General features: G+C 54.8%; 113 protein-coding genes and 5 pseudogenes (1 of these 118 only partly in view). 85 read left to right on the top strand and 33 right to left on the bottom strand.

Annotated elements, in window-relative coordinates:
* The 3 genes from E2L06_RS20210 to E2L06_RS20200 all read left to right on the top strand — a co-directional run.
* Window positions 1–109, top strand: partial view of a DUF6339 family protein gene (locus tag E2L06_RS20210; protein WP_138783330.1) — the 3' portion only. The gene continues 587 nt to the left of window position 1, outside the view; only the last 109 of its 696 coding nucleotides appear in the window; its start codon lies off the left edge, out of view; its stop codon occupies window positions 107–109.
* 157 nt (window positions 110–266) lie between these two features.
* Window positions 267–1,232, top strand: a complete 966-nt coding sequence (locus E2L06_RS20205) for a hypothetical protein (RefSeq protein ID WP_283241377.1) — start codon at window positions 267–269, stop codon at window positions 1,230–1,232.
* A gap of 165 nt (window positions 1,233–1,397) precedes the next feature.
* Complete coding sequence (locus E2L06_RS20200; protein ID WP_138783328.1) at window positions 1,398–2,054, top strand: ribonuclease H-like domain-containing protein; 657 nt, start codon at window positions 1,398–1,400, stop codon at window positions 2,052–2,054.
* Window positions 2,055–2,367: 313 nt separating this feature from the next.
* Here E2L06_RS20200 and E2L06_RS20195 read toward each other — a convergent pair whose 3' ends face one another.
* Window positions 2,368–3,183: an IS5 family transposase gene (locus tag E2L06_RS20195; protein ID WP_138783316.1), complete on the bottom strand. Its 816-nt coding sequence runs from the start codon at window positions 3,181–3,183 to the stop codon at window positions 2,368–2,370.
* A 211-nt stretch (window positions 3,184–3,394) separates the two neighbouring features.
* Here E2L06_RS20195 and E2L06_RS20190 point away from each other — a divergent pair, with 211 nt between their 5' ends.
* The 7 genes from E2L06_RS20190 to E2L06_RS20155 all read left to right on the top strand — a co-directional run bounded on the left by E2L06_RS20190 (window position 3,395) and on the right by E2L06_RS20155 (window position 11,813).
* Window positions 3,395–4,090: a PD-(D/E)XK nuclease family protein gene (locus tag E2L06_RS20190; RefSeq protein WP_138783327.1), complete on the top strand. Its 696-nt coding sequence runs from the start codon at window positions 3,395–3,397 to the stop codon at window positions 4,088–4,090.
* 882 nt (window positions 4,091–4,972) lie between these two features.
* Window positions 4,973–6,250 carry a hypothetical protein gene (locus E2L06_RS20185; RefSeq protein WP_138783326.1) on the top strand — a complete coding sequence of 426 codons (1,278 nt, stop codon included), beginning with the start codon at window positions 4,973–4,975 and terminating at the stop codon, window positions 6,248–6,250.
* A gap of 2 nt (window positions 6,251–6,252) precedes the next feature.
* Window positions 6,253–7,323 carry a hypothetical protein gene (locus E2L06_RS20180; protein WP_138783325.1) on the top strand — a complete coding sequence of 357 codons (1,071 nt, stop codon included), beginning with the start codon at window positions 6,253–6,255 and terminating at the stop codon, window positions 7,321–7,323.
* Entirely contained in the window at window positions 7,320–8,126 is an 807-nt protein-coding gene (locus E2L06_RS20175) for a DUF6339 family protein (protein WP_138783324.1), read from the top strand. Before E2L06_RS20180 ends, E2L06_RS20175 begins: the two co-directional genes overlap by 4 nt.
* Window positions 8,127–8,260: 134 nt before the next feature.
* Window positions 8,261–9,433, top strand: a complete 1,173-nt coding sequence (locus E2L06_RS20170) for an ISH3 family transposase (protein ID WP_138783323.1) — start codon at window positions 8,261–8,263, stop codon at window positions 9,431–9,433.
* 875 nt (window positions 9,434–10,308) lie between these two features.
* Complete coding sequence (locus E2L06_RS20160) at window positions 10,309–10,869, top strand: hypothetical protein (RefSeq protein WP_138783322.1); 561 nt, start codon at window positions 10,309–10,311, stop codon at window positions 10,867–10,869.
* A 608-nt stretch (window positions 10,870–11,477) separates the two neighbouring features.
* A complete protein-coding gene (locus tag E2L06_RS20155; protein ID WP_138783321.1) occupies window positions 11,478–11,813 on the top strand; it encodes a hypothetical protein in 336 nt (111 codons plus the stop codon).
* Between the two features lie 212 nt (window positions 11,814–12,025).
* Here E2L06_RS20155 and E2L06_RS20150 read toward each other — a convergent pair whose 3' ends face one another.
* Window positions 12,026–12,841, bottom strand: a complete 816-nt coding sequence (locus E2L06_RS20150; RefSeq protein ID WP_015298633.1) for an IS5-like element ISNpe14 family transposase — start codon at window positions 12,839–12,841, stop codon at window positions 12,026–12,028.
* A gap of 66 nt (window positions 12,842–12,907) precedes the next feature.
* On the opposite strand from E2L06_RS20150, the gene E2L06_RS20145 reads away from it, so the two are divergent.
* The 9 genes and pseudogenes from E2L06_RS20145 (at window position 12,908) to E2L06_RS20110 (ending at window position 20,497) form a co-directional block, all read left to right on the top strand.
* The gene (locus tag E2L06_RS20145; protein WP_171052448.1) at window positions 12,908–13,387 is read left to right on the top strand and encodes an Imm49 family immunity protein; all 480 of its coding nucleotides are present in this window, start codon (window positions 12,908–12,910) and stop codon (window positions 13,385–13,387) included.
* Window positions 13,388–13,454: 67 nt separating this feature from the next.
* The gene (locus E2L06_RS20140) at window positions 13,455–14,204 is read left to right on the top strand and encodes an immunity 49 family protein (RefSeq protein WP_171052447.1); all 750 of its coding nucleotides are present in this window, start codon (window positions 13,455–13,457) and stop codon (window positions 14,202–14,204) included.
* A 67-nt stretch (window positions 14,205–14,271) separates the two neighbouring features.
* The gene (locus E2L06_RS20135) at window positions 14,272–15,015 is read left to right on the top strand and encodes an Imm49 family immunity protein (RefSeq protein ID WP_171052446.1); all 744 of its coding nucleotides are present in this window, start codon (window positions 14,272–14,274) and stop codon (window positions 15,013–15,015) included.
* A 277-nt stretch (window positions 15,016–15,292) separates the two neighbouring features.
* Entirely contained in the window at window positions 15,293–16,108 is an 816-nt protein-coding gene (locus tag E2L06_RS20130) for an IS5 family transposase (RefSeq protein ID WP_138783317.1), read from the top strand.
* Window positions 16,109–16,364: 256 nt separating this feature from the next.
* Window positions 16,365–17,180 (top strand): IS5 family transposase, encoded by an 816-nt coding sequence (locus E2L06_RS20125; RefSeq protein WP_138783316.1) that lies wholly within the window; start codon window positions 16,365–16,367, stop codon window positions 17,178–17,180.
* A 287-nt stretch (window positions 17,181–17,467) separates the two neighbouring features.
* Window positions 17,468–17,767: pseudogene (locus E2L06_RS22630) on the top strand (hypothetical protein); the annotation flags it as partial.
* 158 nt (window positions 17,768–17,925) lie between these two features.
* Entirely contained in the window at window positions 17,926–18,090 is a 165-nt protein-coding gene (locus E2L06_RS22145) for a hypothetical protein (protein ID WP_171052445.1), read from the top strand.
* Window positions 18,090–18,290 carry a hypothetical protein gene (locus E2L06_RS20115; RefSeq protein WP_138783315.1) on the top strand — a complete coding sequence of 67 codons (201 nt, stop codon included), beginning with the start codon at window positions 18,090–18,092 and terminating at the stop codon, window positions 18,288–18,290. Before E2L06_RS22145 ends, E2L06_RS20115 begins: the two co-directional genes overlap by 1 nt.
* Window positions 18,291–19,207: 917 nt before the next feature.
* Window positions 19,208–20,497, top strand: coding sequence for an orc1/cdc6 family replication initiation protein (locus E2L06_RS20110; protein ID WP_171052449.1), 1,290 nt, complete (start codon window positions 19,208–19,210; stop codon window positions 20,495–20,497).
* A 1,140-nt stretch (window positions 20,498–21,637) separates the two neighbouring features.
* On the opposite strand, the gene E2L06_RS20105 is transcribed toward E2L06_RS20110, so the two are convergent.
* Both E2L06_RS20105 and E2L06_RS20100 read right to left on the bottom strand, forming a co-directional pair.
* The gene (locus E2L06_RS20105) at window positions 21,638–22,030 is read right to left on the bottom strand and encodes a hypothetical protein (protein ID WP_138783313.1); all 393 of its coding nucleotides are present in this window, start codon (window positions 22,028–22,030) and stop codon (window positions 21,638–21,640) included.
* Window positions 22,027–22,887, bottom strand: a complete 861-nt coding sequence (locus E2L06_RS20100) for a ParA family protein (protein ID WP_138783312.1) — start codon at window positions 22,885–22,887, stop codon at window positions 22,027–22,029. Before E2L06_RS20100 ends, E2L06_RS20105 begins: the two co-directional genes overlap by 4 nt.
* A 637-nt stretch (window positions 22,888–23,524) precedes the next feature.
* Here E2L06_RS20100 and E2L06_RS20095 point away from each other — a divergent pair.
* From E2L06_RS20095 to E2L06_RS22625, 3 genes are read left to right on the top strand one after another with little or no spacing between them, the layout of a single operon-like run.
* A complete protein-coding gene (locus E2L06_RS20095) occupies window positions 23,525–23,893 on the top strand; it encodes a UPF0175 family protein (RefSeq protein ID WP_138783311.1) in 369 nt (122 codons plus the stop codon).
* The gene (locus E2L06_RS20090) at window positions 23,890–24,396 is read left to right on the top strand and encodes a twitching motility protein PilT (protein WP_138783310.1); all 507 of its coding nucleotides are present in this window, start codon (window positions 23,890–23,892) and stop codon (window positions 24,394–24,396) included. Before E2L06_RS20095 ends, E2L06_RS20090 begins: the two co-directional genes overlap by 4 nt.
* A 59-nt stretch (window positions 24,397–24,455) precedes the next feature.
* Complete coding sequence (locus E2L06_RS22625) at window positions 24,456–25,364, top strand: hypothetical protein (protein WP_138783309.1); 909 nt, start codon at window positions 24,456–24,458, stop codon at window positions 25,362–25,364.
* 13 nt (window positions 25,365–25,377) lie between these two features.
* On the opposite strand, the gene E2L06_RS20080 is transcribed toward E2L06_RS22625, so the two are convergent.
* Window positions 25,378–25,737: a hypothetical protein gene (locus tag E2L06_RS20080; protein ID WP_138783308.1), complete on the bottom strand. Its 360-nt coding sequence runs from the start codon at window positions 25,735–25,737 to the stop codon at window positions 25,378–25,380.
* 222 nt (window positions 25,738–25,959) lie between these two features.
* On the opposite strand from E2L06_RS20080, the gene E2L06_RS20075 reads away from it, so the two are divergent.
* The 7 genes from E2L06_RS20075 to E2L06_RS20040 all read left to right on the top strand — a co-directional run bounded on the left by E2L06_RS20075 (window position 25,960) and on the right by E2L06_RS20040 (window position 34,122).
* Entirely contained in the window at window positions 25,960–26,844 is an 885-nt protein-coding gene (locus E2L06_RS20075) for a plasmid pRiA4b ORF-3 family protein (protein ID WP_138783307.1), read from the top strand.
* Window positions 26,845–27,114: 270 nt separating this feature from the next.
* A complete protein-coding gene (locus E2L06_RS20070; protein ID WP_138783306.1) occupies window positions 27,115–28,257 on the top strand; it encodes a tyrosine-type recombinase/integrase in 1,143 nt (380 codons plus the stop codon).
* 360 nt (window positions 28,258–28,617) lie between these two features.
* Window positions 28,618–30,237, top strand: a complete 1,620-nt coding sequence (locus E2L06_RS20060) for a transposase (protein ID WP_138783305.1) — start codon at window positions 28,618–28,620, stop codon at window positions 30,235–30,237.
* Window positions 30,238–30,875: 638 nt separating this feature from the next.
* Entirely contained in the window at window positions 30,876–31,340 is a 465-nt protein-coding gene (locus E2L06_RS20055; protein WP_138783304.1) for a hypothetical protein, read from the top strand.
* Window position 31,341: 1 nt separating this feature from the next.
* Window positions 31,342–31,986 (top strand): hypothetical protein, encoded by a 645-nt coding sequence (locus tag E2L06_RS20050; RefSeq protein ID WP_138783303.1) that lies wholly within the window; start codon window positions 31,342–31,344, stop codon window positions 31,984–31,986.
* A 48-nt stretch (window positions 31,987–32,034) separates the two neighbouring features.
* Window positions 32,035–32,457: an RDD family protein gene (locus tag E2L06_RS20045; protein ID WP_171052444.1), complete on the top strand. Its 423-nt coding sequence runs from the start codon at window positions 32,035–32,037 to the stop codon at window positions 32,455–32,457.
* A gap of 693 nt (window positions 32,458–33,150) precedes the next feature.
* The gene (locus tag E2L06_RS20040; RefSeq protein ID WP_138783301.1) at window positions 33,151–34,122 is read left to right on the top strand and encodes a transcription initiation factor IIB family protein; all 972 of its coding nucleotides are present in this window, start codon (window positions 33,151–33,153) and stop codon (window positions 34,120–34,122) included.
* Between the two features lie 60 nt (window positions 34,123–34,182).
* On the opposite strand, the gene E2L06_RS20035 is transcribed toward E2L06_RS20040, so the two are convergent.
* Complete coding sequence (locus E2L06_RS20035) at window positions 34,183–34,737, bottom strand: hypothetical protein (protein WP_138783300.1); 555 nt, start codon at window positions 34,735–34,737, stop codon at window positions 34,183–34,185.
* A 510-nt stretch (window positions 34,738–35,247) separates the two neighbouring features.
* On the opposite strand from E2L06_RS20035, the gene E2L06_RS20030 reads away from it, so the two are divergent.
* Window positions 35,248–36,147, top strand: a complete 900-nt coding sequence (locus E2L06_RS20030) for a methyl-accepting chemotaxis protein (RefSeq protein ID WP_138783299.1) — start codon at window positions 35,248–35,250, stop codon at window positions 36,145–36,147.
* Window positions 36,148–37,022: 875 nt separating this feature from the next.
* Here the strand turns inward: E2L06_RS20030 and E2L06_RS20025 are convergent.
* The gene (locus E2L06_RS20025; protein ID WP_138783298.1) at window positions 37,023–37,844 is read right to left on the bottom strand and encodes an IS5 family transposase; all 822 of its coding nucleotides are present in this window, start codon (window positions 37,842–37,844) and stop codon (window positions 37,023–37,025) included.
* Between the two features lie 1,331 nt (window positions 37,845–39,175).
* On the opposite strand from E2L06_RS20025, the gene E2L06_RS20015 reads away from it, so the two are divergent.
* From E2L06_RS20015 to E2L06_RS19985, 7 genes are read left to right on the top strand one after another with little or no spacing between them, the layout of a single operon-like run.
* Window positions 39,176–39,631, top strand: coding sequence for a pilin (locus E2L06_RS20015; RefSeq protein ID WP_249361537.1), 456 nt, complete (start codon window positions 39,176–39,178; stop codon window positions 39,629–39,631).
* Between the two features lie 30 nt (window positions 39,632–39,661).
* Window positions 39,662–41,419: a hypothetical protein gene (locus tag E2L06_RS20010; RefSeq protein WP_138783296.1), complete on the top strand. Its 1,758-nt coding sequence runs from the start codon at window positions 39,662–39,664 to the stop codon at window positions 41,417–41,419.
* The gene (locus E2L06_RS20005; protein WP_249361536.1) at window positions 41,419–42,294 is read left to right on the top strand and encodes a hypothetical protein; all 876 of its coding nucleotides are present in this window, start codon (window positions 41,419–41,421) and stop codon (window positions 42,292–42,294) included. Before E2L06_RS20010 ends, E2L06_RS20005 begins: the two co-directional genes overlap by 1 nt.
* Window positions 42,294–43,499: a hypothetical protein gene (locus tag E2L06_RS20000; protein WP_138783295.1), complete on the top strand. Its 1,206-nt coding sequence runs from the start codon at window positions 42,294–42,296 to the stop codon at window positions 43,497–43,499. Before E2L06_RS20005 ends, E2L06_RS20000 begins: the two co-directional genes overlap by 1 nt.
* A gap of 5 nt (window positions 43,500–43,504) precedes the next feature.
* Window positions 43,505–46,834 carry a VirB4 family type IV secretion system protein gene (locus E2L06_RS19995; protein ID WP_138783294.1) on the top strand — a complete coding sequence of 1,110 codons (3,330 nt, stop codon included), beginning with the start codon at window positions 43,505–43,507 and terminating at the stop codon, window positions 46,832–46,834.
* Window positions 46,827–47,975 carry a hypothetical protein gene (locus E2L06_RS19990; protein ID WP_138783293.1) on the top strand — a complete coding sequence of 383 codons (1,149 nt, stop codon included), beginning with the start codon at window positions 46,827–46,829 and terminating at the stop codon, window positions 47,973–47,975. The genes E2L06_RS19995 and E2L06_RS19990 overlap by 8 nt, the downstream gene beginning before the upstream one ends.
* Window positions 47,965–49,866: a TraM recognition domain-containing protein gene (locus tag E2L06_RS19985; protein WP_394348757.1), complete on the top strand. Its 1,902-nt coding sequence runs from the start codon at window positions 47,965–47,967 to the stop codon at window positions 49,864–49,866. The genes E2L06_RS19990 and E2L06_RS19985 overlap by 11 nt, the downstream gene beginning before the upstream one ends.
* Here the strand turns inward: E2L06_RS19985 and E2L06_RS19980 are convergent.
* A protein-coding gene (locus tag E2L06_RS19980; RefSeq protein WP_138778477.1) for an IS630 family transposase occupies window positions 49,852–50,981 on the bottom strand; the annotation gives its coding sequence in 2 pieces (ribosomal slippage) (window positions 49,852–50,555 and window positions 50,555–50,981; 1,131 coding nt in all). The two genes, E2L06_RS19985 and E2L06_RS19980, sit on opposite strands and share 15 nt — an antisense overlap.
* A gap of 57 nt (window positions 50,982–51,038) precedes the next feature.
* On the opposite strand from E2L06_RS19980, the pseudogene E2L06_RS19975 reads away from it, so the two are divergent.
* The 6 genes and pseudogenes from E2L06_RS19975 to E2L06_RS22615 all read left to right on the top strand — a co-directional run.
* Window positions 51,039–52,214 (top strand): annotated as a pseudogene (locus E2L06_RS19975) (hypothetical protein); the annotation flags it as partial.
* A 367-nt stretch (window positions 52,215–52,581) separates the two neighbouring features.
* On the top strand, window positions 52,582–53,850 hold the full coding sequence (locus E2L06_RS19970; protein WP_138783292.1) for a hypothetical protein: 1,269 nt from the start codon (window positions 52,582–52,584) through the stop codon (window positions 53,848–53,850).
* Window positions 53,851–54,656: 806 nt separating this feature from the next.
* Window positions 54,657–55,442, top strand: a complete 786-nt coding sequence (locus tag E2L06_RS19960) for a M48 family metallopeptidase (RefSeq protein ID WP_171052443.1) — start codon at window positions 54,657–54,659, stop codon at window positions 55,440–55,442.
* Window positions 55,443–56,010: 568 nt separating this feature from the next.
* Window positions 56,011–56,475 carry a hypothetical protein gene (locus E2L06_RS19955; RefSeq protein ID WP_138783289.1) on the top strand — a complete coding sequence of 155 codons (465 nt, stop codon included), beginning with the start codon at window positions 56,011–56,013 and terminating at the stop codon, window positions 56,473–56,475.
* 159 nt (window positions 56,476–56,634) lie between these two features.
* A complete protein-coding gene (locus tag E2L06_RS19950) occupies window positions 56,635–57,189 on the top strand; it encodes a hypothetical protein (RefSeq protein ID WP_138783288.1) in 555 nt (184 codons plus the stop codon).
* A gap of 6 nt (window positions 57,190–57,195) precedes the next feature.
* On the top strand, window positions 57,196–57,639 hold the full coding sequence (locus tag E2L06_RS22615; protein ID WP_249361535.1) for a hypothetical protein: 444 nt from the start codon (window positions 57,196–57,198) through the stop codon (window positions 57,637–57,639).
* A gap of 223 nt (window positions 57,640–57,862) precedes the next feature.
* Here E2L06_RS22615 and E2L06_RS19940 read toward each other — a convergent pair whose 3' ends face one another.
* On the bottom strand, window positions 57,863–58,993 hold the full coding sequence (locus tag E2L06_RS19940) for an ISH3 family transposase (RefSeq protein ID WP_138783226.1): 1,131 nt from the start codon (window positions 58,991–58,993) through the stop codon (window positions 57,863–57,865).
* Window positions 58,994–59,237: 244 nt separating this feature from the next.
* Between E2L06_RS19940 and E2L06_RS19935 the strand changes: the two genes are divergently transcribed.
* From E2L06_RS19935 to E2L06_RS19885, 11 genes are all read left to right on the top strand, one after another.
* Window positions 59,238–59,528 (top strand): hypothetical protein, encoded by a 291-nt coding sequence (locus E2L06_RS19935; RefSeq protein ID WP_138783287.1) that lies wholly within the window; start codon window positions 59,238–59,240, stop codon window positions 59,526–59,528.
* The gene (locus E2L06_RS19930) at window positions 59,528–59,857 is read left to right on the top strand and encodes a hypothetical protein (RefSeq protein ID WP_138783286.1); all 330 of its coding nucleotides are present in this window, start codon (window positions 59,528–59,530) and stop codon (window positions 59,855–59,857) included. The genes E2L06_RS19935 and E2L06_RS19930 overlap by 1 nt, the downstream gene beginning before the upstream one ends.
* A gap of 167 nt (window positions 59,858–60,024) precedes the next feature.
* Window positions 60,025–60,591, top strand: a complete 567-nt coding sequence (locus tag E2L06_RS22610; protein ID WP_138783285.1) for a hypothetical protein — start codon at window positions 60,025–60,027, stop codon at window positions 60,589–60,591.
* Window positions 60,584–61,030 (top strand): hypothetical protein, encoded by a 447-nt coding sequence (locus tag E2L06_RS19920; RefSeq protein WP_076782728.1) that lies wholly within the window; start codon window positions 60,584–60,586, stop codon window positions 61,028–61,030. Before E2L06_RS22610 ends, E2L06_RS19920 begins: the two co-directional genes overlap by 8 nt.
* 135 nt (window positions 61,031–61,165) lie before the next feature.
* Window positions 61,166–61,522, top strand: coding sequence for a hypothetical protein (locus tag E2L06_RS19915; protein ID WP_138783284.1), 357 nt, complete (start codon window positions 61,166–61,168; stop codon window positions 61,520–61,522).
* Window positions 61,523–61,524: 2 nt separating this feature from the next.
* The gene (locus E2L06_RS19910) at window positions 61,525–61,854 is read left to right on the top strand and encodes a hypothetical protein (RefSeq protein WP_138783283.1); all 330 of its coding nucleotides are present in this window, start codon (window positions 61,525–61,527) and stop codon (window positions 61,852–61,854) included.
* Between the two features lie 169 nt (window positions 61,855–62,023).
* Window positions 62,024–62,422 (top strand): type II toxin-antitoxin system death-on-curing family toxin, encoded by a 399-nt coding sequence (locus tag E2L06_RS19905; RefSeq protein WP_138783079.1) that lies wholly within the window; start codon window positions 62,024–62,026, stop codon window positions 62,420–62,422.
* 33 nt (window positions 62,423–62,455) lie between these two features.
* On the top strand, window positions 62,456–62,626 hold the full coding sequence (locus tag E2L06_RS22140) for a hypothetical protein (RefSeq protein ID WP_008015348.1): 171 nt from the start codon (window positions 62,456–62,458) through the stop codon (window positions 62,624–62,626).
* 185 nt (window positions 62,627–62,811) lie between these two features.
* The gene (locus E2L06_RS19900) at window positions 62,812–63,777 is read left to right on the top strand and encodes a transcription initiation factor IIB family protein (protein ID WP_138783282.1); all 966 of its coding nucleotides are present in this window, start codon (window positions 62,812–62,814) and stop codon (window positions 63,775–63,777) included.
* A gap of 355 nt (window positions 63,778–64,132) precedes the next feature.
* Window positions 64,133–64,426: a PadR family transcriptional regulator gene (locus E2L06_RS19890; RefSeq protein WP_138783280.1), complete on the top strand. Its 294-nt coding sequence runs from the start codon at window positions 64,133–64,135 to the stop codon at window positions 64,424–64,426.
* 189 nt (window positions 64,427–64,615) lie between these two features.
* On the top strand, window positions 64,616–64,888 hold the full coding sequence (locus tag E2L06_RS19885; RefSeq protein WP_138783279.1) for a PadR family transcriptional regulator: 273 nt from the start codon (window positions 64,616–64,618) through the stop codon (window positions 64,886–64,888).
* A 433-nt stretch (window positions 64,889–65,321) separates the two neighbouring features.
* On the opposite strand, the gene E2L06_RS22605 is transcribed toward E2L06_RS19885, so the two are convergent.
* Window positions 65,322–65,729, bottom strand: coding sequence for a hypothetical protein (locus E2L06_RS22605; protein ID WP_249361534.1), 408 nt, complete (start codon window positions 65,727–65,729; stop codon window positions 65,322–65,324).
* A 57-nt stretch (window positions 65,730–65,786) separates the two neighbouring features.
* Complete coding sequence (locus E2L06_RS19875) at window positions 65,787–66,452, bottom strand: helix-turn-helix domain-containing protein (RefSeq protein ID WP_138783278.1); 666 nt, start codon at window positions 66,450–66,452, stop codon at window positions 65,787–65,789.
* Between the two features lie 191 nt (window positions 66,453–66,643).
* Here E2L06_RS19875 and E2L06_RS19870 point away from each other — a divergent pair, with 191 nt between their 5' ends.
* The 7 genes from E2L06_RS19870 (at window position 66,644) to E2L06_RS19820 (ending at window position 73,249) form a co-directional block, all read left to right on the top strand.
* A complete protein-coding gene (locus tag E2L06_RS19870) occupies window positions 66,644–67,288 on the top strand; it encodes a helix-turn-helix domain-containing protein (protein ID WP_138783277.1) in 645 nt (214 codons plus the stop codon).
* Between the two features lie 84 nt (window positions 67,289–67,372).
* The gene (locus E2L06_RS19865) at window positions 67,373–67,723 is read left to right on the top strand and encodes a HalOD1 output domain-containing protein (RefSeq protein ID WP_138783276.1); all 351 of its coding nucleotides are present in this window, start codon (window positions 67,373–67,375) and stop codon (window positions 67,721–67,723) included.
* On the top strand, window positions 67,720–67,905 hold the full coding sequence (locus E2L06_RS19860) for a hypothetical protein (protein WP_138783275.1): 186 nt from the start codon (window positions 67,720–67,722) through the stop codon (window positions 67,903–67,905). The genes E2L06_RS19865 and E2L06_RS19860 overlap by 4 nt, the downstream gene beginning before the upstream one ends.
* Window positions 67,906–68,137: 232 nt before the next feature.
* On the top strand, window positions 68,138–68,968 hold the full coding sequence (locus tag E2L06_RS19855) for an IS5 family transposase (protein ID WP_138783274.1): 831 nt from the start codon (window positions 68,138–68,140) through the stop codon (window positions 68,966–68,968).
* A 1,121-nt stretch (window positions 68,969–70,089) separates the two neighbouring features.
* A complete protein-coding gene (locus E2L06_RS19835) occupies window positions 70,090–70,986 on the top strand; it encodes a DNA-binding protein (protein WP_138783271.1) in 897 nt (298 codons plus the stop codon).
* Between the two features lie 472 nt (window positions 70,987–71,458).
* Window positions 71,459–71,653 carry a cold-shock protein gene (locus E2L06_RS19830; RefSeq protein ID WP_008012129.1) on the top strand — a complete coding sequence of 65 codons (195 nt, stop codon included), beginning with the start codon at window positions 71,459–71,461 and terminating at the stop codon, window positions 71,651–71,653.
* A gap of 711 nt (window positions 71,654–72,364) precedes the next feature.
* Window positions 72,365–73,249: a hypothetical protein gene (locus E2L06_RS19820; RefSeq protein ID WP_138783269.1), complete on the top strand. Its 885-nt coding sequence runs from the start codon at window positions 72,365–72,367 to the stop codon at window positions 73,247–73,249.
* A 110-nt stretch (window positions 73,250–73,359) separates the two neighbouring features.
* On the opposite strand, the pseudogene E2L06_RS19815 reads toward E2L06_RS19820, so the two are convergent.
* The 4 genes and pseudogenes from E2L06_RS19815 to E2L06_RS19795 form a co-directional block, all read right to left on the bottom strand.
* Window positions 73,360–73,917: pseudogene (locus tag E2L06_RS19815) on the bottom strand (transposase); the annotation flags it as partial.
* Window positions 73,918–74,135: 218 nt separating this feature from the next.
* The gene (locus tag E2L06_RS19810) at window positions 74,136–74,951 is read right to left on the bottom strand and encodes an IS5-like element ISNpe14 family transposase (protein ID WP_015298633.1); all 816 of its coding nucleotides are present in this window, start codon (window positions 74,949–74,951) and stop codon (window positions 74,136–74,138) included.
* 93 nt (window positions 74,952–75,044) lie between these two features.
* Window positions 75,045–75,491, bottom strand: a pseudogene (locus E2L06_RS19800) (IS5/IS1182 family transposase); the annotation flags it as partial.
* Between the two features lie 281 nt (window positions 75,492–75,772).
* The gene (locus tag E2L06_RS19795; protein ID WP_138783268.1) at window positions 75,773–75,967 is read right to left on the bottom strand and encodes a hypothetical protein; all 195 of its coding nucleotides are present in this window, start codon (window positions 75,965–75,967) and stop codon (window positions 75,773–75,775) included.
* A 1,361-nt stretch (window positions 75,968–77,328) separates the two neighbouring features.
* Here E2L06_RS19795 and E2L06_RS19785 point away from each other — a divergent pair.
* The 3 genes from E2L06_RS19785 (at window position 77,329) to E2L06_RS19775 (ending at window position 79,925) form a co-directional block, all read left to right on the top strand.
* The gene (locus E2L06_RS19785) at window positions 77,329–77,598 is read left to right on the top strand and encodes an ArsR family transcriptional regulator (RefSeq protein WP_138783267.1); all 270 of its coding nucleotides are present in this window, start codon (window positions 77,329–77,331) and stop codon (window positions 77,596–77,598) included.
* Window positions 77,599–78,054: 456 nt separating this feature from the next.
* Window positions 78,055–79,398: an ISH6 family transposase gene (locus E2L06_RS19780; protein ID WP_138781297.1), complete on the top strand. Its 1,344-nt coding sequence runs from the start codon at window positions 78,055–78,057 to the stop codon at window positions 79,396–79,398.
* A gap of 32 nt (window positions 79,399–79,430) precedes the next feature.
* On the top strand, window positions 79,431–79,925 hold the full coding sequence (locus tag E2L06_RS19775) for a hypothetical protein (RefSeq protein WP_394348756.1): 495 nt from the start codon (window positions 79,431–79,433) through the stop codon (window positions 79,923–79,925).
* A gap of 99 nt (window positions 79,926–80,024) precedes the next feature.
* On the opposite strand, the gene E2L06_RS19770 is transcribed toward E2L06_RS19775, so the two are convergent.
* Window positions 80,025–80,840, bottom strand: a complete 816-nt coding sequence (locus E2L06_RS19770) for an IS5 family transposase (RefSeq protein ID WP_138781228.1) — start codon at window positions 80,838–80,840, stop codon at window positions 80,025–80,027.
* Between the two features lie 196 nt (window positions 80,841–81,036).
* Here E2L06_RS19770 and E2L06_RS19765 point away from each other — a divergent pair, with 196 nt between their 5' ends.
* The 3 genes from E2L06_RS19765 (at window position 81,037) to E2L06_RS19755 (ending at window position 82,387) form a co-directional block, all read left to right on the top strand.
* Window positions 81,037–81,402, top strand: a complete 366-nt coding sequence (locus E2L06_RS19765; protein WP_138783266.1) for a hypothetical protein — start codon at window positions 81,037–81,039, stop codon at window positions 81,400–81,402.
* 80 nt (window positions 81,403–81,482) lie between these two features.
* Window positions 81,483–82,034, top strand: coding sequence for an HD domain-containing protein (locus E2L06_RS19760; RefSeq protein WP_138783265.1), 552 nt, complete (start codon window positions 81,483–81,485; stop codon window positions 82,032–82,034).
* A 125-nt stretch (window positions 82,035–82,159) separates the two neighbouring features.
* Window positions 82,160–82,387, top strand: a complete 228-nt coding sequence (locus tag E2L06_RS19755; protein ID WP_138783264.1) for a hypothetical protein — start codon at window positions 82,160–82,162, stop codon at window positions 82,385–82,387.
* 91 nt (window positions 82,388–82,478) lie between these two features.
* On the opposite strand, the gene E2L06_RS19750 is transcribed toward E2L06_RS19755, so the two are convergent.
* A complete protein-coding gene (locus E2L06_RS19750; RefSeq protein WP_138783263.1) occupies window positions 82,479–83,456 on the bottom strand; it encodes a hypothetical protein in 978 nt (325 codons plus the stop codon).
* A 194-nt stretch (window positions 83,457–83,650) separates the two neighbouring features.
* Here E2L06_RS19750 and E2L06_RS19745 point away from each other — a divergent pair, with 194 nt between their 5' ends.
* From E2L06_RS19745 to E2L06_RS19735, 3 genes and pseudogenes are all read left to right on the top strand, one after another.
* On the top strand, window positions 83,651–85,960 hold the full coding sequence (locus tag E2L06_RS19745; RefSeq protein ID WP_138783262.1) for a PAS domain S-box protein: 2,310 nt from the start codon (window positions 83,651–83,653) through the stop codon (window positions 85,958–85,960).
* A 90-nt stretch (window positions 85,961–86,050) separates the two neighbouring features.
* Window positions 86,051–86,353: a hypothetical protein gene (locus tag E2L06_RS22600; protein WP_249361533.1), complete on the top strand. Its 303-nt coding sequence runs from the start codon at window positions 86,051–86,053 to the stop codon at window positions 86,351–86,353.
* 280 nt (window positions 86,354–86,633) lie between these two features.
* Window positions 86,634–87,569 (top strand): annotated as a pseudogene (locus E2L06_RS19735) (ArdC-like ssDNA-binding domain-containing protein).
* Between the two features lie 201 nt (window positions 87,570–87,770).
* On the opposite strand, the gene E2L06_RS19730 reads toward E2L06_RS19735, so the two are convergent.
* Both E2L06_RS19730 and E2L06_RS19725 read right to left on the bottom strand, forming a co-directional pair.
* A complete protein-coding gene (locus tag E2L06_RS19730; RefSeq protein WP_138783261.1) occupies window positions 87,771–88,316 on the bottom strand; it encodes a hypothetical protein in 546 nt (181 codons plus the stop codon).
* 5 nt (window positions 88,317–88,321) lie between these two features.
* Window positions 88,322–88,837 (bottom strand): helix-turn-helix domain-containing protein, encoded by a 516-nt coding sequence (locus tag E2L06_RS19725; RefSeq protein ID WP_138783260.1) that lies wholly within the window; start codon window positions 88,835–88,837, stop codon window positions 88,322–88,324.
* 218 nt (window positions 88,838–89,055) lie between these two features.
* Here E2L06_RS19725 and E2L06_RS19720 point away from each other — a divergent pair, with 218 nt between their 5' ends.
* Window positions 89,056–90,789: an ATP-binding protein gene (locus E2L06_RS19720; protein WP_138783259.1), complete on the top strand. Its 1,734-nt coding sequence runs from the start codon at window positions 89,056–89,058 to the stop codon at window positions 90,787–90,789.
* Window positions 90,790–90,870: 81 nt separating this feature from the next.
* Here the strand turns inward: E2L06_RS19720 and E2L06_RS19715 are convergent, their stop codons facing one another.
* Both E2L06_RS19715 and E2L06_RS19710 read right to left on the bottom strand, forming a co-directional pair.
* A complete protein-coding gene (locus E2L06_RS19715; protein WP_138783258.1) occupies window positions 90,871–91,143 on the bottom strand; it encodes a hypothetical protein in 273 nt (90 codons plus the stop codon).
* A 325-nt stretch (window positions 91,144–91,468) separates the two neighbouring features.
* A complete protein-coding gene (locus E2L06_RS19710) occupies window positions 91,469–91,765 on the bottom strand; it encodes a hypothetical protein (protein ID WP_138783257.1) in 297 nt (98 codons plus the stop codon).
* Between the two features lie 330 nt (window positions 91,766–92,095).
* Here E2L06_RS19710 and E2L06_RS19705 point away from each other — a divergent pair, with 330 nt between their 5' ends.
* Together E2L06_RS19705 and E2L06_RS19700 are read left to right on the top strand one after the other, a co-directional pair.
* Window positions 92,096–93,193, top strand: a complete 1,098-nt coding sequence (locus E2L06_RS19705; RefSeq protein ID WP_138783256.1) for a hypothetical protein — start codon at window positions 92,096–92,098, stop codon at window positions 93,191–93,193.
* 3 nt (window positions 93,194–93,196) lie between these two features.
* Window positions 93,197–94,324 carry a hypothetical protein gene (locus E2L06_RS19700; RefSeq protein WP_138783255.1) on the top strand — a complete coding sequence of 376 codons (1,128 nt, stop codon included), beginning with the start codon at window positions 93,197–93,199 and terminating at the stop codon, window positions 94,322–94,324.
* A 228-nt stretch (window positions 94,325–94,552) separates the two neighbouring features.
* Here the strand turns inward: E2L06_RS19700 and E2L06_RS19695 are convergent, their stop codons facing one another.
* The 4 genes from E2L06_RS19695 to E2L06_RS19680 form a co-directional block, all read right to left on the bottom strand.
* Window positions 94,553–95,029, bottom strand: a complete 477-nt coding sequence (locus tag E2L06_RS19695; protein ID WP_138783254.1) for a hypothetical protein — start codon at window positions 95,027–95,029, stop codon at window positions 94,553–94,555.
* A gap of 613 nt (window positions 95,030–95,642) precedes the next feature.
* Window positions 95,643–96,509 carry a hypothetical protein gene (locus E2L06_RS19690; RefSeq protein ID WP_138783253.1) on the bottom strand — a complete coding sequence of 289 codons (867 nt, stop codon included), beginning with the start codon at window positions 96,507–96,509 and terminating at the stop codon, window positions 95,643–95,645.
* Window positions 96,510–96,767: 258 nt separating this feature from the next.
* Entirely contained in the window at window positions 96,768–97,397 is a 630-nt protein-coding gene (locus E2L06_RS19685; protein ID WP_138783252.1) for a hypothetical protein, read from the bottom strand.
* Window positions 97,394–97,699, bottom strand: coding sequence for a hypothetical protein (locus E2L06_RS19680; protein WP_138783251.1), 306 nt, complete (start codon window positions 97,697–97,699; stop codon window positions 97,394–97,396). Before E2L06_RS19680 ends, E2L06_RS19685 begins: the two co-directional genes overlap by 4 nt.
* A gap of 174 nt (window positions 97,700–97,873) precedes the next feature.
* Here E2L06_RS19680 and E2L06_RS19675 point away from each other — a divergent pair, with 174 nt between their 5' ends.
* The 3 genes from E2L06_RS19675 to E2L06_RS19665 all read left to right on the top strand — a co-directional run bounded on the left by E2L06_RS19675 (window position 97,874) and on the right by E2L06_RS19665 (window position 99,556).
* Window positions 97,874–98,119, top strand: coding sequence for a winged helix-turn-helix transcriptional regulator (locus E2L06_RS19675; protein ID WP_249361532.1), 246 nt, complete (start codon window positions 97,874–97,876; stop codon window positions 98,117–98,119).
* Between the two features lie 131 nt (window positions 98,120–98,250).
* Window positions 98,251–98,481, top strand: a complete 231-nt coding sequence (locus tag E2L06_RS22595) for a hypothetical protein (RefSeq protein ID WP_249361531.1) — start codon at window positions 98,251–98,253, stop codon at window positions 98,479–98,481.
* Window positions 98,482–99,178: 697 nt separating this feature from the next.
* Complete coding sequence (locus E2L06_RS19665; RefSeq protein WP_138783250.1) at window positions 99,179–99,556, top strand: hypothetical protein; 378 nt, start codon at window positions 99,179–99,181, stop codon at window positions 99,554–99,556.
* A gap of 22 nt (window positions 99,557–99,578) precedes the next feature.
* Here the strand turns inward: E2L06_RS19665 and E2L06_RS19660 are convergent, their stop codons facing one another.
* From E2L06_RS19660 to E2L06_RS19625, 8 genes are all read right to left on the bottom strand, one after another.
* Window positions 99,579–100,223 (bottom strand): hypothetical protein, encoded by a 645-nt coding sequence (locus E2L06_RS19660; RefSeq protein WP_171052442.1) that lies wholly within the window; start codon window positions 100,221–100,223, stop codon window positions 99,579–99,581.
* A gap of 332 nt (window positions 100,224–100,555) precedes the next feature.
* A complete protein-coding gene (locus tag E2L06_RS19655; protein WP_138783248.1) occupies window positions 100,556–101,344 on the bottom strand; it encodes a DUF6339 family protein in 789 nt (262 codons plus the stop codon).
* Window positions 101,334–102,416: a hypothetical protein gene (locus E2L06_RS19650; RefSeq protein WP_138783247.1), complete on the bottom strand. Its 1,083-nt coding sequence runs from the start codon at window positions 102,414–102,416 to the stop codon at window positions 101,334–101,336. The genes E2L06_RS19655 and E2L06_RS19650 overlap by 11 nt, the downstream gene beginning before the upstream one ends.
* Window positions 102,416–102,694, bottom strand: a complete 279-nt coding sequence (locus tag E2L06_RS19645; RefSeq protein ID WP_138783246.1) for a hypothetical protein — start codon at window positions 102,692–102,694, stop codon at window positions 102,416–102,418. The genes E2L06_RS19650 and E2L06_RS19645 overlap by 1 nt, the downstream gene beginning before the upstream one ends.
* Complete coding sequence (locus E2L06_RS19640; RefSeq protein ID WP_138783245.1) at window positions 102,691–104,304, bottom strand: hypothetical protein; 1,614 nt, start codon at window positions 104,302–104,304, stop codon at window positions 102,691–102,693. Before E2L06_RS19640 ends, E2L06_RS19645 begins: the two co-directional genes overlap by 4 nt.
* A 454-nt stretch (window positions 104,305–104,758) precedes the next feature.
* Entirely contained in the window at window positions 104,759–105,913 is a 1,155-nt protein-coding gene (locus tag E2L06_RS19635) for a hypothetical protein (RefSeq protein WP_138783244.1), read from the bottom strand.
* 300 nt (window positions 105,914–106,213) lie between these two features.
* Window positions 106,214–106,873, bottom strand: a complete 660-nt coding sequence (locus E2L06_RS19630) for a hypothetical protein (RefSeq protein ID WP_212750821.1) — start codon at window positions 106,871–106,873, stop codon at window positions 106,214–106,216.
* 211 nt (window positions 106,874–107,084) lie between these two features.
* Window positions 107,085–108,212 carry a DNA cytosine methyltransferase gene (locus E2L06_RS19625; protein ID WP_249361530.1) on the bottom strand — a complete coding sequence of 376 codons (1,128 nt, stop codon included), beginning with the start codon at window positions 108,210–108,212 and terminating at the stop codon, window positions 107,085–107,087.
* A gap of 202 nt (window positions 108,213–108,414) precedes the next feature.
* On the opposite strand from E2L06_RS19625, the gene E2L06_RS22255 reads away from it, so the two are divergent.
* From E2L06_RS22255 to E2L06_RS19590, 9 genes are all read left to right on the top strand, one after another.
* The gene (locus E2L06_RS22255; RefSeq protein ID WP_212750820.1) at window positions 108,415–109,596 is read left to right on the top strand and encodes a hypothetical protein; all 1,182 of its coding nucleotides are present in this window, start codon (window positions 108,415–108,417) and stop codon (window positions 109,594–109,596) included.
* Window positions 109,587–110,138 (top strand): hypothetical protein, encoded by a 552-nt coding sequence (locus tag E2L06_RS22250; RefSeq protein WP_212750819.1) that lies wholly within the window; start codon window positions 109,587–109,589, stop codon window positions 110,136–110,138. Before E2L06_RS22255 ends, E2L06_RS22250 begins: the two co-directional genes overlap by 10 nt.
* Window positions 110,135–110,308, top strand: coding sequence for a hypothetical protein (locus E2L06_RS22245; RefSeq protein WP_212750818.1), 174 nt, complete (start codon window positions 110,135–110,137; stop codon window positions 110,306–110,308). Before E2L06_RS22250 ends, E2L06_RS22245 begins: the two co-directional genes overlap by 4 nt.
* A gap of 2 nt (window positions 110,309–110,310) precedes the next feature.
* Window positions 110,311–110,724: a hypothetical protein gene (locus E2L06_RS22240; protein WP_212750817.1), complete on the top strand. Its 414-nt coding sequence runs from the start codon at window positions 110,311–110,313 to the stop codon at window positions 110,722–110,724.
* 895 nt (window positions 110,725–111,619) lie between these two features.
* Window positions 111,620–111,973: a DUF6339 family protein gene (locus E2L06_RS23075; protein WP_394348755.1), complete on the top strand. Its 354-nt coding sequence runs from the start codon at window positions 111,620–111,622 to the stop codon at window positions 111,971–111,973.
* Window positions 111,974–112,189: 216 nt separating this feature from the next.
* Window positions 112,190–112,861: a hypothetical protein gene (locus E2L06_RS23070; protein ID WP_394348754.1), complete on the top strand. Its 672-nt coding sequence runs from the start codon at window positions 112,190–112,192 to the stop codon at window positions 112,859–112,861.
* Window positions 112,791–112,952, top strand: coding sequence for a hypothetical protein (locus tag E2L06_RS22860; RefSeq protein ID WP_283241378.1), 162 nt, complete (start codon window positions 112,791–112,793; stop codon window positions 112,950–112,952). Before E2L06_RS23070 ends, E2L06_RS22860 begins: the two co-directional genes overlap by 71 nt.
* Window positions 112,953–112,975: 23 nt before the next feature.
* Window positions 112,976–113,155, top strand: a complete 180-nt coding sequence (locus E2L06_RS19595) for a hypothetical protein (RefSeq protein WP_138783242.1) — start codon at window positions 112,976–112,978, stop codon at window positions 113,153–113,155.
* A 167-nt stretch (window positions 113,156–113,322) separates the two neighbouring features.
* A complete protein-coding gene (locus tag E2L06_RS19590; protein WP_138783241.1) occupies window positions 113,323–113,871 on the top strand; it encodes a ribonuclease H-like domain-containing protein in 549 nt (182 codons plus the stop codon).
* The last annotated feature ends 57 nt before the right edge of the window (window positions 113,872–113,928 follow it).

Genomic DNA, 113,928 nt, shown 5'->3' with positions numbered 1-113,928 from the left:
GGTGACACGCCGATTCAACCATGCGTTGACCAATGTCCAGCTTGAAGGTCTCTCAGAACGGGAGGCTCGAGAGTTGATTCAGCGACTGATAACCGAAGCACACGAGTAAGAACCAGACAACAACCGAGATCTTCTTCCGCTCAATCTACTGACGGTGTTGTTCGAACAAGGACTCAGTTTTTCTGCGCCAAAGTGGGCCGAGGCGCACACTCGTGTGCCTCAAGACCACGAATGAGTACAGAATGTGAAAGGCAAGTAGAATACGGTTGTGTCGTTGTCCCGGTGAATTACAGTACGACGGAGAACGATTACAACAGGTCGATATGATTCTGAAACGAGGCCTGAACTGGGAATATCTCGTAGAAGAATCGTCGGAGACGCACCTCCGAGGGCAGCTTGATCTCCAGCAACAACTCCAACGGCAAGGCGTAACCCCGAAGAGATTCGAGTGTAGGTACGACGAACTCTCCACCGAAACGCGTCTTAACAAAATTCTGCTAGACGGGCTCCACAGACTGCGTCCACTCGTCACCAGCAGTTCGGTCCGGAGTGACGTGAATCGGTACTACGGACGACTACAACAGTACGTCTCGTACGAGCGGATGTCACTCCGCGATATCGAGAGTGTCTCACTGACCCGCCTGAACGAGTACTACGATAACGCTCTTCGGCTCGCGAAATTGATCTTCGAGCAGGCGTTCGTGGCTGATCTCGGTGGACGCAATCGACGCATCCAGTCATTGCTGATCGACATGGAGAGCACGTTCGAGAGAGTCGTGTATCGGGCGGTGAAGGCAGTCGTCGATACGGAGTACTACGACGTTCGGAACGATTCGATCGGCCATCTCTCTCAGTCAGAATCGGGAATCGGACACCTCTCCATGTATCCGGACTTCTGGATACAAAATCGAGAGGAGGACGTCGTCTTGGTTGGTGACACGAAGTGGAAGACGGGCACGGAGCCGAGTCGGGACAACTTCTACCAGATTGCTGCCTACCAAGCCAAATACGGCACCCCAGGGGTGTTAGTTTACCCAGACGTAGCTGGGGAGATGACGGATACTTACACGTACGCGACGGGGAGCGGAACGGACGCAGGTAGAGGAGAGCTATGGTCGATCGAAATCGAACCGGGAGAGGAGGCGAGCTACGATCAGTTCGTACAGACTGTCGAAGCGACGATTCGAGACAACCTCCCCCAGTCGCTCGTGAAGTCCGAAGCTCTACCGTAACGAGGGGAGGGCTCGATCGAGGATTGGTGACCTGACCCCGATTCGACTGAACGCCTCGAGACCGATCAGTTGGCCGTTGGGGCTATTCTGGTAGTCGAGACTGTGTCTTTTAATTCCACTCCAGTGGCAGTAGTTTAAATATGTTCTTTATCCAATAAGTAGTGGATGCAATACGATCGCGACGGCTTCGGATACGACCAGATTACCACGCTAGACATCGAGACCACCCACTGGAAAGCAGCCGAAGGCGAGACAGTCTCGGTCGGTGTCGCCGTCCACGATAGAGACGGTGGCGACCTGTCGTACGAACCGTTCCATCGAACTGGCGACGACGAAGCAGATGTGATCACCCGCGCACTCGATTACGTCAGCGATTGTGGGGCCGATGCCCTGGTTTCTTACAACGGACGCGATTTCGATCTCGAGTTCCTCACCGACCGACTGTACCGACTGGGTGCCGAGAACGCCGTCTCCCAGGCTGCACTCGACCCGCACATCAATCTGCTCGCCGACCGGAAAGCCGTCTGTGATCGAACTGGCGAGAAGTGGCCTTCACTCGAGGAGTGTCTGGCTGCCTATGTTTTCGACGAACCTGTGACAAAGTGGAACGGCCATTCAGTGACCAACGAACGTTTCGGCGAAGAACTCGGTCCTGCGTATCTCGAGGCCGTCACCAGCGGTGACGAAGAACGGGCTGAAACGCTCCGGGAGGTGATTGATCACTACCTCGTGACCGACCTCGAGGCGAACTTGGCTATCTATTACCGCGATATCGGAGACGAGTTCAATCCACAGTATCTCGGCACGCGACGGTCGTTCTGAACACGTCTAATCACACGGCGATTATATTCCGTCGTCTCGGGTTCTTCGACGACCGTTGCAACCTGTTGGCTGGGTCGATGGGTGGTTCATCTCCTTCCTCCTATGCCTTGTTGAACGCAAGACAGCGTCGGGTGGGGTTGCTGATCTACAATTTCACGGCGTTAGAGACGACTTTTCGACCTCAGAAGATGCAGTAGCTGTCACTCACAGCGATTGCTGATGAGTCAAAACTATGGTACCTTGCTCCGTTGTTCCGGTGACGACGGCGATGCTTCTCCCGGATACGTCCGGAGAAGGGGAGCAGGCGGCGAGCCTAACTCGCCGCCTGCGTCAGGTTATGCACGATGCACTTGCGAGTCAGCTCCCGGAACTGGCCGTGCCAGCTCCGGGAGCGCAGCTTCTCGCCGTCGTCTTCCTTCAACTGCGAGAAGCCTGTCTCACTCATCCAGCGCTGGTTGTAGTCATCGTTCATTCGGGCGTTGTGGGCCTTCTGCAACGGTGTCTGCTCCCTGTGCTTGATCAACGGTCGCGTTGACTCGGAGCGACACTCCTCACGGAGGTCGCTCCACGAGTAGTTCGCGTCAGCAGACAACACACGCAGGTCTTCCGCATTCCGGCGGAAGACCTGCATCCCGATGTGGCCGTCCCAGGCCTTCTGCGTCGTAAAATGAACGTCCTTGATCGCCAGTGAGTTCACGTCGATCAAGATCGTTGTCTTCATCGACTGGAATGAGTAGTTCGCTCGGTCGCGGTAGTGGTAGCTGGTTTGATCGCGCTGGAAGCCACTTGCATCAATCGCAGCTTCACCACTCCAGCCCGCCTGCTCCGCGCTTCGGCGGAGCAGGCGGCGGAGTTCACGCATCCGATACTCGTCTTCCCACCGGCAGAACGAACTGTAGTGCGGTGCCTCGTCGAGATCGAATACAGCAAGAACACCTGGCATCTCGTTGAGGTAGTCTTCAGTTTCACGGAGGCTCTTCTCCAGTTCGACGCGGAACAGAATTAACGCGATCTGTGTCCACTTGGCGTACCCGTCCGCGCCGTCCGGCGCGGCGGGTACGTCCGGATTGTCAACGTGCTGTTTGGCAAGGTCTCGACACATTCGCGCTAGCCGTCTGAGCGATGCCATATCGCCAGACGGCGTCCATTTCCCAGTTAATCTGACGGAAGATAACCGTGAGAGCGTCTGAGGCTGTCGTCATTCGGCGGCAAAACAAGGCATCCTCCTACCAACGACACACCACTGTCAGAATCGATCCCGCGGAGAAAACGGACCTGTGTCATAGGCATAATGTCTCACCGAACAGCCTTTTTCTCGTCTTAGCTCGAACAGAATCGGTATGGGCAGCGAGGTGGCCGACGTCGAACCGATCAAAGTATCGACGCTCGCCGAGTTCGAATGGGACCCCGTCGACGCCTATATCGAACACCTGAAAGAGATCAACGATCCGCGAGTCGAGTCGAAAGCGAAGGAGTCGCCAGCGTTAGAAGCAGGTGAGGAATTACACGGCAGCTCGTTCGGGTTGCTGGTGACGCCGAAGGCCGAAGATACGGGACGACAGATTCTCGAGAAAATGCGTGTCGAGCGGGTCACGGCGATCAACCATGGCGACTATCAGATACAGGGGGCACCCGACGAGGTCGTCCTTAAGGGCGATTCTGTCCGAGTCGAAGACCTGAAAACGACGAATTGGGACGACAGAGAGTTTTGGGAAACGCACCAACTCCCTCCAGCCGCCCTCCAGTTGCGGATCTATAGCTGGATGCTCTCTCACGTCCCCGACGTCTCCGTTGAGGATCCCGTGGTACACGTAAAGCGCCGCGAGGATGGCGAGGCAGTCGACTGGTTCACACACGAAGTCAACTTCGACTACGACGAGACAGAACAGCAAATCGATCGTGTATTGTCACTCTTCGAGAGGCCGGCAGAGCTGTGGAATCGTCGGTCCCATGCCGAGTGGAAGGCTGACTACTGGCCCGAGTACAGAGAGCTCGGACTCGTTGAGGATAACCAACGCACGTTAGACGATTTCTGAAAACGAAGGTTACTACAACATTGCTGCACAGTTGGTGGTGGTTTCTCGATAAGAATCGCCGACTCGTATGAAGATGCCACATTTCTGAATGGATATTCATACTACCAACTAACCCGAAATTCTATATTGTATCAATGGTCATATCCTGTAGTGTCTACAGGTAGCGATACGGATTCTAGTCCCGTGTGGTGGTTCGAAGACGTTCCGTGTGGACGCACGCGGAAGCAAGGGCTGATTCAAAAGAAGACGTTCAGTCGTGATTTGGAGACGTTCGTTCGTGAGATCCTCCAAAACTCGGTAGATGCACGTGACGACCCGAGTGAACCGGTAGAGGTAACGTTTCGCCTACGTGAGTTCGACGATAGAACGGCTTTCGACGAGGCCATACAGTGGAACGATCTATACGACCACGTCAAAGCAGGTGGGGATGATCAGGATGGACACGGCCTCACCGACTACGTGGAGTATTTGGATAACGGCGGAACCTTTCGGACACTCACGATTGAGGAGAAGAACGCTAAAGGGATTCAAGGGAACGAAGAGGATCAGGACTCGGATTATGCGGCATTGATCCGTGACCCCGGTGCGAGTAACAAGGGCGGAAGTACCGGCGGTCGACACGGTCTCGGGAGTACGTTGCTCTGGGTCGCGTCTGGGTTCCAGACGGTGCTGTTCAATTCGACGCTGGCAGAGGAACGGCCAGGTCAGACCTCGCCTCGACTCGTCGGTCGGTGTTTCATCCCGACTCACGAGCTGTCAGAGGGAGAGTGTTACGCGAACGACGGCTGGTTTGGCTCCGAATCGGGATTCCAACGTGACGAACTAAAGCGGCCCGAGTCGATTTGGAACGGTTGTGCCGAAGAGCTCGCGGAGGATCTGGGGATGGCACGTCCCGACGCGAACGGAACAACGATCATGATCCCAGGCTTCCGTGACCCGTCCGATCCAGCGATGGACGATCAACCATCGCCGACCGAATTGTGTGACGAATTCACGCAGGCGACGGCAGAGTACTTTTGGCCGGCTATCCGCGGGGGTAACCTCCAAGTGGAGATCGATATGTGCGGTGAAGGTACGAGACTGACCAAAGAGACGATACGAGACAACGACCTCGTTTCGCCGTTCGTCGAGTGCTTCGATCGGATTCAGGATGCACCCGACTCTTTCAATGGGCCGGGGACTGTTGCGAAGACCGATCAAGAGTACAAAATTGAGAGTAAAAAGGAGGATGAGTGCGAAGAGGACGAAGAGTATCCCACTCCAACTGATGGACACGTCACGGTAGCAGCACGAAAAGCCAACCCGAGTGATACAGATGGGGCCCCTTCTGAACGAATTGGGGAGATTGCCATGTTCAGGGGCCCAGGAATGGTGGTGAAGTACAAGCCGGGCCACCATATCGGGCACTCTGGGAAGTATCACGCACTGTTAGCCGCAGGGAAAGCACGCACACCCCCAGGAGAGCCTCATTCGTCATCCGACGAGGCTATCGACGATTTCCTCGCGATGGCCGAACCACCCATGCACGACCGTTGGTACGGGAAAAAGAACGACGAACTCAAAGCCAAATACGAGAGTGGCTGTGTAGGGTCAGCAGAGGCACTCACCACGAAGACGCTTCGAAATGCTCTCTCAACGCTCCTGTACAGTCAGTCGGATCGGTCCGGATCCATGACCCGCCCCGAACGAGATATTCTACCCCGGACCCGTTCGGACTTGCGGACCGACAACGGTCCTAAAGAACCCAGAACCCCCAGTGTCCCACGACTGTTCGAGTGGAAAATATCTGACACACCCACGGATAACGAGTGGCTATTCACCGGTTCTGTCGGTCCAAACTCCGACCGCAAGGCGATAAGCGATGGTTCGATAGAGCAGTGGAAAGCTACGTTCGAACTAGTCGCTCTGTTTGAAGACGACAAGGAGGCAGATACAGTGATCGTAGAAGACGTCGACGCAGAGGTGGCAGATGGGAGTGGGCAGATCAAGGTAGCTGAGACGAGTGAGGACGGCGAGAAGAGTCACATACAGGCCGTCGGTGACGTCAGATCCGCGACGGTTGAAATCGAAGCCCAACTCGACGGAGTCGAAGCGCGATTAGGAGAGTTGACGAAGACCCGGCTCAAACTCGTCGATGGGTCTGTCGAGGTGGGTGAGTAACTATGAGCCGCACACTCAGGCTCAACCGATCGCTGAAGTACGATACGTTCCCGCATCGATGTAATCTGGGGGAACTCGAGCTCCGTATCAAGGACTTCTCCGTCGATGGCGACGAGACAGTCAAGGCAGACGACGATTCGAATTTAGACCTCACCGAATACAGCGGGTGGTCTACGATCGAGTTTAGCCTTTCCGTAGAGGTTCCTGCCGATCTCCTTGAGGAAGTGCTTCCAGAAGCAGACGAAAGTACTGCAGAGGGTGCGTCCGCTAGTCATCCTGCGAAAGTCGTCGTAGCAGGGCACTGCGTAGACACCTACACTAGAGCAGGGACGGTGCTGGGCGACGGAATCAGCGCCGGAACGGTCAGCGACACGTTGACCATCTCTTCGGAGACCATCGCCCGTCGTGTCGATCTCAATCCCTACCTCTTGCGGTCCGATCGACTCACCGAAGAAGAAGAACGATCACTCGGATTAGGTAGAACCCACGACTACGCCACAGAACCCGGCGCTCTCTTGTCCGATGGCCGCCGGTGTCGGATTACCGTCGAAGACGAAGAGGCCGGTAGCGACGACGTGCTACAAGTGGAACGCACCTCGTTCGAAGAGGAGAACGAGGACGAGGATACGGTCTTCCCACCTGCCGATCGTATGTACTACCTCGATCTGAAACGAGATCCGAACAACCCCGTCCTCTACTTCAATGAAGACCACGATCAAGTCGTAGATATAGTCTGGAATGGCGAAGGTAGGTACGACGATCTCACTGCCGAACTCATCTGGGATCAAGTGATGTCGTCTGTCTGGGCACGAATGACGGAAGTTGCCGCTCACGAGTACGACCCCGATGCGGCGGAGTGGACCCCAGAGTGGCAACCGGCTGTATTTGAGATGTTGACTGATCATCTTTACGCGGACCGAGACGTGTCTCCGAGAAAGGCTGCAAAGTTTCTAAAAGAGGAATTAGAAGAAAGTCCAATGACAGCAACAGAACGGATCGAACAGGCAATTCAGGGACTACTAGATCCCGCTCAACAGCTCGACAATCACGCAAGGAGGATCGGAGACCGATGACGGGTTGGAATCCAGACGCCGAGTTGACGGACGGGCAGGAACTCGTCCGCCTCCGTAATGGTGCACAGAGCTTGTTGAGCAAGTACGATGAGTTCCTCAAAGGAGATTACGACAGCATTCCAGACTCGGAGGTTCAAGACCAGGTCGTTGAAACTGATCTGACGGCTGACTTGGGTACCTTGGACAATCAACTCAGAGAGATTAAGTCGGAAACTACACCTCAAACAGGAGATTCAGATCCAGAGACAGCAATCGCCGTTCACCGTAACGTGGACATCAGTCGGTCAGACGCAGCTGATTCGGGCCTTTGGAGCGCATTTTCGATGCTCTACTACCCGTGGTTCGTTCACCACCGATGGGCGTTCAACAGCGTCTCTGCGATGAAGGAGAAATTCTGGACACAAGCTAGAGCGCTAGACGGTAAAGCTAGTACTTTCGAACGCGCCTGGTGGATCGCAGAACTAACGTGTGTTGAGAAATCCGATGGGAGTATCGATTACGAGCCAACTCGGCGTGCTCTTAGCAAACGTCGGTTCTCGTTGTTGGTTTTCGACACACCTATGGCACGGTACAAACCCGCAGTGAGAGCGTTGTTAGAAGTACTCTACGACGAACCGGATGATGACGAAAAAGATGACGAAGAGGGAGGCTTGGCAGATACAAAAGTGGTAGATGAAACCATCAAGCGATTCAGAAAGTCGGGCTCCGTATTCCCGTACGAAGGCCAAACGAAGGACGAATTGGCGGATACGATACGGGATATTAGAGAGGAGGTTGAAGCAAAACATTCGACCGACGACTGAATCTCTATCGAACGCTTCCGACGGTAATATTCTTCAGTTGCTCGTTGAAGAGCCGAATCTCGGTACTTCCCGACTGGTGTAAGAGCTGGAGCTAAAGCGTTGGTCTCATGAGGAAGATGTCTGGTTGAGTGAATGTGTTCAGTATCCCTCAGCCAGACGGTGTTCTTTCGGATTCGGACGTGAAAGATTTAGCGGAGGACGTCATCTGCCAGCTCCCCTTGCCAGGGATTGAGGGCTCGCCCCCCGATCCCGGCGATATCTGGGCTGTTGTCATTCTTGCAGCAGTCAATCAGACGTCCGTCTGGGAGACGTGCAAGGACAACGACAACGCTGCCTATGATGATACTGTCATGGACTGGCTCCATACGCTCAACCGAGAGTGGCTTGAGCGGGTTGCTAACCGCTTTCTCTGGGAGTTAGCGATGACGATCCTTGACCCTGATCGGTTGAGGATCGTCTCCATTGACTTCGTCGATAACCCCTACCACGGAACGTACGCCGATAAAGAAGGTGAACTCTGCCGCATGCACGCGAAAGACGGAACAACGACGTGCCACCGGTACTGCACGGCGTATCTCGTCTCGAACGGAAAGCCAGTGACGTTGGCGATGACGTACGTCCGTAGCGATGAGAAAGAGGCCGACGCGGTCGAGCGCGTCCTCGACCGCGTCGAGGCCTATCCCTTCGAGAGAGAGCTTCTCTTGGCAGATCGTGGCTTCTACAATGAACGTATTCTGCGCCGCTCACGGGAGATTGCTTCGACTGTCGTTCCCGTCCAAAAGAAGGGCAAGCGCATGAGGAAGAAGCTGGATACGCACTGCTCGTACATGACAACCTATCGGATGTACAAAGGCCGCGAGCGGGAACTGGAATTCCCGCTCGCGGTCGCTGTGTCATATCACGCCGGAGATCGCGGGAAAAGCGGCGAGGTCGTTCGAGGCTATGTGGCGTGCGATCTGGCCGATCGCACGCCGAAACAAGTCGAACGACTCTATCGGAAACGGTCAGCGATCGAAACGAGCTACCGTGTATTTCGCCAAGCACGAGTGGTAACGACGACACAAGACCCAATTATCCGCTTCGCGTTCGTCTTGGTTGGATTCCTGTTGGAGAACCCCTGGCTTGTGCTTCGATGGGCGGTCGTCGCCCGCCCCCAGCGGGGCGGGCGCGACCTGCCCGAGGAATTCACGTTCAAGACCTTCTCTGACTGGATCAGACATGCATTAGAGGAAGAGCTAGAGCGGAGTTGGGAGATCGAGATGAACGGAACAGGTGTGCCAGAAGCATACGCGCCGGCCGCGGGCTGACGCCAGCCCGCGGCCTTGGACAAGCTCTTGGTGAGCAACAGCATTCGCCTAGAACAGCGTATCTCAGCTTTCTTACTTCACTTCTCTTCACACGTGGATTCTACTTCCTGTTCACTCAGTTACCACACTGGCATTCACTCCGTTCGTCCATGGCTCAGCACAGTTCACGAAGCGACGTTCGGGAAGTACCGAACTTGCGAGTATCGTGTGTGAGTGTCTATTCCGAGGTACATAGGACGCCTCCGTTGGGACTGTGGCGTGAACGAGAGATCCTCCTATACGTGCTCTCTGGCACAAGATTCCGCGTCTTATCACGGGCTCGGACCATTCTCTGATAACGTGCTTATCGCACCGCATGAGTTTCGGTCTCAGCCAGTCCCTAGTACCTCGTTCACGGCCTAGGCCCTTATCTGCGGGATTTTCATGGATTCTCTGTATCCAGCAAACTGCTTCTGATAGATGTTATATGAGTAATACCTGCTCCAGTAACGTCTTCCTCTGTACTGAGCAGTAGTAGTTGTCCGAGAACTCGGGTGGTCTCGGACAGGATCGGCCTGATTTCTCCTTCGAGCACCACTAATAACTATAGTAACAACTGAAACGATTTACACACTGGTCGCACAGCTGTCGTGCGATCAGGTGTGCACTGACTTTCAGTAGCTACTATAGATTGCTGTCGGTTTTTGTCCGACATGCGGGCATCACGGACGCCATCAATCTCAAACAGCACGAGAACCGTGACGATATGAAGGTCTGGCTCAGCCACGAAGTGAAACAGTTGCTCGAGGCTGCCGACGGAACCCAATAGCGGATCGTATTCGGTTTTTCTGCGCCTGAGAGGGTGAGGCGCACACTCGTGTGCCTCGAGGCCACGAATGAGTACAAACCGGCTACCCCAGAGAGACTCGCATCGAGATCGATCGACAAACGAGTACACGAGCGACCGTGATCGTAGCTATCCTGGTGATGTTGCCCGACTAAACGGACACAAACTCGTCGCGATCGACGAGTGGCTACCAGGCACGGAGCCAACTCCGTACGAAATGGACCTCACTGATGGCTACGAGTATCGCACACGCTACTGGCACTGCAGAAAGTGTAGCCAAGAACGCAACCATCGCGATGAGTTCACCACCCCCTGCGACAACCCCCAGCCGGCGACTGCCCTCGAGGCAGGTGGCTACTCGATCGATGACCCACGAACTCGCCGTGCACTGAACGAGAAGTTGGACGTCCGCTTTGCGACAGTGGGCCCGGTCTACGAGGTCGAGAGTGAGAGTGGTGCTACCTACGAGGTCGATATCGAGGCAGCGACGTGTACCTGCCTTGATTTCGAGCAGCGCCAGCCAGACGACGGCTGCAAGCATCTTCGGCGTGTCGACCTCGAGATCCGTACTGGACTTGTCCCTGCGCCGGATGGAACGTTCAGCCGCTGACTGTCGAGTGATCTCGTCACGCGAGACGGTTTGTACCCCCCGAAAGGGGTGCGGGGACTCGAAGGGAGTCCACCGCAGCAACCCATGAGAAGAAACACAGCAATCATGTCGATAGATAGTGAGACAAGACCGTTCCTGAAGCATGAGATCACCAGATGGTTCTCAAGATGCAACAGATTCGAGGAGTTCACATTGTACTCGGCGTCGACGCTGAATTCTGTGAGACAGTCGTGTCAGCATGTGAGCTACGTGAAGAGTGGTTCGCATCACACAGTGACAAAGAAGTCGGAGACCGACTGGACGCGATTGCGACAATCTGGACGCGGTCGGACGTCGACACAATCGGTCCACACTCGAGTTGCGCCGTCGCTTGGCCGGTGAAGATGGACCAGATGCGATCGATATTAATCAGCGAGCTAATGGAGACATCGAATTCGAACGTGCCAATGTCGAGAATACTGAAAAAGAGTTAATATCATATCAGGATGGAAAGCAAACTGGAGAACTGGTATCGACGAGTCTTCGGCAGGTCGACGCGCAGGAACCGACGCTTGACCGTGTCGAAGTGGTGAAAATAGGAAACGTATTCCGCGGGATAAGCTGAGATAATGGCAGATGTTCAAACTTTCGTCAATGAAGAGCGAGGAAAATTGCTCGACGGAAAAGACGGTATTAAACAAGCTATAATCACTTGTCCAACCAAAGGGAAGACTGTCGCTATCGGCCTATTGGCGATGGATGATGTCGGTCAATCGAAAGAATGGTTCGATGCACTCACCGATGAGTGGATTCACACTATCGATGTCCGTTGGAACGGATCCTATAAAAAAGAACCAAGACAATCCGCCCAGATGGGCCCCTGGAATGAGTGTATCGATGGGATTTATAGTGCGGTTTTGGGACAATCAGCCGTAGAAGAAGTTGCAGAAGAAGTGCTCTGTTGAACGCAAGACGGCGGCAGTATTGAAATTTTGATATTCAGGCAGATGGCGTTAGAACTCCTGTACTGATGGTTTTGAGATCTGGATGATGTGGGAGGAGTACAGTTCGTTGATTCTGCAACCATCAGAATTAGGTCACTTTGTGAGAACCCGTACGTGGATGACGGCGATGTCTCTGGCGGATACGTCCAGAGAAAGAGAGCAGGCGGCGAGCCCTAACTCGCCGCCTGCGATAGGTTATGCACGATACACTTGCGCGTGAGCTCTCGGAACTGGCCGTGCCAGCTCCGAGAGCGTAACTTCTCACCGTCATCCTTCAGCAGTGAGAACGCAGTCTCACTCAGTGTCCGCTGATGGTACAGATCTTCGTCCATCCGAGCGTTATGCGCTTTCTTCAGCGCATTGTGCTCTCTGTGTTTGATTAGCGGTCGTGTCGCGCCAGCGCGACACTCCTCTCTGAGATCTGACCACGAATAGTTCGCATCTGCAAGGAACTCTTGCAGGTCTTCGGCGTTGCGCCGATAGACCTGCAAGCCGATGTGTCCGTCCCACTTGCGCTTCGTCGTGAAATGAACGTCTTTGATCGCCAGTGACTCTGTATCGACCAAAATCGTTGTCTTCAGCTTGTGAAACGAGAAGCCAGCACGATTCCGGTAATGATAGCTGGTTTGATCTCGCTGGAAGCCACTGGCGTCGATTGCTGCTGTTCCCGACCAGCCAGCCTGCTCCGCACTGCGGCGGAGCAGGCTGCGGAGTTCACGCATGTCGACCTGTTGCTCCCATCGACAGAGCGTGGTGTGATCCGGCGATTTGTCGATGTTAAGCTCTTCACGGATGGCTCTGGAGTCATTGAACCATGCTTCAGTCTCTCGGAAATCTTTGTCGAGTTCCGCATGCAAGAGGATAAACGCGATCTGAGTCCACTCGGCGAACCCGCTGGCGCCGTCCGGCGCAGCGGGTTCGTCAGGGTTATCCACGTGCTGTTTGGCAAGATTCTTACACTGCCGTATGATCGGTCGTTTCGACCTCATATCGCAAGACGGCGTCCAATTCCCCACAAGCCTCACGGAAATCAGCCGAGAACAAGGCTGAAACTGGTGCTATTCGACGCTGCAACAGAGCAAGAAGAAGCCAACGAGCGTGCTACGGCAGCATTCATTGACGACCTCGAAAACCGGTCTCTGGCCCACCGCATCGATCTGGCCCGCGCTCTGAGCAGTTATCTCCTCGACACCGGAACGGTCGAGGAACACGCGACGGCGCTCGAAAATGCCGTGAAAGAGCAGGACAAACCGTGGGCTGTCGCGCGGTATCTACCCTACGTCAGGGTCCTCCGAGGACTCAACGGTACCGATGTCTCCGAGGTCGAAGCCGGCATTGACGGACTTCTCGAGTTCCATCGGGACCACGTGGCCAGCGCCCGAGACGCCGACGCCGTCCAGAAAGCCGTCGCCCTCGACGCGACAGCGATGCTCGCACTCGCGCGCCGCGAGGGCATGGCCATCACTATCGAGGACGAACTCATACCCGACGCGCTGAACGACGACGAATACTATCCAGTAGGGAACGAACGATAACGAGGGGTATCACGAGATTCCGAAGCCGACTCCAACCACAATGATACGACATGCAGTAGCCGACCTAGTGTCGACGGAACGTAACTGCCTGTTGGACGGCAAAGACGGTATCGAAGCTGCCGTCGTTACCCGACCCAATCGGGCACAGACGGTCGCCGTCGGCCTGCTTGCGCTGGGCGATGTCGACGAGGCCAAAGCCTGGTTTCGAGCACTGACAGCGGAGTTGCTCATCTACGCAGGCAACAGTTGGGACGCACAGTACGAGAAGGAACCCAGACAGTCGGCCCAGCGGGGGCCCTGGGAAGACTACGTCAACGTCATCTACTGTGCGCTACTGGGACGAGGGGAAGTCGAAGATGTCGCCGATACAGTCCACAAGCGGGCGACCGAGGAGTTTGTCGACGAACTGGAGAATCGAGACCTGGCGTTCCGGGTTGACCTCGTGCGGTCACTCAGCGGTTACATCGTGGCCGATCCATCGCTATCGGATTTCGTCGACACTCTCGAACAGCGCGTCGACGAACGCGGAAACGACTGGGACCACGACAGGTACCACGCCTACGCACAAACACTTCGCGGACTCCAGACGAGGTCGGAGCCGAAGGTCTCGGCCGGCATCGACGCCCTTCTGACGTTCCATCAGACGCATCTTGTTGGTGGAAGCGGTGTGGACGCGGTCGACAACGCAGTCGCACTGGATGCAACGGCGATGCTGGCACTGGCCCACCGGGAGGGAATGGCCATCACCGTTGACCACGACGCCATTCCGGACGCGCTGAACGACGACGAATACTATCCAGTAGGGAACGAAAGATAACGAGAGGTGTCACGAGGTTCCGAAGCCGACTCCAACCACAATGATACGACATGCAGTAGCCGACCTGGTGTCGACGGAACGTAACCGCCTGTTGGACGGCAAAGACGGCATCGAAGCTGCCGTCGTCACCCGACCCAATCGGGCACAGGCGGTCGCCGTCGGCCTGCTTGCGCTGGGCGATGTCGATGGTGCCAGCGACTGGTTTCGGGCGCTAACCGAAGAGTGGCCGATCTATGCAAACAGCAAATGGGACTCGAAGTACGAAGAGGAACCACGAAGCCCAGCATCACCAGGGCCGTGGAGCGACTACGTCGATGGGCTGTTCGCCGCCCTGCTAGCCCGCCAGAACGTCGAAGACACCACCGAAACGGTATACGCCCGGACTACAGAGCCGTTCGTAGACGAACTCGACAAGCGTGAGTTCGCCCACCGAATTGACCTCGCGCGGTCGCTAAGCTCGATCGTTCTCGATAACGACACCGCCGAACAGCATCTCGAGACGCTCGAACAGAATGTAGCCGAGCATGGGAGCGACTGGGACAGGGCACGCTATGACGCCTATATCCGATTCGTTCGAGGACTTCTCGCTGATTCCAAATCAGATGTCTTGGCCGGCATCGAAGGGCTGCTCGAGTTCCACCGTGACCATGTCGCCAGCGCCCGTGACGCCGATCCAGTCCAGAAAGCTGTCGCTCTCGACGCGACGGCGATGCTCGCACTCGCCCGCTGTAAGGGTATGGCCATCACTGTCGACCACGAGGCGATCCCCGATGCGCTGAACGACGACGAGTATTATCCCGTCGAGGGATGATAACAGAGAGACCGTCAGCTCACGAAGGCAGGTCTCGACGACGCCACCGAAGCAGTCATCAGTCAGGCCGACACCGTAGGAAAGCGGTCAGACTGTGGCGGATTCAACGAACGTCCTAAGTAGTGAACCGCCTCGGGGTCAAGCCCCGAGGCACTCGACCTGCTTTTTCGGTAGAGGACTTACTCTGCCTTGTTTTGCCGCCGAATGACGACAGTCTCAGACGCTCTCACGGTTATCTTCCGTCAGATTAACCGGGAAATGGACGCCGTCTGGCGATATGGCATCGCTCAGACGGCTAGCGCGAATGTGTCGAGACCTTGCCAAACAGCACGTTGACGATCCGGACGTACCCGCCGCGCCGGACGGCGCGGACGGGTACGCCAAGTGGACACAGATCGCGTTGATTCTGTTCCGCGTAGAACTGGAGAAGAGCCTCCGTGAAACTGAAGACTACCTCAACGAGATGCCAGCTGTTCTTGCTGTATTTGATCTCGACGAGGCACCGCACTACAGTTCGCTGTCCCGATGGGAACAACAGTATCGAATGCGTGAACTCCGCCGCCTGCTCCGCCGAAGCGCGGAGCAGGCGGGCTGGAGTGGCGAAGCCGCGATTGACGCGAGTGGCTTCCAGCGCGATCAAACCAGCCATCATTACCGTGACCGGGCAGGCTTCTCGTATCGGTCGCTGAAGACGACGATCTTGATCGACGTAAACTCGCTAGCAATCAAGGACGTTCATTTTACGACGCAGAAGGCGTGGGATGGTCACATTGGGATGCAGGTCTTCCGCCGGAACGCGGAAGACCTGCGTGTGTTGTCTGCTGACGCAAACTACTCGTGGAGCGACCTCCGCGAGGAGTGTCGCTCCAACTCAACTCGACCGTTGATCAAGCACAGGGAACAGACACCGTTACAGAAGGCTCACAACGCCCGGATGAACGAGGACTACAACCAGCGCTGGATGAGTGAAACCGGCTTCTCGCAGTTGAAGCAAGACGACGGCGAGAAGCTCCGCTCCCGGAGCTGGCACGGCCAGTTCCGGGAGCTAACTCGCAAGTGCATCGTGCATAACCTAACGCAGGCGGCGAGTTAGGGCTCGCCGCCTGCTCCCCTTTTCCGGACGTATCCGGGAGAGGCATCGCCGTCGTCACCGGAACAACGGAGCAAGGTACCATAGTTTTGACTCATCAGCAATCGCTGTGACTGACAGCTACTGCATCTTCTGAGGTCGAAAAGTCGTCTCTAACGCCGTAAAATTGCCTTGTTTTGCCGCCGAATGACGACAGCCTCAGACGCTCTCACGGTTATCTTCCGTCAGATTAACTGGGAAATGGACGCCGTCTGGCGATATGGCATCGCTCAGACGGCTAGCGCGAATGTGTCGAGACCTTGCCAAACAGCACGTTGACAATCCGGACGTACCCGCCGCGCCGGACGGCGCGGACGGGTACGCCAAGTGGACACAGATCGCGTTAATTCTGTTCCGCGTCGAACTGGAGAAGAGCCTCCGTGAAACTGAAGACTACCTCAACGAGATGCCAGGTGTTCTTGCTGTATTCGATCTCGACGAGGCACCGCACTACAGTTCGTTCTGCCGGTGGGAAGACGAGTATCGGATGCGTGAACTCCGCCGCCTGCTCCGCCGAAGCGCGGAGCAGGCGGGCTGGAGTGGTGAAGCTGCGATTGATGCAAGTGGCTTCCAGCGCGATCAAACCAGCTACCACTACCGCGACCGAGCGAACTACTCATTCCAGTCGATGAAGACAACGATCTTGATCGACGTGAACTCACTGGCGATCAAGGACGTTCATTTTACGACGCAGAAGGCCTGGGACGGCCACATCGGGATGCAGGTCTTCCGCCGGAATGCGGAAGACCTGCGTGTGTTGTCTGCTGACGCGAACTACTCGTGGAGCGACCTCCGTGAGGAGTGTCGCTCCGAGTCAACGCGACCGTTGATCAAGCACAGGGAGCAGACACCGTTGCAGAAGGCCCACAACGCCCGAATGAACGATGACTACAACCAGCGCTGGATGAGTGAGACAGGCTTCTCGCAGTTGAAGGAAGACGACGGCGAGAAGCTGCGCTCCCGGAGCTGGCACGGCCAGTTCCGGGAGCTGACTCGCAAGTGCATCGTGCATAACCTGACGCAGGCGGCGAGTTAGGCTCGCCGCCTGCTCCCCTTCTCCGGACGTATCCGGGAGAAGCATCGCCGTCGTCACCGGAACAACGGAGCAAGGTACCATAGTTTTGACTCATCAGCAATCGCTGTGAGTGACAGCTACTGCATCTTCTGAGGTCGAAAAGTCGTCTCTAACGCCGTGAAATTGTAGATCAGCAACCCCACCCGACGCTGTCTTGCGTTCAACAAGGCAACTTACTCACAGCACAGGCACAGAATTAAACGGCTCAACCTACAGCCCAGCCAGGATTGGCGAACTCTATTTTCTCTTGGAGAAGTTGTTGCAGGAAGTGCGTCCAAGAACGCAACCGCCGCGACGGGTTCACCGGCCACTGTGATGATTTTCAGCCGGAGACTGCACTCGAGGCAGGAGACTACTCGATCAACGACCCACGAACACGCCGTGCACTGAACGAAAGGCTGGACGTCGGCTTTGCAAAACTGGGTCCGCTCTACGAGGTCAATTTCGAGCAGCGCCAGCCAAACAATGGCTGCAAGCATCTTCGCCGTGTCGACCTCGAGATCCGGACGGGACTTGTCCCTGCGCCAGATGGCACGTTCAGCCACTAACCGTCGATCGACCTCGTTACTCGAGACGGTTTGTATCCCCCAGAAGGGGTACGGGGGCTCGAAGGGAGTCCACCGTAGCAACCCATGAGACAACGAGAGACAGCAATCACATCGACAGCCACTGAAACACCTCAGCTCCTGAACCGAGGGATCGGCAGATGACTGACCGCAATGAGTGTCGGATGCCGACGTGTTCAGAACCTGCTCGCGATCGGGCAGGATATGCTGGTCGGTTCTGTTCGGACAGCTGTGAGGTCCGCTACGAGCACCTCCAAGCGGACGCTCGAGATGCTGCAGTGGACGAAGCCGAGGATCGGTACTGATGCTCGAGCAGATCGATCACCGTGGTAAGCGGTTCACGATCGATGACGAGGACGTTGTCGACGACATTGCTCGTGAACGGTGTCGGCAAGCCGAACTGCTCGAACGGCAGGCTCAACAAGAGATCCGTGAACTCGAGCGTGCGAAGGCAGTTGCCGGTCCAGCTGGGAAACACCCCGATACTGAGGTTCTCGAGCGATGATATCGGGCTGAACTCTTAAGATACGTAATTCGATCCCTGATCTCCGTGACTTCGAGGATGAGGTCATTCGCTAGTTCGTCGAGTTCCTGACGGATTTCGAATCCCCGGTAGTATCGGTTCGTCAGCTCTTGGACGCGGTCATCGCTCAGTGTGGCCACTCCGTACCGCTCCTCAAGATCGATCAGGACCTCGTTGACGAAGGTGACGAACTGGTCGTCGTCGCGCCCAGCGCAGGGTAGCCGGCGTTCAGTGATCGAACCTCAGAATACCAGACAATCACGATATAAAGGACCCGTCAGACCTGACTTGTAGTTTGAGAAGAATGTTAAATCTCTGTCCCGCTTTCGAGTAGTAAGCTTGGAAGTCAGGCTTAGCTCCCCGTGTACGAATCAAAAACCAGTAAGAAGCATCACAGAGAATGCCAGAAGGAACCGGTTTTCACATCGATGGCGGGGGGTGTGAGATGACAGTTACACTTCGAAGACGGGGTGTCAGACGCATAGCTTACACATCGATGGCGGGGAGTGGGGAGCATAGTGACAGAAACATAACGCACAGGTTCATAGGAAATCGAGGGAGCACGATTTACACATCGACGACGGGGAGCCTCCGGACGGCTATACTTCGGTGGAGGTCTACTCTCCAGAAACATGGAACAGTCGAATACTCGCTTTATGCACTCTAGATCCACCAGATAAACATCGATGGAGGTGAATCTTTTTAGTGCTCGATTGAGCAGCAAGTATATGGTCGGTAGTAATCAGGATGGTGCGAATCAATCTACTCTCGATGGTGGAACTCGGTCAGAAGATGGCGGTGGGCAAACAAACACGTCTGGTGGGGAGTCCACAGATGAGATTGCATCCGAAAGGAATGACACATCTACTAAAGATAGTACCCAGCGATCAATTCGGGAAATGCTCGACGATGAGGGGGAATCATCGGTTTTCGTCAATCGAGATCTCGTTGAGCCAGACACGATAATCGACGAAGAACGGATAGTTGGTCGTGACGATCAGCTCGAATCGGTCGTTTCGTTTCTGAAACCGACCCTCCAAGGAAATCGCCCTCCGAACATGCTACTGTACGGGCCCGCCGGGACGGGGAAATCACTCATCATCGGAGCAGTCACACAACAGATAATCGAACTCTGTAAGTCGAAGGGAGAACGGTTCGGAGTCGTCGATATAAACTGCCAGCCGATTAATACTCTGGACCAAGCGGTCTATGAACTCGTCCAGACCGTCGCGAAAGATGTCGATGTCGACATCGGCGTTCCTGAAACGGGTGTCTCCACGAAGCGCAAGTATAGACGGCTGTACGAACTCATCAACGAATACTACGACTCAGTCATCTTTATCCTCGACGAGATCGACCTGCTTGTCGGCCGCCGAGCAAACGAAGAACCCGCCTATTCGAAGCTACTGTATCAGCTGTCGCGCGCGAGTAATACGAACGAAATTGAAGGACGTGTCTCGGTCGCAGCGTTAACAAATGACCCGAAGTTCATGGAGGACATCGACGGACGGGCCGAGAGTTCGTTCAACCCACGAGATATTTACTTTCCTGATTACGATGCGAACCAGTTGCGTGAAATCCTCGAAAATCGTCGTGACGCCTTCCGACAAGACGCCCTCGAGGATGACGTGATTCCGCTTGTAGCGGCGTTCGCAGCGCAAAGCCACGGTGACGCACGAAAGGCTATCGACCTCTTCCGAGGTGCTGGCGACCTTGCGGATGAGCGTGGAAACGAGATAGTCACAGAGGACCACGTTCGTGAGTCCCAAGAGGAGATCGACAAAGATCGCTCACTGAAACTCGTAGAGGGGCTTACCACGCAAAAGAAAATCTCGCTGTACGCGACCGCAGCTGTCGTCTGCTACTCGAAACAAACAGGGAGTTCTGTCCCAAGCCCGGTCGGGTTCAAAGTCTATCAGTGGGTCACTGATGAGCTCGATGCAGACCAGATGACGCGAGAGACGTACGTCAAATACGTCAAGGAGCTCTCTACCTATGGATTGATTTCAACATCGCGAAAGAGTCGAGGACGAGGAGGAGGAATGTACATGGAATTTACTTTCACGGGAGATCCGAAAGCGATAATGAACCGGATCGTCGACGACACGCGGTTAGAGGGGATCGTTGAGCAAAAGAATCTCCTCCAGACAATCGTCAACGCACAACTGGATGAGTTCCACAAGCAGTAGAACAAATTAGGCATTTAGAGACTGTTTTGTGTGCCCCTCCCCCCGTGTTCGATGTGTAAACCCGACCTGCTAGGAGGTAAGGTACTCGAGAGGAGTGGAGACATGGATCGTCGATCAGACTGAGGGGTCAGGAGATATGCGAGAGAAACCGTTCAATAGGAGAATTCGTGACCCCCTCCCCCCGTCATCGATGTGTAAATCACGGGAAGGTGGGGTTTCTATCTGGAGATGATGATGGCTCGATGGGAGAAAGAGACCACAAGAGTCCTGAAAACGACACTGAAAGCGAATGGAACAAGAACTACAATAGATGTTGTCGATGTTCGGTTAGTCGAAGTGTATTCTTCCTAACTCTTGTTCTTAGTTCTACTACGGATCTGGTTGTCGTGTATCACACATAAAACTTTCCTATATATTAGGCATTTGTTATTCAAACGCAATTCTGGATCTTGAGCCTGTCTCCGGCGAGTTTCTGGGGGTATTGATGCTTTTAGAAGCTTTCTCGTTCTTACCCCCACTCCTTCTGCACAGTTTTACACATCGATGACGGGGGGAGGGAGTGGCTTTGAGATATCCCACGAATGAATCTGGCCAATTCGCGGCGAGTGTCAGCTCGTCAACGTGGCGGTTCAGATCCTAACTCCAGTAGCACCTTGTTTCACCTTCCAAACTCGCATCGAGATGCTCTCTCCGAGTATCTGATACACTCGATCATTTGTTCTCTAGTGGGTGATCCTCCGACTTCGTCAGCCAACTCGTACAGTGCAGTGGTTAGTTTCTCTCGAGGAATTTTGTTCTGGCCGCCCCGCATATCGATTTCCGACACACCGGTCTGATCACTATCAGCAGTGTATCTCCCGAACTTCCTTCTAACAGCGGATACCGAGTATTCCCCGAGTTTGTCGTAGTCGGTTTTGACTATGACTTGCCCGATTCCTAGTGCGATCTGGGACGGTCGTGTTTACGTACCAATTCTCTCGAGGCGGCTGCATGTACATTCTCTCTGCTGGCTGACTCCCATGCAAACGATATCTATAACATATGCGAAAACGTAAGCGCAAACGTAAGCGCAAACGCACACGAATGCGGAGGCGAAAACGCGAACGATAACGTGAACGTGTGCGATACCGAAAACGAGCGTTACAGGTTCTGTCGGGCGTGTTCACCAACAGCGTCGTTCAAGTCAACCATCGTCTCCTCGGCGGCAGCCTGGAGCCCGACTCGGAGGGCAAGCCGGACGATTTCACTTCGGTCGAACACCTCGGAGTGCTCGCGTCCGAGTTCGTCCTCGAGTGCCTGTCCGACCGACTGCATTCTGTCTTCGTTCCCGTCGGCATCGAGCGTCGCCAGTAACGCGGCGATTGGTTGGTCACGGACAGCGATCGTTTTCCCCAACTCGCCCTGTTCGATCGCCTCGAGCGCATCAACGATCTCGTCGGTGAACGTCGTCGGCCCCTCAGTGTCGACTTCATCGTTGCGGTCGCCGCGTTGGGTCGCCGCTTTGAGTTCCTCGAGTTCAGCATCGTCGGTCATGCTGAACCATCCAGGCGACGCTGGAGTGCGGTTGCGTTCTCGAGGAATGCCTCGCGTGCGCGTTCGGCAGTCGTGGACGGTTCCTCGAGTGCGAAGACCGTCTGGCCGTCGTCGGCGGCGTTGCGAATGTCCTGGCTGACGGGGACGTGTGCGGGCGCGATCGCGTCGGCATAGTCTTCGTCGAAGGCTTCCAGGTATTCATTCGCGAGGTTAGTCCGGCGGTCGACCTTGTTCGGCAAGACCATCGCCAGTTCGACGGAGACGTTGAAGCGATCGTGAATCTTCTCGAGGTCATTTCGGAGTGCTGCCGCCTGTTCGCTCTCAAACGGCCCCATTTCGACGGGCGCAATGACGTGTTTGGTTGCCCACAGGCCGTTGTACGAGACGTTGTTCGTCAACCCCGGTAGGTCGATAATCACGGTGTCGTAGCGATCGTCGATGTACTCATCGAGGAACTGTTCGAGTCTTGAGTATCGCTCGCGGGCATCGTCGATGTTCCCGAGGTCGGCGTCAAGCGAGTCGAGCCCTGGATGGGCTGGAATCAGATCGACGCCCTCGTCGGTCTCGATAATCAGGCTCTCGACGGCCGCGTCACCGAGTTTCGTAGCGATCTGATCCCACTCCTCGGCGAAAACCGTCGAAATGTTCGGCCAGTCGTCATCCTCATCGATCTGCTCTTGCACCTCTTCCCACACGCCGAAGTGTTTCGCGAGGTCGCCCTGTTTTCCAGCAAGGTCGATCAGCAACACGTCTTCGCCGGCTTCGGCGAGTGCAACGCCGAGATGGGCCGCAGAGGTCGTCTTCCCGGTACCGCCTTTGTCGAGGAACGTGGCGGCGCGTTTCGTTGTCGTAGACATTTGCGTAACCGTTTGCGCAAACGTTTGCATCGCATATAAATGATTTCGTGACAGTGTTCTTGAAGCGATAGTTGTCAGATCAGCGTTTCGTCGCCCATCGGCCTCACCCCACGGGACGAATTTGAGGCGCTCACGTTCGGAGGTCACACTGTCGAGTTCCCACCCGGCGCGACGGGCGATAACCAAGGCGTTGGTGACGTAGTCGACGGGATGTGTGAGGCCATCTCTTCGATCTCACACCACTCTAGATCGTCATACAGTATTTTGATGAGCGCCTCGGGAGTCACACTCAACAGGTGAACAAACTCCTCGAATGTCGGATCGTCGCGAGCGGTCTCTTTGGCCTACTCGAGTTCTGACGGGATGGGTCGTCACGGGGCAGCACGAAAGTCGGGTTCAGTCTCGTCGACGGTCGTCTCGTTGGTGTCACTCGTCATGGGCGCTCACCGTCCGTGCCGATCTTGCCTTTCGACGGCCGGTCGTCGGTCTCTCTACAGTAGATGATTGGCACACGTTGTCGCCACTATCCTATTGAGTGAGCGGCAGGAACGGCAGAAGTTGGTACCGTCCCTCTCAATGCATACAGCATTCTGGCGCAGTTCATAAATAGTATGAAGGCGTAGTCTGAAATAGAACGATGCCACGAATAACCGGGTCGTATCCAGACGACCTCGACCTCCTCATTGAGGGTGCTGTCGAGGCTGGTGTATTTGGTGGCAAGAGCGATGCGCTGCGAGAGTTCGTGCGTGAATATTTCGAGGACCATGAAAACGAGCGTATTGCAGCTGCGGTCGCTCTCTACGAACGCGAGCGGATCACGCTCGGTGATGCTGCGAGACTCGCTGATGTCGACCGCTGGACAATGCGTGATATCCTCCGCGAGCATGGCGTCGAACTCCGCCTCGGGCTCGTTGACGAAGACGACGCAGCCTACGAGGTCGAGGCAGCGAGCGAGCTCGAATTCGGTGATGAGGACTCGGACGACGAAGAGTCACGTGCGAAATGACAGGTGACGATATTCCAGCGAACCCGAGCGTCCTGAACACGACTGTCCTCTCGAATTTTGCTTATATCGACCAGCTGTGGGTTGTTGCAGGACTCTCTGGAATCTGTGGGGTTCCAGTCGTTCGCGAGGAACTCGAAAACGGCGTTGATGATCATCCATATCTCCAGCCAGCACTCGATACACTCGACGACCAGATTCCAGTCGCGACGATTTCGGACACAGTCGCAAACAGAGAAGCAGTCGTCAGTAGTCATCTTGATCCCGGTGAAGCACAGGCGTTCGCCCTCGCTGACGCACACGACGGCCGACTGCTAACCGACGACGGGGATGCCCGATCGTTTGCAAAAGAACAGGGCGTAACCGTTGTCGGGTCGGTTGGGGTTCTGTTGGCTGCAATCGATGCTGGGAAGATCGATGAAACGACTGCTGACGAGTGGCTGTCGACATGGATCGATGAAATTGGGTACTATGTCCCGTATCGTACGATCTCGGAATATCGATGACGGGCTTGCTTGAAGTTCGAAACGCCTGATTAGTGTGACCGTGAACACGTCTATTACTAATGAATGAAGCCGACAGACGGCTGTCTGAAGACAGCGAGCAACGGTTTCTGGATCTCTACGCACATCTGTTGGTATACGTCAACGGCCAATTCGATGTTATCGAAGAAATCGAAACGGTCGCTGATCTGGAACAGTACTACACTGACGAGCTTCTCCCGCTCCGAAACACGCTGTATAACGAGGAAACGACGGACCTGATAGAGGACTTTATTGAAGAGAACCCTGCCGATCTATCGGAGGCTGATCTCGAACAGGTCGAAGCATGGACTGACTTCGTCGCCGGAGAGTTCGTTGTCGTTCGCTATCGAGAGAACGACGCGATCTTCCTCGATTGGACAGAACCACCGAAAGCATATGCAGTCCGCCCGGCTCGGCTTCCGTTTGCCGACCTATGGGATGAATCTGAACTTCCGGTGCCGGTTTCGAGTGTCGTTCTGCTGCCGTTCGAGGACCAAATCGTCTGCGATGGCTGGATCGGAATCAAGAACATCCTCTTCGGGGGCTCGCTCAGTGCGGACATCGACGACGAGTACGAGGATGCCAAACATCGCTTCGGCGTAATAGACTCGCTTCCAGCACCTGAGGAAGACAAAAAGACAGACACCGAAGAGTTGCGCTTCTACATGAAGAACAAGCGCAACCGAGAGCGATATGCGTCGGAGATCAAGCAGTTGCGAGAGAAAAACGACGAACTAGAGCGGATTTACCATCAGGAGATGGGGAAAGCCCGTGCCCGAAGCTTGGGTCGCGAACTGCGCGAGCTAGAACTTAACGAGGCCTATGTAGCGATCTACGACGACCGGATCGTCACGAGTGCTCCCACCGAATCCGAAGTTCGCGAGCTACTGGAAGAGATTATGCCCGCTGGGAAGGCTAACCTCCCTTACATTTACCACTTCGATCCGTGAGCGATTGATCGGTCTATGACTGGAGTTGCGTGACAGTCGAGGCGATTTCGCTTTTGGTCGGTTCCCCGGTAAACTCGACAACTCTATCGTCTACACCGAAGGCGTATCTCTGGTAGGAGACGTCGACGTGAATCCAGCATTCGATGTCAGCGTCTGTCGCGTTATATTCGCCCTCACTTGCGTTCTCTCCTTGTTTCAGCACATCAAGCAGGTATTCTTCGATACGCGACGCGTTCGAGATTCGCAAGAGATGATCGGCAGCGATGTTGTCCAGCACCTCTGCTGGGGTTCCATATCCCTCGCCTACGAGATAGAACTCGCCATAGTACTCGTGTGACTCGATCTGAACACAGAGTGTATATGTTTCAGCCATATCTGTATTTGACAGAGGCCATCCATCAGAATGCCTATTCACAGATCACTACCCAATAGTATCTGTACCGATGGCTCCGTGAGCAAGGTTTAGTCCAGATACTGTGCAACTACGTCATATGTCTTCCACTGCCAGTTGGCACACGATCCGTGACGAAATCGAAGACCTAGAACAGCATATCGATGATCTCACCAGTTTCCACACAGGAACAGAGTTCCAAGGATGACTGCCTACCGCTTTCGCATCAAATTCGATCCGGATCCTACATCGCTGTGGCGGGATATCGTCGTCGGTGCAGACAGAACGATCACCGAGTTGCAGTCGGCGATCAACCCCGCAGTCGGACTTGATCAGGGCCATCTCTGGTTCGTTGGAGAGGATGAGGACTACTGGAACAGTGCTGTCAAATACCAGTGTCCGCAGGAATACGAGGAGTCACTCAGTGGCGACCCACTGTTGCGTACCGAGCGGATCGAGAACGCTGGGGACGTGACGATCGGCGAGATGACCCGCCAACTCGGGCTCGAACAGTACGATCGCATATGCTATCTGTATGACTACGGCGATGAATGGCGGTTCTACGCCATTTTGAAAGAGGTCCTCAGCGACGAGCCGAGTGACAAAGAGCCGGACATCGTGAAAGAGAAAGGCGATCCAATCAATGACCAGTACGATCCGCCGGAAACCGGTGAGAGCGATCCTCCCCTTCCTGAACCACTCTATTCAGTGCTCCCCGAAACCGCTGTCCCTGTTGCGGATCTTCGTGAGCTGGAAGAGCGCGATCGTGTCGTCCACATCATTCCACTACTCAGTCTCGAAACTGGGTTTGGGGCAGTCTGCGAGCGGTTTGCAATTCAGTTTGAGGACACGGGGTACGTCATCGAAAACTTTCAGCCGGGATGGCAGATCGTTGAGGAAGTTGATGGAGTAGACAAGACCGAGGAAGAACTTCTAGCAGCCCTTGCGGATGCAGTGCGTGAGTGGCACGCTGAAATCGCGGAGATCTCTGGTGCAGTGACGGGACAGCATTTCGACGAGGAGACTGTCGAAGCGATGCATGTCGAACTGGAAGCAGAACTCGAACGCAAGGGGTATGGCCATCTTTAAAAATCATTTTGGCGTGAGAATTAGGTACGGAATCTGATTCTGCTCAGATCTCGTGCTCGAGCGCGTGCGCGAGAAACTGAGGGCCGAAACTGTGGGTAGCCGCCGAGAAAAAAATCTATACAGCTGTATTTGGTTTATGAGATGTGATTTTGCACGCTCGAGCACTCGAGACTGTCGAAATCAACCGCTAGAGGGTTTTCACATTCACTTGGTCAAAGCCCAGTTTAACCAAGGGACTTTACAAGGGTCGACACTGTACCCCACATACGAATGTCTGGATCAACGGAATCACGGGCTTCCTCCGGGGGGACGACCGTCCACGAAGCCATCGAGAGCTACCTGCGCTATAAGATCAATGCCGACGGGTCGAAGACGACCATGCGCTCACCACTGCGTGAGTTCGCTGACCACTGTCGAGACGAGCGTGATCTCGAGTTCGTCGACGAGCTCACACCCCATGATGTCCGCAGTTACAGCGAACACCTCTACGACCGCGTCGTAATCGACGAGAACCTGGCGGCTTCAACCGCTCACAACTACTTCGCGTACGTCCGGGCCTTTCTCTCGTGGTCGGTGCGAGAACAACATCTCGAGTCGAACCCGGCGAATACGAACACCGCGATGGACCCGCTGCCAGAGGACGACGGGAAACGCAAGCGCCAGTATTGGTCTCAAGAAGACCGCGAGATGTTGCTCGAGTACGCCACCAAGCGCGTGGACATGGCCTTGGAAGAAACCATCCGGACTGACGCGGAGACGGCCTTCCGTGACCGGGCGATTGTCGTCATGCTCGATGGCACGGGGGCGCGTGGTGCTGAGTTGTTCGCTGATCCGAAAGACGATAAACGAAACGGCCTCCAGTGGAAGGACGTCGATTTCGACGAACGGCTGATCGAAGTCTACGGCAAGTCCCGTGAGTACGAACAGGCCCCGTTTCCTGCGAGTGTCCACGATGTCCTCAAGCGATGGTACCGGGTGCAAGAGCCGATGACCGAGGCGTGGCCCGTCTTTCCGACCGGTCACTACGGCTCGAAAAAGCGTACGCTCGAGGATGCACTCGGCGAGAAGGCAGTCTCTCGGGCGCTCGAGGAGAGGGGTGATGCCGGTAAGACCGAGGTGCTTGACCGTCTACATCGCGAGCACGAGGTTCCGCCGCCGTCGATCTCGAAAGAGGGCGTTCGCCGACTGCTGAAACGGCTCACCGACGAAGCCGGGATCGATCCGGACGGCGAGTACGACTATCTGACGCTGCACGGCGCTCGCCGGGCACTTGGACGCGACCTCTATACCAGCGGGATGTCCGAAAAAGCTCAAGAAGCGTTACGACACAACTCGATCGAGACCACCCACGAGGCCTACGCCGATGTCAAGATAAAGGATGTCTCCGATTCGATTGATGACGTTCGTGAGTGAGAACGAACTCGAGTCGTACATCCGAACACTGTCGCGCCGCCGCAACCTCGCGGACAGCACTGTCGAGACGAAACGCTCACGACTGGCGACCTACGCACGGCTGTGTCGAGACGTGCATGGCAGCGCCGATCTTGTCGGTCGCCTCGACGACCTAGAGCGGACGGAAATAGGTTGGGCCGCCATCGGTAGCAACAGTCTCTTTGACGTGGTGGTGAGTAAACTCGTGTTCTCCTGCGGTTGTCACAGCGGTTCGTGTAGACGTTCCAGCGCGATGGAAACGGCAGATAGTCAGGAGTTCGGAACGACAGATTGTGTGCATGAGACAAGCGGCTAACTCGGCTGACCGATGAGTCCGAGAGGATGTCACAGAAGACATCCGAGTTTGAGCCGGCTATCAGACGGCTCGAACGCCAGACCGCGGAATTGATCCACGAAGACACAGACCTTCTGACGGTTGTCCGTGCGTTTGACTTCAGTGAGGTCGCAGTCTACAACGCTAGCGAACACGAGTGGAATGCTCGCTACGACTATGAACCGATGGTACGAGCGTTCTACTGTAAGGAACTCGCTGGCTTGACGACCAAGGAACTTCACGAGTACCTCGCCGACGCCGAGCGTGCCCGCACGCTCGGCTTCGATCCCAGCCAGTTCGATCAGGACAGTACCGCGCCGGGGCGGACCACGCTCGGTCGTGCATGGCGTGACCGATTTCCCAACCAGCTCAAGACGTTCATCCAGATGTCTGCTGAGCGTATCCTCGGGGTTGCCCACGAATTGGGCAACCCCCTCGGAATGCGTGCGCTCAAACCTGAAGACAAGAGTGACGTCTCCAGCCGCTCGGAGCAGCGCTACATCGACAGCAAGGCGAAGAAAGTGACGCAGGTGCTCTGTGAGTACATCTTTCCCGCGATGGATCTCGATCGACCGGACGAGGGAACGCGGTATGACGATACCGCGTTTCTCGAACTTCAGAGCTACCTCGGGTTGACGAATACAGCAGCTAACCAAGGTAGCCGACTCTTCAATGAGGAAACCACCCGCGAGAGCGGCGGTCCTGACGGTGACACGCATCTCCACTACATCAAGCAACTCGAGGCGATGGAGATCGCCTCGATGGTCAATGGGGCGGTTGCAGAGATGGTGGACGTCGCCAAGCGGTACTACTCGATAGATCGCCACGTCGACGTGGCGATCGACATTACCTACATCGCATACTACGGTGACCGCGACGAGTTCCAGATGAGTATGGGCGCACCATCGAACAAATCCTACTCGTGGTGCTACAAGATGGCGACGATCTCGATCGTCGGCGACGAAGTGAAGTTCACGCTCGGGATGCGGCCGCTGCTCGGCTACATCCCTCGCTGTGAACTCGTTAAGCAGTTACTTGAGATAGCGAGCGAGCACGTCTCGATCGGGACGGTGTATGCCGATGCTGCCTTCGACGGCATCGGCGTAATACATGCAGTGGAAGATGCCGGCTTCTCCTATCTCATGCGGAAATCATCGGACGATCGGGTTGACCGATTCGTGCATAACATGGACCATGATGTCGCCGTGAAGCAGAATCATGAGATGGAAAAGAGGGTGGCAGGCGATACAATGACGGTCACCCCGACGCTTGTCGGGGTACCCTCTAACCGAAAGGAAGATGCAACGGTGACGTTCGTGACGAATCTGTCAGTGAGTGACGCGACGAAGAAGACTCGTGGGCGTACCCGCCGCGTGATGCGGCGGTACGCCCGTAGATGGGGAATAGAGAACAGCTACAAGTCGATCAAGGATTTCCTTACGTGGACGACCTCCCGGAACACCGCTGTCCGCGTGTTCTACTTCGGCTTTGCCGTGATTCTGTACGACATGTGGCTGCTCGTTGATCTGCTGATACAGGTCAATCTCGACATCGAACAGCGGCTCAAACCACGCGTGCCTGCGCGGACGTTCCTGAATATCGTCCGCAAGGACGTGCCAGTAACGTAGGCGTTCCGCCGGGGCGGAACGCCGACTCGTGAGAGGTATCTCTACGCAACCCCCATATTTTCGATAATGGAATGACAGAATATATAACGGGTGGTTTTCAATGACTGAACTGAACTGCACCCGCCATTATTTCTCGCCCAGTAGATGTGGTATCAACACGCACTTTCCAGTTCCTGATGCACATTCCGAACACCTGATTACCGAGATTCAGCAAGAGTGGCAATCGGTAGCGTTTTGTCTTGGTCGAGACTAACTGTGAACTGCGCGTCAATTGTGGCGTGCATGGGTCACTTCGGGGTAGGTACCAGAGATGACCCTGTTTCCACAGGAGTCAGTTACGACTCTAGACGAGTCTGGGACACGACCAACTCTTTGTGCAAGCGAGACGTAATGCCCAGTGAGACGGGAGATTTGTGTCACGGATAACTAAATTTCCCGCTTCAACTCCTTCGATTTACTGACCCTCCCTAACTCCGTCTAGTGATTTAACGCAGCCTTTTGTTGGGACGACTTATTACACAAGCTGTATATAGACTAGATTGATTATCACTATTAAATAGTAATACAATAGTTAACTTTTTATACTAATAGAATGATTGCTGTTATATGGGTAAAAAATAACCCGGAGAAAATCAATAATGCAGGTAGTAGGAATTGGTGCAACAATCCCGCTTCTTGCTGAGGTGGGCAGTGCGAGTGATGATTCATCAAGTTCGCCGAATGAGAATGACCGGCATAAGGGTGCAAAGGCTCTGGGACAGAAAACGAAGGAAATGTTTGATCGGCGTGGACGCCCAGTTAGCGTTCAGTTCCCTAATCCGTTAGAGGGTAATACAAAATCATACGATCTATCTTTCAAAGGGGCATCTGAAACTATTCGCGTTGAAAGCAATCAACCAGACTACAATGTTGAAATGGATGGCGAGACATTCACTCTTAATGAGGACGAGCTTAAAGATTCCCACGAAGAAAACCAATCAGTTATTAACGATTTGAAAAAACAAAGCAAACAAGAATATCTGTCGAACCTTGAAGAAATTATGGACGATAAGGGGAAAGGTGCTGAAAAATCCTCTAAGAGCCGCTCTGGGGGTGACAAGTAAGATGACAACTTCTGAAGTATCTATCTTTGGTAGTGGAAAAACATTCTATAGTGCAGATACTGGTTGGACGTCAAAAGAAGAAAGTGCGCCCCTTCTCACGAATGCGGGTGCGACTTACGATACATCAAGCAACAAGGCACATGCGTTTGCATTCACGAAACCGACTGCTTTCCCTATTCATTCGAGAGGAAATGCTAAAATAAGTGAAATTATAGTCCCAAGCGGGTCGTTAGATGAAACATACAAGCGATATGCCGAGTTTACAATTAGCGGTGATTTCCGTAGCCGTATCGCCGCATATGGTTCTGCCTCTGCAAGCTATGATATAGATCTTTTCCTCGCCAATGCTACCACTAATGAAGAAATTGACCGGTACACTATAAAGAGTAAAAACGCTGATTTTGCACACTTTTCTGATGTTGACGAAGTTTCGTTTGAAGCAAGTGTATCTGGAGAACTCGAGCAGTACAACGAGTATCGAGTCGGAGTAGCAATTAACACATTTGCTGCAAATCGAACTGTTCCATCAGCGCCCACACCGTTTGCATCTGGTGCAAACGTGAGTGATGAACCATCTTCATTCAATGGTTACGCAAAGTGGGATTCTATAAAACTTGAATGGAATGGTGAAGCAGAAAAAATATAATCACTGGTGCTATTTTATCATGTGATGGATAGACACCCAGCTCCTGACATGAAACGGATCCCATCCGTGACTGGATCTCGTTTTCAGGCACTTTTCATTGACCATCTTGTGGCCTTGAGTATTCTCGTGGCCATTGCGGTCATCGGAACGACTATTATTACAGACCCAACCACAACAACTGGCTTCCTATTTTTTTCTGGGGTTTTGTATATTCCACTCTTCCTTGCCTACAAAACTGGAATGGAAGCCTATTACGGTCAGACATTCGGTAAAGCAGCCCGTGGAATCACTGTCCGTCAAATAGATGGGTCCACTAGTACATTGTGGACATCCTTGGTCAGAAATCTCCTACTTCCCGTGGATTATATTCCTATGCTGTATCTGCTTGGAATCTATGTTATTCATCGAACAGAAAAAGGACAACGAATTGGTGATCTCGCGGCTGATACAATAGTTGTTTGTCGCAAATGAGCCTGTCATAAAAAGACTCGCAGGCAATTTGTTTCAAATTCTTTTTAGTGGAATCATCAGACGAGTAGATGTGCGAGCTTACCGCTGCGGGTAGCGATTAGCATCCGCTCGCTTCGCGAGCGGTTCACCGCCGTCGCGGGGTTTCACCTCGCTCCGGCGGCCTTTTGGCAACAACGGGTTTTACCGGGGGTTGAGGCTGGCGTCTGCGACGCCAGCCGATGCTCCCGGTAAAAGAGGTTGCTGTACTGATCGTACACTACGGAGTCGAGTGGGCCTGTGACCGATTCTATGACAGGCTCTCATCAATCCTAACTAACCTCTGATTCGATGGGAACTACCGATTGTCGTCAATACGGGCGTTGTGAGCGTGATCGTAGGGAGCGAAGGCCCGATGCATCTGTCTTTAGCTAAGCCTCACCCCTCAGCTGTGTAGCGGTAGCGGGCCTCTCTTGGAGTCTCGGTCGTTGTTGCTGTCTTTTTGGGCGTCGTCGATCAATCGCTCCAGTAACGGTGGCTCTCTCACTTGCAAGCAACAGGGTTTCTTCGGGTCGTCTACCGATCTTACGACTCCTCGTTCGATTCCACTTCTTGATGTCAGGGCGAGTTGACTGAGACGGATGGTTAGTTGAATGAGTCTCAGTATGGGTCAAAATCATTATTGGACTTCAATACGTGTAGTCAGAATGTCTATTCATGGTGCGGCCAACGCAGCAGCGCGAACGCGACCAGATGTCGGTAACGGAAGCCGACGAACATGAAAATGAGAGTGAAGAGCAGACGTGTCCTGAATGCGATTCAGGCGCTCTCGTTGCTAGCAACGACAGTAACGAAATCATTTGTGAGGAATGTGGCCTCGTTATCGAAGAGCAAAATATCGACCACGGGCCAGAATGGCGCGCGTTCAATCATGCCGAACGGCAGAACAAAAGCCGGGTTGGTGCACCTACAACCCAGACGATGCACGACAAAGGGTTGACCACCCAGATTGATTGGAAAAACAAGGACGCACACGGAAGATCGATCTCCTCAAAGAAGCGGAATCAGTTGCATCGACTGCGCAAGTGGCAAGAACGGATTCGAACCAAGGATGCAGGTGAACGAAACCTCCAGTTTGCGCTTTCGGAAATCGATCGCATGGCATCGGCACTCGGTGTCCCCCGTTCTGTCCGGGAGGTCGCCTCAGTGATCTATCGACAAGCGCTCAGCAATGACTTGATTCGTGGACGGTCTATCGAGGGCGTCGCCACGAGCTGTCTCTACGCTGGCTGTCGCCAAGAGGGGATTCCACGGAGTCTTGAAGAAGTGACTGAGGTCTCTCGCGTGGGGAAGAAAGAAATCGGGCGCACATATCGCTATATCGCCAAGGAACTCTCCCTCGAGATGAAACCAGCCGACCCCAAAGAGTACGTCCCGCGGTTTTGTTCTAATCTCGAGGTGAGTGAAGAAGTGAAGATGAAGGCGATCGAAATTATCGATGAGTCTGCTGGGCAGGGTCTGCTTTCAGGGAAGTCGCCAACGGGATTTGCAGCAGCAGCCATTTATGCGGCATCACTCCTCTGTAACGAAAAGAAGACGCAAAAAGAAGTTGCTGAGGTTGCGCAGGTGACTGAAGTGACCATTCGAAATCGATATCAAGAACAGATCGACGCGATGGGTATCCACTGACACAGAGGCTGAGGAAGAGATATACCACTGCTACGGAACAGTTGACTGCTTCCAGACCAGCTATTCGTTGGCTGCGAGTTCGCCGAGAACACGGTCACCGAACGCAAGCACGAATAATGCGCCGACCAGATCAAAGACAATGTCGAAGAACGTGTCTTTTCGGCCGTACGTGACGAGTATCGGCTCGAGTTCAAGGCGTTTCGCCGTTGCGTGAATGGCATACTCGATGGTTTCCCAGACAAGCCCGAAACTAATAACGGCGGCAACGACTCGTGGGCCAGGATCGCGACCCTTCCGGCGGCTGGCTACATAGACGATTCCGGCCAGAACCGACGAGGAATGCGCGTGTGTAAGGTGATCCCACCACCAGACGTCGTCATAGGGACCGAGCATGCCGACAGCATGAGTAACCATTGCAGTGTTCACATAGGCTCGCTGCCACGGTCGGAGTTTAACACCATACGCACGCGTGACGACCGTGGGAAGGTATGTGCCGATCGCCGCAACGACGGCATTGACGACCGCGCCTAGATTCCGGCGTCGGAGTCCGACGAGGAATACCGTGAGCAGCGTATATCTAGCCTCACGACCCACTCCCTGTTCAGCTGTCGACATCTTCTGTATACGATAGATTGACTACGCGGGCCACATAGCAGTATCGCCCCGGAGACGGACCCAGACGCCTCGGACAGTCTCAGTTAGTACTCGTCCATCGTTCTCAGTGACAGTCATAGACTCTCGATGCACGCTGACGACGATCTAGAACTGATTTCATCACGGTTGATACGTGGGCCTGCTTGCGATTACCGTAGCTCGATACTGAGGAAGAGGCGCTAGTGAGGACTCCTAGTTTTAAGTGATATCCATGACTATCAGTGAGGCAAGAAGATAGGAGAATATACCCACCGCTCATCGGAGTGGGTTGCAGGAAACGGGGGCGTCAATTCGCCCCCAGGATGACTACCTGTTCCTGCGACCCGGATCGATATAAAAGTTTGCCTCTCGAGGAGCCGTGGCCCTGTCCAGCACGGTGTCTCGTCTCCTTCGAGAGTCGTCTCTCTCCCCAGCAGCATCGCGATTCGACCGACAACCAGCAGCACACGACCACGACCATAACGACCCTCCATGACAATTGGAAAAGATCCGGACGCAGTTGACGCAGAAACGCCCACTGATCACGACGTTGCCGCAACTCTTGGCTTTGACATCGTCGAGAAGTTCATTAGCACAGATCAGACGGCCAACGACGGTGATGATGAACTCCCGAGTCGCGCAGAGATGTGGGCCATTATCCAAGAACTGTTGCAGACAATCGATTGCCTCGAAGAGCGTGTCGACGAACTCCAACAGGGACAGAATCGCGCCGATCGCAACCGCAAAGAGATCGCCAGTCAACTCAACGAGATCTCCGAGTCGGTTGCCGAAACCGACGAGACGGCTGACCATGCAAAGGAAATCGCGAAGACTGCAAATGCGAACGCAGAGCAGGCCAAGTCGATTGCCAAGACTGGTGAGACTGCGTTCGATCGCGAGGATCCAGAGGAACTGCCTGGTGGCCTCGAGCCCTCGAGCAGTCCATTGGACTTCCTTGCGAACTGCCGCCAGCACCGCGTCAAAAAACACCTCGTCGACCAGGGGACGCCGCGGAAGAACCGATTCCGGGCACTCCTTGTGATGAAGCGCTGGGACGAGTTCGCAACGAAGCGCACGAACGGGAGCGGCATTTTCTGGACGCGAGACGATGTCCGGGATGCGCTCACTGCAATCCTCGGAAAGCGACCCCACGCGCAGACACTCAAGCGCGTGTGGAACGAGATGATCGCGATCGGAAGTTCGGACGTCGATGTCACTGAACGACGTGTCTCTGCGAAACAGACACCAAAAGAGATCATTGCGATGGATCTCGAGACTGCCGAGGGGCTGTTTGAGTCTCGTTATCACCACCTCGAGTTACTCGACTCGAATGGACGGGTCACTGGTGGCGTCACACCCGTTGTGACCCAGAACGACAGGGCAGAGGTGTGAGAAAGCGGTTGGCTTCATCCCGAGAGGGAGCATCTCTCTAACGAGCACACCGAACGGATCTGGTCGTCGTCGTGGTCCGACGACGTCGTCGCTACCAATAGCTGCAGGTGTAAGAGAAGATCCTCCCTTTCAGAGACTGTGTTTGTTCCTCTAACGCTCGTTCTGGGGATTCGGCTTCGGATCTACTCACAACGGGTGTGATCATGACCGGTCAGTTATGGTCTGCACGATCGCTCTTTCACAGGAGAGGATCGTCGTGGGATCGACATGGTGAGATCCTGTTCAATAGAACGCCATGAATCACTGGGTAATATTGTGAGAATTAAGAAAGTCTGATATGAATTCAATCAAAACGGTGACTTGGGCGTGGGGAGCGTCAGGGGGAAACCGCCCTCACGCTCAGTCAGAGGCACATCTCAGACACACGGACCGTGTCGAATACTCGTCTCCACACGAGTCGTCGAACACGCTTAGCAGCTGGCCGTCGATCCTCTCCTCACGCATGATGCCGAGTCCGTCGGGATTGTCGATGTCCTTGAGAGTGGGTAAGCAGACCAGCAGACAGCAGGAGAAGCATTGTCTATTTCGGCTCTGTTGAAATCCTATCATTCAGACACATTCTCGTCTGAAACAGCCGGTCAATGGCGACTGCGAACTGAACAACGGTATAACGAGATTTATATCGACGGAATGGAATCCATTAGTATGGTTGTCAGCTTAGCAGCCTATGTCCACGCTTCTGCCACCTCGTCTGAACATAAGTTTCAACTGTGGTTTGCATTCCTACTATTCGTTGCTGATGTATTCATTGCAGGCGCTATCAGCCCAGGAACGCCTCTTGGGTGAACAGTATCTACTCGCCCTGTATAGACTGCTCAGAGCGACCGGTCTACATTATGAATGAGACAGGCGATAGTGAGTTCACGGAACTGTTTCCACCATCGCCGTGATCGGACGAACGCACCATACTTTCGCTTGAGCGTAGAGTTGACAGTCTCGGACTGACTCCGCTGGCCGTAAAGATCCGCATCTAAGCGTGCGTTCCATGCCTTGTGGAGCGATGTGAACTCACGATGCTTGATCAGTGGACGAATCTCGTGTTGACGGGCAAGATGCCTGATTTTCTGATCGTCGTAGCCTTTGTCACCGAGCAGGATGTCAATAGCCTCGGGGTTGCGTTTGATCAACGATGGCGCAATCTGGCTATCGTGTTTTCGTGTCGTCGTCACGTGTAGATCGAGGATTGCGTTCTCCTTCGTATCGACCACCAGTGTCACTTTGAGCTGCTGAATTGTGAGTTCAGCTCGTTTCGTGTAGTGTTTTGAAGCGTGACTCCGGTCGAACCCTGACGCATCAACTCCAACAACTCCGCTTGTCGGAAGTAGTGTCGCTGAAAGAGTCAACAAGACACGCCATACGGCCATATCCAGCCGATTAAACGCCTTACAGAGCGTTGATGGCGTAGGAAGTTCAGCTAATCCGAGGGCGCGACGAATGCGTGGCATCTCGATTAACTCGTCGAGCAGCCCACGGTAGGTCGTGTTTTTCCGAACTTTGAGACACAGCAGAACAACGTGCTGCGGGAGTGTATAGCGGTGTTTAGAGAATTTTGAGGAGTATCGAGAGACGACTCGGCGTGCCAGATGAATCGCCTTCTCAGTAAAACGGAGAATCTGCGACTTCGTGAGGGCCTTCATCTCGTGGAATTACAGGACGAATATATAAATCTTTGGTTCTGTTGAAATCCTCAGCAAGTGATATATTCTCACCCAGTCGCGGTCAGTACAGGGGACTCACGGATCGCTCAGTACAGGGGTAACGCGGATACCGGCCATGGAAGCACTTATTCTTTTAGTGATCCTTGGGTGAGACGATGGCCGATGGCTTCCGAGATCTACTTAATTCGCTCCACGAACGCGGATATAGTACGATTGCCCGGGACGAGGGTTACGATAAGGAGGCTAGTGGAGTAGTTCCACTTAATCAAGAGGACTGCCGTGAGAAACCCTCTGGTTGGCGTCGATTTCTTCCACAGATATACGATGCTGGGGACATTGACCTTGTGCCGAGTGATATTCGGTACATCGTCGACGCTCATGGATTCCGAGTTGAACCAGTTGGCCGCGATGCAGATTCATTGACAATACTGATACAACCAGATCTCGCTCAGTAAGCAGTTTTCATCGACCGGCTGTTTCAGGCGAAAATATATCTGAAGAATAGGATTTCAACAGAGCCTCTATTTCATATCGCCCCAAGGGAAAGTAGCTCGTCACTCTTGCACAGTTGGGAAACAGGTTGATATTCCTGTAGGACCGACTTTCGGGTAGCGTGGACAAGGCGGGTCAACCTACACCCCTGTACCGTTGACCCTTCCTCGATCACAAGTCAGGGGGAACACTTGTCCGCGCTCGCCGAGATCGGCCCGTTCCACAAGATCCACAACTGGTTTCGTCTCCGATCTCTGGCTTTCGAGTGCCATCCAGCCTTCGAGAGTCTCATGCTGGCCTTTCTATGAACTCGAGAGTGAGTAGTTCTCAGTCCGTCCGGATGGGTTCGGGATGATAGCCGTCGGATGGTACAAGAGGAACAGTCTCTATCATATGAGAGAACGAGACACGAGAATTCATATCATGATGTTCATCAACTTCTATAAGTTAATTGAATCAGATCTATAAATATCTATGAATTTCACTGGGGATACTAATTCCTGTTAATAGTCTCTAGAAAAAACTTTTATACAGTATATACAATGGGTATTCTATGAACTTAGAGCCCAAATGTGATAAATGATGTGTAATTCCAACATTATGAGTGGCTCAGTCAAATTGACTGACGAAGTATCAGCCCTCTCACAACCCGGGCCACATGTGCCTATCAGTTTCCAAGGCGTACTGATCGAGAAGTCGCCGTTCGACGAGACTCGTTCTCGTATCCCTCGCGATAAGCTGGGTGAGCAATCTGAAGCGGATCTTGATCGTGTGGCTCTCGAAGTGCTGTTCGAACATTCCTACAGATTACTCCACTAATGAGTATCAACTCCTCACGTAATTCATCAGAACCATCATCTGAATACTCCGATTTGCCGACCAAGTTCCGAGAGGCGTGCAGACGAGTCGCGCCGGCAGCAACCTCACTTGCTGTGTGGCTGACCTTCATTGCCCTTGCTTCCGGATCGGTAGCTGCCCAGTCGAGTGTGGGTGACGTCTACTGTGGAACCGGTGTCGAGACTGGTATTGGCATCGTCTTCGGCGCTGTTGCTGGTCTCGGTCTTCCTGCAACGGGATTCTACGTCGGTCGAGCTGGCCTCTCGTACATGCGCGCTGGTGGGAATCCAGAAAAGAAGAATCAGGCCAAAGAGCAGCTCGTGATGTCGGGTATCGGGTTTGGGATCATCGTCCTCGCGCTGATCTCGCCTGAACTGATCGACAAGATTGGCAGTCAGATGGGATTCGGCTTCTCAGACTGTGTCAAACCTTTTTGATCACCAGAGATTTCGGTTGATTGAATCCTAATGACTGCGTCACGTGTAATCGCCGCCGCCCTCACGCTTCTCGTTGCAAGCGGAGGCGCTGTGTTCCCAGCTGCCGGTGTCGCTGTTGCCGAGTCGAATTCGAGTTCGAACACAGCGATTCCTGCTGATGGGCCAGATTACGGCGTGAACGAGACACGGTTCCCGCTATTGTGGTCAGAAGACCTTGATCAGCAAAACCGCTCGAGCGATGAATTCGAGGACACAATACCCTCTGAACAGGAGTTTTCGGCCCGGCTTGCAGGGTCGACGGATGTCCCGTTCGAGAAACCGATCGAAGATGTCGAGAGGTGGAACAGTGGTGACCTCCAGGATTTCGACCCTGGCGGTGAGAAAACTTCTGTCCATCCTGAAGGGGCACACCTTGAGGATGGGCTCTACATTCGGGATGCACACGCGAGTATCGCGGCAGTCCAGCCGTCGACGGTGCTGCACTCGGGGAACACGTCGACGCGATACATCACGCCAGACGGCGAGGTCCTCACGATAGCCGATTACCGAGTCCGTGTCCCAGACGATGACACGAGCGGCTCGGTTCGCCATCACTGGTCGATTGCTGAGAGTGCTATTGACACGGTTGTCCTGCAGACAGACAGTTGGGTACTCGACGTCAATCGTGGCCATCGCTCCACGCTCGAGTATCGGGGATTGTCGGGAGCGCAGAATCTGACTGTCGAGGCCACAATTACTGCTCGTCTTCGCCATGAAATCCGGACGTGTACTGACTACAATAGCTCGATCGGATCCTGTGAAGGGTCATGGGAGACAGAGGTCGACTATCCAACTGACCGAGTAACAGCGACAGATTCACGCCACGCAGTTGTCACGCAGATCAACGACAGAGGCGGCAAGCGCGTTACGTTCGAGAACGATCCAACTCACACCGGCGCTGTTATTCATCCGGGGACTCGGTGGTCAGCAATCGATGTTGACAGTGACGCGCGCCTTCGTGGAAACTGGCGGTTCTATTCCGCGGGAGTCGACGGCTGGCAGACGATGGTCTCTCGGACGGAAACAGAGACGACTCGGACGAACTCGTCTGTTCGTCCGGCGCAACTCCACGCGATCCCCACGCAGAAACAGCCGGATATGCCGAGCAAGGCAACAGAGGATGCCGAGCCGCCGTTAGTGATCGAAGAGGCGTGGGGGAGCGAACGCGCTGGCCCGTCTCTTCCCGGTGAGATTGCCATTCCGACGGTTGGCAACTATACGAATGCGACATCGATCGCCGTCCGATCAGAGACCCTTCCAGCAGCAACCTTCGACGACGTGACCGTTCACGGGATCGTTCGAGGCCAGTCGGAGACGATTTCGGTTACGGACAACGGAACCGTTCGTGACACCACTCTCGAGTTGACGGTTCTCGAGACGAACTCGTCGGGGACGCTCGTTCAAGCAACCGTCACGGAGACGACAACCGGCGATCCAGTTACAACTGGGAAAGTCGACATCGGCAATCAATCGGCTGCGCTGAACGCGAGTGGAATGGCCGTCTTCGAACTTGAGAAGCAGCCATCTTCGCTCATCACTGGCCAGTATGTTCCAGCAGACTGGTGGCATGCCGATCAGCTGTACTCAGCAGCAGAGGATCGGACGACAGTACCTCCGAACTATCCCGAATTCCAGAAGCTTGTCCAGTTGTTCCTCGTGACGCTGCTCTGGTTCCTCCCGGCTGCTCTAGCTGTCTACGGCTTTGACTACCTGACTGGCGGTGCGGTCCTTGGACTACGAGACTATTAATGACAGAGAACACCAATACAGACAACAACAGTATCGATCGCCGAACAATCCTTGCTAGCCTTGGTGTGAGTACAGCCGCTCTTGCTGGCTGTACGTCGGGTACATCCACAGACCCATCGAACACCAGTAACAGTACGGATGGCAACGGGATTGGTGCAGAAGGGAGCGATGTCTTCACTTCTGTCGAGATGGGTGACGCAAATCTCGAGATCGAAGTTGCCGATGATGCGTCAGTAGAGTTCATCAACCTCATTGACCCCAACGGCGAGTTGTTCGATCAACAGCGTCTCGCAAGCGGTGAGACCACGATATCGTTCGAAATTCTCGGTCGCTACGAGGACAGTGTCCCCACTGGGGACTATGAACTGATTGCTCTCGATGGAGACGAGCAGGTCGACACGACGACAATCACGCTCGAGGCAGAGTGTACGATTACGGATGTGCTGTGGGCAGCGGAGAATCCCGACATGGAGTGGGACAAGAATTCGCCTGTCTGGGACAAAAATGCAGCCGTCTTAATTGAGAATAAGGGGAATATCCCGTCGCTGCTTACTGAGCTCCAATGGACAGGAGCACCGATTAACCACCTCCTTTCGACTGAGACGAAATCATACTATCACGAAACGCGCTTGCCGCCCGGTGAGACTACCACCGTATATTCCGGTGGGAGAATTTATCGAACCGAGAGTCCACATAGCTCCGTTGATTGTGGAGAACTTGGGACTGAATCACTAACTGTGACTGCTATCGTCCAAGTTGGCGATAATCCCTCGTATTCACAACAGATTAGATATGGTGGTACAGAGAGGTCGTGCGATCTCACTATTCTCGATAATAGTTCAGCCGATTCCTTGTCGGAGAATGGTGATCTCTGATGGCATGGCTAAGAGAAGAGGTCAAGGGAGCAATCGAGGATGTCGTCGAGGATATGACAGAGATGCTCCTTGGACTCATGAACACCATTTATGAGGGTATCTTATCACCGATCGTTGGTGTTCCAGCCCCGACATCTGATTCGGGATATATTGTTATTGGAACACCAGATAACGAGCCTTGGACTAGCATATATCAAGATGTTTATCTGAAGTATGTGATGCCCCTGACTATTATGGTTCTAATTGTTGCCCTCGCATTTATCGGGCTTCGGGCAGGTTCGATCAGCGAGTACCGGCGGAAACGCCTTTTACGGCGGTTAGGACTCATATTTATGGCGACGTTCGTCTGGTTCCCTCTAGTCTCTATGCCATTACAATTTATCGACGCGGTTGGAATGACAATTGCCCCAATTGACGATATGACAGCAAATTTTGAGGGACTTATCAAAGGAGCTCTGGGAGGTATCTTCGCCATTCTTGCGATGGTCGTATTATCCAATGTGGCACTCGTCGTAGCTGGATTTATCGTTGCTTTTCGAGAAATTGGGATCCTTGTCCTGACACCAGTTATGCCATTATTGGGTGTCCTCTGGGCGCTTGAGATCTGGCCATTCACACCAGCATCTAACATGGCACGTCGTGTCGCTGGGATCTATCCAGGGCTGGTTCTTGCGGGGCTTCCAGCAGCGGTCTTATTTCGAATTGGCTGGGCAATTGACCTGAACACTACGTTTGAAGGGATTTACTCCGTGTTCGTTGGACTTGCACTGATCCCTGCAGCGATTATCGCGATGGTCATGACGGTCTACTGGAGTAGCCCTGCAATACGGACGATCGCACAGAAAGGAGCATCTACGACGAATCCTGCAGCGGCCAAAGCTGGCGCTGCAAAGGCAAAGCGGACCTCTGGAAAGGCGGTCCGTGGTGCCCGAAACGTCCACCGTGGATACGCAGAGAACCAAATTGGTGCCGTCACGAAAAGCGGCCAGACGACACTCGAGAGCGGTGATTCGAAAGCGTACAAGCTTGGCTCGTCGGCTCGCTCAACGAAGGACCACGCCGGCCGCTACAACAACTTGCGGAAGTCGAAGACAGGGCGGATGCGCGATAAGGCAGCTGATGATACTCGCAAAGCTACACAGAAGGCGTCGACTCGAGCGAAGCGTGGGCTCAAAAACACGAAAGAGAAGGTCTCGAGGTGGTGAATTCGATGAGTACCAACACTGAAGACTACGAATACAACGCGCGAAAGATCCACCAGTCCTTGGGTGGCACAACGGCCTTCTTCCGGGGCTACACGATCGGCGAACTCATGCTGTTTCTCGCAGTGGCGTTCGTCACAGTCGTTTTAGCGACGTTCGTCCCGGCAGCACTGACAATTCCGATACTGGGACTCGGGCTCATGCTCGTGACGCTGCTGTTCTTGCTCCACAAGGTCAAGCCCCGATATCTGTGGCTGACTGAATGGCTCGCTGCTCGTCTTAGCTGGGCGATTAAGAACAAGGAGTACACGCACGGCGGTGAAGACAATAGCGAGGTCCGGTATCTGACTCGCCTCCAGCGAGTGTACCCACACGCGATCGAACGAACGGATGGCGCACTCGTTGGGGCGATGAAAGTCGAGCCCGCGAACATGGCCCTCGAGGACGACGATGCGTGGGCGAAGGCTGTTCAGTCGCTCTCGGAGTTCGCTAACTCGACTGTCGACTTTCCGGTGAAGATCTACGTCACTAGCCGCGAGGTCGATGACGACGAGACCATCCGTGCACACCAGGATCGACTCGCTGACGCCGACGTTCGTTCACGTCCCGTGTTGAAACGGCTGCTCGAGGAGTACGTTGGGGCGAATACGACTGACAACGGCGAAATCGACTCTGAGAGGACCACAATTCGAGAGTACTACCTCATCACTGCGGTGAACGACAAGGATGTTGAACACTTCGACGCAGCAGATGACAGTGTCCTCGCCTATCTTGCAGACCTTCCTGGTATTGGACGGTTCTTCGGGCGATTCCAGACTGACGATCTGACCGACGCCGAGCGAGAGCAATTCAAAGAAGAACATCTCGAGTCACGACTGACACAACTCCGTCGTGGTGGGTCGTCGCTCTATCGGTGTTCGGTCAGCCCCGTCGATGCCTACGATCTCGCTCGGATCACGAAGGAGTACTGGACGTGCCATCCCGAAGAGTACGGCAATATCACGAACGCCCTCGGCACGTTCCCGGTCGTCTCGCACGGGATCAGCGACGGTGTCCCAGCAACACCGGATCCCAATGATGTCCTCGATGCGATGGCTGAGCACGACAGTGATAGCCCGTCAGGCACGGCCTCGAGCGATCGGGCGGAGGACACTATCGACGAGGATGCTGTCGACGACTCGTCAACCGGAACTGATGATCGGTTACCAGACACGTCGACGATGCACCAGTCGGTGGTCGCGCCGTCGACAGTCGATTGGGAGACGACCTACGCTGTGATCAATGACGAGACGTACGTTCGCACGTTCTGGATCGAACAGTTCCCCGAGGAGCCCCCGGATGGCCTCCTCGAGCGACTGTTACTCGACACGGAGTTGCAGACTGACATCAGCATCCATCTCGATCCGTTCGACAGCCAGTCAGCTCAGGATATGATGGCAGACTGGATCTCGGATTTGAAGATCAACCAGCACGACTCGAACAGCCTCAAATCCGAGGACCTCCAGGAAGACATCGATCAGGCGAAGTACATGCGGTCGCTCGTCCGTGCGAACAAAGCGTCGTTCTATCGCGGTGGCGTGTTCATTCGCCTCGCCGCTGATAGTCAACAGGAACTCGATAATCAGACGACGCGTCTCCGCTCGATCATCAAGGATGCGCCGGCGAATTGTACGCTCAAGGTTGCGAATCGCTGGCAGGAACGCGGACTCGCAACGGTGTCGCCCCTTGGCGCGAACGAACTTGGCCGTGACCGCATGTCGACGCTGACGAACCAAGCCATCGGCGCGATGTTCCCGTTCTCATCGAACTACTTGATGATGGACGAGGGTATCGAGTACGGCTATCACGGCCACAACGGCTCTCCCATTCGGCTCAACCCGTGGGAACTTGAGACGGGCCACAGTGAACTCGTCGTCGGGATGCCGGGCGCTGGGAAGACCTTCGGTGACATCATGTGCCACCTTCGGATGATGAAACGCCGCAACGACACGATGCTCGTTCTCGTCGATCCAGTTGGTGGCTTCCGCGGGATCGCAGACGCGCTGAACGCGAAGACGATCACTGTCGGTGGCGACACGAAGCTGAATCCACTCGAGATCCGCGAGACGCCCCAGCATGTCCTTGATTCCGGTGACGGGATCTTGCCGTTATCGGCGAAGAAAGACGAGGTCTACGCTGTCCTCGAGAACTTCCTCGACGCTCGCGATATCGAACTCGGAACCGAGACGGGCGTCCTCTCGTATGTCATCGACGAAGCCTACCGGCAAGCAGGAATCGTCGAGGACGACGTTTCGACGCACACATCGGCGAATTCACCGACGATGCAGGACGTTCATCGCATCCTCTGTGATATCGCTGAGAACCCGGACGAGCACAATATCGCAGAATCGGATTCGGCGCGCGAGCGTGCTGCACAGTATGCGGACGAACTCGCGATTGCGTTCCAGCCATTCCGCGAGGGCGGCTCTTACGAGAATCTCTCACATCACTCCGAGATTGATATCCTCGAGGGCGACAGCAAAGTCGTCTATATCGACCTCGGTCAGATCGAAGGCAGTGCATCGGGAATTGATCGCCAGACGTTCCTGATGCAACTGTTGCTGTCGACGATCTACCAGCAAGCGAAAAACACCCAGCGAAACGTCGAACTCGCCATTGACGAAGCCCACTACCTCTTCGAGGACCAAGCGAATCTCGATTTCCTCGAGACGGCATTCCGTCACCAACGCCATGCGGGGCTTCGGATGGTGTTACTCTCTCAGACGGCCCAGGAGTTCTACGAAACTGAGCAGGCGGAGAAGATCATCGGTATGTGCCCGATCAAGGTCCTCCACAAGCTCCCCGAACTGGATGATCGGACAGCGGACAAGATCGGCCTCACCGAAGAGCAGCGGCGGTACATCAGGGGTGCTGACGCTGGGAACGAAGATCTCGGCTACAGTCAGGCACTCGTTCGCGTCGAAGAACACGGGACGTATCCGTTGCATATCGTCGCTGACGACTTCGAGAAACGGGTCATCGACTACGAGCCCGAGGACCAGGCCTTCATCGAGCAGGCGATTCGCGACGAGCCAGCAGAGTTGCTCGCCTTCGAGGAGTTCGTCGAGAACGAAGCTCAGCGCAACGCGCTTGCAACCCGTCTGAATCTCACTGCAGATGCCGCCAGTCGACTTCTCGAGGATAATCTCACGAAAGAGGAGGTCCTCGATGCGGTCGTCGAGCATACCCTCGAGATTGAGACGGATGGTAAGAAGTCGCCTGTCCGGCCAGATGGTGGAGAATCAGCTACTGAACAAGATACGACTGAAACGGTGTCTGACACGCAAGATCATGACTAGAGCCAACCCAATCAAGACAATCCTGGGTTCGTCGCCACAGTACGAGGCGACGCAACTCGACTTCGGAGAGCACAACTCGTTTGTCCAACGGCAAGCGGACACACCAGGGACACTACTGCGAATTCGTCCCTACAAAGAGAACAACGGTATCGCGGACGGGGCTGGAGTCCTCCAGTCAGTCCACGATGTGACGACGAACTTCCGTGGGAAGAATACGAGTGATCATCACACCTTCGAGGTCTGGTTCGACGAAGGGAAGATCAAGTTCTACATGCACGCTGCCACCGAGGCGGCTGCCGACAAGTTCCGCCGCCGTGTCGGAAACAACTACGCCAACAGCGAGGTCTTCCCCGTTGAGGAGGGCTACGCGTTCCCCGTCATCGACGCTGACGAGTACGTTGCTGGTGCGTGGCTCGAGATGGAGAAGATCCCCTACTATCCGATTCGCCATCACAACAGCGAGGGATTCGAGACAGATCCTTACGGCGAAATTACGAGCGAGATGCTGTCGCTTGACGAGAGTACAGTCGTTACGCAGGTCGTCTTCCGACCTGCGAAACAGTCGTGGACTGACGGTGACCAGTTCAAGCACAATAGCGTCGACGAGCTCGCTCATGCACTTCGGCAAGGGACGTCCGTCGGCTGGCTTAATCCTCGTACGCGACCGCCGAGCGAGAAAGACAAACAGGCCGCGAAAACCATCGAACAGCAGCGTGGCCAACAGGCGTTCCACGTGAACATTCGAGTTCTCGCCGCCTCGAGCGAACAGGCCGAAGCCGAGGCCCGTGCTCGTGGCGTCGCGGGGATGTTCAGGAAGTACTACAATGCGATTACTGAGCAGGGCCTCGACGACAAGCCTGTCTGGCATCGCCGAGAGCGGAAACGTGCCACACGGCTTCGACAATTCGTCGAGCGAATGCGTGACCGCGAGTGGATCGATCGGCACATGATTATGACCGTCGACGAACTCGCCGGCGTCGCACACATCCCCAATGCAGAGATTGAGACGCCAAATATCGACTGGCGATATACTCGACGTGGTGACCGAGCCCCTGCCGATCTCGGGAAATACGAACAGTCCACCGATAGCAGCGCTTCTACCGAACACAACGGTTCTTCTGGAGGACACAATGGTGTTTGATCGATTCTTTGGCCGCAGCCGCAGCAAAGAAGCAGCAGCGGACGACACGGAGACAGAGCCAGCAACACAAGCTACTGATGACGGTGACTCGCCGCCTGATTCACCACCTGTTCCCCAGTCCCGACTCGGTGAGACGTACGATATTGATGAACAGAAGACGAACTCTGTTGGTGGAAAGCAGGCTATCACTGAAACGGTCCAGGAGGGAACTGTCGCAGGGCCGTTTGTTCGCGAGATGTTCGAGGCAGGTGTTGATACACCGTCTGCACCACTCTGGGTCGGCTACGACAAGGACCCACAGCGGGGCTTCCGTGAAGTGCCGCTCCGCTTTGACTCCCTTTTCCGCCATATCTGGATTACGGGCACCACTGGCTACGGGAAAACCACGGAACTGCTGAATATGATGGTCCAGTGGGCGTACGCTGGCCACGGCTTCACCTACTTCGATCCGAAAGGCCGCGACTCTCGTGAACTCCTGCGGAAACTCCCCGAAAACCGACTCGAGGACGTGGTCTGGATCGAGCCTGGTTCGACCATTCATGAGAAGACGATCGGGATGAACTTCCTCGAGGTGCCCGAGTGTGAGACGACCGAAGAACTCGAGAACGAGATCGAAAATCGGGTCGAGAACCTGAAAGCGGTCTTCGACACTTCCGATTACTGGGGCATCAACATGGAGGCTATCACCGAGTCGATGGCTCGGGCGATGATGAAATCTGAGAAGCCGTTCTCGATCATCGATATGTACTTCACGTTGCTCAACGCCGAGCGGCGCGAAGACTTCGCGCTCGATGTCGAGGACCCCTACATCAGGGAGTTCTGCCTCGAAATTGCGAAGATGGAAGAGGAGACGGTTCGGCCACTACTGAAGCGGATCAAGTCGTGGGTCGAGAATTCGGTGATCCGTCGGATCATCGCCCATCGTGAGAGTACGATTGACTTCCGAGACATCATTGAAGACGACCGAATCGTCATCGTTCGAACGCCCGTCGAGAACACGGACATCAAGAAGATGGTCACGCTCGGCGTGATGCGCAATCTCTGGAGTGCCGTTCAGCACCGGTCGTATGAACACGATACTGATCCAGACCCCTATTTTGTCGTGTGTGACGAATTCGACGACATCGCTAGTGACAATCTCGATATCGAATCGATGCTAGCCCGTGCTCGGTCGATGCGTCTCTCCGTCACGCTTGCCTCGCAGTACCCCTCGCAGTTTGATGAGGATACGCTGAAAGCGATGCAGAACAACTGTGATAACCTCCTTGCCTTCTCGGTCAATGATGTCGACGATGCCCAACTGCTGATGAAGCGGTTCCAGGGCTACACGGCGGAGGATTTGATCTCGACTGATCAGTACAAGGCCTGGACGAAACTCCCGCTCGACGGTGGGCGCTACTCTGAGCCGGTCCTCATCAACTCGTTCCCACCGTATCCACCGCTTCGGTCGACTGAGACTGTCGATGATATCATCGAACAGAGCCTCGAGCGCTACGGAACTGAGCCGCTAACGGACGCGGAGATCCTCCAGAATCTCCTCTACAGCGACGCCAATGAGGCAGCCAATCCGACGAAGATACTGGATGAGACCATGGCAGAAGCCCTTCGCACTGTCCAAATTCGAGAGGGTGTGCGAGAGGCAAACGGCTGGGCTGATGTAACAGCTGTTGACGAGGAACTCGTGGCTCGCCTCGAGAAGACCGAGCTCGAGATTGACTATGCAGATGAAGACCTGCCGGACGTGCGTGATGCCTCGCGGTTGATCGAGGTCGATCTACAGAACGGCGAGATTGTCGTGCGCCTCACAGACAAGGGTGAAGAGTTTGTCCAGCCCAAGACGGGCACTGTTGGCTCGGCTGGAGGAACTAGTGCTCTGTCAGGCGTCAATTGAAGGATATAGGCGTTTCAATTTGATGCGAGCATCGTCGGTCGTAAATCGCCAGTCAATATCCGTTTCACCGCTGTTTCGTTCCTTTTTCCATGCGGCGACCTCCTGACGGAGTGTCGCCGCATCGGGAATACGTCGGTCGAGACACTGCTGTTGCAGCGTATTGAACTCGATTTCCGCCATGTTGAGCCAACTGCCATGGACTGGCGTGAAGTGGAATTCGAGCTTGTCGAGTAACCGACGTGCTTCAGCCGGTTCGAAATATTCGTAGAAGGCAGCTGGGTTGTGCGTGTTGAGATTGTCCAGCACCACCCGGATGCAGTCCGCATCCGGGTAGTGCTGATCCACGAGATGCTGGATGAAATGCACCCAGTCTTCGGTGGTTCGTCGGTCTTTGACCCTTACCGCTCGCCAGCCGGCGAGCGGTTCGGAGGCCAGAAACAGGTTCTTGGTGCCGTTGCGCTCGTAGTGGTAATCCTCACGGGCAACCGTGCCCGGCTCTGCCGGGCGCGGTTGCTTGACGTGCTTGATCAACTGTGTCGGGTGCTCGTCGAAACAGACGAGAGGTCGGTCTGGATCGTATGGTTCGCGGTAGAGCGAGAGGATGTCCTCCATGTGATAGACGAACTCGGAGTCTTGACCCGGCGGAATCACCCACTGTTTGGATCGGTGAGGCTGGAGTTCGTTTTTTTGAGGACTTGACGAATGGTCTCGTGGGAGATCGACTCGTGGTCGATCTCCTCGAGGACAACGAGTTCGTCGGCAAGAAGCCGGAGCGACCACTGGGAGTAGCCTTCGGGCGGTTCGCTGGTCGCGAGGGCGATAAGGTGAGCTTCGTCCTCACCGTCGAGTTTGCGTTCGTAGGTGCGGTCAGGATCCTTGCGTTCGATGGCTTCGAGCCGGTCACGTTCGTGGAACTTCTTCCGTGTTCGCCACGGAGTACTCGGGCTACAGCCGAGTGACTCGGCGATCGCCGAGTCACTCTTACCGTCGTCGGCTTGGAGGAGGATACGTGCGCGAGTAATCTTCTGCGCCCGGTGGACGCCGTGCGATGTAATGCTGTTCAGTGTATCTCGCTCTTCTTCGGTCAACTCGATTGGATACGTCGACTGGGTCATTGCCACCAACCTACTATCCACGACAATATGAGCCTTTCAACTCACGGCTGACAGTACACTAGCCATGATGCAGTGCTTTTGGATGCTGAGGTATCACTCACTGAACGCGGGTTCAGTGTCGAGATCCTCGAGCAGGATGGGAGCGAGCAACCTGACGCCGTTGCGACGCACCCAGACCACGATGTTGTGTTTAACATCGAGGCTGAGACAACGACGCCAGATCGACCAGCGAAGGTTCTGCAGAATCTCAAACGCGCTCACGAGGGGAATCGCATTCCGATCTTCGTTGTCCGGCCTGGGGAGTCTGAGACACAGGTTGCGTCACGAGTCGAGAATATCCTCTCGCCGCCGTTCCGAGAGCGAACGGACGGCACTGAACAGTTCTATAATTGCGACGAGGTTGTGACCTTCGGCGGTGGTGCGACGGCTCACGGCGGTGTCACTGCGGTTCGACCACGGACGACCGAGACAAATCAGACCGTCTGGACGCGCGACAACGGTGAGCACGTCCTTTCTGATGGGAACACAGAGTTTGCTCGCGTCCCTGATGACGGAGTACTCTCGAAGGACAGTGTTCCAGCTTATTACAGCCATGATCGTGAAACTGGCCAGTATACCGTCTATCAGGCTGGAGAGACCCAGGTATACGACTCCAAAGACGACTTTGAGCAGGACTGGACGCTGATCAAACGACCGTTCATTCCTGCTGTCGACCTGCCAGACGCAGACTATTCGCGTGATAGTTATGTCGTGTTGATTCTACCACCCGGTGGCGATCCACTGGTTTTCCAGTCTGGTGAGACATATCGGCTCCCCACCAACCCAGGTCGCGAAGAGTTATGGCCCGTTGAATCGACTGGTGAGTTAGCTCAATTTGACAACCCGGTCTCTGATACTGATCAGAACGGGCCGTCAGCATTACCGAGTTCTGATTCGTCAGCGACGGACGAGCCGATCGAGATCGATCCAACCGGAGATGGTGTGGAGGCGTTTGCAGCAATGTATGTCAGACAGATCGAGGGTGCTAGAGTCACACAGGATGATCTGTTCCGGGCGTACGATATCTGGACTGAGCAGCAGGATGTTAATGGGACGACCAAAGGCTGGTTCACTCGGAAGTTACAGGATGTTGTTGACTTCGACGTTGATCGCTCCAGAGTGGACGGGGAACGTGTCCAGTTCTACACCGGTCTGACTCTGACTCAAGACGGGTATTCACTCCTTGATCAATGACTATCATCAGAACTATGAGATACTGTAATCACGCCTCAGGAGAGTCCGTTAGCCGATGGCATTTGATTTGCGATATTGGCCGCTATAGCTACTCACACCGCCAAAATAGAGCATTTCCACCGTTTGTCCACGCAGATCTGCCATCCACGAAAACTGCATGGACACCTCTGTCCACGCAGAATCGCATGACGGGAACGCTGTCCACGCAAAAACACCACTCAAAACCAACTAGTATACACTGGGTTCCATCCGCAGAACGATGCGGGGACAGGGAGCTTAGACACCATACACAGAATCGGCACTTCTATCTATATTCTGATATAGTTTGTTCGAGGGACTCAGTAAGTGCCCCTCGGGGGTGTTTCCAATGAGTTCTACACCATCACTCGATAGAGCAGTACTCCCAGCAGACTTGCGAGATCGTGACCAGTGGGTGTGCTGGAAAGAAGAACTTCGGGATGGGAAGCCGACGAAGATACCAGTGACGCCAGGCAGTGGTGCGTTCGCGTCATCGACGGACCCGGAGACATGGGAGTCATTCGAGACAGCGCTTGAGTACGCTGACACGGGGAACGCCGATGGCATTGGCTTCGTCTTTACCGACGATGATCCCATCGTCGGCGTGGATCTGGATGACTGTCGAGATCCCGCAAGCGACGATGTCGACGACACAGCACTGGACATCATCGAGCGACTTGATTCCTATACGGAGATCTCTCCGTCGGGTACTGGGTTCCACGTACTCATCAAGGGAGAGCTCCCGGATGGACGGAATCGCCGTGGCAGTATCGAACTGTACGACACTGCTCGTTTTTTCACCGTGACCGGCGACCGCCTCAAGGACACACCACCTCGCGTTGCACGCCGGCAGGACGCGCTGGTCGCGATCCATCGTGAGTACGTCCAAGACACTGATCCAGATCCAGAGCACGAATCTGGGAACCGTCGCACTAGGAACGGGACGGAAACGACGGGCAGTGTAGCCCATACTGACGTTGATCTCGAGGACGAGGAGCTGCTCGAGCGAGCGCGGAACGCATCGAACAGTGAGAAATTCGAGCGGCTGTGGCGTGGCTCGACTGCTGGTTATGAGAGTCAGTCAGAAGCGGATATGGCGCTGTGTTGTTTGCTGGCGTTCTGGACTGGCGGTGACCACCAGCAGATAGACCGGCTCTTCCGCCAATCGGGACTGCTCCGAGACAAGTGGGACGAAGTCCACTACGCAGACGGCTCTACGTACGGCGAGAAGACTATCGAACGAGCGGTTGCGAGTACCTCTGAGTTCTACGATCCGGACACTCGAGAGACGGCAACCGAATCTGCTCCCAGAACGAGCGAGCCGTCGACCACTGCTAGCCGTGACAAATCGGATCGGAAGCAGAATCGTGCGTATCTGACTGAGAAGAACCGACTGTTGACTGGCCGTGTCGACGAACTCGAGACCACGCTCGAACAGAAAACTGAGCGCATCGATCGCCTCGAGGCAACGATCGAGGACCTCAAAACCGAACTTGCAGAGCGTGACCGAGAGATCAAGCAGACTCGAGAAGAGCAAGCTGACACAGCGTCTGACTGTGACACCGCTTCAGAGACATCCTCTTTGTGGGGACGATTATTCGGCGACACCTCCAAGTAACAGTCGTTGGGAGGATCTTCTTTTCAATTCCGACTAAAGTATGATAGGGACACACGATATGTAAGTATAAGATCTAACCAAAGAATTTTCATCCTATTAAATTTGATGAGTAATCAATGGGTAACATAACGCGCCGAGCGAAATATCGATTTGGACAGATATCAGCCGTGCTAGTACTACTGTTCACGCTTGCGTTCATCCCCACTGGCTACGACCTGTGGCTGGCAGAACCAGGGGTCGTAGTCGATGGGGATCTCGAACCATTTTCGCTCACCTACAACCTTCTCTTTTTAATCTCTGTGGGTATCCCGATAATCGTCGGACTTTACCTAACACGAAATATCTATCAGTGGTCAAAGAACTATCAGTCGTAGAGTTGCGGCGAAGAGTCGATACGAATTGATCTCTCTAGAATCGATTACACTTCTACATTTATCAAATCAAGACCCCATAGATCGGGTGTATGATGTTTTATGTCTCCCTAAAAGTTTACTAAAATAAACCAATGTACCAACCGAGAGAGATTTGGTCTCTTCGATCACATGCCTGATTCAATGACGAACCAGCAGCATTCACTGCGCAGAGTTGTAGCCGTGCTAATACCATGGCTACTGCTCTCGGTAGCTGTATTTCTCGGTTGTGCTCTCTATGTCTGATGGGCTGTTCCGACCGTTGACCTCTCTATGGTCGCCATCCCCTTGGCAGTCATGAGTGTCATGGCATCTGCTTTCGTACACTCTGTCGTTTCCCCAGCACAATATGTGCTATCGGAAGTACAGCGGATTCTCGATGAAGAGAGTTCTCGTATGGATGCGATTACACGGATTGCAGTCATCGGATTCAGCGTTCTCGTATTACTCGCCGCTAGTGCACTGTTCATTTTTGGAGAATCGCTACTCGAGTTTGTTATTGCGGTGTTCCTTCTTGCAGGGATAGTGGCGATGTCGGGTACATTCATTCGGAATCATGTCTCAACACGACCCTTGAACGAGCGAGAACGCGCTGCATGTGAGATAGGTGCCGGCCAAGACGTTACATTTCGAGTGGCTACTGGCGAGTTCGGACAGACAATCAACGGACTTGCTGCCGGCGTCTTTCCGGCTTACAAAATCATTCTGATCAACGAGCACTCGTTTGAAGCACTTGACGACGAATACATCGCGATGATTGCAGCTCATGAACTGGGACACGTCGACGAAAACCACGCAGTCGTCTCTCTGGTTGAGGCGGTAGTGCTGACAGCTCCGTCCCTCCTCTCTGTTCGGTATTTCGTGCAGCACCACTGGATGCTGTTTCTGGTTGCCGGTAGCGCAGTGCTCGTTGGACGAGTCGTCTTCGCGTGGATCCGACGACGGCTCGAGTATCGAGCAGACAGATACGCAGCCAACCTTCTCGAGGACCCACACCAAGTTGCCAATGGGTTACGTGCACTCAGAGACGCCCGGATGGCAGAGATAGCTGATGAACAATCTCCCGGAAGTCTATACGAGAGAGCTATACGCCGAATCCGACACTGTTGGACACGCATATTGTCTACACATCCTCCGATAGACGACCGAATTAGCCATGTTGAGCGATTGATGGAACGCTGACTGACTAGTGCTGGTGCGGTTCGATGGAATGTCCGCAGCGCCCGGCTAACTCGGTCAGACTTCTCTCGTTGCACGTATTCGGGTCTGCTGAAACCCTTTGGTAGTGATAGGTACAGAATCCTCTGCGGTAAGTACAGAGAGACCAGCAAACAGATGAGAACGTGGGCGCTCTATTTCAGTTCTTTCGGAAGATCGTCTACACCCCACACCTGTAGTACTTGTCGAATGTGGAAATCCTTCTCTGATGGATCATTGTTCTGTAATGCTTCTTCTAAGTGTTGTCTGCCGTCAGCACTCAGCTCCCCCATTTCGTTCTACGGTACCCCCATCAAAGGATTTAAAATATTTGATTACTTCTCGCATATGGTCCATAGAGATTACCAATAATTGGATGAGGGAGATCTACTACAGCCCGTTCTGTTCGCACCTGTAGTGCGCAGTGGTTCCACGGGAATAAACAGCTAAAGAACCGGGTTTCAACAGAGCTACGTATTCTAAAACGACCCCTCCGGAGTATTTTTTCGCCCCGAGATGGGTGCGGGGCGATCGAACTGCCCCGAGATAGCGAATGACCACTGAGCGACAGCACCCACAAGATCGTGGTATTGATCGGACACCAACTCACCGGCACCCCTCCAAGCCACCTTGGTCTGGCCTCGAGTTACGGGTTCCGAACGACCGAAGTCGGGAATCACTCATTTCATTCGTCGAGTGTGTTCTCGTAGAACTCACACATGCAGACGTCGGTGCCGAGTATCGATCGTCGAACGTCTGGGGAGTTAAACTGACGCAGTACATCGCTGCCGATACGGTTGGCGAGAGATTCGAGAAGCGCCATTATGACGAACGGCTCGGCTGGCACGAGCAGACGATTTCTCGGCAGGACGTCCGTGATGAACTGATCAATCGCCTCGCACGGGCCGCGTCACTGGCGACGAATCAGAGTCATTCCCATCCTGTTGACGAACCAGATACGTTCAGGGTGAAGCCGATGTGGCAACTTCGAACGGACCGACGGCCCGGCGAAAAGTAATCAGCAGTCGTCAGTACTCGAGCGCGCTGTTGAATATCGATTACTGATTCCAGTACGCATCACCTAGTATTTTCTACTCGACTGCGCCCCCAGCACCAGGATACAAAATAATTCTGACCGACACTAAACTATTAGTTCGTAGGGATCATAAAGCGAGTAATGAGCGACCGATCACAGGTGTGGCCAGAAGAGATGGATAGTGCAGACCGTGTCAGGCATGTTGCCTTAACGCGAACGACACCACGGAATGCTGGCTGGATCGCCGAAGAGGCGGATGTCTCGAGAGATACGGCTGTTAAATACCTTGCTCGAATGGCTGATCAAGGAGAGCTCGAGGCCATTGAAACAGCCGACGGCACATGCTACAAGCCCGATGAGATTACGCACTTCCTCCGTGAAGTTCGGTCCCTTGCTGAAGAGCAGTCAGTAGACGAACTCACTAATGAACTGCGTGCGATTGGTGAGGAACTCGACTCGTGGAAGTCAGCGTATAATGTTGAATCTCTCGAAAAACTTCGACAGAGCGTTGGACGTGAGGATCTGTCGGCTGACGATCGACGCGAGCGCCTCGAAGTGATCGAAGAATGGGAATACAACATTCAGGTGCGTGAAGCACTTCAACTTGCGATCAGCCTTCAGAGTTCACTAACGCGACTTGATGCAGATCCGCGTCTCGCAAATCGTGGTTCAGACACACTTCCCCAAGAGGGCTAGGGAAAGATGGTACTCTTTCTTGCAGGTGGCCGAGGATTCACTCGGCGCGAAGGACTTCGTCGCCTCAAAGAACGACTCGAAAAAGAACCGGGGTTTTCCGATGTTCGGTATCGACCATCTCGACTCCGTCCTCGATCTGTCGTTGCTGATGTCGAGACTGAGATATTCTTGAGCGAAGAATTCCCACGGCAGCAAGCCACTTTCGAGGTCACATGGCGTCCACGTGCCGACATTGACGTTCAGCGTGTGCAGTGGGCTGATGACGTAGTCAGTTTGGGATGGCACAAAGACGATGATCATGAAGACCTTGGGACAACCCATTTCCAGATCGAGACCGAGGAGGAATTAACCCACGAACCAGGGCATCTCGAAGCAGAAGCGCCGCTGAGCTTTCTGGAAACCTGTCTTCAGCGACTTCCTCCAAAACTCGAGGGGATGATTCCAGAGTGAACTCGGTTGCTCCCATCGAATGATTGCCTAATATAGGTAGTTCCCGATTCTGTTTTCGATCTCCTGGGTCCACACCATGATTTGGAGGATGAGTCGATGGTGTGAACAGTTGGGTGAGGGTGAAGCAGACGCTCACGCGCGTGAGCGTCTTTTCGGCTGCTCTGTTGGCGCATTTAGTCGAGAGCTGTTGCTCGGGAAAGGCGGGCCAGCGGCCTGACTTCGGTCAGGCCGTGGCCAAGGCGTAGCCCGGCGGTAGACCAACTCCGTTAGTCTCCCACGTGTACTGCCATCCAAGCTCGGTGCTCAGATGGTCTCTGATCCAGCCGCACACCAGTTCGAACGTGAATTCGGTTGGAAGGTCGCGCCCGCCCCGTCGTGGGCGGGCGACGACCGTCCAGCGCACGACCAGCCAGAGATTCCGCAACAGAAAGCCCACAGCGACGAGTACAAACCGAATCAGCGGGTCTGGTGTAGTGGTGGTTGCTCTCGCTTCGCGGTAGGTTCGGTAGCTGGTTTCGATGGCTGAGCGTTTGCGATAGAGGGTTTCGACCTGTTTGGGCGTGCGATCGGTCAGATCGCACGCCACATATCCACGGACGACTTCGCCGTTCTCGCCGCGGTCGCCGTTGTGGTAGGAGACACAGACCGCGTGCGGGAACTGAAGCTCTCGGTCTTTGCCCTTGTACATCGCATATTCGGTCCAGTAGGAGGCGTGTGTGTCGAGTTGATGGAGAAGCCGTTTTCCCTTTTTGATGACCGGGAGAACCACCGGAGCAGTGGCCCGAGCACGTCGAATGACGCGCTCTTGGTAGTAGCCGCGGTCCGCGAGAATGGCGTCGACCTCGAAGGGTAACTGTTCGACGCGATCGAGGACGCGGCCGACGGCGTCGGCTGCGTCCTCATCGCTCACGACGGGCGTTATCGCGAGTGTGAGCGGTTTCTTCGTATCGAGGACGAACGCGGTACAGTAGCGGTGACAGTCGGTGGTTCCGTCGCGAGGCTTCATCGAACAGACCTCGCGTGGATGGGTGAGATACGATCCGTGATAGGGATTATCGACGAAATCGATGATGACGATCCTCGACCGATCAGGGTCGAGGATCGTCGTAGCATGCTCGGCGAGGAGGTCGTTGACGACATCTTCGAGAGCGTCAGCATCGATAGTGCGGAGCCAATCCATGACCGTTTCGTCGTCGTCAGGCGTCTCGTCAGTGTTTTCGACGACGTGGTGAACAGAGGTGGTGTCGGTGGCAGCTCGTTCGACGGTTTTCCAAATCACGTCGGCGTCGAGGGGCGAGCCCTCGACGCCTTCCATCGGTAACTCCGAGAGATGGTCAAGCGCAAAGGTTTCCATGTCAGCCGCCGAAATCTGCTCGTCTGGGTCAGTGAGTTGGTTGAACACACCTCAACGACCCAGACACATTCTGAAATGAGCACCGGTTGAATTTACAGTAAGAATTACGGTACACACAGTCGGGAACTACCTAATATCTGTATGCACATTCTGATACGGTCCCTCTGACCGTACTTCCAGCAGCGAGTTTATTGGCGCCGTGAGGCATGAGGCGCGTTCAACAGTGTGCCTCATGTGGTTTCCAATGACTGATCCAAATCCGATTGACGACACTGCAGACGATTACAGCCGGTTCGAGGCTAGGCTCGTTGCCCATGATCTGGATGCAACTCGCGTCGTGACCGCAGATCTCGGCGAGACAACCGCCCGACAGCTCGTTACGGAACTCATCGATACCGGTCTGGTGACGCCGGTACCTGGCAAGCGGGTGTTCATTCACGAGCCAAGTGGAACCGCTTTTGACTTGAGCACTCAGCTTGCTGTTTTCCATCAGGGCTGGACGGCGGCCCGCAACGCCGACAAGGAGGGTGAGTGATGCAGCAGACGCTCGCTGGCTGTGCCTTCTGCGACGCCCTGCCTGGCACCGAGGCCGGTGAGGCGCATACCTGGGGAAAAGACGAGCGAGTCTCTCACCCGATCTGTGTCGACTGCGCTATCCAGGCGGAGCCGGACCCTGACGAGCGCGATCACTGCACCTGTGACGGCTGTGGGCTCGTCGTCGACACGATCGCAGCGCTCACGCGATTCCGCGTCGAACTCGGCCATCTCGAGGGCTCGCTACAGCTGTGTGCGCGATGTAGTCCCGGTGGGTCAGCCACCTACTGGACGCGCGATTTCGAGGAGCACATCGTGAAGACTGCGTAAGTACTGGATGCGAATGTGAGAACATGCTGGAGATTCCTGTCGAGCGAGAAAATACGTCGATAGTTCTGAACAGAGAGCGACGTAACTCGCTGAACGAAGCAGAAATAATTCAGCGTACGGTAGATATATAGCCGATCACATCGTTAGTTTGCAGTAGGTGAACACTGATGGACTTGACTGATACCCCAGACGACATTCGTGATTCAACTGAGAGTCCACCTGATTTTACCGAGTGGGACTCACCTGAGGAGGTCTTGAAGGGGGGCCCAACGCGAGAACGATTGCTCAGTGTTATTTTACAGCTACGGACTCCAACAAAAGTGTCCAAAATTGCAGAGCAAGCAGACTGCGATACTGAGACTGCAAGGGACTATCTTGAATGGTTCACCTCGATGGGAATGACGCGTGAGATCTCGGGACGACCTGTGAGATACGAACGCAACGAATCGTATCTCCAGTGGCGCAGAGTTGAGCAAATCCGAGACGAATATTCTGAGGCAGAGATCGTCAAAGAGCTCAAAGAGACGATGAAACGAATCGAGGAATATCGTGCCCAGTTCGATGCTGACAGTCCGGAAGACGTGGCTCTCATGGATAGCACCGAGGAAGCGTCGATCGAAGAAGTGTGGGAAGCACTGAGTGAGTGGAAAACGCTCAAACAACGTGCGGAGTTGTTAGATACAGCGCGTCAGAACGGTCATTCCTCGAGTGGCGGTGCCAAAGTCGATGCCTGAACGCCGGCCAGCTGACGACGATACTGTCCCAGAGGTCGGTGGCATCGATACCGACATTCTCGAACAAATTGGGCAGCATCTTGAACGAAGTAATCGCTTTGCAGAGACCGTCTTTCAGCCGGAGTACGCACCAAGTTCAGTCGTCGCAGAATACGACATGGGGTACTTTCCAACTGCTATCGAGCGTGCGTATCTTCAGGTTCGCTGGTACGAGACAGACGATTTCAATATCCACTACTCTGAACAATACGCCACTGGAAACCACTGGGAGTGTCGGTGGGACCGCCATCCAAACGATCACAATACTCGCTCACATTTTCATCCACCGCCAGATGCAGCGACACCAGGGGATGATGTGGAGTATGAGGAAGACTGGCGAGATATACTCTCAGACGTACTCGGCGACTTAGACGATCGAATCGAAGCGTTTTGGGAGTGAGAGATAAGCGGGATACCTGTTGAAAGACGGTCCCCTTCAACCCCAGCGCATTCGTTCACCGACTAGGGGCTTAAACAGGATTCTGATGAAACCAGAGCCCATATTTTGAAAACGACAGCGGTACTCGGTATCGGTATGGAGTGTCCTGCGTGTGGCGGCCCCGTCACGATGGAAGTAGGGCCGAACCAGCCCCTCTCAGCATCAGTGGCGGATGCACTGCTTGCTGCCGACGAAAACGAGAAAATCGCCATCACCCGAAATTGCTGGGCGTGTGGATGGAATGAAGAACGGTCGGTATCCATTGACTCGATCGAGATAACCGAGGGAGAGACCCATGTTGTCAAGCGAGCCGTGCTCCTCAACGAGATCACCGACGAACTCTCGACCATTGATAGTTTGGCAACGCTCAAAGATGTTCTTGCCGAGGTCCGCCGGCAGCGTCGGCTTGAGCCAACGACCACAGAGACAGACAGAGACACCACGGGTGAATAGCGATGTCCGATGGCGACGCCCTGTACGACGTTCGTGAACGAACCGGAAACCCCGATCACGCATCGGTCGACGAGGTAGTTGAACTCGTGTTTGAGCGTGCACAGAACCCTCGAGAAGATCACCAGGACGCGCATTTCGACGCGGCGATGGCGACCGCCGTGGACAGATACGGGACAGAACCTGTCCGTACGGTCATCCATCGCGTTCTCGTCGAACATTATCCGTTCCGTACCGCCACGACTGACCTCGGGATGCGCAACATCGACGGCATTCATATTGGGACGACGGCCGGCTGGTTCCTTGACGAGCTGAACGCGCAGCAAGGCGACTGAGATGAGTCTCATGAAATCCCGCGACCGCTGCTACGCTTCGGTATCAAATCGATGAGTCGCCAAGGCTAGCGATATTCTACAGGCGTTTGTTTCAAGTAGATCGACACGAGGGCGGATAACTGATACCTTATCGAAAATGGTTATCCGGAAGCATGAGAAAACCAAGACTGTGACTGACGACGTCGCGTATCCCTCTGTTGACTTGGTCCTTGACCTTCACGAGCAGATTGTCGAGGAAGGCGACAACACGGAATCAGGGGTTCGATCAGAAGATGCAGTTGCATCTGCGTTGCAGTACGTTTCGGAGGGATTTTTCGGGGAGGTCCCACAGACGATCCATGAGAAGGCAGTCCACCTGATGAGGCTGCTTGTTGCAGATCATCCGTTTGTCGACGGGAACAAGCGAACTGCACTCCGAACGGTAGTCGTCTTTTATATGCTGAATGGATACACATTCGAATACGGCGATGAAATTCGTGCCTTATTGCACCGATTTGCGACCGACGAAGCCGCTGTTGACACCGATACCGCAGTGATTTACTTCCGAGCGTGCGCTCGTCGCAACTGATAAAGGGACACAACGAGTAGATTCAATATAGAGATGGCGTCCAGCACCGATTCCTCGGCGACGGTCGACGAAGAAGCCCGCCGACTCTATGAGCGATATCAGTCGGCTGAGAGTGATGAGGAACGCCACGAAATCGCCCTCGAGATGGGGAAGCTTGACGGACGCCGACACGCGGAGATTTACGCAGCACTCGAAGACGAGTGAGCGGTTTTTCTTCCAGAGATCTGTGTGTACGGAGTCGTTCAATATCCGCGACTGGTTACTGTTCACTGTGAGAATCCGCATTTCGGAGATATCGTGAATTGCCGCCGGTGGCGATCCACTGATTGTTGAGTTCAGAAATTACACCCAGCGTTTAACTCTTGAGAGAAATGATACTTAACTAATCGATGGAGCGGCTAAACCGACAGCAAGAGAACGAAGCTCAGTCAGGGCAAGAAGCAACCAAACAAAGGGGAGAACAGACCTGTCCTGAATGTGAGTCAAGTGCGCTCACGAGAAGTGCGGACGAGAGTGAGATTAGCTGTGCGGAGTGCGGGTTGGTTCTCGAAGAGGAAGCTATCGATCGAGGGCCTGAATGGCGGGCGTTCAACGCGGCAGAACGGGACAGCAAATCTCGAGTGGGTGCACCGACAACCCAAACAATGCACGACAAGGGCTTGACGACCACTATTGGATGGCGAAACAAAGATGCCGCTGGTCGCTCGCTGTCCTCAGAGAAGCGCCTTCAGCTCAGCCGGATGCGGAAATGGCAAGAGAGGATTCGAACAAAAGACGCTGGCGAACGGAATCTCCAACTTGCTCTCTCCGAAACTGATCGGATGGCGTCCGCGCTGGGTGTTCCCCGATCTGTTCGAGAGGTCGCGAGTGTGCTCTATCGGCGTGCACTTGATGAAGATCTTATCCGCGGGCGTTCCATTGAGGGCGTTGCCACAAGTACATTATACGCGGCCTGCCGGATGGAGGGAATTCCCCGGTCGCTAGACGAAATTTCGGCAGTCTCTCGTGTTGAACGCATGGAAATCGCGCGTACGTATCGGTATATCGCGCAAGAACTCTCCCTCGAAATGGAGCCCGTTGATCCAAAAAAGTACGTTCCTCGCTTCTGCTCTGAACTCGAGGTTTCCGAAGAAGTGCAGGCGAAAGCGACTGAAATTATCGAGACAACTGCGGAGAAGGGACTGTTATCAGGAAAATCGCCAACTGGCTATGCTGCGGCAGCAATCTATGCGAGTTCTTTGTTGTGCAATGAGAAACGAACACAGAAAGCCGTCGCTGACGTTGCTTGCGTGACTTCTGTCACTATTCGAAACCGATATCAAGAGCAGATCAGTGCTCTGGGGATTCAGAATTGACGTCTCTTCTCTGAAGATCAAAAATCAGAGTAACTATCAGCGATTCTGAATGATTTCGATGATTACTCCGTTTCCATCTCAGATTGAGAGCTATCAACCGCACTATCCCGCAGCACTTGTTGAATATGGAAATCTTTCTCCAATGGGTTATCACTCTGTAACGCTTCTTCAAGGTGGGCCCTACTCTTCTCGCTCAACCCCCTCATGCTATGGATCTGTATGGATAGTAACACTGAATAATAACTGAATACCAATCTCGATGTCTTACCGACATCACCTTCAGCAAAAATTACACTAGGTGTGTTCGTGTAACTCTTGTCCAGTGGTTTATCAACCAATAGGCAGGAGTACCAATATGTACGATCTCACCAAATTCCAGCGTGACATCTTGTACGTGATCGCCGGTCAGGATGAGCCACATGGCCTTGCAATCAAAGACGAACTCGAGGAGTACTACGAGAACGAGATCCACCACGGGCGATTATATCCCAATCTCGATGATGTCGTCGACAAGGGGCTTGTTGAGAAGAGGAAGGTCGATCGTCGGACGAATTCCTACACGATCACAGCGCGTGGGCAACGCGAACTCGAGGCCCGTCGCGAGTGGGAAGATCAGTACGTTGGAGACGTCTTCTCGAGTGCAGAGTGAGACGGCCGTAACCGCTGATCGTGCATACAGAGTCGGATCCCTCGAGCGTCGATCCGTTACGGTCACAGTCTCAGGATGTTGTGAACGGAACGAGAGTCAGCTAGTGGTATAAAGAATCGACTAGTTGGATGGGCTTACAGTTACGTACGTATGGAATAACAAATATCATCTCGCCTGAATGGCTGGGCCATGGACGACCTCACAGGATTCCAACGAGACCTGCTGTACGTGATCGCGGGTGCTGATCAGCCATCTGGACAGGATGTCAAAGACGAGATCGAGCAGTACTACAGCTCAGAGATCAATCATGGTCGGCTGTACCCGAATCTCGATACGGTCGTGAACAAGGACCTTGTCGAAAAAGGACAGCTCGACAGGCGCACAAACTATTACGCGATTACAGACGAGGGAGAACAAGCGATCGAGGATCGCCGTGAGTGGGTATTACAGTACGTCGACTAATCGAGATCGGAAGCGATCTAGATTCTTGCTTTGCTCCCCGAATCGGTAAGTACAGGCGAAGGATGTAACGCGACAGATTGTGATTTAACCGACCTCTGATGAAAATTGCATGCAGAGCATGGGTTCAGCGTTTTGGCTTCGATTGTTTCAAGCCATTTTGGTCGGTCTTTGAACGCTCTGGTGGTTCATTACATACGCATAAGTTATTTCCATTAATGAAACATCGAAATAGATGGTCAGGTCCGAGAGACAATCGAAAAGTCCATGCGTTGTTGCAAAGTCAGGTAAGACGACCCCCCAATTCCCGCCCGTCCTAAATCGTAGCGACTCGCTGAATGGAGTCCCCCTCCTCTTCACTTGGTGAATAACATTACCCCGTTGGGCGAGTGAAATGAGTTTGAAACTGGAGCTTACTCATCCCCAATCACACCTCTCACTCGTGGACGTCGTACGGCTGGATCAGCGCCAGAATCTTCTGTTCCAGTTCACCGCCAACAAACTGGACGTGCCCCGTTTCAGCCTCATAGTCGATTATCCGAGCCTCGTCCAGTTTTGGAAGATGGGTATGGTGAAGTGCGATCCGGACGCGTTGTCGGTGTTCGTCTGACTCCCATTTTTCGTCTTCGTTCCGAACCCGGTCTGCAACGCGATCTACGAGTACATCGTATTCCAGGGTCTTCTCGGCGGCGTTGTCCAACGCGTCGAGGATGGCACGCCGATGTTCGTTCGCTACTGCCGACAGAACCGTATTGGGAGAGATCGGTCTCTCACGCCCCGAAGAACCGGAATCCGCATCAATTGACTGGATATTACGTGTCCCCAGCTTTCGACTCTCATCCATACTCACCTAGGGTCGTCCCAACTGCCTGGGTCTGTCCCATGGTGTATAATGGAATAGTTAGTCCACTTCCACCTCTGGCTCAGGAGAGATAAGTGCATGCCTCCCGAACTCACCGATGGCACGACGCAGTCGCTCCGTCACTGCCTGATCGGAAATCCCGAGTTCGTCAGCTAACTCCGCAGTCGTACAGCCGCGTGGAATGTCGTAGTATCCCAATCGGACGGCAAGCGTCAGCGCTTCTCGTTGGGGCTCACTCAAGCCGTACCACGGACCGGCCTCAGGGTCCGTTGGGTTGTATATACGGGTTAGCTCTAGGGATATGTGCGCGTCCTCACAACACTCCTGGCACTGACTCAATGCTTCGCGGTCGGAGAATCGCATCTCGAAATTCCACCCTTCCGGTGATCCAGTAGCACCCAGTATTTGCCCGTCGTGTTCCAAGATGCACTGAAACAGGTGGTCCTGGCTCGCATCCCAGTCAATCCTGAACAGCGTCCGGTCGTCGAAGACGTCCACCTCCGTGACGCTGTTGACCGTTGGATAGCGTTCGACGGCATCAAGAAAGCTATTTTCGACCGGTTCGTAGACCCAAAAGAGCGGCACGGTGACGTCCCCACTCGGGACGAGCGTTTCGAGTTCGATTGCCGACGCTTCCTCTAGACTGAGGATTTGCCCGAGTTCAAAATCATCGGACGGAATGCGAATCTCGGTGATCACGCTCATGTTCGCTTGTGCGACTAGATTGCTCGGTCGTACAAAAGGAAGTGGCATGGTGTACCATGTACGATCGGTTGCCAAACGGACTTCCCGCTCGCAGCGCACGCGATACCGACCAGCACCGGTGCGTTGGCTCGCCTCGAAGCCATGGTACACCACCCATGCTGGTTATTCACCTGCCGGACGAAAGCATCTGTATGGCGACTGTGATGGAGTTTACGAGTCCGGTAGCGGAGTTTCCGCTGGGGAGTGTGTTCGAGAACTTGCCGGGAGTTACGGTCGAACTGGAGCGGCTGATTCCACACGAGACGCTTATTATCCCGTATTTCTGGGTGCGCAATGCGGAAACGGAGGACATCGAAGCAGCGTTCGAACAACACGCTGGCGTGAGCAACATCCGACTGGTCGATAGCGTCGAAGACGAGTATCTCATGCGTGCCGAGTGGGAACAAGAGTACTTCGGCATCCTGAGTGCGCTTGCCAAGGCCAACGTCGTCGTGCTCTCTGGAATCGGCACGAAAGACGAGTGGCGATTTGAGGTGCGCGGCGAGAGTCAGGAGGCAATTGCCGAGTTCCGAGATTACTGCCAGCAAAACGACATTCCCATTTCGATCACCGCCGTCCACGCCATGCTCCCGAACCAGGGAGAGGGCTACGAGTTGACCGAGACCCAACGCGAGGCGCTGATATTGGCCTACGAACGGGGCTACTTCGACACCCCACGCGAGGCGTCGCTCGAAGAGGTCGCTGACGAACTCGGCATCACCCAGCAGTCGCTTTCGTCACGACTCCGACGCGGGCATCGACGCCTCATTGGAGCGACACTCAGTAGTTCGATATGATCGTTCGGATAAGCCCCTTGTATTAAACCCTCTGTATAATCAGTACTCCTATTGAACCGACTCAGGTGACTAGAATCGGGCAAGATGGAGACGACGGTATCTGGTGTTAGAGTCGAAGCTGTCGAGTACGTTCCGGACTCTGGGACTGTTCGCACGCAGTTCGATCAGGAGAAGATACCCGCGAGCATAGCTGTTATCGCAACGCTGGCGGATGTACTGGACACTGACCCGGTAGAACTGGACCCGCTCCATTCCACTGTCGACCTTGACGAAGTAGATGCGCTCGTCCGCGTTCGAAGCGGGACAGACGGAGATACCCATGTCACATTCACGCACGAGGGGCACGCGATAACCGTACACAGCTACGGTGTGATCACCATCACACCAGAACACGAACTTACAGCGGAGAAATACGAAAGGGACGCGGGGAGATGACTTCTGAGGAAACCTCGCTTACGTCGAAGGAGGAATTGAACGCGGAGCTGAAAGCCCTCCTTCGCAGGGCCTACGAGAGTGGAATCGATGTGGAAGGCGGATTCGAATGTCGGAATGGGGTCGAACATCCTGACTGGGACGTAATCGTCACAGAAGTCGAAAAGAACGAGCATTCGGAGTGACCGACGACGAGTGTTACTGGTCGTCTCAAATAACAGGTCCGTGAGAGAGAAACGCTGTAACGATGATCGCATCGAACGTGTACTCTCAGCGCAACAGTGGAGAGTATTACGTGCGCTACTGAACGAGAGCGTGATGGATGCAGATCTGATTCTTCGGCTGTGTTGAATCACTAGACGGCGGCGGAATGGTTCGCTAAATCGAAGGTCTTGAAGCGGGAGACTTCAGTTGTTCATGACCCAAATCTCCCGCTTCATTGGAGCAGTTGTGCCGATTGCTCAAAACGTTACTGGCGATGGAGACGAATCCGCCGCCCCGAAAGGTGGCGGCGGATTCGCCGACTATGCCCTCGTTTCCCTGCATTGTCTGCGGATTTACCTGGATACGTCCTATCGGATGACGATAGACCTGCTCAAAGAGATGCCACAAATAACCGGGGAGATCGGCCTCAGCGCGGCCGATCTCCCCTCGCCATCCACGTTGTGTAAGGCGTTCGACCGGATCAGCATGAGTGTCTGTCGAGTGTTGCTGCGCCAGTCGGCGCAGCTACACGATCCATCCGAACACGCTGCTATCGATGCAACATTCTACGAACGAGATCGTGCGAGCCGCCACTACTGCCAGCGAACGAATTATCGCGTCCAGACGCTCAAAGTCACAAAGCTCGTCGATACAGCAACGCAGGCTGTACTCGACCTTCACTGTTCGACGACGTTAGAAGGCAGTGACGCGGATCTTTGTGAGCAGATCGCCCGCCGGAACGCGGGCGATCTGCAGTCACTGGCTGCTGATAAGGGCTATGACAAGCAACAACTCCGCGAACGACTCCGTGAACTCGACATTCGACCGCTGATCAAACACCGGATCTTCGCGCCGTACGATCACGCGCACAACGCTCGTATTGACGAAAATCGGTATGCTCAGCGGTCAATGACCGAAACCGTCAACTCAGCCGTCAAGCGCTCGCTCGGCTACGCCGTGCGAGCGCGTACTTGGTATCGAGAGTTCCGTGAAGTCACCTTGATGTGTGTCGTCTACAACATCAAGCGTGCCATCAAACAGTGAAATCCACCGCCTTACAGCGATTCAACAGAGCCGATTCTTCGAAAGGGAGAGACTCTTGCGCCGGGGAGTACCTCACGGTCTGTTACGAACTCCATCACGTTCTATTCCCCGAATTAGTGGATATGAGAATTGTCGAGTTCGACAGGTTCGAAGACGAGGTACGGCGAGGACTGCGATTCGACGAGGTGCATCGATTTCTCGAATAGATTGCTGACGATCATGACAAGTAAACTGGATCTGTAATCGCTTCGCTGCTGAATATACGCCCTGAGGCTTGCACGACGCTACGAACATCATCCATAACTGGCAGGAATCCAAGCGGTCAGTCTGCATCTGTAGTGTGCGGATGGGTCACTGAAACAGTTGTGAAGGAGTAGGTCTCGGTAAGTGGCTTGCAACCATCGCTTTTGATAACAGAGAGAAAGCCCCTGGCACGCTCGAGTCCCGCGTCTCGCTGCGCACCTCACAGGTTGCGGTGCTTGCGTCGGCGGGGTTCCTCGAGCGCGCCAGCCCCTTTTGATCCCACCCATGTGGATTGATTGGGCTGCTGTTGCGTCGGTTGCTCGCGCTTGGGTATCAGCCCGCCCCGCTCGCCGCGTGCCGCCCTCCGCGTCGCTCGCGACCGACCATTCCGGGCTGCGGTTCGCTCCTGACGTCGCTCACCGTTCCGGGCTACAGTGAATCTGGTCTCGACGCCAGCATTAAGCGCGTTTTCGGTTGCGCCCCTCGCGGGCTTTCGCGTTCCAGCGCTTGGTGCCGCCTGCGCTGTCGCGCGCCACATCGCGGCGCGCGTTCTCGACGACAGTCGCGCTGGACACGGACCCGCAGTCCGGGCCGGACACGAGAAACGGCTTAAAGCTGGCCGCTTGCTTCGGGCGGGTCGCCGAGGCGCTCACACCGTTCGCGCCTCGAGCCCTGCCTCGCTCCGCTCGGCAGGACACCGCGCGGTGCTGGTTGGAGCACCTCATTCAGGCGCGCTCTCGCTCGCGCCCAAATGGGCGCTCACGAAGGCGCGAGCGCGAGCGCGCAGATAGATCTAGTCGGTCGGTGTCGTCGGAAAACCGCGATGCGGGGACATCGCGATGGCAGGCGCGTGAACGCCTTCGGAGGTTAGAACTCCAATGTCTAGTAACAACTCGAGTAGCAAGGTCGTTACGGTCGATGAACAGGCACTCAAACAGGCGGATGAGCAGGCAGTCGATGAAGACGGCTTCCCGGTCGTCGACGAAACGCCGGAATTCGAGGCAACGGTCGAGCAAGAGGTCCAAGCAAAGGTAGATGCGAACCACCCGGACGGAATCGTCGATACAGATGATGAGCGGATCCACGGTGCGACCCTCGAACAAGAAGAGCGGATTCGAGCACGAGAGGATGAACTCGAGCGAATCAGTGCCCAGGCCGAGATGGGGCTGCAGGAAGGTCGTGCAAAGCGGACGCGAGCGATCACTGCGAATCAGAACAAAGCGCGGCGTCTCGAGTTCCAGAAACGGGCGGCGAGCGTGGACCCAATGGCAGACCCGGAGCAAGCGGATCCCCGGACAGAACTAACTCAAGAGCAGTTGGCGGCCGTGAACAAACAGTCGATGCGACTCGAGAAAGAGTTGGATGGTTGGTCTCGAGCAGCGATCAGCCGGCGGTTGAGTGAGGCCGTCGTTGGTGGCCAAGACCTGACGAGTGCGGTCGTCAACGTGTTCGAGGAACTGCAGACGGCACCCGGACACGTCATCCCCATTGGAAAACTCGAGGATGTCGCTCGAAAAGAAGTGAGCATCGAAGGGCGTGTTGAAACTCTGTGGGATCCCTCCCATCCAAGCATCGCACAGGTCGGGCTCATCGCAGACGACAGTGGACAGACACGCGTGACGATCTGGAAGTCATCAGACGCGCCGTGGATCGAGGAAGGCGAGCAGGTGCGCATTCACAAGGCTGCCCGGAACTGGCACGAAGGCCGTGTTTCACTGGCCGTGACCGGGTGGTCGATGATCCACTTCCCGGAGCGCGGCCGCTGGTGGGAATAGCCAGGCCTGAGCCCCTTTTTTGCTGGTGTGAACGCAGTCACCGCCACCTCCCACCACCTCCACGGTCCGGGCTGCTCACGGCCAGTGGCCGTTGCGCTGCCGGGCTTTCGCCAGAGGGTATGAATCCGTCCCACGGCGTTGCTGTCACCTCGCGGTTAGAAGGATATTTCTTTATCTAAAGTCGGATGTGAAAATGGTCTATTTCGGTTTGGTAACTATGGGTGCAAACTGAACGGCAGACTGTTCACACCTACTCCGCGAGGACATGGACTACACCAAACTAAGAGAACTGTGGATACATCGAAAGCCTTCCGTCATTGTGACGTACCAGACACTATTGGCCCAACCCTTGCCAGATAGTGGTTAAGCATCCACATTCGCACGATATTTTGGGATTTTGCAATCGTTGCTGGCGGCTTTTGAAAACAAATGCGGAATACTTAACCGTATAGTCGTATTTTGAGTTAGTGTAATGGCAAACGGTACGGTTGATTTCTTCAACGACACAGGCGGCTACGGTTTCATTTCGACGGACGATGCGGACGACGACGTGTTCTTCCACATGGAAGACGTTGGCGGTCCGGACCTCGAAGAAGGCACAGACATTGATTTCGATATCGAACAGGCCCCCAAGGGTCCCCGCGCGACGAACGTCGTCCGCAACTAATTCCGACTTCATTGTCGCCTTGGCGACCGTGAACGACGATTTCGTTTTTAGACTCGTACGGCTGAGTCCGTGTCTTTCGTGATCGCTCCTTCACTGGTACTTATCGTGAGTTTCACGAAGAGCCCTGAATAAAGGAACACTGTTACTGTCTACTGAGAGAGCGGTTTCTGTGCCCCACGAGTGGGGTGAGGGGCGGTCGGAGTTACACATCGCCCCTCGTGAACATCATGACTCTCAAAGAGGTTTACGAGACGACGTTCGACGAAGATGTCCAGCCCAACTCGAGCGCCAGTCCGTGCCCCAACTGCAACGGACGGGTGACCACCAACGCAGTCGAAACTCGTTGTGAAGACTGTGGACTCCTTCTCGAACCGCAACAATACCAGACCCAGAAAAGAGTCAATCCCACTTAGATAGAATGCCATTGAGAAAAACTACACAAGTATTGGAACAAGATATTTACTGGAGTAACAACATAGGTTTGGATAATGCCAGAATGTGATGGGTGTGGCTCTCATGTCACAGAGAACTACTACCGGGTTTTTGCTGTTGATGGTGATCTGCCAGCGTGTATTCATTGTGCCAGCAACCGTGAAGCTCGAGAAGCAGGACTTCGGCAGCAATAGCGTCCAAGTGAACTTATTCCCGAGATCTTCTCTACCGGACTGGAACCTGATCAAGACGTGAGGCAATACAACCCACTACCCACTAATGACTGATCGAGATTCTGACTTCGAGGAGCTTCGTCCGACCGGCGAAGCGTCGCATATCCCAGATGAGAGACTCAGAGAGTGTACTGAGGGTGAGCCGAATCGACAGCGAGTTGCAACAGCGACGACTGGATATCCAGACACTCCAACGGAAACAGACACCGAGTGTCGTTCCTGTGACGCACCGATCCCAGCTGATCAGACCAAATGCCTGTTCTGTCTCACCAATCATCTCGAGAACTCCTCCTCAGAGACAGACGCACCAGCGACAGAATGGACACTCTTCGGCGTCGTCCACATGCTTGTCGAGTCGTCGACGTTCTATGGTGCCGTCGCGAAAGGCGCGGCCGCTGCGGCACTCCTTGCCTCCAGTGCGACGGAATCAACCATCGACGACTGCACGATCATCTACGATCTCGAGGACGAGCCCGCAGCCCAATTGACCGATCGGTGGCCTGTACTACCCGCTGCAGTACGGATCTCATCCACTGACGGTGAGCAACTTCTCGCGGCCGCCCGTGATCGAACAGCGTGGACTGACGAATCAGCGGTGGATAGCGACTGCGAATCAACAACCTATCTCTACGACGAGGGTGGATCCGGCATTCGCGATGAGCAGCGACTTTCGACGTTGCTCGACAATGCCAGCGATGATGTGTGGCTAGTCCCCGCAATTGCCCTCCAGCAGGCATCTGAAGAGCGTCAACCTGAACGTCAGGACAGTGGCATTCCGACCAAAGAACGCCTCGAGTGTCACCAGTGCGGACGAACAACCGATCATCGATTCAGTGAGCATGAATCCGTTCCCGACGAAACCTGGACCGGCCACGCAATCTGGGAGTGCCAGGTCTGCGAGATGCCGCGCTATGGGCCGAGCCCAGAATGACTTGCTCCGCGTCAGATCTTAACCAACAGACGGCGATGGTGCAGTGTGGCTGTTGGTTAACAGAACGGCTGCCCGTGCTGTTGTGTTCTGAGGGTGTCATAGAAGTCTTCTCACACCGAGATCACGGTACTTCCTGGATTATCTCCACGTTCATAATTGGTGATCGCAACGACGAGACGGAGACATAGAGCAAGAAACACCTGCGCTCGTGCATGGACGCGGCCTCGGGCTCGAACGTGCCCGAGGCCGCAGTCCTTGACTGCATTGTTGGTTCGTTCTACTCCTGTACGGCGGTTGTACGTCTCGTCTAACGTCGACTGCTTCAGCTGAACATCTGTACTGTGCTCGGTGATGCGGTCTTCGACCCTGTACTCGATGTCTTTCGGGTCGTCAGTGTTTCGTGCGTTGTATGGAGCGACTGGCACGACCCCTGCGGCCAGCAGGTGGTCGTGCCAGTCAAGCGTATCGTAGGCACTATCACCGACCATCCAGATCGGCTGTTCGACGGCGAGCGCGTCACGCGTGACGCGCATCGCCGTCTCTTCTGGTGCTTGTTTGCTCTCGGTGAATTCCGCAGCGATAGGGATCTTTTGTCCGGTCGAGACGATCGTACAGCCGTAACCGTAGTAATATTCTTCAGCGGTTGGATCGTAGCATTTCGACTGCTCTGTTGAACGCAAGACGGCGGCAGTATTGAAATTTTGATATTCAGGCAGATGGCGTTAGAACTCCTGTACTGATGGTTTTGAGATCTGGATGATGTGGGAGGAGTACAGTTCGTTGATTCTGCAACCATCAGAATTAGGTCACTTTGTGAGAACCCGTACGTGGATGACGGCGATGTCTCTGGCGGATACGTCCAGAGAAAGAGAGCAGGCGGCGAGCCCTAACTCGCCGCCTGCGATAGGTTATGCACGATACACTTGCGCGTGAGCTCTCGGAACTGGCCGTGCCAGCTCCGAGAGCGTAACTTCTCACCGTCATCCTTCAGCAGTGAGAACGCAGTCTCACTCAGTGTCCGCTGATGGTACAGATCTTCGTCCATCCGAGCGTTATGCGCTTTCTTCAGCGCATTGTGCTCTCTGTGTTTGATTAGCGGTCGTGTCGCGCCAGCGCGACACTCCTCTCTGAGATCTGACCACGAATAGTTCGCATCTGCAAGGAACTCTTGCAGGTCTTCGGCGTTGCGCCGATAGACCTGCAAGCCGATGTGTCCGTCCCACTTGCGCTTCGTCGTGAAATGAACGTCTTTGATCGCCAGTGACTCTGTATCGACCAAAATCGTTGTCTTCAGCTTGTGAAACGAGAAGCCAGCACGATTCCGGTAATGATAGCTGGTTTGATCTCGCTGGAAGCCACTGGCGTCGATTGCTGCTGTTCCCGACCAGCCAGCCTGCTCCGCACTGCGGCGGAGCAGGCTGCGGAGTTCACGCATGTCGACCTGTTGCTCCCATCGACAGAGCGTGGTGTGATCCGGCGATTTGTCGATGTTAAGCTCTTCACGGATGGCTCTGGAGTCATTGAACCATGCTTCAGTCTCTCGGAAATCTTTGTCGAGTTCCGCATGCAAGAGGATAAACGCGATCTGAGTCCACTCGGCGAACCCGCTGGCGCCGTCCGGCGCAGCGGGTTCGTCAGGGTTATCCACGTGCTGTTTGGCAAGATTCTTACACTGCCGTATGATCGGTCGTTTCGACCTCATATCGCAAGACGGCGTCCAATTCCCCACAAGCCTCACGGAAATCAGCCGAGAACAAGGCTGAAACTGGTGCTATTCGACGCTGCAACAGAGCAATTTCGACGCATCTTGATCGGCTGGCATCGTTCTCACGTCAGTCGAATCGATGCAGTAGGTCAACTCGAGCAGGCCGCGGCGGGCGGCCTGCTCGACGAGGTGGCCGAAGATTTCGTCAACGACGTGTTCGAGATCGGTGAGAAAGCGATCGACCGCGTCTCTCGACGGCGGTCGATCGAAGCCACAACTGAGCCAGACAACTGCATTCTGAAGTTCTCGTTCAACGGGGCGGATGCCGTAGATGTCTTTGTAGTAGCAATGGAGGAAGCCACGCATCATCTCTGGTGGCTCATGATCTCGTGTTCGCCCCGTCTCCGCCGGGGCGAACACGTCGAACTCTTCGAGAAACTCGAAGGAGAGATGCTCAAACAACGCTAGCGTCTCTGTCTCCACGACATTGAAGAACGTCTCTACCGAAGAATCATCTTGCAGGGTCGCTGGGCTCATCCACCACAGCGTTCACCCTGCTCTTTGGTGTGCCACTCGTTCTATGACACCCTCGTGTTCTGTTTATCTGCGCCGCGATCGGCTGAGGCGCATTCAATGGATCCACGCAACACACCAGGATACAGACTGCATCGTGCACTCAGCCAACTCAATCAGTGAGTCTTCTCACTCGACCAGAGCGTGGTGAATCTACTGAGACCTACATTGATTCCTAACCGAGCGGGTCATAGGATCGGTCACGGACCCATTTGACGCTGTAGTGAACGGTCAGTACAAGCGGACTATTGAGCATCTTTTAGGTGGACGTACGAATCCTCGAGAGCAAGGATCCACTTTGTATGTAGCTCATCAGCTGTTGCATTTCCTGGGAAAAACACACACTTGTCAGCTTCACCCGGGTCTTCGATTACGACATGGACAAGTTCATTTTGGTCCGAAGTATCGGTTGAAGGGACGTTTTCAGGTATTCCATCCATGCCATGTCAGCACACGGCCCCGGAGGTGAAAAACCTTACATATGGACAATAGGATGCAGGTCTTAAGACGATAATAGTAATTTCTCTTTATGAGTTTATATGCACTGATATATCTGTGTGGGCGTTGTCAGCCCGATTATCTTGAATGAGCAACACTCGGACTGGACAGGAGATCGTCGCCATCTGTCCTAACTGTAAGGCTGTTTATCCTGCTATTCGGCTGCCTGATGGAAAATAAGACGTAGGGGAAGGTACCCGCATTGTCAGTGTGGGATCAAATCCCTTGTCGAAATTGAAAGCGAACAGTAAGTATCTGTAGCTACCGCGAACGCGGTGTCTGAGAACTTCGATAGAGCCAGAAATCCCAAATGAGCAGTAAGTGCAGGGAATAGACATCAAAGATTGCTGTTGAACGAGTTCCTCAAGCGGTTAGCTGTTATTCCTACATCTCTACGTCTTCGAGAACTGTTGCATCGTTGCTGAGAATACGAAAATCGCCGTCGCCACATGTACAAGTGCCATCTCTCCCGTTCCCAATAGGCCGGATTTCGCCGTCAGGGCCGAGCCGGACTGCGTGAGCGGTTCCACAATTTTCACATACGGCTGCTGCCCGCTGGTTCTCGCTGTCTTCGGTCATCTCTACAGAACCTATTGCGTGTATTTGTGTTAACTATTGTCTAGGAGTGAAGAGAGTGAACGGAGAGATGATCAGTACACACGTGTACTTAGCGTGAACTCGGTGTCCGAGATCACAGACAGGGACGGCGGACGAGCTCGCGTTAGCGATAAGTACAGGCTGGTAGTACCGTGCTGGTTACTTCTTTATTGAGACTCCAATTTTCTTTTGGGATTGATTCCCAAATCAGAGAATGATGGAGTCTGTTCAACAGCTTCACCGCATTTTGGACACACGCCCATATCATTCTTTATATATGTTATCTTACAGTCAGAGCACGTATAGAGATCAGTAGAGGGACCATTGTCAGAATCTGGCCTTTGGCCCTCTGCTGAGGGCTCTGACTTATTAAAGAAGTCCACTATTTGACCGAGTAGACGTAACACGATATTCACACACGTTCAGAAGCAACAGCTTGTCTGATAAATTCGGCGTTCATTCTCACGGCGTGTTACAAAAGATCCCTTTCGGAACGAGCTACAAGTATCATACTTCTCCAAGAGAACGGCCAGCGGTGATATGCATCTGTAGTTACCGCGAGCGTGGTGTCCGAGAAGTACGACAGGGGCGGACGGACGATCTCGCGTTAGCGATAAGTACAGGGCACATAGGTATCGTTCGAATAGAAGTAGACCAATGCTTGTTGGAACCGCCCTTATTGCTTTTCTTCTTCTAACATAAGCTAATGGACGAGCTCTTCAGTGTACTAGCGAATGCTCAGCGTCGACGGATACTCAATGAGTTGCTTGCCACCTCATTGCAAACAGACGGCGGTGAAGAAATACTATATCCAGCGGAGGAGTTTCCAGAAGAACACCAGACTGAACTGTATCATAACCATCTTCCTCGACTATCAGAAGCTGGTTTCATCGATTGGAACCAAAATACAGGTTCAGTAACACGGGGCCCTCGATTTAACGAGATCAGTCCTCTTCTCGAGCGGATCAAGAACTGACCCTAGTTGAATATGTGCATTTTCTGCCATCGTTCAATACGAAGATCTACTTACCAGCTGATTCAGCCAAAGGGAGTTGAAATAAATCGCCTGTGAGTCTTTCTATGATACTCACCCAACCAGTGATCCGACTCGAGGCAGAGGTGTGAATTTCTGAAGGCACTCGCAGTCAATCCGAAGCTGTCGACGAGTCGAGCGACCTGATAATCGCTGTCGATGCTACTACCGGTTCGGATCGTTCTCCTCCGTGAGACAGGTGCGTTCCAGTAGTGATTTTGTGCGCCGGTGATGGGTGCCGGCGCTCTGAGCAGGATCAAGCAAATACCGACCAGAGCGGTGGCGCAGTGAGGTATCCAAGATGCATATGATTATTTGGTCGTGTCCCAAACTCGTCTAGAGTCGTAACTGACTCCTGTGGAAGCAGGGTCACCTCTGGTATCCAGCCCGAAGTGACCCATGCACGCCACAATTGACGCGCAGTTCACAGTTAGTCTCGACCAAGACAAAACGCTACCGCTTGCCACTCTCGCTGAATCTCTCACTGAGATTCAGCTTGAGGCCACTATCCTCGAGGAACTCGTTAGAAGCCTCGACGAGCGCCTCGTCGAGGCGTACTGTGGTGAGAAACATGCGCGCGGAAACGGCGACTGCCGTTTCCAGCGCGCTGGAACCTCCACACGAACCGCTGTGACAACCGCAGGAGAACACGAATTCACCCTCCATCACGTCAAAGACACTGCTGCTACCGACGGCGATCCGACCTATTTCCGTCCGCTCGAGGATCTTATCGACTTCGACGGCCAGCGCATCTATCAAGAGGATATCTCGCTCCAGGCTGCCGAACTTGCTACTTCGCTCAGCTATCGTGATGCCGTCGCCCACGGCGACGGCTTCACTCCCATGCCCTCGATCACGACGGTCAACCGCCGAGTCCGTGAATACGGCAGCAAGCTCGGTGACTTCGTTCGTGATCGGCTTCCTGGGACGAATGCAGACACTGTCGTTCCTGACGGAACGAAGTGTCATAGCCAGCAGGATCACTGCACCTACCATGATGTCAACGTCACCCTCGGGCAGACGGCCGAGGGTGACGACACAGAAACCACACTCTTAGACGTCAACGTCAACGAATCCTGGGATGAAACAGCAGAAGCCCTCGAAGAGACTGAGGCGGTCACTGACGACGCCACGGTCGTCAGTGACGCCGAAAAGGCACTCGTCGATGCGTTCGAGAGTGGTGACCGATCTCACCAGCTCGATCTCGTTCACGTTGGTCGAACGCTCGGGTACAAGCTCTGGAAAGACGATGCGTTTCCGCTCTCCGAGCGGAAAGCGATCGTCTCTGGCGTTACGGATGATCTGTTCCATCTGAAGAACTCTGTCGCACTCCATGCACCGAGGAATGAGCGTTTGGCGATCCGCGAGCGGATCGACCAAACGCTCGAGAATCTCGGGAAGGAAGCCTGGAGGTTAGAGCGTCAAGACTCCCCGAAAGCGACGGCGTACCTCCGGGAATGGGCAGAAGCAACCGTGACGTTCGCGGAACTCGCGCTTGATCAACAGCAGGTTCCGTGGACGTCAAACGTGGTCGAACGAGCCATGGGTGAAGTTTCGAAGCGGTGTAAGAATCAATGGATGCAGTGGTCAGAAGCAGGGTTAGAGTCGCTTCTCTGGTTGAACTTGGTGCAGTATGCCGATCCCGAGCAGTTCGCGGCGTTCGCCGACGAACTGCTCGAGCGATCAGCCAAAACAGCCATCACAATGGAGGTGTCAGTTGACGCTACCAGAGGCGAACTCTAGACGAGTTTGGGACGGGACCGATTATTTACGCATTGGTAGAGGCATCGACAGCAGAAGAAGCGCTTTCAACTGGACAGACGGTGTTCGATCGACTGGTTGGCGCAGAGCCGCATTCTTGTGCAGTGTTCGACTACTACGTCACCTTCGACGAAGAGGACACGACAGTGGCTGGAAAAGCACGGTGGGGCGACCTACCGACAGCTGCACCCGTTACGTCTGACGAAGGTGAAGAACTCCTCGAGCGGGCCTGGGAGACCACGTCGGAAACGTTCCAACGCAATCTGAATCGGGTGAAGCAAGCACTCGAGGAACACAACGATGACGAGATCATGCGCGATGAGGACCTCGCTCGGCACGCCTTCCAGCAGGTCGGTGCTTCCCGTGGCCCGTCGATCTGCTTGTATGCAGTGTTGAACGCAAGACGGCGCCACCATGGGAATTTTGACATTCACTTTTCCACCGGTAGCTACGCTCTATTGGTAGGTTCTGAGATCAGACGATTCGATTTCAGCCGACTTGTGCAGTGATCAAAACATCAGTTTCACAAGATGCTGCACGAAGTGTGAGATGGACGATGGCGATGCCTCTCTCGAATACGTCCGGAGAAGAGGAGCAGGCGGCGAGCCTTAACTCGCCGCCTGCGCGAGGTTATGGACGATGCACTTCCGTGTGAGCTCCCGGAACTGGCCATGCCAGCTCCGGGAGCGGATCTCGTCGCCGTCGTCCTTCAGCATCGCAAATACGGTCTCACTCATTGACCGTTGATTGTAGACTTCGTCGTCAATTCTGGCGTTGTGAGCCTTCTTGAGTGCGTTTTGCTCACAGTGTTTAATCACTGGTCGCGTTGACGCTTCACGACAGGCCTCCCGGAGATTGCTCCATGAGTACATCTTGTCAGCCAGAAGTGCCTGCAGGTCTTCGGCGTTGCGCCGAAAGACCTGCAGCCCAATGTGGCCGTCATAGGCTTTCTTTGTGGTGAAATGAGCGTCCATGATAGCAAGTGACTCCGTATCGACGAGCAGCGTTGTTTTCATCGCATTGAACGAGTAGCCGACACGATTTCGGTAGTGCGAACTAGCCTGATCTCGCTGGAAGCCGCTGGCATCGATCGAAGCAGTTCCCGAGAGCCCCGCCTGCTCCGCTGATCGGCGGAGCAGGCGGCGCAACTCTTTCATCGGGAATTCTCCGTCCCATACGCTGAAAGACGTGTAATCAGGTGATTTCTCAAGGCCGAACACAGCAAGGATTCCCGGCATCTCGTTCAGATAGTCCTCGAACTGCCGGAGCGGCTTGTTGACTTCCTCCTTGAGCAGGAGCAACGCGATCTTCGTGGATTTGTCGTACCCGTCGTCGCCGTCGGCGACGGCGGGTACGTCTGGCTCTTCTACGTGGGTCGTGGCAAACTCGTGAAACGTCTGTGCGAGGTTCCTGAGACGTCCCATATCGCCAGACGGCGTCCAAATCCCCTGAAATCAGCGATACAATCCGCAGAGGGCGGCGGCGTTCAACGGAGCATGCTTGTATGATCAGCACGCGACTGGGATCCGTCATCGCGGACACCTCGATCGCCTCCTCGAGGGGACTGATGAGCGCGAGACGTGCTGGATCGTGCCGGCAGACGTCCATTTCTGAGTACTCATGCCCCGAATCACCAACTGGACACGAGAGAGTCGAACACCCACGCTGGCATATCGAAACACCGAGACTGGAGCGCAAGCCGTCCTGCATCGTGCCCCGGACTCCTACGCGTACAAGTGGCGGGCAGCGATCCTCGTCGACGGCTATCCAGTGTGGTCGCAAGGCTTCGAGACAAAAGAGGCGACCAGCGTTCGGGATGCACTCCGGGACCGCCCAGCCCCCGAACTCGCTTGTCCTGAGTGTCCAAACGACGACGTCATCGTCGGCCAGAAATCTGCCACTGGCGCGAAGGTCCAGCGATGGTTCGACTGTCCTAACTGTGGCTACGAAGCCCCCTCGAAAATCGTCTATGGCGCAGAACACTAGCAGCAGGTGAGAGCGCAAGCTACGAAGTGAGCATCACTGCACGGCGGGTACTTTTAGTGGTCAATACTGATACCAGAGGCATGAGCGAGGATGTAGTCAGGGCCGCGTTTCCCGAACTCGAGGTGATCGAAGACGACGATCTTCGAGCGGGCGTTACCAGTGCGTGGGCAATGGCCATCGAAGAAAACGACATCGACGACCTCACCGAGGTACCGTGGCTACCCCCAACACAGCGTGCATTAGGGTTGGAGAACGAACGGCTGGTAAGCCACGTTCGGGACGTAACTGCCTGTGCCGTCACGCTCGCAGAGACGCTCCTCGAGCGGCGCGAGGTCACGCTCTCAGTGGATACGGTGGTTGCTGGTGCACTCATCCACGACGTGAGTAAACTCGCTGAATTCGACGGGATGACCGAGACGCCAGTCTACAATCTGCTCGGACATCCCTACTACGGAGTCTACGTCGTTGCAGCGGTGGGTCTGCCAGTTGAACTGGCACACATCGTGCTCTCCCATACGAGTCGAACGACGGTCGAGCCGGCGACGATCGAAGCGGAACTCATCAGGAGAGCCGACGAAGTTGCGGCAGCCGCTATCCGGTCACAGGCGACAGACGACCTTCGAACCGTATAACCGCTGCACCGAACGGTCGGCGCTTCCCCTGTACTTACCGTAGCAAGTCGTTATCTCTCACTTGCGGAAAGAGCCACAGAGCAATCCAGTTTTTTGTGCCTCAACAGGGGTAGAGGCAACAGCCAATGAGCGATACACCAGAGCAACCTCGAAACTCGAGCGAACTCTCACCAGCACAGCGGCTCGAGGCACCGAATACGCGGCTCATCGACGCCGGTATCGCAACGATCAACGATATGGACATGCTACGAGCCTGCATTGCCTACGAAAACCAACATCAGCAACGTGTCCCGATCCTCCACCAACTCGAGAAGCGGGCCAACGAACTCCGCTCACAGGACAAACGTGACTAACTCAACGCTCTTGCTAACAGATTACAGGACGTCCGGGCGGAACCCCGCCAACCCCTTACTCTGTGCGTGATGACGCGAAAGCCGTCACCAGTCATCCCTGTACCTCCGTCCCCGCCCGGAAGCTTGTGAGGTCGTCAATACGCTCTTCGAGTTCTTCGATTTCCTGTTGCAGTTCCTCGGCTTCTGTCTCCTCGCTAGCAGCAAGTCGATCCTTCAAGCCCTGGAGGCGCGACTCCTTGACATCGTTGTCGACCTCCGCCTTGCGAACGTACTCGCTCTCATCGATCTCGTAGACATCGGACTCAGTGAGCGTCGTCACCCCGAGTGCTTCGTCGACCTTCTGGCGATCAACGCTCATGACGCGCTCGCGGTCGATCCCTTCTGCCTCGAGCATCGAGAGGACGTCCTCATCGTCTTTGAGCGAGCGGTTACGGCGACTCGTGCGCTGGACGGAACCGTACTGACCGGCAACAGGACGGTCGTGATGGAGGCGTGAGAGAAGCACATCGGCGACCTCCTGGCGAAAGTCGTTGGCGTCACGCTGGACATCCGACAGCAGCGTGTAGAGGTTTACGAGGGTGGTCGTCTCCAACTCAGGCAGGTCAGTTACGTCGTGGCGCTCGAGCGCATCGATCAGTAGCAGCGCATCCGAGTAGATGTCCAGACCGTCGGGTTCGGTGCGGTCGTCGTCATCGATATCTGGTTCGTGTGCTGTGTTGGCCAGTTGGGTCGTCGTCGGTCCGTCTGTCTCGGCGATCACACCCGCGTCTTCGTCGATCTCGAACCGGGGATGAACACTCAACACCGCTGGATACGGGTCAGCATCTGGCGGCAGCCGATCGAGATCGAACCCATCGTGCGCGGTCTGTATCTGATGGTAGAGTGTCTCAAACTGCTCACGTTGGAGCGGACGCTTCTCGTTTGACTCATCAAACTGGATGATAATGCGGTGTTCCTGGATATCTGTGATGTGGATGCGAGAGTGCGACAACGGTGTGATCAGTGTCGCGTCCGCCGGCAGTTCATCCAGATGCTCGAGAAGTGTGTGCCAACTGACGCTGAATGGCATACATGGTAATTAGGTGCCGTCCGACTAAACCTTGCTCTCGGCGAGTGTCAGAGAACTCTCCAACTGGTTTGACCCACCGACTGCTGCGGTGACCTTATCCGTCGGTATCGCCAGTAACTGAAGTAGTGACCAGTTCACGATTGACGGACACACTTCGAGAGACCCTTGTTCTCTTCGAAGCGGGAGGGGCACCCATGACGACAACCGAGGTAGCCGAACAACTCAACCTCGGCCGCCAGAGTACCTACGAGCGTCTTGAACGACTCGTCGATCACGACCGGCTCGAAACCAAGAAAGTCGGGGGAAACGGACGCGTGTGGTGGCAGCCACCCATGAACGGACAAGCGTTCACGAAGGGGCGGGAAAGGGACGCGGTAGACAGCGATCTCGGCGGGGTCTTCGACCGAATCTCAAATAGCTTCTTCGCCCTCGACGAAGAATTCCGCTTTCGCTATCTGGACGACCACGCAGCAGACCTTCTGGGGCTGGATGAGGCCGGAATTGGTTCGGATATTCGTGACCAGAATATCACGGAGACGTTCGAGAGCGCACTGTACGAAGCTCTCGAAACACAAGAACTCCTGACCTTCGAAGACTATTATCCTCCGTTGGACAAGTGGCTCCACAACGCCATTTATCCCTCAGAGTCGGGCCTGTCAGTCTACACCCGCGACATCACCGAACGGAAGCGACGTGAACGAGAACTGGCCCGCTGCGAAGAGATCATCGAAACGAGTCCGATCGGCATCACGATCGTCGACAGTGATGGGAAGATGGAGTTCGCCAACGACCGAGCTGAGGATATATACGGGCGGAACAAAGAACAGATCAACGACCTCAGCTTTAACGATTCTGACTGGAACGAAGTCGACATCGACGGCGACCCCCTCCCGGATGACGAGAAGCCCTTTCCGCAAATTATGGAGTCCGGAGAACCGGTGTTTGATCATATCAGTGGCGTGTTTAGTTCGGCAGGAGAGCGCGTCTGGGTCTCCGTCAACGGATCGCCGGTCTACGACGGCCGCGGAGAGATCGACAGTGTTGTGTTCGCCATCGAAGACATCACCGACCAATTAGAGCGGGAACGAGAACTCGAACAGTACGAAACGATCGTCGAAACGGCTCACGATGGCATCTATGTTCTCGACGAGGAGCGGCGGTTCGAACTCGTCAACGAGTCGTTTGCCGATCTGACCCCATTTTCTCGAACAGAGTTACTGGGTCAACACGCCTCGATGGTGTTCGCCAACGAGTTCGCGTCAATCGAGTCCGAACAGTGGGAGAATGCGACGCCGGATGAACTCCCATTGTTCGAGGAGACGATAGAGGCTGGCCCGAACGAGACCCGAACGGTCGAGAACCGGTTCGTCCTGCTGGACGAAAGCGGTGATGAGAAGCGGGTCGGAGTAGTCCGGGATATCACTGAGCAAAAAGCGTACCAGCGCAAGCTGGAAGAGAGCGAGCAACGCTACCGTGCCCTGGCTGAGAATTTCCCCAACGGAATCGTCGCACTGTTCGACGAAGATTTCCAGTATATCGCGGCTGGCGGCGAACTCATCGACGAGATTGGGCTCGATCGAGAGAAAGCCATCGGGCAGTCGATCTACGAGCGGTATCCTGACGATTTAATCGACGAAGTCGAGCCGCATTTCAAAGCTGCACTCGAAGGCGAAGAGAACTCGTTTGAAGTCGAATACTACGGCCGAAACCTGCTGACGTATACTCTTCCCATCACAACCGTGGGCGACGATCGCCAGGGAATGCTTGTCATCCAGGACGTCACCGAACGCCGGGAGTATCAACGACAACTCGAAGAGTCGAACGAACGCCTCGAACAGTTCGCCTACGCAGCCTCTCATGACCTCCAAGAGCCGTTGCGAATGGTTACGAGCTACCTCCAATTAATCGAGGATCGGTACGGCGATGCGCTCGATGAAGACGGTGAAGAATTCCTCGAGTTCGCCGTCGACGGCGCCGAGCGAATGCGCGAGATGATCGACGGACTGCTCGAGTACTCGCGCATCGAAACGCGTGGCAATCCGTTCGAACCGGTCGACCTCGATGATGTCCTTGATCACGTTCGCGAAGATCTCCAAATGCGGATCGACGAGAGTAACGCTGAGATCACAACCGACGATCTCCCGTGTGTAGATGGCGACGCCAGCCAGTTGCGCCAGGTTTTCCAGAACCTGCTGAGTAATGCGATCGAGTACAGCGGGGACGAGCCGCCGCAGATCGACATTTCCGCCACGCGTGATGACGAATGTTGGATCATTTCAGTGCAGGATAACGGTATTGGGATCAATCCTGATGAACAGGAGCGTATCTTCGAGGTGTTCCAACGACTGCATACCTACGAGGAACACTCGGGGACGGGCATTGGCCTCGCGCTGTCTCGGCGGGTCGTCGAGCGCCACGGCGGCGAGATCTGGATCGACTCCGAACCCGGAGAGGGGTCGACGTTCTCGTTTACGCTTCCTGCAGTACAGAATCAGGATGGGTGACCCCGCTTCACGTATCGTTCCCTTTGTCCGAACTTGGATTGATTAGAGTTGTTCGACGAGGCGTATGACGGTGATGGCCTGCTGTATATCATGTATCAGCTCGAGGAACCTGCAGAGACTGCAACACCCGCTGATATCGTGCCTCAGTACATCGGCAAGGCAGAGGCGTACGGAAAGAAGCGAGAACTCAGTGCGAACTTCACAGAGATCGCCTACGAACGGGATGGGACGCGAAGCTTTGCGCGGTGGGGTGATGGAAACTACTGGCATATCAGCGAACTCTCACAGGCACTCGCTGGCGACGACGAACGCAAACAGCACTGGGTTGAAGCACTCTTTGAGCCCGATTCACGAACGTTATCTCAGCAGACGTATCTCTGGGTCCATGCCTGAAACAGTACAGAAGACAGCAGTCCATACGGAACACTCGCAACCCTTGCAGAGGTCGAACCACTGCTAATCGGGGCAGCGTACGATGCATACCCAGCGTCGCTCTTGAACAAGAGTGGAACGCCAGACGACGCGCCGATCAAAGTGGAGACCCCGGCGTCCGCTGACTGACGACTCTCCTGCTGCTCGAGTCCGGCGTATTTTTGAGACCCCCTGAGGGGTGGAGGTCTTCTCGAGTTCAGTTCAATTCGATCTGATTCGACTCGAGAAGCACTGATCAAACATGGCTACGAGCAGCAGCTCCCGGGAAACATTCGACGATTCGGACACCCGGCACGACGAGATGCACAGTACGATCGAAGCATGGATCCAGGACCTCGTCGACGAAGTCGATGACGCCGTCTCGAGCGAGCAGTTCAAACAGTGGTTGGACGTCCAGAGTCGCTTCCATGACTACTCGCACCGAAACACGCTGTTGATCAAACTCCAGTGTCCGCAGGCAACGCGCGTTGCCGGCTATCGAACATGGCAAAACGAGTTCGACCGGCACGTCAAAGAAGGAGAGACAGCGATCTGGATCTGGGCACCCATCATCGCGAAGCAATGTCCCGACTGTGGGAACTCGCCGTCGTATCACGAACGTAGAGACTGTGAGTACAACGAGACACCGCCGGACAGTTGGGAAAAGGGACTCGTAGGCTTTCGGCCAGCACCCGTCTTCGATATCTCACAGACTGACGGCGAGCCATTGCCCGACCTCGAGACCGAAGCAAGAGGTGACGCAGATGAGTTGGTTCCCGCGCTCCTCGGGGCAGCAGACACACTCAAGGTGGACGTAGAGGTAGTATGACCCCAGAACTGGTCGCATGGGAGTGCCAAGGGCATCAGTGAGTACCGCTCTCAAGAGCAGCCACGCGTCGCCGTCCGAGATCGTGAGAACGACGCTGACCTTGCTGTCACGCTCGTTCACGAGTACGCGCATGCGCTGTTACACAGTGGCGTCGACGACGAGGCTGAGCGATCGAAACGTGAACTCGAGGCCGAAGCGGTCGGTTACATCGTTGGACGGTACTTCGAGTTGGATACCAGTGGGTCAGCGTTCTACCTTGCCGCGTGGCACGGTGACGAACCGGAGACGATCCTCGACCGGCTTGAGAGGATCAGTTCGACCGCCCAGGAGATCATCGACATCGTCAGCGAGGTGATCGACGATGAGTGATCGACGCTGAAGCCCTCGAGGGGCTTGCAGACTCGACGGGCCCACAGACTGATACTGATCTCGAGATTCGATTCTCGATTGGTGAATTCCGTATACTGGTCACAGGATTCGATGTGACTGTCTCCAGAATATCATAGAGAAATGATGAATCACCTGTGCTTAAGAAAGAGGATATTCTTCTAGATACTCAACAGAATTGGATTATTCGAATTCAGGCACGAAGTCCTCATCGAGTTCCGGTGCAAGATCGCCACCAGTAAGCCAGGCCACTTGGTCGGCAGCGAACCCGTGCTTGGGAATCAACGCCTCTGTTGCTTCACCGAGTGGAATATCGTTTGTTACAACAGTGACCTGATCAGCCGTTCCGTCAATTAGCATCTGGAGTGATAATCCGATAATCTCCGTGTCAGCTTTTTCCACGATATCTTCTGGCCGATCGCTGGCAGTTGCGATGAATCTCCGTGACTGATCCATGATCTTCGAGACTTCCGATATCGAATAGGATGGGCTTTCGGTAACTTTCAGCCAGCCTTCGCGCAATGCTTCGTCGACAGCAAGATCACTTGATTCGTATCCATCGATCGCTGTCTCACCAGAGACTTCGGCATACACTTGCGGAGAAATTCGAAATACAACATCTCTCTGCTTGGCTTCGCGAGCTAGCGCTTGAAACCGTCCGCTTCCTCGCCGTCCACAACTGATGAGTACTGACGAGTCAAGAAAAACGATTTCTCTGTCGGCATCCATTCAAATCACTCCTCGACGACGGGGCGAAGTGCGTCCAGAATGATACCCGCTTCTAACGATGAGATTTCCTGCTCCCGGGCCATAATTCGATGAGTTACTGATCCCTCAGCATATTCCCGAGCATACTCGAGAGCGACCGCAAGCCCATCCAAGCCGTGGCGTTCGATGTACGTATCGATATCGTCATCTCTCTCGCGGCGTGCAATCGCCTCGATCAATGCTGACGTGATCTGCCGCTGAACATCATCCTGTACCAGTTGGAGATCGATCTCACGAGCGGCATATCGTGCCGGCCGTCCCTCATTCGACTGCTCAATGAACCCTGCAGATTCGAGATCGTTGATATAGTCGTAGGCAGTCCGCTGTGGGATCTCAAGAGAGTCGACGACGTCGTCGATCGTGGTGTCTGCGTTGTGACGAATGTAGGTATAGATCCACGCTTTCCGGGAGTTCCTGAGGAGTTCAAACGCTTCTCCTCCGGTATCGAGAGGCGTATTCCAATCTGCTCCTTTTGTAGACATCCTAATAGCGAATTGCACGCAGATCGCAATAAGCCTTTTCAGCAAATACTGATAGGACAAAACAGGCTGCCACTGTCTGGATCTATCTACAGGCAGGGCAGGCCGAGTGCCTCAGGGCTTGACCCCGTGGCGGTTCACCAATCCCAGCAGCAACCGCGACTAGCAAAAGCGCTCGAGTTCCGCCGTTCAGTTTCTGTGGTGCCACAGGGGTGAGCACCATGACAGATCATCCGACGTTATCGGAGTTCGCGACGAACCAAGCGACTGACTCGAGGCCGGCCAGTCAGCTATCGACTGACGAGACCGTGACGATGACGGCTGACGAGCGGGTTGCAACGTACCTCATCGAAGACCAAATGGCGGATCTCACAGACGCGATTCGCGAAGCGATCCAAAACGGCATCGACAGTCCTGGGTCATCCCGTGTGTTGGTCAGCATCTCACCTGAGCGATCGATCATCCTCGACGACGGGGCCGGCGTTGATCTCGAGTCGACCGAAGGGCGACGCAACCTCTCAGTGCTGGGTGCAGGAAGCAAGCAACGAGCAGACGACGAGACAATCGGCGAGTGGGGCATCGGTAAGGGTGCGATCATCGCAAAGGGAGCCGTTCGCATCTGGAGTCATGATACCGCACTGTGTTTCGATTATCGGGATCGACGCGATTCGGGACCGTGGGCAGACGTCAGCGGGCGCGATGGCCAGCTTGTGGACGCTGAGCATCACCTCGAAGGGATGCTCGTCGAGATCGATCACTACGAAGACGAAGTGCCGGACCCGGACAGCTACCGGTGGCGGCGCTACGTTCGCGATCTTCGCAAGCGCTTCGCGTACGTGCAATCCCGAACCGGCGTCTCGGTCGTGATCAATGGCGAGCCGGTCGACAACGGCGATCCACTCGAGGCAGTGGCTGACTCGCCACATCCGTCGCTTACTCGCGAAACCGACGATGCAATCCTCGCACTCGAATACACACCCCACGAGGGGCTCGATATATACAGTAATGGCCTGTACGTGACGACGAAACGCGAGTACGGACTCGGCGGGGTCGTCGTCTCAAAGGGAAATATGACGCTGAACTTTGCGCGCAACGATATCCAGTCCGGCTGTGACCGCTGGCAGCGAATCGACCATGCACTCGAGCAGGCACGTGACGATCTATACGCCGAGGTCTCGGACGACCGGCTGACTGCCGAGAGTCGAGAGGTGATGATCGAAGCGATGGCGTCCGAATCGTCGAACGAGCAGTGGGCCGATCGTAACCTGTTCCAGCTGGCAACCGAGTCCCGCATCAGCCTCGAGGAGATTCAAGCAGCCCCGAAGATTGGGTGGGCTGACGGAGCCCAGAAAGGGGCGGACAAGCTCGTCGAGCGTGGCTACGTCGTCCTCGATACGAGCGATGCAGCAACCCAACGGCTTCGCGATCTCGCCAATGACGAAGATACATCGATAGCGGTGCCGGAGACGTTTGACGTTGGCGAGCAAGCAGAGTCGGAGGGCGTCTGGACTGGCTATCATCGCGTCGAGGATGAATCGCAGTTGAACGCTGATCAGCAGCGCTATCTCCGCTTCGCACGAGTGCTCGTACGAGAACTTGGGATCGAGCGAGATGTGTACTACGGCGAGGCGAGTGCCGATGCCTGGACCGACGGCAGGACATACATCGTGATTACCGACTCGGCGGTGACGAGCCGCCAGCGTGCGGTCTGGATGCACGACCTGTATCTCGTGATGTTGCACGAAGCCGCTCACGGAACCTCAAGTCGGGATCGGCCCTCGCATGGGCATCACTTCGAGAGTACGTATCGGTCGCTCGTTGAGGATACGGGTAATCGACGTTCGTTCGCGGAGCTTGTCCAGCAGGTCGTCGACGAGGGATTCGAGTCTGTGTTCGACGAGTATGAGGTAGATATCCAGCAGAGCGAAGCCGTCGCCTCTAGCCAATTTCGATAATGGGGCGGCGAGGTGGAAGACCGACTCGAGCAGCTTGGTGTCGCGACCTATCGGCATGCAAGGCAACTCTTCGAGGAGTCGTTAGCACTGTTCTTCTGGTGACGTGATCCGAAGTTCATCCTCGACTTCGTAGAAGTAGCCCCGCTCGAGGAGGCGAGTAAGTGCGTGCTCGACGTCCCGTTGCTCGAGTGCTAACTCTGAATCGGCGATCAGCATGTCGGCTGCGTCGTCGTAGTCGATCAGCGGAACACTGTCTTTTCGCTGGCCTGGCCGACATGCCTGTGTACACAGTCGATCGTAGCATTCGAGAATCCACTCCGGAAGTGGTGGCCGTGGATCTGTAATGCCAGCCATTGCAGTTCTGTATGGTTGTTTCGACAGTCATCCGCTTAATAGTATCCGTCGAATGCGCTCCTCTCACAGGAACAGTGTACTCCCTTGTTAAATTGAACTGACCATTTCTACCATATTATTGAGCGGCGCGGAGAGACAGATACCGAAGGTATTCCCGAACGCAGCAAAGCATCACTGCAGGCCGGTCTCGAGTTCGGCGACAGCTTCCTTCGAGTTTGACATCACGCACAAAGGGACGGTGACAGTTTTCGTGAGAATTACTTGGGGGAAGAACCTGATCATCTCGCGGTCGAGATGATGGATGAGGCAGGGCTTAGATAACCGGCTACTTTTCGAAGAGCATACTTTTCACCAGCGTTGCGACGAACACGACCCCCGAAATGATTCCGAGGATAGCAGTCTTGATGCCGGCAGCCAACAGTGCTACGACGTATCGTCCGTATCGATAGTCGGAGTGCCAGAGGTCACTAAACATCCCAACTACGAATTGGGCTACTGTTGCTAACCCATCGAAGATGAGCACGTAGAGGACGCTGTAGATCGCTGATCCCGTTCGATGGATGAAGATGTATATGAGTGATTCTCCGGTACGCGTGTAGTCTCGGGTGAAAGGGCGGGTCATGCGACTGCCACTCCAAGGGTCTCGACACCAGCCAAGGAACGATGAGACTCTTCGCTTGATTAGGTCGATCACGGCCCAAAGCAATCCAAACATTGTACTTCTGGGTATATGTCGGTGGTAATGTAAATCTGTGTAGCACACTATTTTTGAGCCTGTAACACACTCAGGATGACAAAGAGAGTTTTCCTCCGGGATCCAGTTTAACTATTCTCCCGATTTATGACGAGTGAATTCCAGACACGGTGAATTTCTACTTTCGCTCCGAATGGGGAACTAATATACGCCCCGATGTAGCACATTCAACAAACAACGCTGTCGGAGGTACCCCAAATGCACATACCCGAAGGACAATACAATCTCAAAGAATTCTGCCGAGTCATCTTTGACTCGCCAGAGCGTGTCCTAGAAGGGTACCACGGCCAACGCATCAAATCGTTTCTCTATCTCTCCGACGACGGCTGGGAGGACTACCTCGACGAACACTACGAAACCGAAGAACTCGGTGACATCACGAAGTTCGTCAGCGAGTACCGAAACCGAAAAGGTACAGAGCAGCCTGCCAGATTCTACGTTGGAGAGTACAAAGACGATCTCCAGATGGTCGTCACCGCCGAAACTGAAGAAGCCATTCGACAAGCTCTCCGTCCAGTCTCGGAACATAGCGACTGTCTGTCGCCGATGCCGATTATGACCGAGGACTTCCAGACGATGAACGAAATTGTCCTCAATACCTACGAGGACATGCGGATTTCTGAATTTAATTCGAAGCGCGTTCCAAGCTTGGCAGGTGCCCGAACTCGACCGGATGTCGATCGTGAAATCGAATACAAAGGAATTGATGGCAGAGACCGGCTTGACGAGTTCCGTGAGGAATACGGTGTGGTTCCCACCCGTATCCAGTATGAACATGAGAACGTCTCCATCAGGATCGACACATCCGGAAAGTTCACCTTAGAGACCGTCAACCAAGAGAGCTTCAACATCCTATTTGAGCTGCTGAGTGAGGTCGTCGTGAATGTTCTTGAGCTATTGGACGTGGCGAATCAGATCAAGTTCAAGAAACGGGAGGTGGTGCCGGGAAACTTGAAAGTGCAGGTGCCGGAAGTGAGTTCTGGTGAAATAGATTTTGACCAACAAGTGTCGTTGATGCAGGCCGAGAATTTTATCAAAGGCACGAAGAACAGCAATGATCTGAATTTCAGCTTCACGGACGTTACGAAACAGGCTGGGTCGTTGGACTTCTCTGCGCAGGTAACCGACGAGAATCGAGGATCGTTGTTCAATGTCAGCGCGACTGAAGAGTCAATGCGGATTGTCCCAAAACAGAACTGTTCGTTCCCATCTCTCGTCGAGTTCTATCTGGCCGTGATTCAGTTGTTGGATGGTGGCGCTGAAATGCGACTCTATGAGTCTCAGACGGCAGCATAACACATGACGAATGTTGACCCTCCTAAATCGGTGCCGGAGGGTCAAGAAACGAAGTATCGCGGGTTATACGGTAAGTGTATCGAGCACAAACTCGACGCATTTCCGGAACAGTCTAAGCGCGAAGACCTTCGAAAAGAAATAGATGTTCAGCGCCAGCACCGGAAACTGATTAGTTACTCTATTTTCCCGTTCGTACAGGATCGTCCAGCTGGGTATAAATTCTTCACCGCGGAACCGCTAGAGGAGCTTGGTGTGCCGAACTTTGATTTCCTTCTGTGGAACTTGGATGGGAGTGTAATTTTCGGAGAGGCAAAATCGTCGATTCCAAACAGCGCTGAGTCAGTCGTGAATCAGCTCAAAGAGCGTAAGCAGATCGCTGAAGAGCACAAGGAGTACATTGAGGAGGAATATCTGGGGAGCGAAATTGACCATATGGAGTTCGTGCTATCAACGTACGCCAACCATGGCGATAAGATTGCGAAGGCTATCATCGAGGAGGGCGCGAAGTTCATTACATGGGTCGTAGATGCCTATTACGACACGTTATGGGTTCGGCAGGCACGGCCGACATCTTTCCCAGACAACTTGGAGGCTGAAGAGCCAGATGCGATGCTTCAGGAGTTGGAGCGACGGCATACACACGATATGGCGGCGCTAAATGGTGAGTTAGACCGGGTGACGACAAGTTTTGGGCAGGCAGATGTCTTACCAACTGCGATTATCGTGGATCAGCTGCGAGTAGTGGTACAGGCTCGTCGTGTCGAGGGGCGATATCCATGCGTCGATCGTGCAGACATTGAGGAATACGTCTCGAATAGCTCACTGAACTACACTGAGGAACGTGTGACAGGTATTGTTGATGACTTGATTGGGGCTGGTAAACGAATCAATTTCCTATCTGAGTGGGACGATGAGCGTGCTGATCTGAAGGTCGTCTCAAACTATACAGCAAAAGATAATTTAGAGACAGTTCTTGAGGACAAGTGGATTGATTGGCGGATTGAGGATATGAAAGAAGACTTGCGTGATGAGTGTGAGGAGCGGGCGACTGCTGAGCTTGGCAAACAAAAGCAACTCAACGAGTACGGTGTAGGGGTACCAGATAGTGAAGTAGAAGAAAATTTGGAGTGACTACAGTTCTGGTAGAGAACGTAGAAATACTCCCGCGTCAGCCGTGCCGTTTTTTGAAGAAGTCTTGTTGATCTTCCACACATAGCCATTCGTCTCCTGGCCCGCGTACTGCGTCGCGTTCGAACGCCTGATCTTCAGCTGAATTCCATGTATAGAAGAAGCTGGGAGAAACAGGCATCGACTCGAAGAAGACCTCTCGCCGCGTTTCAACCAGCGGACCTACTACCGCTACAGTTCGACCTGATCAATGAACTCGACAGTGTCTTCGAGGACCGATTCGACCGCTTCGCGTTCATCGGGATCGGTCTGCAGCGTGTCGAGGTAGCCGTAGTCGTGCGCCAGGTTGTTCCGATACTCCACGACTGTTTTCAGAGTGTCCTGATACTGGTCGAACAGGTCGAGGACAAACGCCATGTGCCGGTACCGGCCAAGCCCGTTATTGCCGTACAGATCTTCGAACTGGTCCATAGTGATGTCGTACCGGTCCGCAATCGCCCGGCTCAGGATGCTCTCGAGACGCGTCGACGTCAGCACCAGCGCTTCCGCGATCTTGTCGTCGTCCAGCCGATCCTGAATCTCCTCGACAGAGAATCCGATGACTGCCGTGGCGTCGAGAGCGGTTGCGTCCGCGGTAGCGTCTGGAGTGGAGACAGTCGCGTCCGAGGTCTCCGCTTCTTCGCCACTGTCAGAGCTATTGTCTGACATTATTAACCGTACTATCCGCGTGGCGGTGATGAGTCTTCGGGTGGGTATATCACTGTTTTTATGTGTGGTGGTAGCACGCCACTCTCGCTGACTGAGGCACATCGAATACAGCAGATATCTGCCGAATACAATCATTGCCCCAGTGAGCAGCACTCGGTGCCGTGAAAGACGTTTTTTGACACTACGTATCCACACTGCGGGCAGACATGCCGCGGAAAAATCGTTCCGTGGACTTCACTCGTGACGGCCACATAGATCGCAGCCGTTCCATCCCGCATCACCGATCTCGTTCCCTCAGCCCGGCACCGGACACTCCGGGCCGTCGCAGAGATGCGACCGGGCAGTCATGTTGCCGCGTATGTTCCGTCTAATCGCGTTCTTATCTACAAAACCATGTTCTCGAGACGAGAGGATTCCGGTGACAGCTGGCGTCTTCAGACACACCCACAGGGAAGTCCTTGGAGTGAGACCGACAACGACCGATCAAACGACATACTACAGAGTAACAGTACACTGCATACAACCGCTCTTGTGCTGGATATTAGTTAGACGGATAGAGTGAGACCCTTCCCAGGGGTTGTGGGTAGTCGGGAGACACCCTCACCTGTTGACGTCAGGTGTCTCCGGAGCCGGCCATCTCACCAGGGATCTCAACATCGTCCATCAACAAGACGCGTCGTTCCGTGTACTCGAGGCCGTTCTTGCGCTGTGTCCGCTTTTTGACTGCCAGCCTGCTCCTCGAGAGATCGAGTAACGCGTCGATCGTTCGGGAGACCAACTTCTTCGCATAGTCGTCGCTGATCCCCTTCTCCTGCCGTCGGATCCAGTGTTTCATGTCGCCGGCGGTAACGTACTCTCGAACGCTTGCACTCCCTTTCCTCCAGGGGTTGTCTCCAACTGCCGGATCGGTACGTGCCTTCCAGAGCTTTGCAGCGAGCCGTGACGGAAGCGCCGATGTCGTCGCCCGGAGCATATCCTCGTCCATCTTCGCGAGCTGCTGGAGTGGAAGCAGATCCCCATACGAGAGGGAGACATCGCCACCACGCTCGAGTGGATCGTCACTCTCGGGTAATCGGAAGTAGCTCTCACCGTCGTCTTTCTGGATGCGCTCGAGGCGGCCATCCACAACGTCGATCTCGCCTTCGTCGATGTGTTCCTCCAGGAGGTGTGCACCCTTCTCGAGTTCGCGTGCCTGGAGTTCGCCGACGCGATCTTTGTTGGCGTTGAGTTTCTTCTCGTGGGCGTCTAGGCGTGCCTCGATGGGTGTCTGTGATTCTTCCAGGTCCTCGAGCCGTGCTTCGAGATCCTTATTTTCTCTGTGGGCCTCCTCAAGTTCGGCCTCGAGATGACCGATACGGTCGTCCTTTCGGGTGAGTTCGTCCTCGAGGGTTGTGACACGCTCGTGGAGGCGCTCGAGTTCGTCGGCAAGTATTTGGAGTGTCTGTGCATCAGATCCGGGACAGTCTGTGTTCGCGCTCATTTGGTTCTGGATTCGGTGTCGTTGTCGGGCGATTCGACTCGCGCTGCTGGTCGATGTCGGGAACGCTGGTGGAGCAGTAGGCTACCGACTCGAGAGCCGTCGAGGGAGTGCAGTGGCCGTCTCCCTGAAAGACGTCTTCGTGTTCGAAAGTCCGGTATCAGTCTACCGGGGGTTGGTGGCTCCGTCTCGAGTGGCGAAGTGCGGCGGTCTACTGGGCTGAATAAGTCAACGCGATCCCGAGGTGGTGTACTGGCTCAGCTAGCCACCCTCGGGTTGGAGTCGACAGTCATGGCTTGCCAGCGTGGTGAGCGAGTCGAATGGACACTCGCAGATATCGCAGTAGTGTCTCTGCTCCGTGAGGAACATCTCACGGTACATGTGGCCGCCATCGGGCACGGCAGACTGTCTTTGATCGCTTTCACTGGAATCGGGCTCGCTGGGCCGTCCCTGTACGTGAAGATCGACTTCGGTAATCGGTTCGCGACCAGTTTCTCTCCAGTTGCTATTGCGGCGTTCGTGTTCGATCCGCCAGGCTTCGCCACCGGTATCGGGGACAACCATCACCCGTCGGCGACAGCCGTTGATCGCCGTGTACTCGAGCACGAATTCGACGGTCGGTTCGGTGGACTGGTCACAGCCGCCGTCGGTTGCAAGACGTGGGTCGTCGTCGGCATCGACGAGCAGAATTCCATCCTCGGTCTCGAGAGTGTGGGCTCGGCTATCGTCGTCGGCGATAATGATCTCCGAGCCGTCGGTTGCTTCGATGTCGCCCGGTTCGTAGCCGGCGACGGCGTGGGCTTCCGCTCGCAGGCGCATCTCGCGAGCGCCTTCGCGCTCGAGTTGTTCGGCACGCTTTGCGATAGCTTCGTGATCGTTGACGATCGTCATTGGTCGCTCACCTCGACAGCGCCGACGATCGCGTCAGCCATCGTCTTGAACAGGTACTGCACTTCGAAGCCGCCGCGACGGTCGGCGATGTAGTCAATCCAGTCGTCGATCGTCTTCTCGACGTCCTTGAGGTCGTAGCGGACGGTGCGCTCGCCGTTCTCGATAACGTGAACGGACTCGTCGGTCGTCCGGTAAACGTGGTGTGCGCCCTCGTTGTCGATGCCTACGGAGATGTAGTCGGCGCGTGGGTCGGTAGTCTGTGCTTCCGAAACCGTTTCGTGGGTTCGCGGTTGAACACTCATTGTCCTTCTAGCACGGAGGACGCAGGTCGGCTGCTCCAACAGCCGGCCGAGAATCGGTTTTCCCGGCCCCCTGCGCCTCACAGCTACTACTCTATCAGCCAATCTATTAAACCTATTGGTTGTAGGTTATCACCAGTAGGTTTTTGGCCATTGCCATCAACTTATCATACACCGATGAGTATAGCAACCAAATCCATGGATGCAGACGATATGCGCGACGCTGATTGGGCGATCCTCAACGTGCTTCGCGAAGGACGTGCAAATGCACCGCTTATCGCCGAAGAAGCGGGCTACTCTTCGCAGTACGTCCGAGAGCGACTTGGGCGTCTGAAACAGGACGATATCGTCAAGCCACTGGGGCATGGCATCTATGAGATCAACGAAGACAAAGTGCCGGAGCGAAATCGTAATGAGAGTTGATCTTTTCCCGCAACGACATCCAGTCCGGCTGTGATCGCTGACAGCGGATCAATAACGCTCTCAAGGAAGCACATGATGATCTGTATGCGGATGTTTCGGACGATCCGCTGACTGCTGAGAGTCGGGAAGTGATGGCATCTGAGTCATCGGATGAGCAGTGGGCCGATCGCAAACTGTTCAAGTTGACAACTGAGTCCCTCATCAACCTCAAAGAGATCCAAGCAGCCCCGGAGGTTGGGTTGGTTGGTGGATCCGAAAAAGGCACAGACCAGTTCGTCAAACGCGGCTACACCGTTCTCAATATAAGTGATTCAGCGACGCAGCGGCTTCGCGATGTCACCACCGACGAGGGCCGTCAATAGCGGTGCCGGAGACGTTCGATATTGGCAAGCAAGCGGAGGAAGAGGGCTGGGCTGTTATCATCGGACTGAGAATATATCTCGGTTAAACGCTGATCAGCGACGGTATATTCGTCTCGGCGAGTACTGGCAGCAGAGCTTGGAATTGATCGAGATGTGTACTACAGCGAGGCGAGTGCCGATACCTGGACCGACAACAGGACATACATCATCGTGCTCACCGACTCGGGCGTGACAAGTCGCCAGCGTACGGTCTGGATGCACGACTTGTATCTCGTGGTGTTGCACGAAGCAGCACACGAAACCTCAAGACGGGATCGGCCTTCTCATGAGCATCACTTTGAGAGTACATATTGATCACTCGTGGAGAATCCAGCTAATCAGAATTCGTTCGCGGAGCTTATCCAACAGATCATCGATGAAAGATATGAGTCCGTGTTCGGAGAGGACATCAAACGACGCACCGATCAAAGTGGAGGCGCGGGAATCACTGATTACGCGTGTTGCAACTGTTCGCCGACGTGTTTTTGAGCCCCCAAGGGGTTGGAGGGCTTCTTGAGTTCTATTCTGCTCAAGAAGATCCGATAGAATATGGCTATGAAGAGCACCAACCGAGAATCATTTAACGATTCGGACACCCGGCATGACGAGATGCATCGTAAGAACATTCATAGAACTGTGGGATCCATTTGCCAATACGATGTATAATGGCGACTGGGAACCAGTAATGACCGCAGATTCAATGGAAAAGAAAATCAAGGAATTCGCCAATTTAGCCCATGATCGGGCTAATCAGGAAAATAAAGATATCGAAGAGGTCGTCCACGATCTAACGCACAATGCGTATCTGATGAAGCACACGTCTGGTGATGTCCTTAGTGAACTTCAAGAGTTGGAATCAACGTATCCAGATGCGTTCTATAATGGTGACGCGAACGACCACATCATGACATACTTGGACGGCAATCAGAATTTCGATTTCTGGTATGACTATGCGTATCTCTCGCTGGCGGCCGGACTCGAGTGGGCAGTTCTAGACACGCTCGAAGAGACGGCAACAAGTGACGACTCCCCGTAATGCTGATCCTGCTGCTTAGCATCTATTCTTGCGAAATCGATTGATAATAGTTGCAGGAGTGTGTGAAAAAACAACTGTTACAGTTCGGTACTTTCGGTGCACAGATGGTGGCACCGAAATCCAAAATGGCTAGATTGAATCGGCGAGAGTCGTCTTGAGGGAGCACCAAAGAAGCCAATGTCCATGCTTCTTCGTCACGATAGCCCAACTCGGTGCCGAAGATGCGGTTGTAGACGCGGACAACGTTTTCATCAACAATCGGACGTGGTTCCCCATACGCGAAACATAGAGTAGCATTCGCTGCATACTGCCCGACGTAAGGAAGATCACGAAGCTGTGCTTCATCAGCGGGAATCCCAGTATCGCGAAGAGTCTGTCCGATCGTTATCAGTGCTTGGCTTCGCTGATTCTGAAATCCGAGCGAATAGATTATCTCGGCAAGCTCATTTTGATCCGCTTCTGCTAGTGCCGTTATCGTGGGATACGTTTCTATGACCTCATTATAGATCGGTTCGACTTTCTCAGCAGCGGTTTTCTGGAGAAGGATTTCTGCCACAAGGATTTCGTAGGGGTCCGATGTTTCTCGCCAGGCGAAAGACCGCAGGTTGTCTTCGGCCCATTGGAGTAGCCCTAATCGAAATTCCTCAATCACCTTCTGCTGGCTCACGTTCCGATGTACGGGTTTGCAAGCAATGAAAGACACGACAAACGACCCGCACCTTTTTATCGATACCACCAGTTCACAACCAACGCTTGTGAGCTCAAATTCGCCGTCGGCTTCCGGAAAAATACATTAGGGAATCAGGACCGTCGCCTGCCGAACACTCATGGCCCAGTTCGCTTCTGAGTATTCGTCTCGCTGAAGGGGACAAGATTGTTAAAAAGACAGATTTGACAAACTGCTTCGTCAATGAGTCAGAAAGACACTGTCGTCTATACCGAAACACGCTGTCAAACCCAAACCAGATCGTGAAAGGTTCGGGAGACAATACGGGCGTGCTACCGTTCGTCTTCGCCGCGCATGACGTAGTCACGGAGATCCTCAACTGTTGCCACGATATCATCGTTATCCATCGCCTCAACGCGCCGGACGGTAAGCTCTTCGCGGAGAAGAGTCGTAGTGCGGCTGACGATATGGCTGTTTGACGGAGGGTCTGCATACACATCATCGTCTTTGAGCGCATCAAGGGCCTCGTGACAGAGGAGGTCTGCGCAGGCGTGCGTAACAGGTTTGTATCGGGCGAAGTCGTGGTCAAGAATGTCGTTGGCGAGTTCCTGGAAGCCGAGGACGCGCCGGGTGCGCTCGTAATCTCGGTCGACGGGATCACCAGAAGCGCCATCCTCATACGTGAGTTCGGCAGCCCACCAGAGACGATGGAGGGCATTTGAGTAGATGTCACTCCCACCTTTCAAGAACTTCTCCTCCATGTTCCCAGGGCTATCGGGATCAAAAACGTGGTCCCAGCGGTAGTGGACGAACTCGGGGAACCGGACGAGACAGAGGTAGTGCCAGAGCCCGGCGTCCGCGGCCTCATAACGGGTCAGATCGAGTGTACGGTGAAGGGTAGGGGCGAGTTCCGCATCAATATCGCTGTCCTGGGGATCAATATTATCGGCATTGCGTATCTCATCAATACAGTCGTCAACAGGCGCAAGGTCGACCGAGCGACCGAGCGGCGTGAGGTAAGGACGGAGATCATCCTCAGTGAGTGTCCGCTCTCCGCTCAGAACCCTGTTGTCGACAAGCGGGTGAGCAGCGCTCTGGAGGTGGTACAGTTTAGTTGTCATTCTGGATCGCCTCTTCGATCAGTTTGGTTGTGTCGGACGGGATGTCGTAGCGCTGGTGGACAGCGTGTTCGACGTTCTGGACGAGCGCGGGAAGGTCTTCGATACTTCGAACATCGGTCGCGAACTGGATCGCAGCGTCCTCCTCCTCATGATCGGGATAAAGGTCATCTAAGAAGAGGTCTAGAACGTCATCTTGCCAGCTGTATTGGGTTTCGCCAGTGTCTGGATCGGTATCACGAGCAGTCTGTATAAGCAGTTGAGTCCATACGGAGTGCTCAATATAATCATAGAGTACATCACGAAGCCGAGGTGGACCGCCTGTGGACCCACTGTTTTCGAGAACTTTCACAACCTGTGGGTGTTCGCGGTTCAAGTAGAGCTGAGGGTTACGCGGCTCGTCAAGACTCAAGTGGTGAATATGTTGATCGTCGGGAAGACGGTCAGTATCACTGAAATCCTCGATAATCGGCATGAGTAGTCCGCCGCCGTCCGTGCGTTCGTCAAGCTCAAGCGTCCACGAGATGCCGTTTGCGAGCCGAGAGCCAACTTTCGAAGCACAGTTCGACGCCCCGGGGCCGCGTTCGCTCGCCCGGACAAGGTGCGGTTCGAGTACGACGGTTCCTCGGTGGTCGTCACGGTGGATGTCGATGCTGAACGAGTAAGTGTCGGGCTCGACAGGTGGGTCGGAAAGGATCGTTCGGTCGCGGCTGATTGCGAGAGGGTTCGTTTTCACGAGCGCAAGCCGACCCGATGGGGCATCCCACTCGGTCGTCGAGAAGACCTCTTTAACCGTCTCCATGTCGAGCGTGATCGTCCCTTCGAGCGTGAGGGTAGTCCAGCCAGCTTCGTCGACGAGCGAAAGGTAGCGGGCAGATTCATCGAGCTCGCCACGGTCGCCGAGATCAGCACCGTCCAGTTGAATCGTCTCGACCGTGAAGTCAAGGGCATCACGGGCGTAGCTGTGCGGGAGAGACTGGGTGACGAGACTCCCCGTCTGGAGTTGTTCGTCCTCTGATTCGTCCTCTGATTCGTCCTCTGATTTGTCGTCAAGTTCGTTGTCCAGAACAGCCATCAGTTATCCCTCCGTTCGGCAACGGCAACTGATACTTTGAGTCGGGTTTCGACGCGACGCATGTCTTCTTCAGACGTACCCTCGAAGGTGAGCGAGGTCGTCCCCGGTGGCGGGTCAAGGCGACCGACCTGCACGCCGTTTTCGTCGGGGAGCGAGATGGAGACCCCGGTCGTATCCGAAGAGATATTACGCACAGGGAGCCGGTCGTTAGTCGCACGCTCTTCGGCCATTCGAACGAGCGAGACAGTTACTTGCCGGATTTCGTTCCGGTCGCTCAAGGGTTCGACTTCACCTTCGAATTGCCAGTGGTCGTACGTCTCGTCAAAGGCGATGTCGGTGTCGCCGGTGACACGCTGACTACTGGGAGACTCGCGGCTGGTGGAGCCGCTCCGGCGTTTGCTCCCGATCTTGAAGCGGTTCCCGAGTCTTTCGGGACCGGTCGAGCCGCGATCGACGTTCGGGCAACAAGTTCGCGGAGCGTGTCGGTAACATCCGGTTTGATTCCTTCAACGGCAGTTCGAAACCCTTGCTTGTACGTGTTAGCGAGGGATTCGGTCCGTCGCCACTCGTCGTGCTGAGGTGGTTCTGCAGTGGTGAGAAATTCTTCAACGACATCGTCAACGTCCGAAGGGTTATCACCAGTGCCCCAAGGACGAGCGCGGCCGCCGAGGAGAACAGCGTGGAAGTCTTCGTTCCCGACTACGACTTTGTCGCGGTCGTAGTATTCGACAACCATTCCGGCACCACGGACGAACGCAACGCTGTTGCGCTGATACCTCTCGTCCGGGTTCGCACGGCGGACGAGCAAGTCGAGATCTCCCTCGGTCGATCCACTCTCGTCCGTTTTTGCGGGAATGGTCAGTGTGATCGGTTTCTCAACGACATCACCGGCCTCGGTGAGTTCGTCAGTGGCAGCAGTGCGGTCATTGAGACATGTAGTGAACGGAGTGTACCGAGGGTACTCTGCTATACTCGCCGATTTCGTCTCGGTGTCGGTCTCGACGGTGACCTCAAGATTTCCACGGTAGATCGCTGGCCAGAACCACTCAATTGCCTTTTCAGTGATTTTGTCTGCGAGTTCTTCATCGGCAAGGCGTTCTTCGGCAGTGGGAACGCGGAAGTCGACAACTTGAATGCTCGTTCCGGGACTATCTGGGCGGCTGAGTTTGAGGTCATCAGCGAACTGTCTGGCCTCGTCACCCCAGAGAGATTCGGGGCGTGCACCACTTTCGTCGGCATCAACGTTACCGAACCAGCCGTGGCCTTGGTAAACGGTGTCGCCGTCGCTCGACTTGTGAGTCGGGAGACGGGTGCGCCCGATAAGCCGTGGGGAGTCGTCTCGAGGAGTGGGTTCACTGAGCGAGGAGTTGAACAGCACCATCGAGAGCCCGGAATACAGCCAGAGAACAGCTTTGCCGAGGCCGTAGCTCCCACCAGATGTGTCACCGGATTTGCTACTGAAGAGAACGTCACGGACGAGAGCGGTGAAGTTAGACTGGTCAGCAGTCTCGGCACCGAGGAGCCCCTGGGTATTCTGATCTTCGATAGTGAGGACGCGGAGCGATTTTTCATCCTCGATTCGCGCCATTGCTTCGGAGATGTGTTCACCGCTTTCCGTGTCAGCGGCAAGAGATGCGTGGTCGGACCAGGTGTTGATATCCAGGGCGTTCAAATAGGCTTTGAGATCGTCGCCTTCGAGAGTCTCGAGGCGGAAGGTGACCTGTGCAGGATCGTCGTTATCCAGGCGGGCGTCGTTCGAGTTCTGGAGGACCTCCCGAACGAACGTTTTCAGGCCCTGTTCGCCATTCGACATCGCGTATTTTGCGACATCGTCGCCATACCGAGCGTCAGTCGGTCGCGATGTCGTAAATCCCCACGTCCCGCTCATTGACCCCTCCATCGATGTGTTGGAGAATCGATCCCCTTCCAAAACTGATGAACATATGCGATATTAGTCATAATGGGACAGTCGAGGCTTCCATATTATAAATATTTGTTATTCATATAGATAGGGAATTAGCAGACGGCGTAACGAGCCAGCGGCGCAGTGTCAGACCGGCATCAAAACTGATCGGTCGGTGGATGGCCAGTCGTGAGATAGTGAGCACCGAGAAGGTCATACCGAATCTCGGAACGTTCCCGCGACCGCTTGGCCGACTCCGTACTCAAATCGGGAAGTGGCGCAATAGAAAAAAGCATCTCTGAGCCGTAGGTGCTTTCTAGTGAAAACAACCGGCTCGTCGGTGTTTCGGTCGTTCCGATGTAGGTGAGGCGTCGCTCCCACCGTAGGGTATTGTCTTGACGTGTCCAAACACGGAACGCGCAGGCATCGGGCATCTCGATTATTGCACGGTCGGCGAGCGGACGAGGTTCCGTCCACTTGAGTCCCATCCAGCCCGGGTTCGTCGCTGCTCGCCACCCAGCCAACTTGGCACCGGATACGAGTTCTCTTCCGAGCTGGATTCCAGAACGGCACAGGGGTCGACACCAGGAGAGGGTGTGTCTGCGAGCGGGGTCCGGTTGAGCTGAACGCTCGGTGTCCACCCGATCTCGCGTCGGCATACTGCAATAAGTGTCGCCTCGAGCGCTCGGCGATGGCGTCGGTTGGCAGCGATCGGTGGGGTCGCAACAGACACTTCCAAATTGCCATCGAGTGCGGTTGCGATCTGCCAGAGGCCGGTCGTCGCGTCGTGATTCCCGCCATCGGGACAGTTCTGCGCGGTAAGTCCATCTGCGAGGCCGAGCCCGACTCGACTTCGAATACCACCGTCTGCTCCCGTTTCCCCGATGTACAAGAGTCCAGGGATAGCCGTGTGGCGAACACGATACACACCGGGGTCGTGTGGAAGGTCGTCAAGGAGCTGGTCGCGGTCGTGTAATGAGAGCCACGGCGACCAATTAGCCCCCAGCCAGTCCGGGGAGAGTGGATCCACAACGCGATGGGTTAGATGGCAGTGTGGGATATCGAGTGCTCTCGTGGCATCGACAACGCGCCGAGTTGCTCGGTTGACGGCCGCTAAATCGGTCCGCACGAGGGGCTCGGAAATCGAGAGAATGTTTGCGATCGCCGCCAGACTACGGGCTTGATGGTCGAGTGCCCACACGGTCGCTCGCCGGCTCGACACCGACATTCGCTCGAGAAGGGTGTGGATGTCGTCAATCGCGGCAGCGGGAAACTCGGGACAGGAAACGACAAAGCCGGGACCACAATCGGTGAGCGATTCAGGCGTGGCATTGCTGACGTGTCGGTCGTGGGCAGTGGCGATCACATCACGGCCGACCGCGGTAAGCCCGAGTTCCTCGGCGACCACATCCCAGTACGGGTCGGCATCGGCGCGGAGGTAGAGGTGACCACCCTCGTCAACGCCAACGGGAGTTGGGTCAAAGCCAGTGACGAGGGTTTCGAGCGGAGCGAGCTCTGGTGTTGTCTCGAAATCGCGGAGGATGTGCGCGGCGTGGGAAGCAGGGACGTCGTACTGTGCGGCGACATCTTGCACGATAGCACGAGGGAGTGGTGTACCGGCAAAGGGATCACCCGCGTGCGATCGAATCCTATCTCTATCTTGATAGAGTCGATTCGAGTCCCCACCCATCAGCGTATACGGTAACTCGAGACATCTGATTATTTGATTGTGTCGACTCGACAAAGTACGACATAAGAGATACGAGAATGATGGCGTGCTATTCGAACTCGCCGAGTTGGCGGTTCGCCTCGGCGCGGCGTTTGTTTGTCATCTCCTTGTCGTAGTTCGAATAATCAACACGGTCTTCAGAGATGCCGCTTTCGTCCTCGTAGGTCATAATCCACGCACGAAGGAGATAGTAAATGTATGGGCGGGGATAACGTTTTTTGCAAGGTGGGCCTTGGGATAAGGACCAGAGGCGTAGTTTTTCGCAGCGGCCCACCACTCCTTTGATCGTTCGGAGAAGAAAAACGAAGATGTCTCCGCATTCTCGGACGGGCCATCACTCGTGAGGAGGAGGCGTTCACGAGGCGGGTGAGGTACGTCGAACGACGTTTCGAAGCCGCGTTCGTACTCGATCGGGAGGCCAAACATCCGGCCGTTCAGCACGACCGGATCTTCGAGCGGGGCGCGTGGGACGTTCTCAATAATGTGGTGCTCGCAATATTTTTCGGCGATCTGGCGTGCGCTCGGGATCATGTTATCGTGGTCCTCGGGATCGCCAGAGATACTCGTTGTTGCTGCCCACGCTGAGCAGACGGGGTGGAAAACGCCCAGATCAAAGGTGACATCCTCTTTGAACGGAAGGCCCCAGTCTTTCTCCTCAATGTGGGCATCCGCTTTAATCGGCGCGCTATCGTTCGTGTCTCGAGGATCAATGCCGACGCGGACAACGGTACCGAAGTCGTTGAGAACCTCGCACTCTGTGCCGTAGTCGGCAAAGCAGTGGAGGATCAAGGGTTCGTCGCGATCCTCGGTGAAGGGAAAACTCACAGATGACCACCCGCAGACGGTTCGGCGACCGAGCTACCGACAGAAGGAGATTCGGTAGCGTGAACCGGAAGTTGGTCGATATAGATATTCACTGTAGGGCCAGTTTGGTATGGCGCTGAATAAATGTCCCTATCCGAAAGTGGGTGGCCAGGCGGCTGAGAGAAAGGTGAGTAAAATACTGTAGTGGTAGGGAATGAGATCACTTCAAAGATTAGTCAGTCGTCAGCAACGGTAGTTTCAGTTGCGGTGGCAGTGGCGTTGACATGGTCAAGAATGCCTTTGCCGATGTATTCGCCGAGGCGTGGGGGAACGGCGTTGCCGATGAGGCGGCCGAGATTGCTGACGCCGACATCATCCCAGTTGTCATAAAGTCGTAGTCTTCCGGGAACGTCTGGAGGAGGGCACCCTCGAGGAGAGAAAGAGCACGATCTTGATCGGTGTCGTAGTGGCCGAAGCGACCGCTGCCGTAGTTGTAAAATTGGGTTGTTATCGTGGGTGCGGGCTCATCGGGCCGCATTCGGCTGTAGGGTGCAGTGTATGAGCGGCCGCTCGCCTTCTTGTGACAGTCGGCGAGGAGGTGGTCAAGGTCTTTCTCTTCCCAGAGGTGCCAGTCGCCGCCGGGTTCCATATGGCGGATTCGCTCAAGGTTTTTGTCCGAGAGTTGTCGAGATCTGTGTATGTCAAGATCGGGATCAACGTCACCAGCAGCAAGTGGCGGAAGATAGTCAATGGTCTCCTTGACAGTAGGGTAGTTATCTGGATCCTGGATGGGGGGATCAGGAAGGGCAATCGGACCGCGTTTGGACGCCATGACAACCCAGCGTTTCCGGTTCTGAGGGATATCGTATTCGGGGCAGTAGACTTTCTTGTTCTCGTCGCTATTCACGTGGTAGCCGAGGTTATCTAAATGGTCAATAAACTCTGTATAGACGTCATCTTTGCGGACCTGGAGGACGTTCTCAGTGACAACGACATCAGGTTCGACATAGTCAACGATCTTCTTGACATCGTTAAGAAGTCCCCATTTTTGATGATCTTCGTGGCTCTTGCCTTTGGAATGACTCATCGTAGAGTACGGCTGACAAGGGGCACAGGCAGCGAGCACGTCTAAGTCGGAGTCCCAGGGAAACATACGGGCGACACGCTCGGGATCCTGTGAGAGCGGCAAGACATCAGTGTGGACGTAATCCCCCTCAATATTCTGTTTGTACGCATGCTTGCAGTCTGGGTCGCGATCAACACCTTTAACAACCGAGATGCCAGCTTCCTGAAGGCCGTAACTAAGGCCCCCAGCGCCGCAGAAAGATCGACCGCCGTGATTTTCATATGCCTTCCTCATTCGCAACGTCATATAAGTATTCGCAGACGAGACGACAACCAGTCAGCCACAGCGGCCCCGGAAGCGGACAACTATCTGAATAGAGATGGGAATGAGAAAATCAATATAACCCTCCCATCATGGTGATTGTGAGCGTACAAAGCTCGTAATAGTAATACTGATTAGGTGCACTTAATGTTGTACAAATATACCGGTTTTTGATATGGATCAGAGGCGAGATCAACTATTTGACGCAGCTGAGTGGTACTTCTTCAGCGGTGGACCAGGAGCACCACGGTACGGAGACGACCCGACAAAACACGCAGTTGACCATGACGCAGAAGCATTCGTTCGGGAGGTGCTACAGAACGCGAACGACCAGGGTCTCTCAAATGGCGATCCAGTCGAGGTGACGTTCCGGTTCATTACACTCACCGGCGACGAGAAAGACGAATTTCTGGACGCGCTTGGCTGGGGCGACGATCTCAACCACCGGCTAGAGTCGATCGCACACTCAGACCAGGGACGTGGATACGATCGCGTGCTCGAGCGCATGCACAACCCGGAAGCAGAACTTCGGTTGCTGGTCGTCGAAGATCGGAACACGACTGGTCTCTCCGGGGCATGGGAGGAGGATTCGAACTACGCCGCGCTCGTTCGCGACGAACTTTATAGTAGCAAACAGGAGGATACCGCAGGCGGTTCATACGGATCGGGAAATCCGTTCTCTGGACGTTCTCAGGAACATCAACAGTCATATTTAATTCGTATCTCGACCACGGCACGCAGGCAGACGAGTCGCCACGACTCATCGCCCGGTCAAAGCTCCCTACTCACGAAGTCCGGGGTGATAATACAACTTATCAGGGAGCCGGATGGCTCTGTCACCCGACCGAGACGGAGGATGGACCACGGCCGGAATCGCTCTGGGGTGATGAAGCAGCCCGACTTGCCGACCGACTGCACGTTGATCGCCCTGCGACCAGCGGAACAAGCGCCATGGTCGTTGAATTCCGAGATCCGACACGGGACGACCGCCCCAATTGACGAGCTCGCCCAAGAATTCGTCGAGGCCTCGGTGAAGTACTTCTGGCCGGCCATCTACCGTGGTGACCTGAAAGTTACTGTCGAAACCGCCGAGGAGACCCTCAAAGCCGATGTGAACAGTGTCCCGGCGATTCGACCGTTTGTCGAGTGTTACGCCCAACGGTTCACGGACTCCGAATCGCTTGACGACCCCGGAGATGTCGCTGGACTCGATATCCCGGTACGGTTGCCCCCACGTGCTGACGGGACGGAAACACCGGACGGATCGGTGCGCCTGGCGACCCGACTGGCATCACCAGCCGACGACGACACGTACCTCAACACCATCGCGCTCTTCCGTGGGCCGGAATGGTCGTGAAGTACTACGACCAAAGTCGAGTCGCGTACTCCGACCGGAACTTCCATGGCGTGCTCGCAACCGGGGAAGCACGCCTCGAACACAATCTCACGGAAGGGGATCTGGAAATCGATCGATTCCTCCGGTTTGCCGAGCCACCCGAGCACGACGAGTGGGAGTCGACGGAGAACCTCCGCAAGCAGTACCAACGAGGATTCCGAACCGCCCTTGACGACATGTTCGGGACGGTCCGAGACGGCCTCCGCCATCTGATCGCGAAGAGTACGAGCACGGACACGCTCTCCGATAACGTCTTGAACCGCTTCCCGATTCATGGTGACGGCGTGCCACGATCGACGGCGTCCTCAGCGGAACCAGTGTTCGAGATCGATAGCTCATCGCGATTCACCGGCGATCGTGGTCGTTCTCCGGACGGATCTCGGTTCTTGCCGAGGAGTTCGACGGCTGGTCGGCCGAGCTCTCACTTACGGGAATCGGGGAAGATGGTTCCAGGTACGACGTCGTGCCGGTTGAGGAGTTGGACGTCGATGTCGACGGTGTGACGACAGCCTTCGAAGACGGGATAGTGCGCATAAACGCCAACGAGCACGTCACCAATGCCACGTTCGAGGGGCGATCGCATTCAACTGGCGATGGAGACTTGCTAAGTGGTGATGTCGGCGAAACACAACTCGAGATCCGGGCGGAGCTCGAGACGCCCGCGGAGAAATGACCATGACCCGTTCACAACGCTACCGCAGTACCTCGCTTCCATTCAGCTATCGTGAGAAAGGCGTACAGTTCTCGTTGGAGACGTACTCGATCGACGACCAAGATCCAGCTCCGCTAGACCTGAAACCAGGGCAGACCGAGATCGATCTTGCTGGCGAACTTCCGCCGCCGGCAGACGATGCGGTAGCTGACTGGCAGACGGTGGCACTCGAGGGCCAACTCTACATCTCAGAAGAGACTGTTGATGCGGTGTTTCCTGATGAGGAACGAGATTGCCCACCGGCGAAACTCTACGTCACAATCCGGTGTCACGAAACTATCTACCGTGATCGCGTTGTCGTCTCCGACGCGCCAACCACGCCAGGAACGTACGACGTTGAGATACCAATTCGGAAAGAGAAGGTCCGCGGACGGTAGAGCTCCGCCCGTATCTCGTTCGCACCACCAGACGAGATGGCGACGGCAAGTACGCGGCACGGAAGAACTTCCGTGTCGCCAAGCGTACGATCTACAGCATTGTTGTCGACCGGCCGGAAGACGAAGAACCACCAGCGATCGACGGGGAACGCGTAAATTTCTCGCAGACGACACACTTACCGGATGGCGACAAACTCTATTACCTTGACTTCAGGAACGAGAAGCGTCCGAAGCTCTGGATCAACGCCGATCACCCCCGAATCACAGAAGTCCTGCAGAGCCGCGGATCGGTCGGAGCAGAAGCGGCGAATGCGAGACGTCATCCTTGAACCAGGTCAGTTACCGGTGTTGGATGCAACTCCTAATTCGAGCCGGAGCTGCCATCGATAGCGATGGAGACGTTGAGTACGAGTGGCAACAGACCGGTATTGAAGACATTCGCACGTAACATGTACGATATCGATGATTTAGAAGAAGCGACACACAGACTGCGAGAAGATCTCGAGAGTTCGGAGACATACCGTACATGATGCAGCGGCTTGACGGTGAACTTCAGGAGTTCATCAATCCGCGCGACCAGTTGATTAACCTCATGGAGGAGGCCTCCAGATTTAGAATGAGTGAGTCAGAAACACTTCATCGGTTGACCGAAGAGGGGCGGCGCTTGGTTGGTCAGTCCTTCCTCAAAGGGGAGACAACGGCTCAATGCTGACGACGTAGCGGAGTATATCGAGCCGATGCCAGGCGAGCCGAAAGCGAATCTCGGCCGCGTTGACGAGGTCGTCGATTCAGTACTTGAAGAGTACTCCGAGTACGATACGGCGATTGACGGGGCGCTCGCCGAAGAAATTCATCGCAATCTCCACATCACGCCCGAACAGCGGGCGACCCGGGCTTGTGGCATTGGCTGGCTATCGTCCGCTACCCCGATCTCGTTCGTCATCGGTGGGAATATCGATCAGAAGAGGCGATGCGGGAGAAGTTCCTCGGTGCCGGATCTGACCTCTATTCGAACGCTCTTCACCGCTTGTGGTGGATCGCGGAGTTAACTGCTCGCGATGACGAATACGAGATTACGGACGCGGTGTTCGCAAATCAGACGATGGTCAATAAAGTGTTTGACCGATGGTTCGCGCGATATCGTCCCGCGGTTATCGCAATGTGTGATGAGCTTGCCGATGAACGGTCCCAGGTTATTGAGGAGGTGACACGCCGATTTCAACCATGCGTTGACCAATGTCCAGCTTGAAGGTCTCTCAGAACGGGAGGCTCGAGAGTTGATTCAGCGACTGATAACCGAAGCACACGAGTAAGAACCAGACAACAACCGAGATCTTCCGCTCAATCTACTGACGGTGTTGTTCGAACAAGGACTCAGTTTTTCTGCGCCAAAGTGGGCCGAGGCGCACACTCGTGTGCCTCAACCACGAATGAGTACAGAATGTGAAAGGCAAGTAGAATACGGTTGTGTCGTTGTCCCGGTGAATTACAGTACGACGGAGAACGATTACAACAGGTCGATATGATTCTGAAACGAGGCCTGAACTGGGAATATCTCGTAGAAGAATCGTCGGAGACGCACCTCCGAGGGCAGCTTGATCTCCAGCAACAACTCCAACGGCAAGGCGTAACCCCGAAGAGATTCGAGTGTAGGTACGACGAACTCTCCACCGAAACGCGTCTTAACAAAATTCTGCTAGACGGGCTCCACAGACTGCGTCCACTCGTCACCAGCAGTTCGGTCCGGAGTGACGTGAATCGGTACTACGGACGACTACAACAGTACGTCTCGTACGAGCGGATGTCACTCCGCGATATCGAGAGTGTCTCACTGACCCGCCTGAACGAGTACTACGATAACGCTCTTCGGCTCGCGAAATTGATCTTCGAGCAGGCGTTCGTGGCTGATCTCGGTGGACGCAATCGACGCATCCAGTCATTGCTGATCGACATGGAGAGCACGTTCGAGAGAGTCGTGTATCGGGCGGTGAAGGCAGTCGTCGATACGGAGTACTACGACGTTCGGAACGATTCGATCGGCCATTCTCTCTCAGTCAGAATCGGGAATCGGACACCTCTCCATGTATCCGGACTTCTGGATACAAAATCGAGAGGAGGACGTCGTCTTGGTTGGTGACACGAAGTGGAAGACGGGCACGGAGCCGAGTCGGGACAACTTCTACCAGATTGCTGCCTACCAAGCCAAATACGGCACCCAGGGGTGTTAGTTTACCCAGACGTAGCTGGGGAGATGACGGATACTTACACGTACGCGACGGGGAGCGGAACGGACGCAGGTAGAGGAGAGCTATGGTCGATCGAAATCGAACCGGGAGAGGAGGCGAGCTACGATCAGTTCGTACAGACTGTCGAAGCGACGATTCGAGACAACCTCCCCCAGTCGCTCGTGAAGTCCGAAGCTCTACCGTAACGAGGGGAGGGCTCGATCGAGGATTGGTGACCTGACCCCGATTCGACTGAACGCCTCGAGACCGATCAGTTGGCCGTTGGGGCTATTCTGGTAGTCGAGACTGTGTCTTTTAATTCCACTCCAGTGGCAGTAGTTTAAATATGTTCTTTATATCCAATAAGTAGTGGATGCAATACGATCGCGACGGCTTCGGATACGACCAGATTACCACGCTAGACATCGAGACCACCCACTGGAAAGCAGCCGAAGGCGAGACAGTCTCGGTCGGTGTCGCCGTCCACGATAGAGACGGTGGCGACCTGTCGTACGAACCGTTCCATCGAACTGGCGACGACGAAGCAGATGTGATCACCCGCGCACTCGATTACGTCAGCGATTGTGGGGCCGATGCCCTGGTTTCTTACAACGGACGCGATTTCGATCTCGAGTTCCTCACCGACCGACTGTACCGACTGGGTGCCGAGAACGCCGTCTCCCAGGCTGCACTCGACCCGCACATCAATCTGCTCGCCGACCGGAAAGCCGTCTGTGATCGAACTGGCGAGAAGTGGCCTTCACTCGAGGAGTGTCTGGCTGCCTATGTTTTCGACGAACCTGTGACAAAGTGGAACGGCCATTCAGTGACCAACGAACGTTTCGGCGAAGAACTCGGTCCTGCGTATCTCGAGGCCGTCACCAGCGGTGACGAAGAACGGCTGAAACGCTCCGGGAGGTGATTGATCACTACCTCGTGACCGACCTCGAGGCGAACTTGGCTATCTATTACCGCGATA

Origin of the sequence: Haloterrigena sp. H1 (assembly GCF_005938085.1) — an archaeon.
In the GTDB taxonomy this organism is placed as follows: domain Archaea; phylum Halobacteriota; class Halobacteria; order Halobacteriales; family Natrialbaceae; genus Natrinema.
The sequence above is the reverse complement of the archived record's forward strand: the minus strand, read 5'-3'. Positions and strand labels throughout refer to the sequence as shown.

What these genes read in the sequence shown, in the direction of transcription:
- E2L06_RS20075 (WP_138783307.1), top strand. Translation starts at nt 25,960, where the DNA reads ATGACTGCCTACCGCTTTCGCATCAAATTCGATCCGGATCCTACATCG.
- E2L06_RS20070 (WP_138783306.1), top strand. Translation starts at nt 27,115, where the DNA reads ATGTCTGGATCAACGGAATCACGGGCTTCCTCCGGGGGGACGACCGTC.
- E2L06_RS20045 (WP_171052444.1), top strand. Translation starts at nt 32,035, where the DNA reads ATGAAACGGATCCCATCCGTGACTGGATCTCGTTTTCAGGCACTTTTC.
- E2L06_RS19700 (WP_138783255.1), top strand. Translation starts at nt 93,197, where the DNA reads ATGACGAATGTTGACCCTCCTAAATCGGTGCCGGAGGGTCAAGAAACG.
- E2L06_RS19625 (WP_249361530.1), bottom strand. Translation starts at nt 108,212, where the DNA reads ATGAGGAAGGCATATGAAAATCACGGCGGTCGATCTTTCTGCGGCGCT.
- E2L06_RS19685 (WP_138783252.1), bottom strand. Translation starts at nt 97,397, where the DNA reads ATGACGATCGTCAACGATCACGAAGCTATCGCAAAGCGTGCCGAACAA.
- E2L06_RS19765 (WP_138783266.1), top strand. Translation starts at nt 81,037, where the DNA reads ATGCCCCGAATCACCAACTGGACACGAGAGAGTCGAACACCCACGCTG.
- E2L06_RS22140 (WP_008015348.1), top strand. Translation starts at nt 62,456, where the DNA reads ATGGCGTCCAGCACCGATTCCTCGGCGACGGTCGACGAAGAAGCCCGC.
- E2L06_RS22595 (WP_249361531.1), top strand. Translation starts at nt 98,251, where the DNA reads ATGGCATCTGAGTCATCGGATGAGCAGTGGGCCGATCGCAAACTGTTC.
- E2L06_RS19910 (WP_138783283.1), top strand. Translation starts at nt 61,525, where the DNA reads ATGTCCGATGGCGACGCCCTGTACGACGTTCGTGAACGAACCGGAAAC.
- E2L06_RS20035 (WP_138783300.1), bottom strand. Translation starts at nt 34,737, where the DNA reads ATGTCGACAGCTGAACAGGGAGTGGGTCGTGAGGCTAGATATACGCTG.
- E2L06_RS19770 (WP_138781228.1), bottom strand. Translation starts at nt 80,840, where the DNA reads ATGGGACGTCTCAGGAACCTCGCACAGACGTTTCACGAGTTTGCCACG.
- E2L06_RS19595 (WP_138783242.1), top strand. Translation starts at nt 112,976, where the DNA reads ATGACGGATACTTACACGTACGCGACGGGGAGCGGAACGGACGCAGGT.
- E2L06_RS20125 (WP_138783316.1), top strand. Translation starts at nt 16,365, where the DNA reads ATGGCATCGCTCAGACGGCTAGCGCGAATGTGTCGAGACCTTGCCAAA.
- E2L06_RS19950 (WP_138783288.1), top strand. Translation starts at nt 56,635, where the DNA reads ATGAGCGACCGATCACAGGTGTGGCCAGAAGAGATGGATAGTGCAGAC.
- E2L06_RS20200 (WP_138783328.1), top strand. Translation starts at nt 1,398, where the DNA reads ATGCAATACGATCGCGACGGCTTCGGATACGACCAGATTACCACGCTA.
- E2L06_RS20175 (WP_138783324.1), top strand. Translation starts at nt 7,320, where the DNA reads ATGACGGGTTGGAATCCAGACGCCGAGTTGACGGACGGGCAGGAACTC.
- E2L06_RS19885 (WP_138783279.1), top strand. Translation starts at nt 64,616, where the DNA reads ATGGACGACCTCACAGGATTCCAACGAGACCTGCTGTACGTGATCGCG.
- E2L06_RS20015 (WP_249361537.1), top strand. Translation starts at nt 39,176, where the DNA reads ATGAGTATCAACTCCTCACGTAATTCATCAGAACCATCATCTGAATAC.
- E2L06_RS19865 (WP_138783276.1), top strand. Translation starts at nt 67,373, where the DNA reads ATGGAGACGACGGTATCTGGTGTTAGAGTCGAAGCTGTCGAGTACGTT.
- E2L06_RS19860 (WP_138783275.1), top strand. Translation starts at nt 67,720, where the DNA reads ATGACTTCTGAGGAAACCTCGCTTACGTCGAAGGAGGAATTGAACGCG.
- E2L06_RS19915 (WP_138783284.1), top strand. Translation starts at nt 61,166, where the DNA reads ATGGAGTGTCCTGCGTGTGGCGGCCCCGTCACGATGGAAGTAGGGCCG.
- E2L06_RS20000 (WP_138783295.1), top strand. Translation starts at nt 42,294, where the DNA reads ATGGCATGGCTAAGAGAAGAGGTCAAGGGAGCAATCGAGGATGTCGTC.
- E2L06_RS19745 (WP_138783262.1), top strand. Translation starts at nt 83,651, where the DNA reads ATGACGACAACCGAGGTAGCCGAACAACTCAACCTCGGCCGCCAGAGT.
- E2L06_RS20040 (WP_138783301.1), top strand. Translation starts at nt 33,151, where the DNA reads ATGGTGCGGCCAACGCAGCAGCGCGAACGCGACCAGATGTCGGTAACG.
- E2L06_RS19855 (WP_138783274.1), top strand. Translation starts at nt 68,138, where the DNA reads ATGACCCAAATCTCCCGCTTCATTGGAGCAGTTGTGCCGATTGCTCAA.
- E2L06_RS20095 (WP_138783311.1), top strand. Translation starts at nt 23,525, where the DNA reads ATGCCACGAATAACCGGGTCGTATCCAGACGACCTCGACCTCCTCATT.
- E2L06_RS19715 (WP_138783258.1), bottom strand. Translation starts at nt 91,143, where the DNA reads ATGGCTGGCATTACAGATCCACGGCCACCACTTCCGGAGTGGATTCTC.
- E2L06_RS20150 (WP_015298633.1), bottom strand. Translation starts at nt 12,841, where the DNA reads ATGAGGTCGAAACGACCGATCATACGGCAGTGTAAGAATCTTGCCAAA.
- E2L06_RS19675 (WP_249361532.1), top strand. Translation starts at nt 97,874, where the DNA reads ATGAGTATAGCAACCAAATCCATGGATGCAGACGATATGCGCGACGCT.
- E2L06_RS20195 (WP_138783316.1), bottom strand. Translation starts at nt 3,183, where the DNA reads ATGGCATCGCTCAGACGGCTAGCGCGAATGTGTCGAGACCTTGCCAAA.
- E2L06_RS19705 (WP_138783256.1), top strand. Translation starts at nt 92,096, where the DNA reads ATGCACATACCCGAAGGACAATACAATCTCAAAGAATTCTGCCGAGTC.
- E2L06_RS19785 (WP_138783267.1), top strand. Translation starts at nt 77,329, where the DNA reads ATGGACGAGCTCTTCAGTGTACTAGCGAATGCTCAGCGTCGACGGATA.
- E2L06_RS20010 (WP_138783296.1), top strand. Translation starts at nt 39,662, where the DNA reads ATGACTGCGTCACGTGTAATCGCCGCCGCCCTCACGCTTCTCGTTGCA.
- E2L06_RS19750 (WP_138783263.1), bottom strand. Translation starts at nt 83,456, where the DNA reads ATGCCATTCAGCGTCAGTTGGCACACACTTCTCGAGCATCTGGATGAA.
- E2L06_RS22600 (WP_249361533.1), top strand. Translation starts at nt 86,051, where the DNA reads ATGTATCAGCTCGAGGAACCTGCAGAGACTGCAACACCCGCTGATATC.
- E2L06_RS19920 (WP_076782728.1), top strand. Translation starts at nt 60,584, where the DNA reads ATGCCTGAACGCCGGCCAGCTGACGACGATACTGTCCCAGAGGTCGGT.
- E2L06_RS19995 (WP_138783294.1), top strand. Translation starts at nt 43,505, where the DNA reads ATGAGTACCAACACTGAAGACTACGAATACAACGCGCGAAAGATCCAC.
- E2L06_RS19835 (WP_138783271.1), top strand. Translation starts at nt 70,090, where the DNA reads ATGTCTAGTAACAACTCGAGTAGCAAGGTCGTTACGGTCGATGAACAG.
- E2L06_RS20030 (WP_138783299.1), top strand. Translation starts at nt 35,248, where the DNA reads ATGACAATTGGAAAAGATCCGGACGCAGTTGACGCAGAAACGCCCACT.
- E2L06_RS19655 (WP_138783248.1), bottom strand. Translation starts at nt 101,344, where the DNA reads ATGACAACTAAACTGTACCACCTCCAGAGCGCTGCTCACCCGCTTGTC.
- E2L06_RS22240 (WP_212750817.1), top strand. Translation starts at nt 110,311, where the DNA reads ATGACCCGTTCACAACGCTACCGCAGTACCTCGCTTCCATTCAGCTAT.
- E2L06_RS19690 (WP_138783253.1), bottom strand. Translation starts at nt 96,509, where the DNA reads ATGAGCGCGAACACAGACTGTCCCGGATCTGATGCACAGACACTCCAA.
- E2L06_RS19960 (WP_171052443.1), top strand. Translation starts at nt 54,657, where the DNA reads ATGGATGCGATTACACGGATTGCAGTCATCGGATTCAGCGTTCTCGTA.
- E2L06_RS20055 (WP_138783304.1), top strand. Translation starts at nt 30,876, where the DNA reads ATGCAGGTAGTAGGAATTGGTGCAACAATCCCGCTTCTTGCTGAGGTG.
- E2L06_RS19720 (WP_138783259.1), top strand. Translation starts at nt 89,056, where the DNA reads ATGACAGATCATCCGACGTTATCGGAGTTCGCGACGAACCAAGCGACT.
- E2L06_RS19760 (WP_138783265.1), top strand. Translation starts at nt 81,483, where the DNA reads ATGAGCGAGGATGTAGTCAGGGCCGCGTTTCCCGAACTCGAGGTGATC.
- E2L06_RS20185 (WP_138783326.1), top strand. Translation starts at nt 4,973, where the DNA reads ATGGCACGTCCCGACGCGAACGGAACAACGATCATGATCCCAGGCTTC.
- E2L06_RS20005 (WP_249361536.1), top strand. Translation starts at nt 41,419, where the DNA reads ATGACAGAGAACACCAATACAGACAACAACAGTATCGATCGCCGAACA.
- E2L06_RS20105 (WP_138783313.1), bottom strand. Translation starts at nt 22,030, where the DNA reads ATGACCGACGATGCTGAACTCGAGGAACTCAAAGCGGCGACCCAACGC.
- E2L06_RS19900 (WP_138783282.1), top strand. Translation starts at nt 62,812, where the DNA reads ATGGAGCGGCTAAACCGACAGCAAGAGAACGAAGCTCAGTCAGGGCAA.
- E2L06_RS22145 (WP_171052445.1), top strand. Translation starts at nt 17,926, where the DNA reads ATGACTGACCGCAATGAGTGTCGGATGCCGACGTGTTCAGAACCTGCT.
- E2L06_RS19935 (WP_138783287.1), top strand. Translation starts at nt 59,238, where the DNA reads ATGACTGATCCAAATCCGATTGACGACACTGCAGACGATTACAGCCGG.
- E2L06_RS19725 (WP_138783260.1), bottom strand. Translation starts at nt 88,837, where the DNA reads ATGTCTACAAAAGGAGCAGATTGGAATACGCCTCTCGATACCGGAGGA.
- E2L06_RS20180 (WP_138783325.1), top strand. Translation starts at nt 6,253, where the DNA reads ATGAGCCGCACACTCAGGCTCAACCGATCGCTGAAGTACGATACGTTC.
- E2L06_RS19730 (WP_138783261.1), bottom strand. Translation starts at nt 88,316, where the DNA reads ATGGATGCCGACAGAGAAATCGTTTTTCTTGACTCGTCAGTACTCATC.
- E2L06_RS19985 (WP_394348757.1), top strand. Translation starts at nt 47,965, where the DNA reads ATGGTGTTTGATCGATTCTTTGGCCGCAGCCGCAGCAAAGAAGCAGCA.
- E2L06_RS19830 (WP_008012129.1), top strand. Translation starts at nt 71,459, where the DNA reads ATGGCAAACGGTACGGTTGATTTCTTCAACGACACAGGCGGCTACGGT.
- E2L06_RS20050 (WP_138783303.1), top strand. Translation starts at nt 31,342, where the DNA reads ATGACAACTTCTGAAGTATCTATCTTTGGTAGTGGAAAAACATTCTAT.
- E2L06_RS20100 (WP_138783312.1), bottom strand. Translation starts at nt 22,887, where the DNA reads ATGTCTACGACAACGAAACGCGCCGCCACGTTCCTCGACAAAGGCGGT.
- E2L06_RS19940 (WP_138783226.1), bottom strand. Translation starts at nt 58,993, where the DNA reads ATGGAAACCTTTGCGCTTGACCATCTCTCGGAGTTACCGATGGAAGGC.
- E2L06_RS20190 (WP_138783327.1), top strand. Translation starts at nt 3,395, where the DNA reads ATGGGCAGCGAGGTGGCCGACGTCGAACCGATCAAAGTATCGACGCTC.
- E2L06_RS22625 (WP_138783309.1), top strand. Translation starts at nt 24,456, where the DNA reads ATGAATGAAGCCGACAGACGGCTGTCTGAAGACAGCGAGCAACGGTTT.
- E2L06_RS19640 (WP_138783245.1), bottom strand. Translation starts at nt 104,304, where the DNA reads ATGAGCGGGACGTGGGGATTTACGACATCGCGACCGACTGACGCTCGG.
- E2L06_RS20090 (WP_138783310.1), top strand. Translation starts at nt 23,890, where the DNA reads ATGACAGGTGACGATATTCCAGCGAACCCGAGCGTCCTGAACACGACT.
- E2L06_RS19650 (WP_138783247.1), bottom strand. Translation starts at nt 102,416, where the DNA reads ATGGCTGTTCTGGACAACGAACTTGACGACAAATCAGAGGACGAATCA.
- E2L06_RS19875 (WP_138783278.1), bottom strand. Translation starts at nt 66,452, where the DNA reads ATGAGCGTGATCACCGAGATTCGCATTCCGTCCGATGATTTTGAACTC.
- E2L06_RS22615 (WP_249361535.1), top strand. Translation starts at nt 57,196, where the DNA reads ATGGTACTCTTTCTTGCAGGTGGCCGAGGATTCACTCGGCGCGAAGGA.
- E2L06_RS19890 (WP_138783280.1), top strand. Translation starts at nt 64,133, where the DNA reads ATGTACGATCTCACCAAATTCCAGCGTGACATCTTGTACGTGATCGCC.
- E2L06_RS19810 (WP_015298633.1), bottom strand. Translation starts at nt 74,951, where the DNA reads ATGAGGTCGAAACGACCGATCATACGGCAGTGTAAGAATCTTGCCAAA.
- E2L06_RS20160 (WP_138783322.1), top strand. Translation starts at nt 10,309, where the DNA reads ATGAGTACAAACCGGCTACCCCAGAGAGACTCGCATCGAGATCGATCG.
- E2L06_RS19755 (WP_138783264.1), top strand. Translation starts at nt 82,160, where the DNA reads ATGAGCGATACACCAGAGCAACCTCGAAACTCGAGCGAACTCTCACCA.
- E2L06_RS19665 (WP_138783250.1), top strand. Translation starts at nt 99,179, where the DNA reads ATGTATAATGGCGACTGGGAACCAGTAATGACCGCAGATTCAATGGAA.
- E2L06_RS20115 (WP_138783315.1), top strand. Translation starts at nt 18,090, where the DNA reads ATGCTCGAGCAGATCGATCACCGTGGTAAGCGGTTCACGATCGATGAC.
- E2L06_RS22610 (WP_138783285.1), top strand. Translation starts at nt 60,025, where the DNA reads ATGGACTTGACTGATACCCCAGACGACATTCGTGATTCAACTGAGAGT.
- E2L06_RS19710 (WP_138783257.1), bottom strand. Translation starts at nt 91,765, where the DNA reads ATGACCCGCCCTTTCACCCGAGACTACACGCGTACCGGAGAATCACTC.
- E2L06_RS19820 (WP_138783269.1), top strand. Translation starts at nt 72,365, where the DNA reads ATGACTGATCGAGATTCTGACTTCGAGGAGCTTCGTCCGACCGGCGAA.
- E2L06_RS20060 (WP_138783305.1), top strand. Translation starts at nt 28,618, where the DNA reads ATGTCACAGAAGACATCCGAGTTTGAGCCGGCTATCAGACGGCTCGAA.
- E2L06_RS19955 (WP_138783289.1), top strand. Translation starts at nt 56,011, where the DNA reads ATGACCACTGAGCGACAGCACCCACAAGATCGTGGTATTGATCGGACA.
- E2L06_RS22250 (WP_212750819.1), top strand. Translation starts at nt 109,587, where the DNA reads ATGGTCGTGAAGTACTACGACCAAAGTCGAGTCGCGTACTCCGACCGG.
- E2L06_RS19930 (WP_138783286.1), top strand. Translation starts at nt 59,528, where the DNA reads ATGCAGCAGACGCTCGCTGGCTGTGCCTTCTGCGACGCCCTGCCTGGC.
- E2L06_RS20080 (WP_138783308.1), bottom strand. Translation starts at nt 25,737, where the DNA reads ATGGCTGAAACATATACACTCTGTGTTCAGATCGAGTCACACGAGTAC.
- E2L06_RS19590 (WP_138783241.1), top strand. Translation starts at nt 113,323, where the DNA reads ATGCAATACGATCGCGACGGCTTCGGATACGACCAGATTACCACGCTA.
- E2L06_RS20110 (WP_171052449.1), top strand. Translation starts at nt 19,208, where the DNA reads ATGCTCGACGATGAGGGGGAATCATCGGTTTTCGTCAATCGAGATCTC.
- E2L06_RS19990 (WP_138783293.1), top strand. Translation starts at nt 46,827, where the DNA reads ATGACTAGAGCCAACCCAATCAAGACAATCCTGGGTTCGTCGCCACAG.
- E2L06_RS20130 (WP_138783317.1), top strand. Translation starts at nt 15,293, where the DNA reads ATGGCATCGCTCAGACGGCTAGCGCGAATGTGTCGAGACCTTGCCAAA.
- E2L06_RS22255 (WP_212750820.1), top strand. Translation starts at nt 108,415, where the DNA reads ATGGATCAGAGGCGAGATCAACTATTTGACGCAGCTGAGTGGTACTTC.
- E2L06_RS19780 (WP_138781297.1), top strand. Translation starts at nt 78,055, where the DNA reads ATGCACGCCACAATTGACGCGCAGTTCACAGTTAGTCTCGACCAAGAC.
- E2L06_RS19795 (WP_138783268.1), bottom strand. Translation starts at nt 75,967, where the DNA reads ATGGATGGAATACCTGAAAACGTCCCTTCAACCGATACTTCGGACCAA.
- E2L06_RS19695 (WP_138783254.1), bottom strand. Translation starts at nt 95,029, where the DNA reads ATGTCAGACAATAGCTCTGACAGTGGCGAAGAAGCGGAGACCTCGGAC.
- E2L06_RS20155 (WP_138783321.1), top strand. Translation starts at nt 11,478, where the DNA reads ATGGCAGATGTTCAAACTTTCGTCAATGAAGAGCGAGGAAAATTGCTC.
- E2L06_RS19970 (WP_138783292.1), top strand. Translation starts at nt 52,582, where the DNA reads ATGAGTTCTACACCATCACTCGATAGAGCAGTACTCCCAGCAGACTTG.
- E2L06_RS22605 (WP_249361534.1), bottom strand. Translation starts at nt 65,729, where the DNA reads ATGGATGAGAGTCGAAAGCTGGGGACACGTAATATCCAGTCAATTGAT.
- E2L06_RS19870 (WP_138783277.1), top strand. Translation starts at nt 66,644, where the DNA reads ATGGCGACTGTGATGGAGTTTACGAGTCCGGTAGCGGAGTTTCCGCTG.
- E2L06_RS19680 (WP_138783251.1), bottom strand. Translation starts at nt 97,699, where the DNA reads ATGAGTGTTCAACCGCGAACCCACGAAACGGTTTCGGAAGCACAGACT.
- E2L06_RS20025 (WP_138783298.1), bottom strand. Translation starts at nt 37,844, where the DNA reads ATGAAGGCCCTCACGAAGTCGCAGATTCTCCGTTTTACTGAGAAGGCG.